Origin of the sequence: Azospirillum sp. ST 5-10, from assembly GCF_051225715.1 — a bacterium.
In the GTDB taxonomy this organism is placed as follows: Bacteria; Pseudomonadota; Alphaproteobacteria; order Azospirillales; family Azospirillaceae; genus Azospirillum.
This window is the reverse complement of the sequence record NZ_JBPJSP010000016.1, coordinates 1-109712: the sequence shown is the minus strand read 5'-3', so window position 1 is coordinate 109712 and position 109712 is coordinate 1. Positions and strand designations below refer to the sequence as shown.

Sequence of the window (109712 nt, the reverse complement as noted above, 5' to 3'; positions counted from 1 at the left end):
TCCCGTGCCCCAGTCCTTGTAGAAGATGCGGGTGCCGTCGCGGCTCGTGCTCATGCCCATCGGTCTGGATCCCTGTTCGGAAAGAGGGTGGCGGCTGCGGACCGCGGGAACGATAGCGCCGGCGCGCCGGCGCATCGCCCGGACGAGAGTGTCGGCCGGCCACCGATTGGCATGGTCCGATCATACCAAGGTTTGCTCCGCCCCGGGTTGCCCTGCGGTCGCCGGGCCACGGGCCGGGTGCACCTGCCCGAAAAGACGGGTGCCGCGGCCGGCGCCTTCCGGCTATCCTCGGTGCCGCGAACGGACCGTGACGGGCTGCACCGATGACAGAGACCGCCATCATCCACATCGTCGACGACGACGAGCCGCTTCGGTTCTCGCTGGACAGCCTGTTCCGTTCGGTCGGCCACGGCACGCGGCTCTACGGCTCGGCCCGGGAGTTCCTCGACTCGCCGCGGCCCGACCTCCCGAGCTGCCTGGTCCTCGACGTCCGGCTGCCGGGGATGAGCGGCCTCGACGTGCAGCGCCGGCTCGCCGGGGACGACGTGCGCATGCCCATCATCCTGATGACCGGCTACGGCGACATTCCCATGAGCGTGCGCGCCATGAAGGCCGGGGCGCTGGACTTCCTCACCAAGCCCTTCCGCGACCAGGACATGCTGGACGCCGTGGCGGACGCCCTGGAGAAGGACCGGGCGCGGCTGCAGGCCGACGAGAGCGCCGCCGGGCTGCGCGCGCAGTTCGCCACCCTGTCGCCGCGCGAACGCCAGGTGATGGCGCTGGTGACGGCCGGACGCCTGAACAAGCAGATCGCCGGCGAGCTCGGCCTGAGCGAGGTGACGGTGAAGATCCACCGCGGCTCGGTCATGCGCAAGATGAGCGCCCGCTCCCTCGCCGATCTCGTCCGCATGGCGGAATCGCTGCATCTCGAGCCGGCGTCGCCCTGAGCGGCGCGGCTCACCGGTCCAGGGCCTCGCGCAGGCAGGCCGACAGGTCGTCGGCCGTGCACGGCTTGGCGAGCAGCCACCGCACGCCGGCGTCGCGGACGCGCCGGTGCAGCCCGCGGTCGCGTCGGCCCGTCACCAGGATCAGGGGAACGCCGCCCGGCCGCCCGGCCAGGAGCGCCTGGAGGTCGAGGCCGCTGAGGCCCGGCATGTGCAGGTCGCTGACGACGCACGACACCGGCGTGTCGGCGGCCAGGAAGTCCTCGGCGCACGCGAAGCACGCCACCTCGTAGCCCAGCGACCGCACGAGACTCCCCAGCGCCGCCCGGACCGCAGGATCATCGTCGATGATGCCAATGATCGTCGTGAGCGGCATGGTGGCCTCGCCAGGCACGGCGCGGCCAACAGCGGAGGCGCCTCATTGCAGTGTGCACCAACGGATCGCCGCGGCCATTATACACACGTGTGATCGGGTCATCCCGAAGCGGCCGGCCGCCGCCGTCACCCGCCGGCCTTCGCCGTCTCCGCCGACTTCGCCCACCAGGCGGGGGAGAAGTAGATGCCGCGCAGGCTGTCGTCGTAGGGGGCGTCCTTGGCGGGCGTGCCGAACTTGTCCCACATGGCCACCCAGTTCTCGGCGTTGTACCAGTGCGGCACCATGTACTGGCCCCACAGCAGCACGCGGTCGAGGGCGCGGGTGGCGCCCAGCAGGGTGTCGCGGTCCTTGGCGGCGACGACCTCCTCGATCAGGGCGTCGACCACCGGGTCCTGGATGCCGGCGAGGTTGGCCGAGCCGGGCGTCTTCGCCGCCTGGGAGCCGAAGAAGTTGCGCAGCTCGGTGCCCGGCGGGCTGGGGAAGGCGAAGTTGGTGACCACCACGTCGAAGTCGAAGTCGTCGGTGCGGCGCTGGTACTGGGCGGAGTCGACGAGGCGCAGCTGGGCGTCGATGCCGGCCTTGCGCAGGGCTTCGATGTAGGGCTGGACGACGCGGGTCAGCCCACCGGAATCGTCGAGGAACTCCACCGCCATCTGTTCGCCGGTCCCGGCGTTCAGCAGCCGGCCGCCCTTCAGCTCCCACCCCGCCGCCTTGAACAGCCGGAAGGCCTCGCGCAGGTTCTCGCGCGAGCGGCCGGAACCGTCGGTCCTGGGCGGCTCGTAGGCCTCGCTGAAGAGGCGCGGCGGCACCTTGTCGCGGAACGGCTCCAGCAGCTTCAGCTCGGTCGGGCCGGGGAGGCCGCGGGCGGCGTAGTCGGAGTTGGGGAAGTTCGACGTGGTGCGGGTGTACTGGCCGTACAGGATGTTCTTCTGGATCCACTCGAAATCGAAGAGGTAGCCGAACGCCTCGCGCACCCGCGGGTCGGCGAACGTGGCGCGCCGCGTGTTGAAGCGGAAGGCCTGGGCGCCCAGCGGCAGCTCGCGGGCGATCGCCCGCTTGACGACGCGGCCGTCCCGGATGGCCGGGAAGTCGTAGCCGGTGGTCCAGCGCTGCGCCCGGTTCTCCATGCGCACGTCGTAGGCGCCGGCCTTGAACGCCTCGAACATCACGTCGTCGTCGCGGTAGAAATCGATCTTGACGGTGTCGAAGTTGTACTGCCCGCGGTTCACCGGCAGGTCCCTGCCCCAGTAGTCCTTCACCCGTTCGAAGGTGATGGAGCGGCCGGGATCGACCGCGGTGATCCGGTAGGGGCCGGAGCCGAGCGGCGCCTCCAGGGTGGTCTTGGCGATGTCCCGCCCCTCGGCCGTCCACCAGTGCCGGGGCAGCGGTGCCACGGTGGTGGCGAAGTCGATGATCGGCTTCACCTCGTCGCGGCTCTTCAGGGTGATCCTCAGATGGTGGTCGTCGACCGCCTCGACCGTGGCGACCTTGTCGAGGAAGGACTTGAGGAAGGGCGAGCCGTGCTGCTGGATGGCGTTCCAGGCGAACACCACGTCGCCCGCCGTCACCGGCGTGCCGTCGTGCCAGCGCGCCTCGTCGTGCAGGGTGAACACGGCCCAGCTCCGGTCGTCGGGCAGCTCGACGCTTTCGGCCAGCAGCCCGTAGGCGGCGTCGAGCTCCCAGCCGGAACCGGTCATCAGCGTGTCGTAGATCAGGCCCATCTGCCGCGGCTGGACGCCGCGCAGGATGACCGTGTTGAGGCTGTCGAAGGTCGCCGGGAAGTTGGAGCCGATGACGATCTGCCCGCCCTTGGGCGCGTCGGGGTCGACGTGCGGGAAATGGCTGAAGTCCGGTCCGAACATCGGCTCCCCGAACTGGCGCAGCGCGTGGGTCGTGGTCGTCTGCGCCGCCGCCGGCGCGGCCAGCAGCGTCAGGGCGATGAGGAGGGGGGAGAGGATGCGTCGCATGGGCGGGCGGACCGGGCTTGTGGTAGGATGCCTTGCCTCCGATAGATTGCCTCCTCCGCCCGGCGATCAAGCGAATTGTCCGGTGCGGTCGCCCGCCCGGCCCTGTTGGGAACCGGACATCCAGGGGAGGTGCCGCCATGATTCCGCCCGCCACACCGCCCGCCACGCCGTCCGCCCTGCTGGCGCAGCTGTGCGCGCTGCGCGCCGCCGTCGACGCCGAAGGCCGAGCCCGCTACGCCCGTTGGGCGCCGCGGCTCGGCCGGCGCGGCGCCGGTCCGTCTCTGCTCAACCTCGCCCATTACCTGGCGCTGCGCGGCCGCGACCTGCGCGGCCTGCAGACGGCGCTGATGCCGCTCGGGCTGTCGTCGCTGGGGCGCCTGGAGGGGCGCGTGCTCGCCAACCTCGACGCCGTCACGGCCGCCCTGGCGCGGATCGCGGGGGAGGCCGATTCGCCCTTCCCCGGCCCGCGCGCGTTTTTCCGCGGCGAGCGGCTGCTGGCGCTGCAGGCCCGCGCCCTGTTCGGCGCGCCGCCGGCGCGCGGCGGCCGCATCCTGGTCACCCTGCCGTCGGAAGCGGCCGGCGATCCGGCGCTGCTGCGCGGGCTGGTGGAGCGCGGGGCCGACGCGGTGCGCATCAACTGCGCCCACGACGACGCGGCGACCTGGGCCGCGATGATCGCCAATCTGCGCGCCGCCGAGGCGGCGGCGGGGCGGCGCGTGCGCGTCCTGATGGACCTCGGCGGGCCGAAGCTGCGCACCGCCGCGGTCGGGCTGCCGGAGGGGCGGCAGCGCCTCAAGGTCGGCGACCGTCTGCTCCTGGCCGAGCGGCCGCCCGGCGGCGCCGAGGCCGGTGCAACGGCCTGGGCGACCCTCGCCCTGCCGGAGGTGGTGGGGCAGCTCCGGCAGGGCCATCGCGTCTTCCTCGACGACGGCAAGCTCGGCGGGACGGTGGTCGAAGCGGGGCCGCAGGGGGCTTGGCTGACCGTCGAGCGGGCGCGCTCGCGCGGCGTCAAGCTGGCCGCCGACAAGGGGCTGAACCTGCCGGACACCCCGCTGCCCCTCGACCCGCTGACGGCCAAGGACCTCGAGGACCTCGACTTCGTCGCCCGCCACGCCGACCTCGTCGGCTACAGCTTCGTGCAGCGGGCCTCCGACGTCGCCCGGCTGCAGGAGGAGCTGGCGCGGCGCCGGCCCGACTGGCGCCGCCTCGGCCTGATCGCCAAGATCGAGACCCCGCTGGCGGTGCGCAACCTGCCCGACCTGATCGTCCGCGGCATGGGGCAGCAGCCCTTCGGCGTCATGATCGCCCGCGGCGACCTGGCGGTGGAGCTCGGCTTCGAGCGCCTCGCGGAGATGCAGGAGGAGCTGCTGTGGCTGTGCGAGGCGGCCCACGTCCCGGTGATCTGGGCGACCCAGGTGCTGGAGAACCTGGTGAAGAAGGGGCTGCCGTCGCGCGGCGAGATGACCGACGCCGCCATGGCGGCGCGCGCCGAGTGCGTGATGCTCAACAAGGGGCCGTACCTGGCCGACGCGGTGGCGGCGCTGGACCGCATGCTGGGGCGCATGGCCGAGCACCAGACCAAGAAGACGCCGCGCCTGCGCGCCCTGCGGAGCTGGGCCGACGGCGAGCCGTGACGCCGGCTCAGGCGTCCGGCGCCGCGTCGGCGATCCGCGAGACGGCGGCGTCGAGGGTGCGCTGCAGGGTCCGGAAGGTGCGGTCGCCGCGCATGATCCGCCGCAGGGCGGCGGCGTTGCGGCGGTCGGCCCGCATCCAGTCGAGCACCGATTCCCCGTGTTCGGGGTGGAGGGACAGCGAGTACATGGCGGCCTGCTCGGCGCTCGCGATGGCCGGCTCGGCCAGCCGCTCCAGGATGGTCCCGGCGTAGAACAGGACCAGCGTCTCGGCGGGAGCGGGGGCCTCGGCGTCGGCGCCGGGTGCCGCCGGCTCGCCGTCCGGCCCGCCGCCGGGCAGGCCGAGCGCCGCCGCGCGGGCCGCGGCCGGCATCGCCGCCAGCGCCTCCAGCGCCAGCAGCAGGTCGAGCATCGTCTTCTTGCGCACCTTCCAGTTCGCGCCCGCCGCGACCCGCTCGGCCATCCGGTCGACCTGCCCGCGCACCTCCTCGGACAGGCCGTCGTAGAGCGGCCGCGCCGGCGGGCGGATCGGCGTTGCCCTCACCCCCGGGGGCCGCCGGGCACGTCGTCGTTGGCGGGGGCGGGCAGGCCGTCGTCGTCACCCCCGTCGTCGCCCCCGTCGTCGTCCTCCTCCGGCGGGCCCAACAGCAGGTCGAACAGCGTGGCGTACGTCGCGTCGCCGTCGAGCAGGGTGCGCAGCGCCTCCGTGTTCTCCGGCGCCTCCTCCAGCCACGCCTCGGCGGCCTCCACGTGCTCCGGCTGCACCGACAGCAGATAGAAGCCGGCCTGCTCGGCGCAGGTGATGCGCGGCTCGTCGAGGCGTTCCAGGATGGCGCCGATGAACATCGGCAGCAGGTCGGGCGGCGGGGCCGCCTCGCCGTCCTCGTCCTCGTCCGCCCCCTTGCCGGCGTCGATGGCGGCCAGGGCGCGCTCCGCCTCGTCCTCGTCCATGGTGCCGTTCTCGACCCGCTCCATGACGCCGGCCAGGGCGGTCTGCTGGGCCGGCGACAGGGCGGTCATGCCGTCGACGGCCATCAGAACCTCGAGCAGCGAGTCCTTGCGGACCGCCCAGTCCGGCTCGTCGGCCAGCGCCTCGGCCAGGCTCTGCAGGACCGGCTTCAGGTCGTCGGGTGCGGTGTCGTAGACCGGGGTCTCCGGTTTGGCGATGGCCGTCATCGGGCATCTCCCTGCTCGTGGCGGTGGGCGGCGGCGCGGAGGTCGTGCTCCGACAGGCGCGTCATCAGCGCCGCGTAGCGGCGGTCGTGGCGCATGATTCGGCGCACCGCCTTCTCGTGCTTGGGATCGAGCTGCATCCACGCCTCGGCGGCGCGGACGTGCTCCGGCTGGATCGACAGGAGATAGATGGCGGCCTGTTCGGCGCCGGCAACCCGTTCCTCGTCCAACAGTTCCAGGATGACGCCGACGTAGGTGGGCAGCAGCCCGGCGAAGGGTTCGCCGGCGGCGTTCTCCTCTTCCGCCGCCGCCGTCCCCTCGGCGTCTCCGGTGGCGGCGCGCCCGGTGGCGGCGCGCCGCTCCTCGGGCGTCATGGCGAAGAAGGCGTCGAGGCCGAGCATCAGGTCGCACACCGTCTTCTTGCGCACCATCCAGTTGGCGCCGGCGGCCACCTGGCCGGCCATCGCCTGGAGCAGCTGGCGCAGCTTCGGCGACAGGCCGTCGACGAGGGGATGGGCGGGGCGGGGCAGGGGGATGCTGGGCATGGCGGCGGCCGGATCGGGGAGGGGGTCAGCCGGCCAGCGCGGCCAGCGCCTCGCGGTGGGTGCGCGGGTCGCCGGCGGCGATGACGCGGCCGTCGGATCGCTGGTCGAGGGGGCGGCCCTCCCAGTCGGTCATGAGGCCGCCGGCGCCGGTGACGACCGGCACCAGGGCGGCGAAGTCGTAGAGCTTCAGCCCGGCCTCGACGACGAGGTCGTAGTAGCCCGCGGCGAGCAGGCCGTAGGTGTAGCAGTCGCCGCCGTAGACCGTGGCCTTGGCCGCCGTCGCGGCGCGCCGGAAGGCGTCCAGCGTGTCGCCGGGGAACAGGTCCGGGCCGGTGGTGCCCAGCACCGCCGCCGCCAGCCCGCCGGGGCACGGGCGCACCTTGGCCGGCTGCCCGTTCAGGGTGGTCGGCCGCCCGGCGACGCCGAGCCAGCGGTCGCCGACGATCGGCTGGTCGATGATGCCGAGGACCGGCACGCCGTTGCGCAGCAGGGCGATCAGCGTGCCGAAGATCGGCCGGCCGACGATGAACGACTTGGTGCCGTCGATGGGATCGATGACCCAGACGTACTCGGCGCCGGTGTTGCGGCTGCCGTGCTCCTCGCCGACGATGCCGTCGTCCGGCCGCTGCGCCTCCAGGATGGCGCGGATGATGCGCTCCGCCTCGCGGTCGGCGACGGTGACGGGCGAGCGGTCGTCCTTGTCGTCCACCGTCACCGGCGTGCGGAAGTAGCGCCGCACCACCGCCGCGCTGGAGTCGGCGAGGCGCTGGGCGAGGGTCACGAGGTGCGCGGGACAGGTCTCGGACATGGAACGGCTCCGCCGGCCGGGGTGGATCGACGGCGCATCCTAGACGGGCGGGCGGCCGGCGGGAATGGGAAATGGGAGGTTGGGGGAGGGGGGAGTGCTGGCCCGCCCGGGGCGGCCGGCAGGGCAGCCCGGCATCCCGGGCATTTGCCGGCCGTCCGGAACTGTGGCACCAAGGGCCTCATGCAGAACCGCCACAACATCTACGCCGGCGCGCCCGTGGACCGGGCCGCCCACCGGCGCAAGGACCCGGACTGGCTGGCCGCCGCATGGGCGGCGCCGGAGACCGGCGTCGTCCCGGTGTGGCGCGCCCGCACCCTGGTCGGCGGGCCGGAGGGCGAGCCGCACGCCGTGCGCCTGCCCGCCGGCCCGCCCTGGACCGACGCGGGCGAGCCGGTGCTGCTCGGCGTCGCCACCGACGGCGCGGCGGTGTTTGCCGCCGACCTGTCGGCGCTGGAGGCGCCGGAGGAACACCCGGCGGTGGCGCCCGCGGTCGCCGCCGGGGCCCGGTTCGTCGACCTGCGCGCCGTCGGCAGCCTGATGGCGCCGGGCGACGCGGCGCTCGCCGCCTACGCCCGCGGCCTGACCTGGTGGAACCTCCGCCACCGCTTCTGCGGCGTGTGCGGCGCCCCCACCGCCAGCGGCGAGGCCGGCCACGTCCGCACCTGCACCGCCGCCGCCTGCGCCACCACCCATTTCCCGCGCACCGATCCGGCGGTGATCATGCTGGTGCACGACGGCGGCGACGGCTGCGTGCTCCACCGCAACCCCCGCTTCCCGCCGGGCATGCATTCGGTGCTGGCCGGCTTCGTCGAGCCGGGCGAGAGCCTGGAGGAGGCGGTGGCGCGCGAGGTGCTGGAGGAGGTCGGGCTGCACGTCACGGACGTGCGCTACCATTCCTCCCAGCCCTGGCCGTTCCCCTCCCAACTCATGCTGGGCTTCACCGCCCGGGCGCTGGACCGCGACATCCGCATCCAGGAGGACGAGGTCGAGACGGCGATGTGGGTGAGCAAGGCGCGCCTGCGCGACACCCCGCCGGACGATCCGGCGTTCCGCCTGCCGCGCGGCGATTCCATCGCCCGGCGCCTGATCGAGGATTGGCTGGCCGGGGACGCCTGACGGCGGCACGGGACGGGGCCGGCGTCCGCGTCCCGGGCGCGGGCGCCGCGGGCAGGGCGGCCCGGCCCGGCGCCACCTGGTCCGGTGTCACCCTACCCGGCGTCACCCGATCCGGTGTCAGTCGTGCCAGATCGGGTGGCTTGAACGCACCGGCGACCGGCGGCGGTCGCAAGGGTTCGGGTGCCGTTGGCAGGTCATCCGGTAGACGAGCGTAAGCTCCCGGGCGCGCTCCAGGTTCCGGTGCCGCGTCTCCCGGCACAGGTTGTCCCACACCATCTGCCGGACGGCGGCATCGCCCCAGGGCTGCCGCAGCAACGCCGCTCCCTTTTCCAACGCAGCCATGTAGGGAAGCCGTTCGTGCGCCGCGATCTCGGCGACTTCGTCCTTCACGAGGTCGGAGAGACCGATGCAGTCCTCGTAGGTCAGCATCGCAACCTCCATCCGCTGGCGTCACGCGAGTTCCGCCCGCCGGCGTCCCTCGCACGCCCCTCCCGATCAACGCGCCGCGTTGATCCGCGGGGTCGGACGGCGTCCGTCCGCTCGAACGGGCGCCGCATCGCGGGCCCTTTGAAGCCGGGCTCTTCGTTACCCTCAGTGTATAGCACAATTTCCCGTCGAATCACAGCCGGGAGGCCGGCGGCAAGTCGTTGATCGGGAAAGCTTGCGACCGAATGCCGCAGGGCTCCTGCAACGGCCCGGGCGGGCGAGGAGCCGCGGCGGCACCGCGCAGCAAAAGATCACCCGGACTCAGTCCTCGCCGTCCCTCTGGCTTTCCTGATAGCGGAAGGGGTTGGCGGGATAGACGCCGAGGATCTTGACTTCACGGGCGAAGAAGGCGAGCTCCTCGAGCGCCAGGCGCAGCGGCCGCTCCTCGGGGTGGCCCTCGACGTCGGCGTAGAACTGGGCGGCGGTGAAGCGGCCGCCGACCATGTAGCTCTCCAGCTTCGTCATGTTGACGCCGTTGGTGGCGAAGCCGCCCAGCGCCTTGTAGAGGGCCGCCGGCACGCTGCGCACGCGGAAGACGAAGGTGGTGATGGTGGGGCCGGCGCCGGCCGGCGGCACCTTCGGCTCGCGCGCCATCACCAGGAAGCGGGTGGTGTTGTGCTCGGCGTCCTCGATGCCGCTCTTGAGGATCTGCAGCCCGTAGATCTCGGCGGCCAGCTCCGAGGCGATGGCGGCGTGGCGCGGATCGGCCAGCTTGGCCACCTCGGCCGCGGCGCCGGCGGTGTCGGCGTGCTGGATCTCCGTCAGCCCCAGGCTGCGGGTGAGCTTGCGGCACTGCGACAGGGCCTGGATGTGGCTGCGCACGGTCTCGACCGTGTCGAGCGTCGCCCCCGGCGGCGCCAGGAGCTGGTGGTTCACCCGCTGGAAGTGCTCGCCGATGATGTGCAGGCCGCCTTCGGGGAGAAGCTGGTGGTTGTCGGCGACGCGGCCGGCGACCGAGTTCTCCACCGGGATCATGGCGAGGCGGGCCCGCCCGTCGCGCACCGCCGCGAACGCGTCCTCGAAGGTCGTGCAGGGCAGCGTCCGCATCTCCGGGTAGACGGAGCGGCAGGACAGGTCGGAATAGGCGCCGGGAAGGCCCTGGAAGGCGATCACGTTGGAGTGCGGCATCGTCGTGGAGACCCTGTGCGGGAGGCGCCTAGTTCGGGAGGCGCCTAGGCGTGGGCGCGGCGCGCCAGGAGCGCGCGGGCGCGCTCCAGATCGCCGGGAGTATCGACACCCAGCGGGAGCGCGTCAACGACGGCCACGTCGATGCGCATGCCGAACGCCAGCGCCCGCAGCTGCTCCAGCTTCTCGCGCTGCTCCAGCATCGACGGCGGCAGCGCCACGAAGCGGTCGAGGGCGGCGCGGCGGTAGGCGTAGAGGCCGATGTGGTGGTAGAGCGGCCCGCCGCCCCAGGGTGCGGTGGCCCGGGTGAAGTAGACGGCGCGCCCGCGGCTGGAGAACTCGGGCAGCTCGATCACCGCCTTGACCACGTTGGGGTCCGTCCTTTCCTCGTCGCGGACGATGGCGACCGCCAGGGTGGCGATGTCGACCGCCGGGTCGGACAGGGCGGCGAAGGCGGCCCGCACCACCGCCGGCTCCACCGTCGGCAGGTCGCCCTGGACGTTGACCACGGCGTCGTGGCGCCGCTCCGGATCGATCAGCGACACCGCCTCGAAGATGCGGTCGGAGCCCGAGGGGTGGTCGGGCCGGGTCAGCACGGCGCGGCCGCCGGCCGCCTCGACCGCGTGGGCGATCTCCGGCTCGGCGGCGGCGACCACCACCGGGCCGATCTCCGCCTCCATGGCGCGGCGCCAGACGTGGACGATCATCGGCTCGCCGCCGATGTCGGCCAGCGGCTTGCCGGGCAGCCGGGTCGAGGCCATGCGCGCGGGGATGACGACGACGGGATTGGCGGGCGGCGTGTTGGCCGTGGGCAGCTCGGTGCTCATGGCGGGGCGTATCCATCGTGGCCGGGGAATCGCGCCGCGGGTGAACCACGGATCGGCGCCGCGCGTCAACCCTTGCCGCAGCGCCGCCATCCGCGTGATGAAAGCGCGTTCGTCGGCGGATGACAAGCCCGGCGCGCCGGGCTAAGGTGCCGCCCACCGTCACGGGGTCGGGTCAAGAACACGAAAGGGTAGAGGCGAATATGACGGGGATGGAGTTGAACAAGGTTTTCGGCGCGGTTCTTTTGGCCGGGCTGATCGCGATGCTGAGCGGCTTCGTCGCGCGCATCCTGGTGCAGCCGCACGAGCTGGAGGAGCCGGTGTTCGCCGTGGCGCCACCCGAGGGCGCCGCGCCGGCGGCCGACGAGGCGCCCAAGGGGCCGGCCCCCATCGCACCGCTGCTGGCCGCCGCGGATCCCGCCGCCGGCGAGAAGTCGGTCAAGGCGTGCGCCGCCTGCCACACGTTCGACGACGGGGGCGCCAACAAGGTCGGCCCGAACCTGCACGGCGTGGTCGGCGCGCAGAAGGGGCACCATCCCGACTTCGCCTATTCCGACGCGCTGAAGGGCAAGGGCGGCACCTGGGACTACGAGGAACTCAGCCATTTCCTCTACAATCCGAAGGATTTCATCCCGGGCACCAAGATGACCTTCGCCGGCATCAAGAAGGACCAGGAGCGGGCGAACGTCATCGCCTATCTGCGCTCGCTGTCGCCGAACGCGCCGCCGCTGCCGCAGTGACGCGGCCGCGGCTCCGCCGCACCCGCTTTCCCGCCTCCCGGCGGGAAAGCGGTTTCGTCAGAACGGCTTAACGCAAGGGCGACTTGACGTCGGCCGGGGCTTTTTGGCACGATTCCGGCAACGGTGCGGGAGCAATCCGTGCCGCTGCGAGGGGGGATCGAAGCCGCCATGACCAAGTCCGAGCTGATCCAGAGACTCGCGGAACGCAATCCGCACCTGTACCAGCGCGACATCGAGAAGATCGTCGGCACCATCTTCGACGAGATCGGCGACGCGCTGGCCCGCGGCGACCGGGTGGAACTGCGGGGCTTCGGCGCCTTCTCGGTCAAGCGCCGCGACGCCCGCACCGGCCGCAACCCGCGCACCGGCGAGTCGGTGGACGTGGGCGAGAAGTACGTACCCTTTTTCAAGACCGGCAAGCAGCTGCGCGAGCGCCTGAACACCGACTGACGGCGCCGCGCGGACGGCCGGACGAACTGGCAAGGACACTGCCCGTGCGCTACCTGACCTGGATCGTCACCATTCCGATCGCCGTCGTCGCGGTCCTGTTCGCCGTCTCCAACCGCGAGACGGTGGTCTTCACCCTGTGGCCGACGCCGTTCTCGCTGGAGGCGCCGCTCTACCTCGCCACCCTGGTGGCGCTGGTCGTCGGTTTCCTGGCCGGCGGCTTCATCGCCTGGGTGGCCCAGGGCGGCAACCGCCGCCGGGCGCGGGTGCAGACCGACCGGGTCCATTACCTGGAGCGCGACCTGCGCGAGTCCCAGGCCCGCCTCGCCGCCGCCGAGAAGCGCATCGCCGAGATGACCCCGCCGGTGTCCGGCCAGCCCCGCAGCGCGGCGACCCTGCCGGCGCCGGCGCCGGCGCCGGCGCCGACCGCGCCGACTCCGCCCACCGTGCACTGACGCCCGTACGGCGCCGGGGGCGCCTACCCCCGGTCCGCAGGTCGAGGGAGGGAACCGATGCGCACCGTCACCGGCGCCGAACTGCGCAGCGTTCTGCACCACCGGATGCTGATCGAACGGCTCCGGCAGACCTTCCGCGCCGAGGTCGAGGTGCCGCTGCGCCACCACCACACCGTGCCGACCTACGGCGAGCACGACGCCACCCTGCTGCTGATGCCGGCGTGGCAGACCGGGCGCACCATCGGCATCAAGGTGGTCACCGTCTTTCCCGACAACGCCGCCCAGGACCTGCCGGCGGTGCAGGGCGTGTACCTTCTGATGGACGGCAAGACCGGCGTGCCGCAGGCGCTGATCGACGGCGCGGCCCTGACCAAGCGGCGCACCGCCGCGGCGTCGGCCCTGGCCGCCTCCTACCTGGCGCGGCCCGACTCCGATCGGCTGCTGGTGGTCGGCACCGGGGCGCTGGCGCCGGAGCTGATCGAGGCGCACGCCAGCGTGCTGCCCTTGCGCCACGTCCTGGTGTGGGGGCGCAACCCGGACAAGGCCAAGAGGGTGGTGGCCCGCTTCCACCGGCCGAAGTTCCGCATCGAGGCGACCGACGACCTGGAGCAGGCGGTGCGCGGCGCCCACGTCATCTCCTGCGCCACCCTGGCGAAGGAGCCGCTGATCAAGGGGGCGTGGCTGCAGCCGGGGCAGCACCTCGACCTGGTCGGCGGCTTCACCCCGGAGATGCGCGAGGCCGACGACGACTGCATCCGCCGCGCCCGCGTCTTCGTCGACACCCGCGAGGGCGCCTGCGCGGAGGCCGGCGACATCGTCCAGCCCATGACGGCCGGCATCCTGCATGCCGACGACATCGCCGGCGATCTCTTCGACCTGACCCGCGGCGAGCGCGCCGGGCGCCGCTTCTACGACCAGATCACCCTGTTCAAGTCGGTCGGCACGGCGCTGGAAGACCTCGCGGCCGCCCAGCTCGCCGTCGAGATGGTGCTGCACAACGACACGATCCGATAGGCCGGGTCTCGGCGGGCCGATTGGCGTTCGGATATCAAACACAAAGATCCGAAGATTGTAGGATCAGAAGTTTTTTCTACAAGTTATAATTCAAAATATTCCCATCTTCCAATCTTCGTGTTTTTATATCGGACCTCCTCCGCCAGGAGACACCCCGGCACGATTCGCCTTGCAATGGCGGGGCGGGGTGCCGATATTGGGGTCGGGTGGTTGGCGGCGGACGGGTCCCTCGCCAAACCGGTCAGGTCCGGAAGGAAGCAGCCGTAACGAGTTCCGGCTCGGGTCGTTCGTCCAGCCACCCACCTTGCCTCCTCTCCCCGACAGTCCCGACGGAACACGCGACAGCGCCGACCGGTGCCGCTATGCTGCGGGCCGTCGCTTTGCCGTTTCCCGGGAAGACCGCGTGACCGACCAGACCGTCGCCGACAGCGCCGCAGCCAGCCGCAGCCCCGCCGGGTCACCGGCCGCCGGCATGGCCTACCGCGTGCTGGCCCGCAAGTACCGCCCGACCTCGTTCAAGGAGCTGATCGGCCAGGACGCGCTGGTCCGCACCCTGACCAACGCGGTGGCGTCGGGGCGCATCGCCCAGGCCTTCATGCTGACCGGCGTGCGCGGCGTCGGCAAGACGACGACGGCACGCATCATCGCCCGCGCGCTCAACTGCACCGGCCCCGACGGCAAGGGCGGGCCGACGGTGGAGCCCTGCGGCGTCTGCGACAGTTGCCGCGCCATCGCCGAGGACCGCCACGTCGACGTCATCGAGATGGACGCCGCCTCCCACACCGGCGTCGAGGACATCCGCGAGATCATCGACGGCGTGCGCTACGCCCCGGTGTCGGCGCGCTACAAGCTCTACATCGTCGACGAGGTCCACATGCTCTCCAAGAGCGCGTTCAACGCGCTCCTGAAGACGCTGGAGGAGCCGCCGAGCCACGTGAAGTTCGTCTTCGCCACCACCGAGATCCGCAAGGTGCCGGTGACGGTGCTGTCGCGCTGCCAGCGCTTCGACCTGCGCCGGGTCGACAGCCTGGTGTTGAAGGAGCACTTCACCCGCGTCGCCGGCGCCGAGGGCGCCGGCATCGAGCCCGACGCCGCGGCGCTGATCGCCCGCGCCGCCGACGGTTCGGTGCGCGACGGCCTGTCCCTGCTCGACCAGGCGATCGCGCTCGGCGGCGGCGCAGTCACCACGGTGCAGGTCCGCGACATGCTGGGCCTCGCCGACCGCGAGCGGGTCATCGACCTGTTCGAGACGGCCCTGACGGGCCGGCCGGCCGAGGCGCTGGACATCCTCGCCGACCTGCACCGGGTCGGCGCCGACCCGGTGGTGATCCTCCAGGACCTGCTCGACCTCGTACACAACCTGACCCGCCTCAAGGTGGTGCCGGCGACCGCCGCCGATCCGTCGCTGCCGGAGGCCGAGCGCACCCGCGGCGGCGCCCTGTCGGGCCGTCTCGGCATGCCGGCGCTGACGCGGGCGTGGCAACTGCTGCTCAAGGGACTGGGCGAGGTGCAGATGGCGCCGGTGCCGCAGCAGGCGCTCGAGATGGTGATCGTCCGCCTCGCCTACGCCGCCGACCTGCCGACGCCGGGCGAGCTGGTGCGGCAGATGCAGAACGCCGGCCCCGCCGGCGGGGCCGGTCCCGGCCCGGCGGCGCGGGGTCCGGGCGGCGGTCCGGTGGCGGTGGCGGGGGGCGGCGCGCCGGCCCGCGCCGTCGCCCGCGCGGCCGAGCCGGCGCGCGAGCCGACCGCCCAGCGCGCCGCCCCGGCCGCCCTCCCCAGCGAGGACCGCGCGCCCATGCCGCGCGACTTCCGCGCGCTGGTGCAGCTCTTCGCCGAGAACCGCGAGGGGGCGCTCTACGGCCATCTCTACGGCGCGGTGCACCTGGTGCGCCTGGAGCCGGGCCGGCTGGAGATCCGGCCCGGCCCGTCGGCGCCGGCCAACCTCGCCAACCGCGCCGGGCAGCTGCTCGGCGAATGGACCGGCACGCGCTGGGTGGTGGCGGTCAGCGACGCGGTCGGCCAGCCGACGCTGGCCGAGCAGGACCAGCAGATCCGCCAGCGCGCCTACGCCGAGGCGGAGGCCAACCCGCTGGTGCGGGCCGTGCTGGAGACCTTCCCCGGCGCCCGCATCGCCGAGGTCCGCGACCTCGCCGCCGCGGCCGCGGCGGAGGCGGAACGGGAAGCCGTGGTGCCCGCGGTTGCGGAAGCCGGCGGCGATGACGATCTCATGCAGGACGATGACGCGGTGTTCTACCCGCTCGATGACGAAGGAGAGTTCTAAACCATGAAGAACATCGGCCAGATGATGAAGCAGGCCCAGCAGATGCAGACCAAGATGCAGGAGATGCAGCAGAAGCTGGCCGACATCGAAGTGTCCGGGCAGGCCGGCGCCGGCATGGTCAGCGTCACCGTCAACGGCAAGGGCGACCTGAAGAAGGTGAAGCTGGACAAGTCCATCGTCGATCCCGAGGACACGGAGATGCTGGAGGACCTCATCGTCGCCGCGTTCAACGACGCCAAGTCGAAGGCCGAGCAGATGGCGGCCGACGAGACGGCGAAGCTGATGGGCGGCCTGAAGCTGCCGCCGGGCATGAAGCTGCCGTTCTGACCGAAACGTTGTCGCATCGGCCCCCCATCCGCCTCCCGCCGCGCGGGAGACGTCGGGAGGGGGGCCGTCGCATGCACCTTCCAAGAACACCCGCGAATGGTCGGACCTGAAATCGAGCGGCTGATCCAGCTCCTGGCGCGCCTGCCGGGGCTGGGACCGCGTTCGGCGCGGCGTGCCGCGCTGCTGCTGCTGAAGCGCCGCGACGGCCTGCTGGTGCCCCTGTCGGAGGCGATGGCGGCGGCCGCCGAGGCGGTGCGCACCTGCTCCGTCTGCGGCAACCTGGACACCCGCGACCCCTGCACCGTGTGCGCCGACCCGGGGCGCGACCGCACCACCATCTGCGTGGTCGAGGACGCCGGCGACCTGTGGGCGCTGGAGCGCTCGCGCGCCTTCTCCGGCGTCTACCACGTGCTGGGCGGCACCCTGTCGGCGCTGCAGGGCGTCGGCCCCGAGGACCTGACGATCGCCGCCCTGGTGGAGCGCGCCCGCAACCCCGAGGTCGGCGAGGTGATCCTCGCCCTCAACGCCACCGTCGACGGCCAGACCACCGCCCACGTCGTCACCGACCGGCTGGCCCAGGCCGACGTCGCGGTCTCCCGCCTCGCCCACGGCGTGCCGGTCGGCGGCGAGCTCGACTATCTCGACGACGGCACCCTGACGGCGGCCCTCAAGGCGCGCCGGCCGCTCTGACTATCTCTGGGCGACGATGAACAGGCGGCGGAAGGGGAACAGGGTGGTGCCGTCGGCACGCCGCGGATAGGCCGCGGCCAGCCGCTCCTGGTAGGCGTCCAGGAAGGCCGCGCGCTCGGCGTCGTCGGCCAGCGCCTCCAGGAAGGGCAGGAGTGCGGTGCCCTTGGTCCACTCCAGCACCGGGCGCTCGCCCTCCAGCGCCTGCAGGTACTCGGTCTCCCAGATGTCGAGGCGGCGGGCGCGGCCCGCCAGCGCGTCGTAGTAGAAGGCCGGGGGATGCACCGGCGTGCCGCGCAGGGCGCCGGCCAGGCGCTCCGCCCACGGCCCGTCCTGGGCCGTGCGGTAGAGCAGCGCGTGGGAGGGGGCGTCGAAGTTGCGGGGCATCTGCACCGCCAGCACGCCGCCCGGGGCCACCGCCGCCAGCAGGTCGGGGAACAGGCGGTCGTGGCCGTCCAGCCAGTGCAGGGCGGCGTTGGAGATCATCAGGTCGACCGGCTCCGCCGGCCGCCAGTCCCGCAGGTCGGCGGCGATCCAGCGCACCGGCGACGGCGTCGCCGCGGCGCGGGCCAGCATCTCCGGCGAGCCGTCGACGCCGGCGACCGCGGCGTCCGGCCAGCGCGCCGCCAGGGACCGCGCCAACTGCCCGGCGCCGCAGCCGAGATCGACGATCCGCCGCGGCGTCATCGGCGGCAGGGCGTTCACCAGATCGTGGGCCGGGCGGCGGCGCAGCGCCTCGAAGCGGCCGTACTGGTCGGGATCCCATGCCATGCTGCGCCTCCTCGGCCTCAGTGCTTGACGGTGCCGCCCCGCTCGGCCTCGGCCTGGCGCTTGCGCGCCATCTCGGCGTCGACGGCGTTGTAGTGGCGGTGGATCGCCAGGAACAGGTAGCCGACGCACAGGACGGCGACCAGCCAGCCGCCGTAGTAGAACGCCTCGTCCGCCGCCCTGGAGGCCGCCAGCAGGCCGAAGAGGCCCAGAATCCCGATCGCCCCGGAGGCGATCCACGTACCCGCTCCTTGCACGTCCCGTTCCTTTCTCGTCGCTCGATCCCGCCGCCCCCGTCCCGGGGGGTGCCCGGCGGCGCCTACATTGTGCGAAGCGATGGCGGGAATCAATGCGCGCCGTTCGCCTCCGGCGACGCGGGCAGCTCCAGGGCGAAGGTGGTGCCGGCGGCGGTGCTCTCCACCAGGACCAGGTCGCCGCCGTGGGCGCGGGCGATCTCGCGGGCGATGGCGAGGCCGAGCCCGGTGCCGCCGGCCCGCGCCGAGCCGGTGAAGGGCTGGAACAGGTTCTCCCGGGCGCGCGGCGGCAGCCCCGGCCCGGTGTCGGTGAGCAGCAGGACGACGCGGGGGCCCTCCGCCTCGGCGGTGACGGTGACCGCCCCGGCCCCGGCCTGCACCGCGTTGCGGCCGAGATTGACCAGCGCGCGGGCGAGCTGGTCGCGGTCGGCGGCGACTCGCAGCCCCTCCGGCACCCGGTTGACCCAGCGCGCCTCGACCCGCACGCCGTCGGCGCGCAGGGAGTCCAGGACCTCGTCGCCGGCCTCGCCGACCAGGGCGTGCAGGTCCAAGGGCGCGGGGTGCACCGGCAGCGAGCCGTCGCGGGTGTAGGACAGGGTCTGGCCGCACAGCGCCACCGCCCGGTCGAGGGCGCCGAGCAGGCGCGGCGTGACCCGGCGGACCTCCGGGTCGGTGCTCTCGGCGAGGTGCTCCGACAGCAGCGAGGCGGTGGCGAGGATGCCGCGCAGGTCGTGGTTGATCTTGGTGACCGCGGTGCCCAGGGCGGCCAGCCGCTCGCGCTGGCGCAGCGCCGCCCGCAGGGCCGCCTGCATCTCCACCAGCTCGCGCTGGGCGACGCCGATCTCGTCGTCGCGCCCGTCGGAGGCGAAGGCCGGCACCGCCCGCTCCGGATCGCGGCGGAAGCCGACCATGCTGGCGGTGAGGCGGCGCATCGGCCGCACCAGCAGGCCGGTCAGCGCCAGGTAGACCAGCCCCGCGGTGATCAGCGAGATGACGATGGAGAGCGCCAGGATGCGGCCGGAGAAGTCGTGCATCGCCATGATCAGCGGCCGCTCGTCCATCGTCACCTCGACGGTGAGAGCGGGGTCCTTGGGCGAGCGGTCGATGACGCGGACGACCCGGTTGCCCGGCCGCGCCATGGCGGCGAAGGCGTCGGCGATCAGCGAGACGGTGGTCGCCTCGCGCAGGTCGACCACCGCGTCCACCGTCGGCGGCATGGTGGTGGACAGCATGTAGACCCGCGAATCCGGCTGGATCAGGTCGATGGCGTGGGCGCCGACGTGGGCCAGCAGCTTGGCCTCGAGCGCCTTCGTCACCATGCGGTCGGGCGCCGCCTCGACCGACAGCGCCGCCAAGTGGGCCGCCGCCAGCCGCTCCTCCAGGAAGGCGAGGCGGAAGCGGGCGATCGACGGCGTGTAGATCAGCACCTCGGCCAGCATGACGAACAGCACCGTCAGCACCAGGAGCTTGGCGGAAAGGCTGCGGGTCAGCGGCGGCAGGGGCATGGGGGCGCGGAGCGTAGGGGACGGAGTCGACGGGACCGGGCGGATCGCCATTGCCCCCGCCCTCCCCATGCTGTGCAAGCGGAGGGCGGAGGCAAGCGTATCACGGTGGCTGCAAATCCGCTCGGCCTACCCGAAGCGCTGAAGAAAGCGCACCAGCCGGCGGGTACGTTCGCCGAACAGGGTCGGCTCGAACCAGCTCCCGGCGGCGCGCTTGCCGGACTCGGCCAGGGTGGGGTAGGGCAGCAGCAGCGGTGCCACGTCGTGCACCCGCATGCCCTTGGTCAGCGCCAGGCACCACAGGGCGAGCTGCTCGCCGGCGTGGGCGCCGACGATGGAGACGCCGAGCAGGCGGCCGCGCCGGCCCACCACCAGCTTCACCAGCCCCGCGGCGGCGTCCTCGGCGCGGGCCCGGTCGTTGTCGGCGAAGGGCTGGCGCAGCACGGTGACCGTGTCGCCATGGGCGGCGCGCGCCGCCTCCTCGGTCAGCCCGACCTGGGCCAGCTCGGGGTCGGTGTAGGTGACCCAGGGCAGGGGGGCCGCGTCGGCGCGGGCCGGCCAGCGGAAGAGCGCGTTGCGCACGACGATCCCGGCGTGGTGGCCGGCCACGTGGGTGAAGGCCGGCCCGCCGGTGGCGTCGCCGACGGCGAAGACCCGGCGGTTGCTGGTGCGCAGACGGCGGTCGACGCGGATGCCGCCGGCATCGGCGGCGATGCCGGCCGCCTCCAGGCCGAGGTCGTCGACCACCGGCCGGCGCCCGGCGGCGACCAGCAGGTCGGAGCCCTCCAGGCGCCGCCCGTCCTCCAGCCAGGCGGCGACGCCGCTGCCGGCGCGCTCGACGCGGGCGACCCCCAGGCCTTCCACCAGCGCCACCCCGTCGGCCGCCAGGCTGCGGCGCACCACCGCCACCAGCTCGGGGTCGTCGCGCGGCAGCAGGCGCTGCTGCTCCACCAGGGTGACGCGGGCTCCCAGGCGGCGGTGGGCCTGCGCCATCTCCGCGCCGATCGGGCCGCCGCCGAGCACGATCAGGTGCTCCGGTGCCGCCGTGCGCGCGAACAGCGTTTCGTTGGTCAGGTGGGGCACGCCGTCGAGACCGGGGATCGGCGGCACCCGCGGCCGCGAGCCAGTCGCCAGCACGAAGCGGCGGGCGCGGATGCGGGTGCCGCCGGCCTCCAGGGTGTCGGGACCGGTGAAGCGGCCGTGCGCGGCGATCACCCGCACGCCCAGTCCCTCGAAGCGTTCGCGGCTGTCGTGGGGGGCGATGGCGGCGATGGTGCGGTGCACATGGGCGTGCACGGCGGCGAAGTCCACCGCCGGCTCGTGCCCGTTCACGCCGAAGCGGCCGGCCGTCCGCACGGCGTGCGCCGCCTTGGCGGCGGCCAGCAGCGCCTTGGAGGGCACGCAGCCGGCGTTCAGGCAGTCGCCGCCCATGGCGCCGCGTTCGACCAGCACCGTGTCGACGCCCAGCCGGGCCGCCGCGGCGGCCACCGACAGGCCGCCGGAACCGGCGCCGACGACGCAGAGGTCGCAGCGGATCGCGCTCACCGCCGCCTCCGCCAGCGACGGACGGCGACCGGCACCAGCGCCAGGGCGGCGAGGCCGAGGAGCGGCAGCATCAGCTCGGGCGCCAGGATCAGGTCCAGGTCGGGCTCGCCGCCGGCCTCCAGCACCGCCCCCAGTCCGTTGCCGACGGAGGCGTACACCAGCGCGCCGGGAACGATGCCGATCGCCGTCGCCAGCGCGTAGGTGCCGAGCGGCACGCCGAGGAAGGCCGGCACCAGGTTGACCAGCCAGAACGGGAACAGCGGCACCAGGCGCAGGAACAGCGTGTAGCTGAAGGCGTGATCGCGGAAGCCGGCCTCCAGGCGGGCGATCCACGGCGCGGCACGTCGCCGCAGCGCGTCGCCCAGCGCGGTGCGGGCGGCGAGGAACACGGCGACCGCGCCGACGGTGGCGCCGATCACGGCGCAGACGGCGGCCGGGACGGTGCCGAACAGGAAGCCGCCGGCCAGGGTCAGCACCGTCGCCCCGGGCACCGAGAAGGCGACGGCCAGGGCGTACACGCCGACGTAGGCGGCCACCGCCAGTGCGCCGTGGGCGGCGACGAAGCCGGTGAGCTCGCCGCGGTAGCGGGCCAGCGCGTCCAGGCTCAGCGCGTCGCCGCCGCCGAAGGCGAGGAAGGCGGCCAGGCCCGCCCCCAGCACGGCGAGCGGCGCCAGGCGCTTCCACAGCGCCGGCGGCGGGTCGGCGGAGGCGCGCTCGGCCACGGCCATGACGGGGTCTCCTCGGGCGGTCGGGGTCTCCTCCTGCAACAGGTAGCCCCGCCCTCCGCTCACCCGCCAGTCACCTTGGCGTGAAGGGGCCGGGGCGCCCTGTCCGGCTTGCATTGCTGCGGCCCGACAACGTTCGTTGTATCGCTTCCGGGCTGTTGGTAAGAAGCGGCCATGAGCGACCTTGCCCGCCACATCGAGGCCCTGTCGACGGCGCGCGTGCTGTGCGTCGGCGACGTCATGCTCGACCGCTTCGTCTACGGCGCCGTCGACCGCGTGTCGCCGGAGGCCCCGATCCCGGTGCTGCGCATCGAGCGGGAGACCGCGATGCTCGGCGGCGCCGGCAACGTCGCGGCCAATCTGACGGCGCTCGGGGCGGTCTGCCGCTTCGTCTCGGTGGTCGGCGACGATCCCGCCGGCAGCGAGGTGCGGCGGCTGGTGGCGCTGGAGACCGGCGACAACGCCGGCATCGTCGCCGAGCCGGGCCGGCAGACGACCGTCAAGACCCGCTTCATCGGCGGCCGCCAGCAGCTGCTGCGCGCCGACGCCGAGACGGTGGTCGGGGTCAACCCGCTGTGGTGCGAATCCCTGCGCGGCGCGGTCCACGAGGCGCTGCGCGAGGTGGGGGCCGTCGTCCTGTCCGACTACGGCAAGGGCGTGCTGTCCGATCGGCTGGTCGCCGAGACCATCGCCGCCGCCCGGGCGGCCGGCCTGCCGGTGGTGGTGGATCCCAAGGGCAACGACTACCGCCGCTACCGCGGCGCCACCGTGGTGACGCCGAACCGCAAGGAGCTGATGCAGGCGACCGGCCGACCGGCCGACAGCGACGCCGAGGTGGCCGACGCCTGCGCCCACCTGATCGGCGCCTGCGGCATCGACGCGGTGGTCGCCACCCGCTCCGAGCGCGGCCTGACGGTCGTCACCCGCACCGGCACGGTCGCCCACCTGCCGGCCGAGGCGCGCGAGGTGTTCGACGTCTCGGGCGCCGGCGACACCGTGGTCGCCACCCTGACGTCGGCGCTGGCCGCCGGCGTGCCGCTGGAGGACGCGGCGCGGCTGGCCAATCTGGCGGCCGGCATCGTCGTCGGCAAGGTCGGCACCGCCGTGGTGCGCACCGCGGAGCTGCTGGGCGCCCTGCACGAGCAGGAGTGGCGCCACGGCGAATGCAAGGTCGTCACCCGCGAGGAGGCGGTGGAGCGCCTCTGCCGCTGGAAGATGCGGGGCAAGCGGATCGGCTTCACCAACGGCTGCTTCGACCTGCTGCATCCCGGCCACGTCTCGCTGCTGGCCCAGGCCAAGGCAGGCTGCGACCTGCTGGTGGTCGGCCTCAACAGCGACGATTCCGTGCGGCGCCTGAAGGGCCCGACCCGGCCGGTGCAGGGCGAGTCCGCGCGCGCCACCGTGCTGGCCTCGCTGAGCTCGGTCGACCTCGTGGTGATCTTCGACGAGGATACGCCGGAACAGCTCATCCGCACCCTGCGCCCCGACGTGCTGGTGAAGGGGGCGGACTACCGCGTCGACCAGGTGGTCGGCGCCGACTTCGTGCAGAGCTACGGCGGCCGCGTGCTGCTCGCCGACCTCGTCGCCGGCCAGAGCACGACCAACACCATCAAGCGCCTGAAGGGATAGGCCCGCGTCCGCCCCCGCCGCCCACCTCCTGTACGCGCTGGCCTGGGCGTCGTTCGGCGTCCTCCACAGCCTGCTGGCGTCGCGGCGGGTGAAGGCGCGGCTGGGGCTGGGGGCCTACACGCGGCTGGCGTACAACCTCGTCGCCCTGCTGCACGCCGGTCTGGTGGTCGCGTGCGGGCGCCGGCTGCTGGCCGGTGCGGCGTTCGACCGGCCGGGCTGGCTGGTCGTGCTGCAGGGCGTGCTGGCCGTCGCCGGTGCCGCCGTGTTCGCCTGGGGGTTGGCCGGCTACGATCTCGGGCGCTTCGCCGGGACCGCCCAGGTGCGTGCCCACCGCGCCGGCCGCGCGCTGGACGAGGACGGCCCGCTGCGCATCGGCGGTGCCGGGCGCTACGTCCGGCACCCTCTGTATGCGGGCGGGCTGCTCCTCCTGTGGGGCGGCGTGCTCGATGCGTACACCGGGGCGACTGCCCTGTGGGCCAGCCTCTACCTGCTGATCGGCATGACGTTCGAGGAGCGCCGGCTGCTGGCGCTCCACGGCGACGCCTACCGCGCCTATCGCGCGCGGGTGCCGGCCCTGGTCCCGTGGCGCGGCCGCGCCATCTAGAACGGAACACGGCGGAAGGGGGGCTGGGGCATGCTGGAGGGATTCGCAGGGCGTCGCGTCGCCACGAGCGGCGCGGAGATCTTCGCCGCGGTCGGCGGCGACGGGCCGCCGTTGCTGCTGCTGCACGGGTTTCCGCAGACGCACGCGATGTGGCACCGCGTGGCGCCCGAGCTGGCGCGGCGCTTCACGGTGGTGGCCGCCGACCTGCGCGGCTACGGCGCCTCGGAGAAGATGGCCGGCGACCCGGCGCACGTCCGCCACAGCAAGCGGGCCATGGCCCAGGATCAGGTCGAGGTGATGGCGGCGCTGGGCTTCGAGCGGTTCGCCGTGTGCGGCCACGACCGCGGCGCCCGGGTGGCGCACCGCATGGCGCTGGACCATCCGGACCGGGTCGAGCGGCTTGCCGTCGTCGACATCGTGCCCACCCTTGAGGTGTTCGAGCGGGTCGACCAGGCCATGGCGACCGCCTACTACCACTGGTTCTTCCTGATCCAGCCCGGCGGCCTGCCGGAGCACCTGATCGGCCTCGACCCCGAATTCTACCTGCGACGCACGCTCGGTTCCTGGGGCTCGGGCACCGGGGCGTTCGGCGAGGAGGCCTTCGCCGCCTACCTCCAGGCATTCCGCAATCCGGCCACCGTCCACGCCATGTGCGAGGACTACCGCGCCGCCGCCTCCATCGACCTGGAGCACGACCGCGGCGACCGGCTCGCCGGCCGCACCGTCGCGGCGCCGACCCTGGCGCTGTGGGGGGCCGACAGCGTGGTGGGGCGGACCTACGCCGACCCGCTCGCCCTGTGGCGGCCGTACGCCCCGCGGGTCGAGGGCCGCGCGCTGCCCGGCGGCCACTTCCTGCCGGAAGAGCGGCCGCAGGAGACGCTGGCGGCGCTGCTCGCCTTCCTGGCGGGCGGGCCCTGAGCGGACGGGCGGGGAGGGCCCGCCGAACGGGGGAGGGCCTCTCCGAACGTACGGCCCGCCGGGACAATGGTCAGGGCCCGGCGTTGGTCACAGCAGGTTAAGAAAACGTTAAGGCACACTCCGCGGCAGTCCATCGCAAGCGGAGTGCGCGCCATGACCCTCTCGGCCAGCTACTACGAGAACCGCGCCGACGGCGGCTTCGGCTGGGCGGTGAACTACGATCTCGACTTCGACGGCAGCACCTTCACGGTGCAGACGCGCATCGACCTCGCCGGCGCGGACCCCGGCGCGCTGCAGGCCACCTGGGAGCAGGGGATCGAGGACATCTGGAGCGGCAAGATGTGCCTCACCGACGGCGTCGAGCTCTTCCCCATCGCCGTCGACGTGGCGTTCGTCGACGCCGACGCCCACTACACCGTCACCGTCCGGGACGGCACCGGGCGCGACGACATGACGAACTGGTACACCGACACCGCCTGGGGGCCGGCCTACCAGGACGAGCTGGCGGCGCACGAGTTCGGTCACATGATCGGCATGTTCGACGAATACGCCGGCGGCGCCACCTACAACGGGTTCGCCACCACCGGCACCCTGATGTCGGACCTCACGCCCGTCCTCGACGAGGGCTACTTCTGGTCGGTCGACCACTTCGCCGAGACCCTGTACGGCCGCACCCTGACGGTGGTCGAGGCCGACGGCGCCGCCGCTCCGCAGCCCGAACCCGTTGCCGAAGCCGGGCGCACCGTCAACGGCGGCGCCGCCGCGGACGTCCTGAGCGGCGCCTCGGGCGACGACAGCATCCGCGGCTACGCCGGCGACGACGCCCTGTCCGGCCTGTCCGGCGACGACACGCTGAAGGGCGAGGCCGGACGCGACACCCTCCAGGGCGGCGCCGGCGACGACAGCATGCACGGCGGCGACGACGACGACCTGATCTTCGGCGGAGCCGGCGGCGACATCCTCTGGGGCAGCCCGGGCGACGACACCTTGAGCGGCGGCGACGGCGCCGACTGGTTCAAGTACACCCGCGGCAGCGGCCACGACGTCATCACCGACTTCGACGCCGCCGCCGGCGACCGCATCCAGCTCGCCGTCGGCCAGACCCACCGGGTGGTCGACGGTTCGGCCACCGACGCCGTCGTCGACCTCGGCAACGGCGACGTCATCACCCTCGACGGCGTGGGCCGCCACCTCGTGCAGGACGGCTGGTTCGTGTACGCCTGAGCCGGGCCGGCGTAGCATCTGGCGATCCGCCGCATTTCCCGCTATTCCTTATGAAAAGTGTGGATAAGGCGGTGCCATGGTGGATGGTGGGGTGGATGGTGGGGCGGACGGCTGGGCGGTCGGGGCGGAGCTGCGGGACGCCTCCGGGCGGCGCATCGAACCGGACTCGCCGCTGGCGCTGCGCGGCCATCGCACCAACCTGGTCGGCATCCCGGCGCAGATCCTCTCGACCACCGCCTTCAACGAGGCGCCGCGCGCCCTGCGCATCCACGGCACCCGCGGCCAGCACGCCGCCCTGTTCGAGGCGCTCGACGAGTCTGCCGACGCGGACGCCGCGGCCGAGGTCTTCCAGCGCTATCTCGCCCGGACGTTCGGGCTGAACCCGGACTTCTCCGGCAGCGAGGGCGCCGACGGCCGGCGCCGCTTCCGCGCCAGCTATCTGCGCCTGCTGAAGGGGTGGATGTTCGATGCCAACAACGCCGAAGGGGCGGTCCTGAAGGGCTGGGTGGAAAGCCGCTTCGGCCTGCTGCCGACCTTCCACGGCATGCCGATCCGCCGCTTCGCCTCCACGGCCTGGTACCGCTACGGCGAGCAGAAGGCGTCGACCCGCTTCCACAACAACCACATCCACCTCCAGCTCGACCTGCTGTACGAATACTGCCAGTGGTGGATGCGCCGGGGCTGGCCGGGCGCGCCGATGCCGGCGGGCACCCAGGCCATGCGGCTCTACCGCGGCGTCAACGATTTCGAGGAGCACTTCATCCTCGAACGGCCCGACCGGCGGACCGCCGTGCTGCGCCTCAACAACCTGTCCTCCTTCTCGGTCGACCGCGAGATCGCCGGCCAGTTCGGCGACTACATCCTGGAGGCCTGGGTGCCGGCGGTGAAGATCGTCTTCTTCCGCGACATCCTGCCGCGCTATCCCTTCCAGGGCGAAGGCGAGTACCTCGTGGTCGGCGGCGACTACCGCGTCACGGTGTCGCTGTTGTGACGCGGCGGCGCGGCGCGATCCTTGCACGGTACCGGGCATGATCGATCCGCTGCTCCATTCCCGGGCGCTCGGCGCCTATCTCGGCTTCGCCTGCGGCGATGCGCTGGGCGCCACTGTCGAATTCCTGACAAAGGGCGAGATCGCCCACCAGTACGGTGTCCACAAGCACCTCAAGGGCGGCGGCTGGCTGCGCCTGCAGCCGGGCCAGGTCACCGACGACACCGAGATGTCGATCCATCTCGGCCGCGCCATCCTCGCCGGCCCGGCCTGGGACGTGCGCCGCGTCGCCGAGGAGTTCGCGGTCTGGCTGAAGGGCGTTCCGGTCGACGTCGGCGACACCACGCGGCGCGGCATCCGCCGCTTCATCATGCACGGCACGGTCGAGGAGCCGCCGGCCGAGCACCTCGGCGGCAACGGCGCCCTCATGCGCAACCTGCCGGTGGCGCTGGCGACGCTCGGCGAGGACGAGGCCTTCCGGCGCCAGAGCCTGGAACAGGCCCACGTCACCCACAACCATCCCCTGGCCGACGCGGCGACCCTGGCGTTCGGGGAGATGGTGCAGGCGCTGCTGTGCGGCGGCGGCGTCAAGGCGGTGCGCGACATCGCCAACCGCCTGGTCGCCGACCACCGCGCCTTCAAGTTCGAGCCTTACCGCGGCCTGTCCACGGCCTACGTCGTCGACACGGTGCAGACGGTGCTGCACCACTATTTCCAGACCGACACCGTGGAATCCTGCGTGGTGGCGACGGTGAACCAGGGCGGCGACGCCGACACCACGGGGGCGCTCGCCGGCATGCTGGCGGGCGCCACCTACGGGGTCGAGAGCATCCCGCGGCGCTGGCTGCGCAAGCTCGACGCCCGCGTGCAGCAGGAGATCCGCGAGCAGGTGGACGGGCTGCTGGCCCGTGCGCCCCACGTGCGACGGGGAGGAGGCGATGGCTGAGGTGGTGTTCTACGAGAAGCCGGGCTGCGCCGGCAACGCGCGCCAGCGCCGCCTGCTGGAGGCGGCGGGGCACCGGCTGGAGGTGCGCGACCTGCTCGCCGCGCCGTGGACGCGCGAGAGCCTGCGCCCCTTCTTCGGCAACCGGCCGGTGGCGGAGTGGTTCAACCGCTCGGCCCCGGCGGTGAAGGCCGGCGAGATCGATCCCGACGCCCTCGACGCGGCGGCGGCCCTCGACCTCCTGGTGGCGGCGCCGCTGCTGATCCGCCGGCCGCTCATGCAGGTGGCGGACGAGCGCCGCTGCGGCTTCGACGCCGACGCGGTGGACGCCTGGATCGGCCTCGCCGAGCGACCCGCCGGCCCGCTGGAGGGCTGCGTCCGTCCCGCCATGCCGCCGTGCCCGGCGCCGCGGCGGGGCTGATTCGACAGGGCCGGCCGGCCGCGCTATCGTCCTTTCCGCGGGATGGGAGATGGGGGCTCGGGTGCGCAGCGACAGGGTTGAGACGCGCTTCGCTTCGGTGGAGGCGTTCCTCGTCTGGGAGGAGGGGCAGGCCGACCGCTACGAGTACCTCGCCGGCGCGGTCTGGCCGGCGGGCGGCGACGCCACGGCCATGGCTGGCGGCTCGCTCACCCACAACGATCTCGTTTTCAACATGCGCACGGCGTTGACGGCGGTGTTCCGACCGCGCGGCTGCCGGGTGCAGAGCGAGACCGTGAAACTGAAGACCGACACGTACGCCGTCTATCCCGACGTGATGGTGGTCTGCACGCCGTGCACGGGCCGGGAAACCACAGTCGGTGAGGCCACCGTGGTGGTCGAGGTGCTGGCCGAGGGCACGCAGACGAAGGATCGCACCCTCAAACAGCAGAGCTACCTCGATTTGCCCTTCCTTCTCCAGTACGTGCTGGTGTCCCAGGAGCGGCAGCTGGTCGAGGTCTACAGCCGCCAAGGGGATGGATGGGCCTACAAGGTGTTCCGGGGATCGGACCCGATGGTCGATCTGCCCGCCGTCGATGCCCGCGTCGCCATGGCCGACCTCTACCGCGACACCGACGTGCCGCCGGCGGCGGCGGTCGTGCCGTTGCGCGGCGCCTGAGCGGCCGCGGGGGAGAGGGACCGCCATGTGCGAACTGCTGGGCATGAGCGCCAACGTGCCCACGGACATCTGCTTCAGCTTCGCCGGACTGATGAACCGCGGCGGCCGCACCGGGCCGCACCGCGACGGCTGGGGCATCGCCTTCTACGAGGGCAAGGGCTGCCGCACCTTCCACGACCCGCACCCGAGCTGCGAGTCGGAGATCGCCCGGCTGGTGCGCGAATACCCCATCAAGTCGCGGGTCGTCGTCTCGCACATCCGCCGCGCCAACCGCGGCCGGGTGATGCTGGAGAACACCCACCCCTTCACCCGCGAGCTGTGGGGGCGGGTCTGGACCTTCGCCCACAACGGCCAGCTCAAGGGCATCAAGGGCCGGGATCTCCGCTTCTACCGCCCGGTCGGCACCACCGACAGCGAGCACGCCTTCTGCTGGCTGCTCGACCGGGTGCGCGACCGCTGGCCCGACCCGCCGCGCCGCGAGGCGGCGCTGACCGCCTTCGTGCGGGAGCTGGCGGCCGAGCTGAACGGGCTCGGCGTCTTCAACATGCTGCTCACCGACGGGCGGTTCCTGTGGTGCCACTGCGCCACCAACCTGGCGTGGCTGACCCGCAGGGCGCCCTTCGGCCCGGCGACCCTGCTGGACGAGGACATGACCGTCGACTTCGAGCGCGAGACGACCCCCGACGACGTGGTCACCGTCGTCGCCACCCGCCCGCTCACCCGCGACGAGCGCTGGACCGTGATGGGGGCGGGGGAGATGGTGGCGTTCCGCGACGGCGTGCCGGCGGGGTGACCGAGGCGACGCTCCCTCACCGCGCGCCGAGCCATGCCCCCGCCAGCCCCGCCGCGGCGCCGCCCAGCACCACCCAGTGAACGGCCACCCGTCCCCGCAGCAGCGCCGCCAGCGCCGCCGCCGCGACCGCCCAAGCGAAGGCGTCGGGCCGGCCGTCGGGCAGCAGCACGGCGCGGCCGAGGTAGACGCCGAGGTTGAGGATGACGCCGACCACCGCGGCCGTCACCGCGGCCAGCGCCGCCGCCACGCGGCCGTCGTGGATCAGCCGCTCCACGTAGGGCGCGCCGGCGAAGATGAAGAGGAAGCAGGGCAGGAAGGTGACGTAGGTGGTCAAGGCGGCGCCCAGGGCTCCCGACCGGAACGCCGCGGCGGGATCGGCGGCGGCGTTCCAGCCGGCGAAGAAGCCGACGTACTGGGTGACCAGGATCAGCGGGCCCGGCGTCGTCTCGGCCAGCGCCAGGCCGTTCACCATGTCGGCGGGGCCGAGCCAGCCGTACACCTCCACCGCCTGCTGCGCCACGTAGGGCAGCACCGCGTAGGCGCCGCCGAAGGTGACGAAGGCGGCCTTGGTGAACAGGGCGGCGATGCCGGCCCAGGGCTGCCAGCCCAGGGTCGCCACCGCCAGCGCCACCGGCACCGCCCACAGCGCCGCGAAGAGCAGCCCCAGGCGCACCAGCCGGCCGGGTCCGGGCGGTGCGCCCGCCGGCAGCAGGTCGGGGCCGTCGTGCAGCGCCGGGGCGAACCAGCGCCGCCCCGCGGCGTGGGCCGCCAGGCCGACCGCGGCGGCGCCGGCCACCACCATCGGGAAGGGCACGTGGAGGACGGCCAGGGCGAGGAAGGCCGCCGTCGCCAGGGCCGCCGGCGCCGGCCCCTTCAGGGTGCGGCGGCCGATCCGCCAGACCGCGGCGACGATGATGGCGACGACGGCGGGCTTGACCCCGGCGAAGACGGCGGCCACCGGGGCGGCGTCGCCGTGGGCCGCGGCGAGCCACGACAGGGCGAGCAGCACCAGCGCGCCCGGCAGCACGAACAGCCCGCCCGACACCAGCCCGCCGACCGTGCCGCGCAGGCGCCAGCCGACGTAGGTGGCGAGCTGCTGCGCCTCGGGCCCCGGCAGGATCATGCAGAAGTTGAGGGCGTGCAGGAACCGCGTCTGGTCGATCCAGCGGCGGCGGTCCACCAGCTCGGCCTGCATCATGGCGATCTGCCCGGCCGGTCCGCCGAAGCTGAGGCAGCCCAGCTTCAACCAGTAGAGCGCGAAGGCGGCGAAGGAGGGCTGGGGTGGCATGGGCGGCCTTCGGCGGCGGGGGAGGCGCCGTCAGTGGTATCACGGCCGCGCCGGTCGGGCGAGTGCGGGCGAGCCGCCGCCGGCGAGACCCCGACGCGTTTGGGGTTGCGTCCGCGGCCGAAGAGGTCTTACGTGGTGGGTGTCAGAAAAGGAGAGGTCGGTGCGGTTGGCCCGACCCCCGCGCCAGCGGGTCCTGGCCTTCGCCGCCGGCGTCGAGTCCCATGACCTTCAACGCCGCCGCGCTGGTGCGTCGGCGCACAGGAGGGTCTTGGTGTGCAGCAGCAAATCTCGGTGATCACCCTCGGCATTGCGGATCTCGCCCGCTCCCGCCGCTTCTACACCGAAGGATTCGGCTGGGTGCCGGTCTTCGAGAACGCGGAGATCGTCTTCTACCAGATGAACGGCTTCGTGCTCGGGACCTGGCAGGCGGATGCCCTTGCCGGCGACATGAACCGCGGCGGCCTGATGCGGCCCGGCGCTTTCGCCCTCGCACACAACGTCGCCGCCAGGACGGACGTCGAGCCGCTGCTGGACCGGCTGGCGCAATCGGGCGGCCGCCTTCTCCGGCCGGCCGACGAACCCGTGCACGGCGGGTTCCGCGGCTATGTCGCCGATCCCGACGACCATGCCTGGGAAATCGCGTGGAACCCGGCGTGGGCGATCGACGAGCGCGGGCACGTGAGCTTCGCCGTTTGACGGCGGCCCGCCGCCGGCGTGCGGTCCGGCCGGACCTCAGCCGGCGGCGGTGAGCGGTGCGACGGTGGCGCGGGCGATGCGGGCGAGGTCGGCCGGAGCCAGGGCGATCTGCAGGCCGCGGCGGCCGCCGTTGACGACGATCTCGGCCAGCGCCTCGGCACCGGCGTCGAGGAAGGTGGGCAGGGCCTTGCGCTGGCCCAGCGGGCTGATGCCGCCGACGAGATAGCCGGTGCTGCGCTCCGCCGCGGCGGCGTCGGCGAGGTCGGCCTTCTTGCCGCCGGCGCGCGCGGCCAACGCCTTGAGGTCGAGGCGCGCCGCCACCGGGATCACCGCACACACCAGCGCCCGGCCGTCGACCTGGGCGATCAGCGTCTTGTAGACGACCGCCGGGTCCAGGCCGAGCGCCGCCGCGGCGTGCAGGCCGATGGCGTCGGCCGAGGGATCGTAGTCGTATTCCAGCAGCCGGAAGCGCACCCCCGCCGCCTTCGCCGCGTTCACCGCCGGTGTCACCCTGGCCGCCATCCGCCTGTCCCCCGCGTCTCCGGAACCGTGAGCTTAGGGCCGGGCGGCGAGCGCGCTCAACCCCCGGAAGGGGCCGCCCGTTGCCGGCGGGCCCCTGCGGATGAGCCGATCGGCACCGAAATCGATCGCCCCCGCGTCGCCGGCGCCCCGCAAAGGTCCTATTCCTGGACGGGCGAGGGGCGATCCCTCCCTCGCCCCTTCTTCCCTCGGCGGAAAGGTTCGGACATGCTCGTCGTGCATCACCTCGGGATCTCGCAATCCGACCGGATCGTGTGGCTTTGCGAGGAACTCGGGATCCCGTACGAACTCAGACGCTATGAACGCGACCCGGAGACCCGGCTTGCGCCGGACGACTATCGGGCGCTCACGCCGTTCGGCACCGCCCCGGTGATCGTCGATGGCGACGTCGTGCTGGGCGAATCGGCGGCCATCGTCGAGTATCTCGCGCAGATCTACGGGGACGGCCGCCTGATCGTCCGGTGCGGTTCGCCCGATTACCCCGACTTCCTGTTCTGGTTCCATTTCGCCAACGGATCGCTGATGCCGGCCGCCCTGATCGATTCGGTCACCCGGCGCGTCGGGGGTGAGGACGTGATGATGACGGCTCTTCGGTCCCGCCTCGATCGCGCTTACGATCTGCTCGAGGGGCGGCTCGGCACGGTGCCGTTCCTGGCAGGAGACGCGTTCACCGCAGCGGACATCATGACGCTTTTTCCGTTGACCACCATGCGCGCCTTTGCGCCGCGGGACATCGGCCCCTATCCGCGCATTCGCGCCTACGTCCGGCGCATCGCCGCGCGTCCGGCCTTTCGGCGCGCCATGCTGAGGGCCGATCCGGATTTCGACGTGCCGCTGACGTGACGACCCGACGCTCCCGCCCCGATGCCGGCCCGCCCGCGCCGGCCCGCCGACATCGACGGTCCCGCGGCGACCGGTGCGACGCCGAGGGGCCACGGTGACGCCATGACCGCACCGCCGGGCGGCAACGGCAAGGCGCTGCTGGCCCGCCCCGGCATCGGCGTCGCCGCGGGCGTCGTCCAGCGCAGCGACCTGCGGTTCAGCCGGATCGTGATCGACCGTCCGACGCTGATCGTCCTGCGCCACGGGACGAAGACCCTCCTTTCTCCCGCCGGGCGATGGTCCCTCGGAGGCGGGGAAGCCATCGCCATCGCCGGCGGACAGACCTTCGACGTGACCAATCGCCTGTCCGACCGGGGCGCCTACGAGGCGCGATGGCTCGTCTGGGATCCGGCGGTCGTCGGGCGCTTCGAACGGACGGCGGTCGAGCGGCGTCCCCTGGTCGGGGCGGCCGCCCTGGGGAGGATCGACGCGCAGTTCGCCTCGGCGTTCGACCGCGCGCTCGAAGCGATCGGGGACGAGCCGCACATTCCGGCCGAGGTCGCCGAGCACAGGCTTGCCGAGGTCCTCGTCTGGCTGTCCCTGCGCGGCATCCATTTCTCGGCGGCGCAGACCCCCAACCTGGCGACGAAGGTGCGCCGGCTCGTCGAGACCTCCCTGGCGGATCGGTGGACGACGACCGTCGTGGCGCAGCGCCTCGCCGTCAGCGAGGCGACCCTCCGGCGGCGCCTGGCCGCCGAAGGAACGACCCTCGGCGATCTCCTGACCGACGTCCGCATGTCGTTCGCGATGATGCTCCTGCAGTCGACCGACCACGCGGTCAACCGCATCGCGCTGGAGGTCGGCTACGAATCGGCCTCCCGATTCGCCATCCGGTTCCGCAGGCGGTTCGGGTTTCCTCCCACCGCCATCAGGGGGCATGCACGCGGTCGTCCCTCCGGCGACGGCCTCGCGGCGCGGAACGGGGCCGATCCGGCGGTCGGGACGCCGCGTTGACGCCGCCCGCCGCGGGGCGGGCGGCCGGCCGACGGCCCGGCGTATCGGCCATCCGGCCAGGGCAGGCCGTTCCGGCGGGCGGGAAAATGGAATTCCGTTGCCGCAATGCAACGGCATTCGCCAGGAAATTACAAATTTCGGGCGAAAAGTACGATGGACTCGCCCGAACGATTTATCCTAGTTTGCCAGGGCTGTGGCCGCCGCCGTGCGGCGGCGAAACGCCTCCTTAACCAAGATCGGGCACGCTGGGGACTTCATCCCGCCAGGGATCAGGATGATCGACATGATTCTCGACGAACTGCAGCACGTGGACGACTTGACGGCGGACGAGAGCGTCGCCGTCGTTCGGGCCTATGACGACACCTTGGTCAGCGAATCCCACGAAGAGGCGTTCGCCGCCGCCTCCGGCGTGTTCCAGCGGCTGCGTCCGAACCTGCCGCCAGCGCTGCTCGCCATCGAACTGGAAGTGCTCCTGGCGCTGGCGCCGGGCGATCCCGTCGCCATGGCCCACTGCGCCTGAGGCCCGCTGCGCCCGAGCGCAGGCCGGGCGGGGCGGCTCAACGCCGCCCGAAGAACATCCGAGTCAGCATGCCCACCATCGTCGCCGGCCGGCACGGGACGAGGTCGAAATCGTAGGCCATGCCGCCGACGGAATCGGCGCCGCGGTCCGCGACCTCGCGGGGGCGGAGCCGGAACGGCACGACGTCGGCGCACGCCAGGGGAATGGCGTCGACCGAGGCCGCGCCGCCCTCGTCCTCGGCGATCTCCAGGGCCGATTCGGCGGGTGCCGGCGGCGGCAGGCCGTGATCGTCGTTGGCGGCGGCCGCCACCACCGTCGCCTCCGTCAGGGCGGTGCCGACGCCGCTCTCGATGAGATCGTCGGCGTCGTTCGCCGGCAGCGGGGCGGGGACGGGGGACGGGGTCGGCCCGCCGGGCAGCCGCGGCGCCATCATGCCGGTCGCCAGCCGCGCGAACAGGAAGGCCGGGTGGAGCGGCCCCCCGCGCTTTTCCGCGCCGCCGCCGAACGGACCGCCGCCGGTGCCGGCCAGCGCTTCGTTGATGCGGGCGAAGGCCTCGATGTCCTTGATGTGCAGCATGGGCCGGTGGTCCTGGCTGGAGGGCCCCTGCGTGGGGTGCCTGTGTCCGGGCTCCCGGGCGGGAACGCCTCCGTCATCGAGATCCGTCATTGTGCACCGCAGCAAAGAAGAATGCCAGGGAAAAGTTGCCCTCCTCTCTACCGTTCAACTGTTACAGTTTGTCGTGCGGGCTCGCGCACGGTGAGCATGAAGACGAGCCCCAGAGCGAAAAAGACGAGAATGGAGGCCATGCCGGCCCGCTGGCTGGCGAACGCTTCGGTGGCGAAGCCCAGCGCCAGCGGCCCGAAGGAGCCGACGACCCGGCCCGACAGGTTGTAGAGGCCGAACATTTCGGCCTGCATGGCGGGCGGCGACAGGCGCGCCATCATCGACCGGCCCGCCGCCTGCGCCGGGCCGAAGAAGAAGCCGAGGCCGAGCGCCAGCACCCAGAACCAGATCTTCTCGGTGACCAGCAGCAGGAACACGCCCGCCACCATCAGCCCGGCGACGCTGATGAGGATCGTCCTCTTCGAGCCGATCCAGTCGTCGATCCAGGCGAAGCCGATCGCCCCGCCCCCCGCCACCACGTTGAGGGCGATGGCGAAGACGACGATCTCCTCGAAGCTCATGCCGAAGGTGCCGGCGGCGTAGAGGCCGCCGAAGGCGGTGATGGTGTTGATGCCGTCGCGGTAGAAGGCGCTGGCGACGAGGAAGCGCAGCACCTGCCGGTACTTGCGCACCTCCACGGCGGTGCGCCGCAGGGTCGCCAGCCCCTCGCGCACCGCTTCCCCCAGCCGCCGCCCGGTCGCCGGGGTGTCGGGAACCCAGACGAACAGCGGCAGGGCGAACAGGCCGTACCACACCGCCACCAGCAGCGCGGTGGCGCGGACGTTGGCCTGCTCGGCGCTGGAGAGCAGGCCGAACAGGGGCGCGTCGGACTGCACGAAGACGAACAGCGAGACGACCAGGCAGGCCAGCCCGCCGAAATAGCCGACCCCCCAGCCCCAGCCCGACACCCGTCCCAGCATGGCGGGCGGGGCGATGGCCGGCAGCATGGCGTTGTAGAAGACGTTCGCCAGCTCGAAGGCGATGGTCGCCGCCGCCACCAGCACCAGCGCCATGGCGGCGAAGGCGGGGTCGGGCCGCACCCACCACAGCGCCGTGGTGCAGACGACGCAGGCCAGGGTCAGCAGCGCCAGCCAGGGTTTGCGCCGTCCGGCCCGGTCGGCGATCGCGCCCAGCACCGGGCTCAGCACGGCGATGGTGACGCCGGCGGCGGCCATGGCGCGGCTCCAGTCGGCGGTGCCCGCCACCTCGTCGGCGGCGACCGCGCGCATGAAATAGACGCTGAAGACGAAGGTGGAGATCACCGTGTTGAAGGCGGACATCGCCCAGTCGTAGAGGCACCAGGCGGCGATGGCGCGGCGGTCGGGCGTGGTCACGTCCGCAGGTCTCCCGAGGGTCAGCGCCGGAAGCCGAGACCGGCGAGCAGGGCGCCGACCTCCGGATCTTCGAGGGCGGCGAGGAAACGGCGCACCGGCGGCCGCTCGATGCGGCCGCGCGGCACGATGAAGTCGTAGTGCTCCTCCTGCAGCGGCAGGAAGCCCAGCCCGTAGAGGCGGGCGACGCTGTCGATCGCCACCCCCCAGTCGGCGCGCCCCTGCGCCACCGCCGCCGCCACCGCGTTGTGCGACTTGGCCTGGGTCCAGTAGCCGGTGGGCCGGACGGTGCCGAGCAGGCGGTCGGTCAGGATGCGGGTGCCGCTGCCGGCGTTGCGGTTGATCATGATGCAGTCCGCCTCGGCGGCCGCGGCGGCGACCGCCGCCTCGGGCGTCCTGCCGGCGAAACGGGGGTCGCCGTCGCGGAAGACGATCCCCTGCATGCGGCGGTAGCCCGGCACCAGCTCCAGCCCCGGCTGGAGGAAGGGGCGGTTGTACTCCCCGGTCGCGACGTCCATGAGGTGGACCGGGGCGACGTCGCATTCGCCCCGCCGGGCGGCGCCCAGGCCGCCCATGGAGCCGACGTTCAGCGCCTTGACGCTCAGCCCGCCGGCGATCAGCCGGCCGAGGATGGCGTCGAGACCCAGGCAGTGGCTGCCGACGACGATGAGGTCGGCCGGCCCGGCGTTGCGGCCGATCAGCTGGACGTCGACGGCGGCGCCGGCGTCCACCGCCTCGGCCTGGGCGTCGACGGCGACGAAGCCGTCGGCGTGGCTGAAGGCGGTGACCGAGCCCGACCCCTTGCTCAAGGGGTAGGCCGCGAGCCCGCCGTCCGCCGCGCGCACCAGGGAGACCATGACGTACTCCCGCCGGCCCCGCTCCGAGGCGACACGGACGGGCAGGGTGGCCGGGACCGTCTCGCGCGCCGCCGCGGGCAGGCCGGCGTAGGCGCGGATCACCGGCGCCACGAACTCGTGGAAGGTGAAGGTGGCCGAGGTGGGGAAGCCCGGCAGGATCGCCACCGGCGTGCCGCCGCTGACCGCCAGGCACAGCGGCTTGCCCGGCTTGAGCGCCACCCCGTGCACCACCACCCCGGGGTCGCCGAGGGCGCTGACCACCCGGTGGGAGAGGTCGCCGGCCCCCTTCGACGTGCCGCCCGACAGCAGCAGCATGTCGTGCGCGAGCCCGGCCGCGACGAGGCGGGTCAGGGTCGCCTCGTCGTCGGCGGCGACGCCCAGGCGCACCGGCTCGCCGCCCAGCTCGCGCACGGCGGCGGCGAGGATGGCGCCGTTGCTGTCGTACACGGCGCCCGGCCGGATCGGCTCGCCGGGCGGCACCACCTCGTCGCCGGTGGACAGGATGGCGACCCGCGGCCGGCGCCACACCGCGACCGCGGCGACGCCGATCGCGGCGAGCACGCCGATCTCCCGCGAGGTGAGGGTCTGGCCCTGGCGCAGCACCGTCTCGCCGCGGCCGATGTCGGAGCCGGCGGCGGCGATGCACTGGCCGGGCACCGCCGGCTTGCGGATCTCGATGCGGATCGCCTCGCCGTCCTCGCGCGTCTCGGTCTGCTCGACCATCACCACGGCGTCGGCGCCGCGCGGCACCATGCCGCCGGTGGCGATGACGGTGGTGGTGCCGCCGGTCACGGCCAGCGCCGGCACCGCGCCGGCGGCCAGCACCTCGCCGTTCAGGGCGAGCACCGCCGGCGCGTCCTCCGTGGCGCCGACGGTGTCGGCGGCGCGCACGGCGAAGCCGTCGACCGAGGAGCGGTCGAAGCCGGGGACGTCCACCGCCGCCACCACGTCGCGGGCGAGCACGCGCCCCAGCGCCTCGTCCAGCGCCACCGTCTCCTCGCCCAGCGGGGCCAGGCGCAGGTGCGCGGCGAACCGCCGCCACGCCTCGTCCTTGCCGACCACCGTGAGGAACTGCTCCTGCCGGGCGGCCCGACCCACGAACCGCCGCACCTCGTCATTGGACACCGCCACACTCCCTTGGACGTCCGGCGCGGCCGCATCGCCCCCGCCGGACCGTCCCGTCACCATAGTCCGTCACCACCACCATCCTGAAGGGCATCATCAGGAAGGCCGCCGTCATAAAGCAGGACGGTGGCGCTGTCGCCCGGCGCCACGCCCTCGCTGTCCGGCGCCACCACCACGAAGCCGTCGGCGCGGGCCAGCGCCGTCAGGCCCGGCACGGCCGCCGAGGCCAGCGGCTCCACCCCCGCGCCGGCGATCCGCACGCGGTGCAGCTCGGTCAGGCCGATCTCCGACACCAGCTTGCGCCGCGCCGGGCGCACCACGGCGCGGTGGGGCGGTGCCGCCGGCCGCCCGGCCAGCCGCCGCACCGCGCGGCCGGCCAGCGTCTCGTAGACCGCCCAGGCCGCCGCCGGCTCGCCCGGCAGCAGGACCGCCGGCACGCCCCGCACCGTGCCCAGGCCGCCGCTGCCGCCCGGGCGCAGCGCCAGCCCGTGCAGCGCCACCGTGCCGGCATCGGCCAGCGCCAGCGGCGCCACGTCGTCCTCGCCGATGCCGCAGCGCCCGCACAGCAGCAGCAGGTCGGCACCCGGCCGCCCCAGCTCCTCCGCCAGCGCCGCGCGCTCCGCGGGCAGCGGCCCGATGGGCTCCGGCACGCCGCCGTCGCGCGCCGTCAGCGCCGCCAGCAGCGCACCGTTCGTCTCGGGCGTCCCGCCGCGCGGGCCGCCGGCCAGCACGATGCGGACCCGCGGGCGCGCCACCAGCGCCACCCGCGCCGCGCCGAGTGCTGCCAGCAGCGCCACGTCCTGCGGCCGCAGCACCCGTCCGGCGGGCAGCAGCGCCGTGCCCGCCGCCGCCTCCTCGCCCCGCCGCAGCACGCCGCTGCCGGGGGCCACCGCTTCGGTGACCTCGACGCCGAGCGGCGAGCGGCCGGCGGCGGTGACCGGCAGCACCGCGTCGCAGCCCGGCGGCAGGGGGTCCCCCGCGGCCACCGGCGCCGCCGGCAGGGGCAGCGGGTTGTAGGCGCTGGCGCCAAGCGTGTCCTCGGCGCGGACGGCGTGGCCGTCCCAGCGCGCCGTCGCCGCCGCCGGGCGGTCCTGCGGCGCCGCCACGGCCTGCGCGAGGACCCGGCCGACCGCCGGCGCCGCCGCCTCGGCCGGCAGCGCCACGGTGTGCGTGTCCACCCACGCCGCCGCCGCCTCCAGCGGCGCGCGGGTGGCGAACCCGCGGCCGCGCACGTCTCCAGGGGAACCCGCCATGCCGCTCCGACCGTCGCGCATCCCGCTACACGCCGCCCGCCGCCTCGCGCTCGAAGGCGGCGAGGGCCTCCTCGAGGCGCCACTGTAGCCGTGCCTTCTCGCTGGCGTCGAGCAGGGAGCGGCAGGCGTCCGGCAAGGCGCCGCCCGCCGGGGCGGCGGCGCGGCACGGAGCCACCCGCACGCCGCGGGCGGCGTCGTCCCACAGGCTGGCGCCGGGCAGGAAGCTGTGCTCCAGCCCGGCGCGGGCGTTGCGCACGAGGTCGGCGTAGCCGAGGCCGTGGGCCTCGACCGCCCGCTGCAGCTCGTTGGTGAGGTCGGAGCGGCTGACGCCCTCGTCGTCGGTGGTGATGACGGTGGGCACGCCGGCGGCGCGGTAGAGGGCGAACGGGTGCTGCCGGCCGCGCACGCCGAGGATGACGTCGTTGCTGGTGAGGTTGATCTCCACCGCGATCCGGCGCTGCGCCATGGTGCGCAGCAGGCCGTAGGGATCGTCCTCGTACATGACGTCGACGCCGTGGCCGATGCGCCCGGCGTGACCGGTCTCCACCGCCTGGCGGATGTGGGAGCGCAGCTCCTCCGGCGGCACCAGGCCGAGGGTCAGCTCGCCGGCGTGCAGGGCGATGCCGACGCCGGGGTGGAGGCGGTGGAGATGGTCGAGCATGCGCATGTGCAGGTCGTAGTCGGCGAGCGCCACCGGGTGGTCCTCCGGCCCGACGAAGTTCAGGCCGACCACCCGCGGGTCGGCCTCCGCCAGCAGGAACGCGTACACCGTCTGCGCGTACACCTGGTTCTTCGCCGCGGTCCGGCTGACCTGCTGCAGGTAGCGTACGGAGACGTCGCAGCCCGGCGTCGCCTGCGGCGTGCCGCAGCGCTGCAACTGCCGGCGCCGCCGCTCCACCGCGTCGATGTCCCGCCGCCCGGCCTCGACCAGGGCCGGCAGGCCGGCCTGCAGGAGCGCCCCGCGCATGGCGGCGAGGTCGCCGGTCCAGGCGAGCGCGGCGCCCAGCGCGCGCACGGCGCCGCCCTGGGCGGTGGTCATCAGCTCGAGGTGCTGCACCCGCTGGCGCCCGGCGCGGTCGGCCACCTCGGCGACGAGCGCCGCGGGATCGCGGGCGGCGGCGGAGAAACGGCCGAAGGTGGCGAAGAACTGGTCGTGGCCGCTGACGCCGCTCTCCGGCACGAAGGAGCGCATGGACAGCGCGTTGACGATGCGCGTGTTCAGTCCGCCGTCGCTGAGCGCGGCGGCCGCCGGCGGGCGCCCCGCGGCGGCGTCGCACGGCGGCTCCGGGGTCACCAGCGCGCCGCTCGCCTGGTCGAAGCACAGGCCGGCGGCGGCCGCGGCGCGGACGTACGTCTCGCCGTAGACCGCGCCGGTGAGGTGCGTGTGCAGGTCGGCGCCCTTGGGCATGCGGTGGAGGAAGGCGCGCAGCGCCGGCGGGTCGTCCTTGACGGCGGCGAACCGGGCGGCGGCGTCGCCGGAAGCGCCGTCCGGGGTGCCGGCCGGCGGCAGGCCGGCGCAGCCGGACGCCAGGAGCAGCAGGACGATGGCGGCGGTCCGTCCCGGCCGGTGGCGGAGCATGGTGCGCGTTCCTCCCTTTTTCCTCGAAAGCGGGCGACCCTAGGACACATAATCGCAGCGGAGCAACGGGCTCCTCCTGTGGTTGCGGAGTCTGGTCCATGGAGACGGATGCGCGGCGCCTGTTCCGAGCGGCCGAGGTGCGGGCCGAACGGACCGTGGCGTGCTTGCGCGTCGTCGTGGTGGTGCTGCTGCTCGCCGCGTTCCTGCCGGCCGTCGTCGCCCTGGCGCCGCACGACCAGCCGCTGCTGACGCGTCAGATGATCTACGCCGTGGCGACCATGGGGGCCTATCTCGGGTTCGGCCTGCTGTCGCTGCGGCTGGCCGGATCGCCGGCCTACCGGAGCTGGATGGGCTGGGCGTTCGCCACCGCCGACCTGGCGTTCGTCGCCGTCAACGTCGCGCTGACCGCCCACAACACGGGCCTCGCCGCCAATTACGCCGCGGCCTTCCCGGCGATCTGGCTGGCCCCCATGATGTTCGCCTTCGGCGCCCTGCGCTACGACCCCTATCTGCAGGCCTATCTCCTGGGGCTGCTGATGCTGGGACTGGCGGCGGTGCTGGCGTTCGGCGCGCCCGGCGCCGGCCTGGGCCGGCCACTGCCGGACGCCCTCACCCTGTTCTTCGGGGTGCCGCCCAACCTCATGCGCGGCGCCATGGCCGGCTTGGCCGGGGTGGTGCTGGTGCTGGCGGCGCAGCGGGCGCGGGGACTGCTGCGCCAGGCCATCGACGAGACGCGGCGGCGCGCCGCCCTGACCCGATTCCTGCCGCCCGAGATCGCCGACTGGCTCACCGAGACCAGCCCGGAGGATCTGCGGCGCGGCCGCCGGCAGGACGCGGCGGTGCTGTTCGCCGACGTCCGCGGCTTCACCGAGCGGGCGGAGGCGCTGGCCCCCGAGCGCCTCGGCGCCTTCGTCAACGCCTACCGCGCCTGCGTCGCCCGGGCGGCGGAGCGCAGCGGCGGCGTGATCGACAAGTTCGTCGGCGATTCCGCCATGGTGGTGTTCGGCGTGCCGGCGCCCGGACCCGACGACGCCCGCCGGGCGCTCGCCTGCGCCCGCGCCCTGCTGGCCGAGCTGGCGGCCTGGAACGCGGCGCGCGCCGCCGCCGGGGAGGACGCCGTGCGCGTCGGCGTCGGCGTCCACTGGGGCGAGGTGTTCTGCGGCGCCGTCGGCGACGACACGCGGCTGGAGTTCACCGTGCTGGGCGACACGGTCAACGTCGCCGCGCGGGTCGAGCAGATGACCAAGGACACCGGGCACGCGCTGATCGTCACGCGCGAGCTGCTGGTGGCCGCCGGCGAGGCGCCGGAGGGCTGGACCGCGCTGCCCGAGACGGCGCTGCGCGGGCGCCACCACACGTCGCGGCTCTACGGGCTGGAGCACGCTTCGGGGCTGTAGCGGCGCCCCCTTTCGGGCTATGGTGCGCGAATCCGACGCCCAGCGCCCGAGGGAGCCCGCAGCGATGACCGACGCCGTGCCCACCATCAACGACGCGATCCGCGCCTTCCGCACCGGCGACCTGGCGGCGGCGGAGGCGGCCTGCCGGGCCATCCTCGCCGCCGACGCGCGCAACGGTCAGGCGCTCCACGTGCTGGGCCTGATCGCCGCCAACGGCGGGCACACGGCGGACGCGCTCGACCTGCTGCGCCAGGCGGTCGACGCCGCACCCGACGACCCCTCGGGGTTCAACAGCCTGGGCAGCCTGCTCTACCAGGTCGACCGCCACGCCGAGGCGGAGGCGGCGTTCCGCCGCGTGCTGGAGCTGCGCGACGACCTGCCGGAGGCCCACGGCAACCTCGGCAACGCGCTGAAGGCGCTGGGCCGGGCGGCGGAGGCGGAGGCCTGCTACCGCCGCGCCCTGGAGCTGCGGCCCGAGGCGCCGGAGATGCACGCCTTCCTCGGCGGGGCGTTGCGCGAGCTCGGCCGGCTCGACGAGGCGGAGGCCAGCTTCCGCGCCGCCCTGCAGCGCGCCCCGGACTATCTCGAGGCGCACTACGGCCTGGCCGAGACGCTGGCGACCCGCGGCCGGCTGGAGGAGGCGGCCGCCTCCTTCCGCACCGTGCTGGACGCGGCGCCGGGCTTCGTCCAGGCCCAGGTCGGCCTGGCCCACACGCTGCACAGCCTGGACCGCGCCGAGGAGGCCAGGGAGGTGATCGACGCGGCCCGCGCCACCGTGCCCGACCACCCGCTCGTCGCCTTCACCCGGCGCCTGATCTATTCGAACGCGGTGCCCGGCTGGCACCTGCCGATGATCAACGACGTCGAGCGCAACGAGGCCTACCGCCGCGCCGTGGAGCGCGCCGTCGGCCCGGAGTCGCTCGTGCTGGAGATCGGCACCGGCTCCGGCATCGTCGCCATGATGGCGGCGCGCGCCGGGGCGAAGCGGGTGGTGACCTGCGAGGTCAACCCGGTGCTGGCCCGCGTCGCCGCGGCGACGGTGGCGAGGAACGGCTACGCCGACCGCGTCGCCGTGGTGCCCAAGCTGTCGACCCAGCTCGCCGTCGGCGAGGACCTGCCGGAGAAGGCGGACGTCTTCGTCTCCGAACTCATCAACATCGGCATGCTGGCGCCGCGCATGCTGTCGGTGCTGCAGCACGCGCGCACCCATCTGGTGAAGCCGGACGCGGCGATCATCCCGCGGGCCTCCACCGTCCACGCCATGCTGGTGGAGACGCCGGAGCTGGCGCGCATCAACCCGGTCGGCACGATCGACGGCTTCGACATGTCGGAGATGGACGTCTTCCGCTCCCCCGGCTACGCCCAGATCGACCTCTCCGCCGACGCCCACAGCGCCCTGTCGGCGGCGTTCCCGGCGCTGGAGTTCGACTTCACCCGCAACATGCCGGAGGAGGGGCGGCGCGAGATCGCCGTGCCGGTGACGGCCGCCGGCACCTGCCACGGCGTCGCCTTCTGGTTCGACCTCGTCATGGACGACGAAGTGGTCTACCACTCCGCCAGCCGCGCCCGCACCAACCACTGGAAGCAGGCCATCGCCTTCTTCGACGCGCCGCTGGCGGTGGCGCCCGGCGACACCGTGCGCGTGGCGGCCCGCTACGACGCCAACCAGATCGCCTTCGAGCGCCTGGACTGACGGCGTCCCTAATCGATGCAGATGCCCGCCCGGTTGCCCTCGGCGTCGAGGAAGCGCACGCAGCCGAACAGCGGGTAGGTCTTCTGGCAGCGCGGCGGGCCGTCGGCGGGGACCAGGCACATGCCGGCGCAGTCGGCTGGGCCCTGGCACGGCTTGCCGGCGTCGGGATAGTCGAGGAAGCACTGGGCGATCCCGGCCAGCCCGCCCTTCTCCCAGCGCCCGCCGGCGGCGGTGCAGGCCGGCTCGCTCTGCGGGCGCTCGGGGCCGACCGAGGCGGCGAGCGGCGACGTCGGCGTCGCCTGGCTCTGGCAGCCGGCGAGCGGCAACGCGATCGTCAAGGCGAGCAGGGCGGCGCGGAGCATGGATCGGCCTCGTCGGCGGCGGGGGTGCGAATGTTAAACACGAAGATTTGAAGATTGAAAGATCGGAAGAAATTCATCATGGAGCGCGCGTGCCGGTCGACAAGCACGGGCCGCGAATAATTTTCTTCGAATCTTCCCATCTTTCAATCTTCGTATTTTCCATCAGGACTTACCCCCACCGCAAGAGCAGCCGCAGCCCTGTCCCTCGATCACGGTGACGCGGATCTCGTTGCTGGCGGCGGCGAGGAGGACGGCGACGGGCAGGTCGAGGGCGTCGGCGACCTCGTCCAGGGTCGCCTCGCCCGGCAGCGCGGCCGGGTCGGCGAACACCGGGTGCAGGCTGGCGAGCCGGGTCCGGGCGCCCGGGTCGAGGGCGGCAAGGCTGGTGGCGGACGTGATCACGGGTCGGGTCTCCGCAAGAGGGGCTTGGTGCAGGAGGGGCTTGGCGATGGTGTGCGTCAAAGCGTGCGCTCGCGCAAGGCGGCGGCGAGGTCGCCGCGCTCCTCCGCGACGATCCGCTCCAGCCCCAGCCAGCCGGCCAGGGCCGTCAGCTCGGCGGCCAGGGCCTCGGCGACGGCGCCGTGCGGCACGCCGGGCTCGGCGTGGGCCGCCGGCACCAGCAGCCGCCGGCCGGCGCGGTCGGCCTTGAGGTCGAGGCGCGCCGCCAGCCGCTCCCCCATCAGGAAGGGCAGCACGTAATAGCCGTACTCCCGCTTGGCCGCCGGGGTGTAGATCTCGATGCGGTAGCGGAAGCCGAACAGCCGCTCGGTGCGCTCGCGCTCCCACACCAGCGGGTCGAAGGGGGAGAGGAGCGTCGCCGCCGCGGCCCGGCGCGGCACCCGCGCCTCGGGGTCGAGATAGGCCGGGCGGTCCCAGCCCTCGACCCGCACCGGCACCAGCGCGCCCTCCTCCACCAGCTCGGGCAGGCGGGCGCGGACGTCGGCCGCGTCGAGGCGGTAGTAGTCGCGCAGGTCGGCCTCGGTCGCCACCCCGAGCGCCCGCGCCGACAGGCGCAGCAGGGCGCGCTGGGCCTCGTCCTCCGGCGGCGTCGGCGCGTCGAGCACGGCGGCCGGCAGCACCCGCTCGGGCAGGTCGTAGACGCGCTCGAAGCGGCGGCGCGTCGCGGTGGTCAGCCGGCCGGCCCAGAACAGCCACTCCAGCGCCCGCTTGCCGTCGCTCCAGCCCCACCAGGAGCTGGTGCCGCGTCCGCCGCCCGCCAGCTCGGAGGCGCCCAGCGGCCCGCGCGCCGCCACCTCGGCCAGGACGGCGTCGACGTAGTCCGGGCGCTCGGCGCGGAACGTGGCGAGGCCGCCGTAGATCCCCTCGTTGCGCGCCGCCCGCGCCATGCGCCAGCGCATCAGCGGGTGCAGCGCCAGCGGCAGCAGCGACGCCTCGTGCCCCCAGTACTCGAACCAGGCCCGCCGCCGGCCGCCGTAGGCCAGCCGCTCCAGGTGGCCGTCGCCGTAGGGGCCGAGCCGGCTGAAGAAGGGCATGTGGTGGGCGCGCACCAGCACGTTCACCGAATCGATCTGCACCACGCCCAGCCGCTCGGCCAGCCGCTTCAGGTGCCGGGCCTCGGGCGGGGCGGCGGGGTCATGCCGCCGGGCGGCGGCCAGTCCCTGCGCCGCCAGGGCCACGCGCCGCGCCTCGGCGGCGGAAAGGGTGTTGCTGCTCAGCATGGGGCGGAGAATGGCAGCGGCGGCCCGGTCCGTCCATCGGCGGTGTCGCCGGCGGCCGCTCCGGGCTACACTGCGCCGGCAACCCGAAGGGAGAGCGATCCATGTACATCGCGATGAACCGCTTCAAGGTCCGCCTCGACGCCGAGGCCGACTTCGAGGCGGTGTGGCTGAACCGGGAGGTTCATCTCCACACCGTTCCGGGCTTCGTCGAGTTCCACATGCTGCGCGGGCCGCAGCGCGAGGACCATCGCCTCTACGCCTCGCACACGGTGTGGGAGTCGGAGGAGCACTTCCTCGGTTGGACCCGCTCCGAGGCCTTCCGCAACGCCCACCGCGGCGCCGGCGAGCGCAAGCCGCTCTACCTGGGGCCGCCCCAGTTCGAGGGCTTCGCGGTGATCCAGACCGTCGACCGGGACGGCCGCACCGCGTGACCGCGCCACGGCGGCCGGCCGGCCGCCGCAGGACCGCCGGGCCGCCCCGCGTATCAGGTGACGTGGCGGAATAACGGCGGCGCCAGCGTGTTCTTGGCGTTGTCGGGTGGACCGGCCGAACGGCGCGCCGGTCTCGTCGAGGAGTGGGACGATGTTGCGCATGGATGGGTCGAGGGGTGGACGACGCACGGCCGCGCTGTGCGTGAGCGTCCTGGGCTTGGCGCTGACCGCCGCGTCGCCGGCGTTCGCCGGCGGGCGGGATCATGGCCGCCATTACGGCGGCTATTACGGCGGCTATCACGGCGGCTATCACGGGGGTCGCCACGGCGGCTATCACCGCAGCTACAGCTATCACCATCACGACGACGACGACGGCGACGTGGTGCTCGGCATCGGGCTGGGCATCCTCGGGCTCGGGGTGGCGGCGGCGGCGATGGCGCCGCCGGTGCGTCCCGTGCCGCCGCCGGTCGTGTACGCCCCGCCGCCCGCGGTGTACGCGCCACCGCCGGTGGTCTACGCCCCGCCTCCCGTCGCCTACGGCGCCCCGCCGCTGACGGCCGTCCCGGCCTCGGGCGTCTACACCGCCCCGGACGGCCGCTACTGCCGCGAGTTCCAGACCACGGTGATGGTCGGCGGCCAGCCCAGCCCGATGCACGGCACCGCCTGCATGGAGCCGGACGGAAGCTGGCGCGTGGTGCGCTGAGGGCGGGCCGTCACCGGGCGACCTCCAGCACCGCATTTGACCGGCGTCAAGCTCACGCTGCCGCGGCCGCGCTACGGTCCGTGCCGGGTTGCGGCCGTTCCACCCCTCGGGGTGCCGCTGGCGGCAATCTCTCCCATCTCAGCACTCGCACCCCCGGCCCCCCGGCCGGGGGATTTTTCTTGCGGCGGCCGGGGGTTGACCGGCGTCAAGGCGGCGCGGCCGGCGGTCGGCATGCTCGCGGGACCGCCGTCCCCGCGCCGCAGGAGTCGCCCGATGCCGTCGTCACGCGCCGCCATCCTCTGCGCGCTCGCCGCCGTTGCCGCCGCCGCACCGACCGCCGCCCCGGCCCGCGCCGACGGGATCGCGGCCGGGATCGCGGCCGGGATCGCGGCCGGGCCCGATCCGGCCCGCCTGTTCGCCGAGCACTGCGCCGCCTGCCACGGCGGCGACCGGCTGGGCGCCATCGGTCCGGCCCTGCTGCCGGAGAATCTCGGGCGCCTCAGGCCGGCCGACGCCGCGGCGCTGATCCGCCACGGCCGGCCGGCCACGCAGATGCCGGGCTTCGCCGAGAGCCAGCTCGCCGACGCCGAGGTGGCGGCGCTCGCCGCCTACGTCTTCACGCCGCTGCCGGAGGTGCCGGCCTGGGGCCTCGCCGAGATCGCCGCCTCGCGCGTCGTCCACCGCGACCCGGCCGGCCTGCCGGCGGAGCCGGTGTTCGACGCCGACCCGCTCAACCTCTTCACCGTGGTGGAGGCCGGCGACCACCACGTCAGCATCGTCGACGGCGACCGCTTCACCGTGCTGGCCCGCTTCCCCAGCCGCTTCGCCCTGCACGGCGGCGCCAAGTACGCGCCGGACGGCCGCTTCGTCTACCTCGCCTCGCGCGACGGCTGGATCGCCGCCTACGATCTGTGGTCGCTGACCCTGGTGGCGGAGGTGCGGGCCGGCGTCAACACCCGCAACGTCGCCGTGTCGGGCGACGGCCGCGTGCTGCTGGTCGGCAACACGCTGCCGCGCACCCTGGTGGCCCTCGCCGCCGCCGACCTGCGGCCGCTCGCCGTCATCCCGGTGGCCGACGCGGCGGGCACGCCGTCGCGCGTGTCGGCCGTCTACGCCATGCCGCCGCGCGGCGCCTTCGCGGTGGCGCTGAAGGACGTCGCCGAGGTGTGGGAGATCCCCTGGGGCGACCCCGCGGGCTTCCCGGTGCGCCGGCTGAAGACCGCCGACGTCATGGACGACTTCTTCTTCGACGCGGCCTACCGCCGGCTGATGGGGGCGTCGCGCGACGGCCGGCGCGGCCTGGTGGTCGACCTGGAGGACGGGGCGACGGTCGCCACCCTCGACCTGCCGGGCATGCCCCATCTCGGCTCCGGCATCACCTTCGACTATGGCGGGCGGCCGGTGATGGCGACGCCGCACCTGCGCGAGCCGGTGGTCAGCGTCATCGACACCGCGGACTGGACGACGCTCAAGCGCATCGCCATGCCGGGCCCCGGCTTCTTCCTGCGCGGCCACGAGACCACGCCCTACGTCTGGGGCGACGCCTCCATGGGCCGCGACAACGACGTCATCCCGATCATCGACACCCGCACCCTGGCGATCGTCCGCACCCTGCGCCCGGCGCCGGGCAAGCGGACGGCGCACGTCGAGTTCACCCGCGACGGCCGGTATGCCCTGGTGTCGGTCATGGAGGACGAGGGGGCGCTCGTCGTCTACGACGCCCGCACCTTCGACGAGGTGACGCGTCTGCCGATGCGCAAGCCGATCGGCAAGTACAACGTCTGGAACAAGATCACCTATTCCAGCGGGACCAGCCATTGAGGGGGGTGTCGCGGTGGCCCCCCTCCTAACCTCCCCCCACTTCGCGGGGGGAGGAACAGGCTCTCCCCCGCGAAGTGGGGGAGGGTTGGGTGGGGGACCGGTGCGACGACCCCGTCAGGACTGGCTGACGTAGAGGACCCCGGCGATGGCGAGCGCGGCCAGGGTCGCCAGGACGAGGCCGGCGGTGCCGAGGGCGCCCTGGCGGTGCAGGGCGACGCCGGTGGCGACGGCGGCGCCGGTCATCAGCAGCAGGGCGAACTGGACGCCGGTCATGGCTCAGCCGGCTCCGCGGCCGTCGGACGCCAGGGCGAGGACGGCGCCGTCGGGCGCGGTCAGCCGGGCCGTCACGCCGGGCCGGCCGCGCAGGATGGCGGCGGCGCGCCCGGCGGGGACCACCGCCAGGGCGGTGGACAGGGCGTCGGCGGTGGTCGCCTCGGCCGCCTGCACGGTGACCGAGCGCCAGAGCCGGGCCGGGCGGCCGGTGGCCGGGTCGAAGAGGTGGCCGAAGGCGACGCCGTAGTCGCCCGAGGTGGCGACGGCGCGGTCGGCGATCTCCAGGGTGGCGGCGAGCCGCGCCGGGTCGTCCGGGTCCTCCAGGCCGATCGTCCAGGGGCGGCCGTCGGGGCGGCGGCCCAGCGCGCGGATCTCGCCGAGGTCGACCAGCACGCGGTCCATGCCCTCGGCGCGCAGCAACTCGGCCACCCGGTCGGTGACGTAGCCCTGGGCGATGCCGTTGAGGGTGGCCGCCATGCCGCGCCGGGCGAAGGCGACGCGGCCCGCCTCGACCCGCAGGGCGCGGTGGTCGACCAGCCGGCGCGCCGCCTCCACCAGGGCCGGCGGCGGCTCGGGGTGGGCGGCGTGGAGCTGCCACAGCGGCTGCACCGTCGGGTCGAAGGCGCCGCCGGTCGCCGCGGCGAAGCCGGCCGCCTCGCCCATCAGGCGCACGAAATCGGTCGAGGGGGCGTCCAGCGCCCCGTCGCGGTTGAGGCGCGCCAGCTCGCTGTCCGGCCGGTACAGGCTGAAGGCGCGCTCCAGCCGCGCCACCTCGGCCAGGCACAGGCGGATCAGGCGCTCCGCCTCGCCCCGGTCGGGGTGGTACAGGGTCAGGCTGGCGGCGGCACCCAGCGCCGTGCCGCGCCAGACGTGGCGCTCGCCGCCCGCGGCGGCCGGCGCCGCGCCGGGCAGCAGGGCGAGGCCGGCGGCGGCGGCGCCGATGGCGATGAAACGCCGGCGGCCGAGGGGAGAGCGGCTGACGGGGGCGCTCACAGCGTGTGTCCCGGCATGGCGGTGGACTCCTCCGGCGGCTGCAGGATCTCCGCCTCGGTCACCTCGGCGAAGCGCTTGACGACGCCGCCGTTGGCGGCGGCGAAGGCGCGGGCCGCCTCCTCGCTGGCGAAGGGGTAGGGCTCTGCCTGGCCCATGCCGCCGGAGAGCCGGCTGCCCAGCACGTACCAGGCGCGGTGCGCCTCGACCCAGGCGGTCAGGTCGGGGCGCCGCGGGTCGGCGGCGCGGCCGACGTCGGTGACGTAGAGGGCGGCGACGTCCTTGCGCTCCTCGGGCAGCATGGTGAAGGCGAAGAGGTCGCGCACCGAGCTCATCCACAGCGGCCGCCCGTCGCCGGCCAGCAGCACCTGCCCCTTGGGGCCGGGATGCTCGGCGAGCATCATGCCGCAGTAGTGGCCGACGGCGTCGGCGGCGATCGCCTGGGGTGGCGGCGGTGCCGCGGCGGCCTCGTCCTCCTGGCAGGCGGCGAGCGGCGCCAGCAGCGTGGCCGTGAGGAGGGCGGCGAGGAGGGAACGGCGCATCAGATCTGCCTCCGGGAGAAGACGAGGGCGGCCAGCCCCAGCGGGGCGACGGTCCAGGCGACGAGCACGCCGAGCAGGACCGCCGGCGCCACCCGCACCTGCTCGGCCAGGCCGGCGGTGCCGGCGAAGTGGCTGACCGACTGGAAGCCGGCGAGGTTGAACAGGCGGTAGGCGTCGGCCGGGTTGGCGAGCAGCAGGGCGTTGAGCACGGTGGCGTCCACCGTGCGCCCCTGGTCGGCGACGACGAGGCCGAGCAGCCCCATGTCGTAGAGCAGCACGAAGACCAGCCAGACGGCGACGGCGATGCCGGCCGCCGTGCCGCGGTCGCGCACCAGCGTGCTGGCGAGGTAGCCGAGCGCGGTGAAGGCGGCGCCGAGCAGCACGCTCGACCCGATCATGGCGGCGAAGGCGGCCCAGCTCGCGGCGCTGATCGCCGGGCCGGTGGCGGCCAGCGCCGCCCCGGCGGCGCCGTAGCCGAGGGCGGTGGCGACGGCGACGATGGCGGCGTGGCCGAGGAACTTGCCGAGCAGCACCTGCCAGCGCGCCACCGGGTAGGACAGCAGCAGGGTCATGGTGCCGCGGTCGATCTCGCCGACCACCGCGTCGTAGGACAGCAGCAGGGCGATCAGCGGCAAGAGGAAGATGGTCAGGCTGGACAGGCTGACGATGGTCACCTCCAGCGGGCCGACCGACACGGTGCCGGTGGGGGCGCTGCCGAGGAAGGCCAGGGTCAGCGCCAGGGCGGCCATCAGCAGGGTGGTGGCGACGACCCAGCGGTTGCGCAGGCCGTCGCGCACCTCCTTGGCGGCGATCAGGAGCAGGATGTTCATTCCGCGGCCTCCCGGCGCAGGAAGTGGGCGTACATCTCGTCCAGGCTGGGCTGGACGATCTCGATGTCGGCGAGGTCGAGGTCGCGGCAGGCGAGGTGGCGCAGCATCCCCACCTTGTCGTCGTTGGCGCAGGTCAGCTCGACCACGCCGCCGGCCAGCCGCACCGCCGCACCCTCCAGGTCGGCGAGGCCGGCCAGGGTGGCGACCGCCTCGTCGGGCAGGGTCAGGCGGATGCGCACCGGGAGCTGGGCCAGCGTCCGCAGGGTGGCGAGCGAGCCCTCGGCCACCTTGCGGCCGCGGTTCATCACCACCACCCGGTCGGCCTGGCCCTCCAGCTCCGTCAGCGCGTGGCTGCACAGCAGGATCGTCGTGCCGCCGTCGCGCAGGTCGCGGACGATCTCGTAGAAGCTCTGGCGCAGCGCCGGGTCGAGGCCGGTGGTCGGCTCGTCGAGGAACAGCACCCGGGGGCCGCCGAGCAGCGCCTGGGCGAGGCCGAGGCGCTGGCGCATGCCCTTGGAATAGGTGCCGACCCGCCGCAGCGCCGCCTCCGCCGCCAGGCCGACCCGCTCCAGCAGGGCCGGATTGCCGGCCACCGGCACGCCCTTGAGGCGGGCGTAGAAGTCGAGGCACTCGCGCCCGGTCATGGCGGGCTGGAAGGCGATGCTCTCCGGCAGGAAGCCGATGCGGCGGCGCACGCCGGCGGCGGCCGAGCCGGCGGGGTCCTCGCCGAGCACGCGGATGCGCCCCTCGCTCGGCGTGGTGAGGCCGAGCATCAGCTTGATCAGCGAGCTCTTGCCGGCGCCGTTGTGGCCGACCAGGGCGACGCACTCGCCCGCCTCCAGGGCCAGGTCGACGCCGCGCACCGCGGTCTGGGCGCCGTAGCGCTTGGTGACGCCGGCGGCGAGGATGGTGGGGTCGCTCATGGGTGCTCACTCCGGGGGTCGGCGGCCAGCTGGGCCGGCAGGGACAGCGGCGGCGGCGCCATCAGCGGGCGGCTGTCGACGACGCCGCCGGGATGGAGGGCGGGGAAGCGCTTCTGCGCCCAGCGGATGACCTGGACGCCGGGGCTGTTCATCAGCAGCTTGGCGACGGGGTAGGCCCACAGCACCCGGTCGACCACGTCGTTGGGCCGGTACGCCTCGTCGGCGATGCCGTCGCCGTCGAGGTCGAAGGCGGCGTTGTCGGACCAGTAGTTGCCGCGCCCCTCGGCCGACCAGTCGAGCGCGCGGGTGCCGACGTATTTGACCTGCGTGCGGTTGGCGACGAAGGCGTTGCCGGTGATGGCGTTGCGCTCCGACCCGGCGGTGAAGTGGACGCCGATCTCGCAGCCCTCGAAGCGGTTGCCGGCGAGGCGGTTCTTGTTGGCGTTGTAGATGAAGACGCACTTGCCGGTGCCGGAGCGCGGGCCGACGCCGGCGGAGTCGGCGTCGCGCGGCATGTCGGCGTCGGCGGCGGCGGCACCCTCCGCCCCGGCCGCCCCGGCCGCCCCGGCCCAGCCGCCGGCCGCGAAGCGGCCGAGCACGGCGTTGCCCTCGATGGCGCTGCCGTTGGCGTAGTTCAGCAGCAGCCCGTGGTCGCGGTCGCCGCGCGACAGGTTGCCGCGCACCTTCAGGTTGTTGGAGAACATCACGGCGAAGCCGACCGTGTTGCCGACCGAGACGTTCTCCGACAGCTCGCTGTCGTTGGTGTACATGTAGTGGACGGCGATGCGCACGTCCTCCAGCCGGTTGCCGCGGAAGACGTTGCGCTTGGAGGTGGTGACGAAGATGCCGTCGCGGCCGTGGCGCACGGTGTTGCCGACCACCCGGGTGCCGGGGGCGTTCCACACCTGGATGCCGTTGCCGCGCTCGCTGGGGTGCAGGCCGGTGAGGCCGTCGACGGTGTTGCCCTGGACCAGGGAGTCGGCCGCACCCCAGACGTAGATGCCGATCAGGTTGTCGACCAGCCGGTTGCCCTCGACGACCGCGCCGGTCGCCGTCTTGTCGAGGAAGATCCCGGAGTTCTGGTCGATCAGGCTGGTGCCGGAATGGCGGATCTCCAGCCCGCGCACGGTGACGCCGGGGGCGGCGACGGTGATCGTGCTGGCCACGCCGCGGCCGTCGACGACGGCGCCGGGCTCGCCGGCCAGGGTGAGGGGCTTGTCCACCCGCACCGGCCCCTCGTGGACGCCGGCCGCCAGCACCACCGTGTCGCCGGGCTGCGCCGCCGCCAGGACGGCCGGCAGTTCGCCCGGCGCCGCGGTCACGGTGGCCGCCGCCGCGGGCAGGGCGGCGAGCAGGGCGGCGAGGGGGAGGAGGAAGCGGTGCATGGGGGAACTGCTGTTCGAGGGAGGGTGTCGCAGCGGTCCCCCCTCCCGACCTCCCCCCACTGAGGCGGGGGGAGGAGAAAGCCCTCCCCCGCCTCAGTGGGGGAGGGTTGGGTGGGGGGCCGATGCGGCCGGGTCCGCGCCTACGCCGCGCGCGGCTCGACGATCATGCGGCCGGCCATCTCCATGTGCAGGGCGTGGCAGAACCAGCTGCAGTAGTACCAGTGCACGCCCGCACGGTCGGCGGTGAAGGTCACCGACGCCGTCTCCTGCGGCCCCACCTGCATGTTCACGCCGTGGTTGGTCAGCGCGAAGCCGTGGGTCAGGTCGTCGACGTCGTCCATGTTGGTGAGGTAGAGGGTGACCTCGTCGCCCTGCTTCACCGTGAAGTCCTCGAGGCCGAAGGCCGGGGCGCGCTGCCACATGTAGACCCGCACCTTGTTGCCGTCGCGGACCACCGTGGCGTCGTCCTCCAGGCTCACCCCGTCCTTCTTGGCCTGCTGGCGGGCGTCCTCGAACAGCGGGTCGTTGCGGTCGTAGACGCTCTTCGGGTTCACCTTGGAGCGGTGGACGATCAGGGTGTCGTGCGGCTCGGCGAAGGTCGGGCCGTCGTGCACCAGCTTCATCTCCTCGCCGGAGATGTCGATGAGCTGGTCGTTCTCCGGCTTCAGGGGACCCACGTTGAGGAACCGGTCCTTGGAGAACTTGTTCAACGAGATCAGCCACTTGCCGTCCGCCTCGCGGGTCTCGCCCATGGAGGTGTGGTTGTGGCCGGGCTGGTAGTGGACGTCGAGCTTCTGCAGCACCGGCTGCACCTTCTCGCCCTTGTAGGCGCGCCGCGCCAGGTCGATGTTCCACTTGGCGAGCTGGCTGTCGAGGAACAGCGTGGTGTAGGCGTTGCCGCGCCCGTCATAGGCGGTGTGCAGCGGGCCCAGGCCCACCTCCGGCTCGGCCACCACGACGTCGCGCGGCTTGATCTTGTCGTCGAACAGGTCGTCGAGCAGGCGCACGTCGAACACGGTGACGGTGGGCGACAGCTTGCCGTTGACGGTGACGTGGATGCCGTCGGGGGCGGTGTTGATGCCGTGCGGGTTGGCCGGCACCGGGATGTAGCGGGTGTAGGGCGTGCCGTGGCGGCCGTCGACGACGGGGACGCCGTTGACCATCTCGACCTTGCCGGCCTTCACCGCCTCCTCGATGCGCTTCAGGTTGAAGACGACGACCCAGTCCTGTTCGCCCGAGGTCATCTCGGCGGCGGTGACGCCCTCCTCCGAATCGTAGCAGGTGGAGAAGGCGTACTTGCCCTGGTAGTCGGCGTCGGTGTTGTCGAGGTTGCCGTCGACCCACACCTGCCAGGCGATCGCCATGGTGTCGCCGTCGACGGCGGTGAAGTGCGACTTGTACTTCTTCGGGTCCTTCAGGTCGCGGCCGTCGTTGGGGGTCGGCACGCGCTGCTCGCCGTTGGCGAAGACGTAGCCGGTGCGCGGGAACTTCTGCAGGCGCAGGCCGTGGATCGCCGCGGCGTTGGGGATCTCGATGATCTTGTCGGTCTTCATGATGTCGCAGCGGATGCGCGCGACCCGGGTGTTGGCCTTGTCGTTGACGAAGATGTAGCGGCCGTCGTAGGTGCCGTCGGTGAACGACATGTGCGGGTGGTGCAGGTCGCCGTTGAGGTAGATGCCGCCGCGCGACGCCAGGAATCCCTTGGTCTCCTCGGTCAGCCCCTCGGTGAGGATCTTGCGGCTCTCGTTGGTCTGGCCCCAGCCGGTGGCGGAGCAGCGGTTGAACACGGGGATGCGCATCAGCTCGCGCATCGACGGCACGCCGAGGATGCGCAGCTCGCCCGAATGGCCGCCGGAGTGGAAGGCGTAGTACTCGTCGAGATCGCCCGGCTTCACCTCGTAGTTGCCGGCGCCCGAGGCGGTCGCCGCCTGCGCCGCGGAGGCGCCGATCAGGGAGCCGCCGCCCAGCGAGACGGCGGCCCCGCCGCCGACCGCCCCGGTCAGCCCGGCGAGCGCCGCCGCCTTGGCGGTGCCGCCCAGGAGGTCGCGGCGGTTCATCGCAACCGGCTTGTCATTCTCGTTCGACATCGTCGTTTTTCCTCGTTGCGCGTGAAGGAGAGGGATTACTGGAAGGGTCAGGCGCCGGCCGGGCGCGCGGTCACGGTGCCGGTGGCCGGATCGGTGGTGAGGACGGCCGCCCGCGCCTTGGCGGGGGCTGCGGGAGCCGGGGCGGCGGTGCCGCTGCGCTCGCGCTTCAGGCGCTTCTGGATCAGCACCGGGCACTTGTGGTCGTGGTGGTAGAGCACCTGGCAGTGCAGGCACTGGATGCATTCGTTGGGGTTGATCCGGCCGTCGGGGTGGATGGCCTGGACCGGGCATTCGTTGGCGCAGCGCCGGCACGGGTTGCCGCACTCGCGGTAGCGGTTCAGCCAGTCGAACATGCGCAGCCGGCCGGGGATCGCCAGCGCCGCGCCGAGCGGGCAGAGATAGCGGCAGAAGAAGCGCTCGATGAACAGGCCGGCGGCGATCAGCGCGACGGCGAAGGCGACGAACCACCAGTCCCGCACGAAGTGGAGGATGATCGCCGTCTTGAAGGGCTCGACCTCCGCCGCCTTCTCCGCGGTCGCCAGCGAATACAGCGAGAGACCGAACAGCACCAGGAAGATCATGTACTTGATCGGCCACAGCCGCTCGTGCAGGCCGAAGGGCACAGCGACCTGCGGGACCTTCAGGGCCTTGGCCGCCTTGTTGGCCAGCTCCTGCAGCGCGCCGAACGGGCACAGCCAGCCGCAGAAGGCGCCGCGCCCCCAGAACAGCAGCGACGCCGCCACCGCGAACCACAGGATGAACACCAGCGGGTCCATCAGGAAATAGTCCCAGGAGAACCCGGTGCGCAGCGCCCCCGCGAAGGTGAAGACGTTGACGACGGAGAGCTGGGCGGTCGTGTGCCAGCCGATCCACAGCAGGGTGAAGGCGAGGAAGCCGAGGCGCACCCGCCCATACAGGGTGGGGCGCTTCACCAGCAGGTTCTGGAAGAAGAAGATGCCGGTCAGCAGGGCGATGGCGGCCGTGAGGATGGCGACGTCGACGATCCGGTTCTGCCAGATGCGCTGCCACAGCGGCGTCTCCGCCGGCTCGGCCGCGGCGTCGGCCTCGGGTTCGGCCGCCTGGGCGACGACGACCGGGGCGGCGGCGGCCGGGGCGGGCGCCAGCCGTTCGGTCCGCACGAAGCGCTCGGGCAACTGGTAGCCGAGGTCGAAGGTGACGAACGCCTTGTCCATCGGCCCGGTGGCGCGCTGCACCAGGAGCTGCAGCCGCCACGGCTCGGCCGGGTCGAACTCGGCGCCCTCGGGCAGGACGAACAGGCCGATCTCCGGGAACTTCGGCGCGCCGGCGGCGGCGACGTCGCCCAGGCGCTTGTGGCCGCGGTCGCGGAAGCGGGTGCTCGCCTCGTTCTGGATCAGCTCGATGCGGTCGAAGATGCCGCCGCGCACGTAGCCCGACCCCTTGAAGGAGTAGCGGCCGTCGCCGGCGACGACGATGGCGTGCTGGCCGGGCTTCAGGCGCTTCAGCAGGGTCCCGTACTCGGCGTCGCCGAGCAGGCTGCGGCCGATCGACGGCACGGTGGCGAGGCCGGCGTAGAGGTCGATGAAGGGCTCGTCGGCGGCGCCGGGCTCGGGCCGGGCGATCGCCTCGGCCTTGCCGGTGCGCTCGAAGGCGGCGTTGACGTCGCCGACCGTCAGCGCCAGCCGGCGCACCGAGCCGTCGCCCACCAGGGTCGCCCAGTCCGTCACCGTGCCCGGCTGCCCGCCCGCCACTTCGGCCAGGCTGCGGCGCACCGCCGGAGCGGCCTCGGCGGCGGCGGCGCCGAGCGCCTGCATCACCTTCTTGCCGGAGCGGACGATGGAATCGCCGATCACCATCACCGTCACGGTGGCGCCGGAGACGATGTCCACCGGCGGCGCGGCGGCGCTCTGCGACGCCAGCGCCAGCACGTTGCGGCCGACGTAGCCGTCGATGAAGGCGGTGATCCGCTCCAGCGGGATGCCCACCAGGACGATCGGCTCGTGGTGGTCGACCAGCTTGGCCCCGGCCACCGTGCCGTCCGGGGTCAGGCCCACCACGACGTGGATGGGCCGGCCGGAGTAGCCGGTGGTGTTGACGAAATCGGACGTCAGGTAGGCATGGCCGAGCAGGCGGTCGCCCCGGTAGACCGGCGCCACCGGCACCCCGGCCTGGAGCGGGCCGATGCGGTCGGCGCCGGGGAACAGCGCGTCGGGCTTCACCTCGGCGAGGAAGCGGGCGAGGTGCGGTTCGGCGGCCGTCGCCGGGCTCTGCGCTCCGGCGAGGAGGCAAAGGACGAGCGCCGCAATTCGCGCCAAGGTTGCGATCATCACCGTGCGGTCCGGGGTTCGATGGGACGAAGGTGAGGGCATCAAGCCCCAGGGCGGCGGTCGGCTTCTTGATATTGATCAAGCGGCCCGCGAACTTTTCCGACCATCATCGTCGCAAGAGTGGAAGAGGAGCGCCGTGCGATGACCCGCCTACGCCACGAGCCGGACGGCGCCGTTCCGTCCGTGGACGCCCTGCTGGGCACGGCGCTGGCGCTGGAGCAGGACGCGGTGCGCCGTTACGGCGAGCTGGCGGCGCTCATGGAGCGGCTCGGCAACGCCGACACCGCGACGGTCTTCCGCGCGTTGGTCGAGGAGGAGCGCGACCACGCCGGCGGCGTCGCCCGCTGGGCCGAGCGGCTCGGCCGCCCCGCCCCGGCGGCGGAGCCCCAGGCGTGGCGGCTGCCCGCCGACATCGCCGCGTCGTGGGAGGAGCTGCTGGGCCGCGCCCGGGTCACCCCGTACCAGGCGCTCTCGGTGGCGGTGCGCAACGAGGAGCAGGCCTTCGCCTTCTTCGCCTACGTCGCCGCCCACGCCGGCGACGCCGAGCTGCGCGTCCTGGCCGAGCGGCTGGCGGCGGAGGAGCTGGGCCACGCCGCCCTGCTGCGGCGCGAGCGCCGCAAGGCCTACCGCCGCGAGGGCCGCGCGCCCGCCCCGCCGCCCGGCCGCGGCCTGACCCCGGCCGCCTTCGCCGAGCGGCTGGCCGGCTTCGCCGACGACGAGGAGCTGGCCGACTGGCTGAGCGCGGTGGCCGAGAGCGCCGACGACGAGGCGGTGATGCTGGCCGCCCAGGAGGCGCTGGCCGCGGCGGTGAAGCGGCTGGCGGGGCGGGGGTGACGCCCGGGTACGATCGATGACGCCGTCCAAGGAATCGGAATTCATGAAATCCCGAGCGCTGACCCCATTTTTCGTCGTATAGAATCCCTTTTCAGGGGATCGGACGGGGCATTGGCAGGTCCTCCTGCCGACAAGCCACCCGTTACCCATCTCTCCGGTCCAGCCTGTCACCTATCTATCCGGTCCGTACCGCGTTGTGCCCCCACCCCGACCCTCCCCCGCTTCGCAGGGGAGGGAGTTTGGTTTGCCCTCCCCTGCGAAGCGGGGGAGGGAGGGGACCCGCGGCGAAGCCGTGGGGAGGGTGGGGGTAGGAGGAGTGCCAGCCGTTCCGCTCGACGGTAGCAAGGCGTTTGCGGGCTGTGCGGCGAACGGGTCGACACGGGAGAGCCGTACGTCCGCCGGGAGTAATGCCTGCCCGACAGGGGTTGGCGCGTCCATCTTCGTCGGGCCGCCGTTTCACCTCATCCCGGCCACCGCGTAGGCCCCCAGGATCAGCGCCGCCACCGCCAGCAGGTACAGCGTCAGCCCGACCCGCCAGCCGCGGCCGGCGTGGCGGAGTTCCAGATAGTCCAGCAGGATCTGCCGGCCCTTGACCACGGTGGTCGCCAGCACGGCGGCCGTGCCGGCGAGGCCCAGCGGGGCGGCGGGGTCGGCGAGGCCGAGGGCCAGGGTCAGCAGGCAGAGCGCCAGCAGGATGCCCCAGGCGCGGGTCAGGCGGTCGGTCATGGTCGCATCCTCAGCGGATCAGGTAGACCAGCGGGTAGAGCAGCACCCAGATCAGATCGACCATGTGCCAGAAGGCGGCGCCGGTCTCCAGGTTCTCCACGCTGGCGTGGCGCGCGACGATCAGCAGGATGGCGATCCCCATCACCACGTGCAGGGCGTGGAAGCCGGTCAGCAGGAAGTAGAGGGTGAAGAAGCTGTCGCTGTTGATGCCGTAGCCGGCGGCGATGGTGGCGGCGTACTCCAGCGCCTTGACCGCCAGGAACACCGTGCCGCCGGCCGACGCCGCCACCATCCAGCGCCCGGCCGGCCGGCCGCGCCGCGCCGCCGCCACGCCGCGCGCGGCGAGGTAGCCGCTGGTCACCAGCACCAGGGTGTTGAGGCCGCCGAGCAGCCGGTCGAGATGCATCTGCCCCGTGTCGAAGGTTGCCGGATCGAGCGCCCGGGCCGCCGCGAACCCCACGAAGGCGGCGCCGAACACCGCCAGCTCGCTGAGGATGAGGATCCACATCATGGGGTGGCCGGGCAGGCCGGCGAAGGCGTCCTCCTGTTGCCGCACCGCGTCGCTCACGCCGCCGCCTCCCGTCCGTCCGGGGCGATCTCGGCGTCGCTGAGGTAGCAGCCGGGGTCCTCGGCCCAGGGGTCGCCGGTGGTCTTCTCCGCCCGCACCCGGGTGTTGCCGTTGCAGATGGCGACGTGGGCGCAGGTGGCGCAGCGGCCGCCGACGGGACGGGGACGCCGCTTCAGGGCCGCCAGCACCGGGTCGGAGAGGTCGCTCCAGATGGCGCCGAAGGAGCGGGTGCGCACGTTGCCCAGCGTGTGGTGGTTCCACATGGTGTCGGGATGGACGTTGCCCTGGGTGTCGATGTTGGCGATGCCGACGCCGGACGCGTTGCCGCCCCAGCGCGCCAGCATCCGCTCCAGCAGCGCCGCGCGCTCGGGGAAGCGGCGGCGCGCCCAGTGCAGGAGATAGACACCGTCGGCGTCGTTGTTGCCGGTGACGATCGCGCGGGCGCGGCCGGCCCGGGCGTCGGCCAGCGCCACCTCGAACAGGCGGTCCATGGCGTCGCGCGTCGTCGCCTTCAGCGCGTCGGAGCGGCGGTTGGCGTCGCCGCGCCCGGCGTAGTTGAGGTGGGAGAGGTAGAACTTGTCGATCCGCTCCGCGTCCGACAGCGCGATCAGCCCGGGCAGGTCGCGCGCCGTCGTCTCGGTCAGGGTCAGGCGGATGCCGACCTTGAGGCCGGCGTCGCGGCACAGCCGCACCCCGCGCAGCGCCTCGTCGAACGCGCCGGCGCGGCGGCGGAAGCGGTCGTGGGTGGCGGCCAGCCCGTCGAGGCTGATGCCGACGTAGTCGTAGCCCACCTCCGCCACCGCGGCGACGCGCCGCTCGTCGATCAGCGTGCCGTTGGTCGACAGCCCGACGTAGAAGCCCATCGCCTTGGCGCGCCGGGCGACGTCCGGCAGGTCGCGGCGCAGCATCGGCTCGCCGCCGGACAGGATGAGGACGCGCACGCCGCAACCGTGCAGGTCGTCGAGCACGCGGAACGCCTCGTCGGTGGTGAGCTCGCCCGGGAAGTCGTGGTCGGCCGAGAAGGAATAGCAGTGCAGGCAGGTGAGGTTGCAGCGCCGCACCAGGTTCCAGATGACCACCGGCCCGGTCGCCGGCGGCGGCGGACGCCGCGGGGCCGCCCGTGGGGCCGCCGTGTCGGGCGGGGCGACCAGGGCGCGCATGAACTGGCTGAGGCGGAACATGACGGTATCCTTCTCTCAGGCGGACAGGCGCAGGCCCGTCTTCTTGAGGATGCGGGTGCTGTAGAGCACGGTGTGGCTGCGTTGGAGGGGGCCCAGCCGTTCGGCCATCCCGGCCACCCGCTCCTCGACCTCGGCGCGGCTGCGGGCGTGGACCATGGCGAACAGGGTGTAGGGCCAGTGCGGCCCCTTCGCCGGGCGGCGGTAGCAGTGGCTGACCCAGGGCAGCGCCGCCAGGACGGCGCCGGCCTCGCCGACGCGGTCCTCGGCGACCTCCCAAACGCTCATGCCGTTGGCGGCGTAGCCCAGCCGGTAATGGTTGGGCACGGCGGCGATGCGGCGGACGACGCCGCGCTCGAGCAGCCGGGCGAAGCGGTCCATCGCCTCGGCCGGGGCGATGCCGACGGCGGCGGCGACGGCGGCGTAGGGCTCGGCGCAGACCGGCAGGCCGGCCTGGGTCGCCAGCACCAGCCGGCGGTCGATGTCGTCCAGGGGCGCTCGGGTCATGCCGGGAACCTCAGGTTCAGGTGGTATTCCGCCAGCTTCGGGAAATCGTGGACGGTCAGCCCGGTCGCCGCCGCGATGGCCGCCAGCACGGCGGCGACCCGCTCCGGCGTCTCGGTGGCGACCACGAACCACATGTTCAGCGCGTGGTCGCGGGCGTAGTTGTGCGCCACCTCGGAGAAGCCGTTGACGATGGCGGCGACCCGCTCGAAATCCTCCGCCGGGACGGCGAGCGCCGCCAGGGTCAGGCCGCCGCCCAGGCGCTCGGCGTCGTAGAGCGGGCCGAAGCGGGTCAGCAGGCCGGCGTCGAGATGGGCCCGCAGGCGCGCCACCACCTCGTCCTCGGCGAGGCCGAGGTCCGCGGCGACGGCGGCGAAGGGGCGCCCGGCGACGGGGATGCCGTCCTGCAGGCGGTCGATCAGGGCGCGGTCGGTGGCGTCGAGCGGCATCGGGTCCTCCGGCGGCTGCCGTAACAGGGGGCGGTCTGCTTGAAGCGGCGCACGGTGAAGAGGATCTCGCGCGGCACCGCGGCGACGCCGCAGGCCTCGGCCAGGGCGGCGACGCGCCGCGCCACCTCGTCGCGGTCCTTGCCGTGCACCATGGTGTAGAGGGAGTAGGGCCACAGCGGCGGGCTCGGGCGGCGGCGGTAGCACAGCGACACCAGACCGGAGGCGGCGATCCGTGCGCCCAGCGTGGCGATCGTGTCGTCGGGGATCGCCCACACCACCATGGCGTTGGCGGTGTAGCCCAGCGCGTGGTGGTCGACGATGACGCCGAAGCGCGCCAGCGCACCGTCCTCGGCCAGCGCCGCCATGCCGGCGATCACCGCCTCCTCGTCGGCGCCGAGATCGGCGGCGATGGCGGCGAAGGGCCGCTCCACCAGGGGCAGGCCGTCGCGCAGGGCCGCCAGCAGCGGTCCGCGCAGGGCGCGGGTCGCGGTCAGGTGCTCCATAGCGGGAATCCCAGATCGATGTGGAAGCCGTCGACCAGCGGGAAGTCGAGCACCGCCAGGCCGCAGGCGTCGGCGATGGCGTCGAGCACGGCCCGCAGGTGCCCGCGGTCATGGGCCGTCACCACGAACCACAGGTTCAGGCGGTGGTCGCGCTGGTAGTTGTGGTTGACCTCGTCGAAGCCGCTGACGATCGCGGCCACCGCCTCGAGGCGTTCCGGCGGCACCGCCAAGGCGGCCAGCGTGCTGGCGCCCACCCGGTTGGGGCGGAAGGTGGCGCCGACCCGCGCCACCATGCCGGACGCCCGCAGGCGGGCGAGGCGCTCCAGCAGCTCGGCCTCGCCGCAGCCCAGCGCCTCGGCCATGGCGGCGTAGGGGCGGGGCACCAGCGGCAGGCCGCGCTGGAAGCGGTCGAGGATCTGGCGGTCGAGGCTGTCCATGGCGGGAGTTTCCATGGCTAGAGCCCGATCCGGTTGGCGCGGCCGGTGAAGAAGATGCCCGAGGGCTTGTCGGCGGGGAGTGCCGCGACCTCGCGCAGGGTGGCGGTGTCGTAGACCTTGACCGTGTCGCGGTCGCGCACCGACACCCAGACCTGCTCGCCGCGCGGGGTGAACTCGAGATGCAGGACGCCGGGGCCGGGCTCCAGGGTCGCCTGGACGGCGAGCGAGGGGACGTCGATGACCTGCACCTTGCCGTTGTCGGGCAGGGCGAAGTTGACCCAGACCTGGCGGCCGTCGGGGCGCGCCATGACGAAGACGGGCTGGCCGGCGACCGGGATGCGGCCGACCTCCCGCCAGGTGGCGCCGTCCACCACCAGCACCTCGTGACGGCCGACGGCCGGCAGGAACACCCGGCCCCCGGCGAAGCCCCAGCCCTCCAGGTGCGGCATCTTGTAGACCGGCAGCGGCGCCTCGCCGCGGCCGTAGCCGTCGAGGATGCGGGTGACGCCCGTCTCCGGGTGCCAGAGGTCGAGCATGGCCAGCCCGTCCTCGCCGAACAGGCCGGCGATGTAGTGGCGCCCGTCGGTGCCGACCAGCGCGTCGTAGGGCTGGCGGCCGACGCCGGGGAAGGCGGTGACCCGGGGGTGGGCGGGGTCGGAGAGGTCGGCGAGGCGGATCTCGTCGGCGTCGTAGAGGCTGAAGACGAAGCGGTTGCCCGGCGCGTCCTCCAGCCCGACCACCTTGGAGCGGGCGCCGCCGTCGCCGTAGGTGGCGGGGAGGTCGGCGACGGGGGCCAGGGTGTCGGCGTCGAACACCCGCACGCCGCCCGGCTCGTAGTTGGCGACGGCGACGAGGCGGCCGTCCTCGGAGATGGCGCCGCCGATGCTGTTGCCGGCCTGCACGGTGCGGGCGGCGACGGAGCGGGTCAGCAGGTCGACCTTGGTGAGGCCGCCGTCGCGGCCGAAGACGTAGGCGTAGCGCCCGTCGCGCGAGAACACCGCCGAGGCGTGGCTGAGGTCGCCCAGCCCGTCGACCGCGCCCAGCACGGTGCGGTGGCTGTGCTCCACCACCAGGACGCGGCCGGCGGCGCGCTCGACGACGATGCCGAGGTCGCCGGTGCCGCGCAGGGCCGGCGCCTCCCCGGCGAGCGCTGTGGAGGCGAGCGCCGCCGCGGCGACGGCGAGCGCCCGCAGGAAGCGGCGGTCAATCATCGTCCAGTCCTCGTTGCAGGCGTTCGACCATCCAGCGGGCGTCCGCGGCCGACAGCAGGCCGCGCCACGGCGGCATCGGCGTGCCGGGGATGCCGTCCAGCACCACCGCCGCCAGCGCGTCCGGCGCCTTGCCGGCCAGGGCCTCGGGCAGCAGCGGCGCGCCGAGCCCGCCCTTGAAGGTCATGCCGTGGCACGACCCGCAGTCCTGGCGCAGCATGTAGTCCAGCTCCCGCTGCCGCCCCGGTGCGGGGTCGGCGAGGGCGGGGGCGGCGAGGAGAAGGAGAAGGGTCGCGGCGGTCCCCCACCCAACCCTCCCCCACTGCGCGGGGGAGGGCTCGCTCCTCCCCCCGCGGAGTGGGGGGAGGCTGGGAGGGGGGTCCGACGCGACGACCTTGGCGATCTCACGCATCCACCGCCTCCCTCAGGTCCTCCGCCTCGCCTTGCCACGCCAGGTGGGGCGCCAGGGCCACGACGCGGCCGATGACGATCAGGCAGGGGGCGGGGAGCGGCGCCACGGCGGCGCGTTCGGGCAGGTCGGCGAGCGTGCCGAGGCAGACCGTCTCCCGCTCGGTGGTGCCGGCGGCGACGATGGCGGCCGGCGTGGCCGGGTCGAGGCCGGCGGCGACGAGGCGGCGGCGGATCTCCGGCAGGCTGGCCAGCCCCATGTAGAAGACCAGCGTGGTGTCGGGATCGGCCAGGCTCGCCCAGTTGAGGTCGAGCGCCCGGTCGTCGCGGCAGTGGCCGGTGACGAAGCGCACGCCGCTGGCGAGGCCGCGGTGGGTCAGCGGGATGCCGACGGCGGCGCCGCAGCCGGTGGCGGCGGTGACGCCGGGGACCACCTCGAAGGGCACGCCGGCCGCCGACAGCGCCAGCGCCTCCTCGCTGCCGCGGCCGAACACGTAGGGGTCGCCGCCCTTGAGGCGGACCACGGTGCGCCCGGCCAGGGCCAGGCGCACCAGCAGCGCGTTGATCTCCTCCTGCGGCAGGGAATGGCGGCCCGGCGCCTTGCCGACGAAGACCCGCTCGGCGGTGCGCGGCAGCAGGGCCAGCACGCGCTCGTCGACCAGCCGGTCGTAGAGCACGGTGCGCGCCCGCTCGACCAGCCGCCGCGCCTTGACGGTCAGCAGGTCGGGATCGCCGGGGCCGGCGCCCACCAGGTAGACCCGTCCGATTGTCATCCGGTCCCTCCGTTCGCGCGCGTTGCGTGGGAGTGAAGGAGGGAAGGCCCGGCGGCGGCCGAACCCGAAAGGCCGCCGCCGGACATCCCCGACACGCACGTCAGTACGTGTCGGTCTTGGTGTTGTAGACGTTGAACTTGCCGGTCGGCGTGATCAGCTTCGGGTCCTTGATCACCGCCTTCAGCGTGAGCGTCTTGTCGTCGAGGACGACGATCGCCGATTCCTTGTCCTTGGCGTTCCAGACGGAGAACCAGACCTCGCTGCCGTCCTTGTTGTACTCGGGCTGCACGACGCGCCGCGCGCCGTCCTTGATGCCGGCCATCTCGGCGATGTTCAGGACCTTGTAGCCCTTGTCGAGCGCCTGGACGTCGAAGACCGCCACCGAGGAATGGATCTCGTCGTCCGGGTTGAGGGCGGTGTCGACCCACAGGTTGCGCGACTTCGGGTGGGTCTTGATGAACAGCGACCCGCCGCCCTGGCCGTCGACGGTCTCGACCACCTTCCAGGCGTGGTCCGGGTGCTTTTCCGGGTCGGTGCCGATCAGCGAGATCTTCTCGTCGCCGAGATGGCTGGTCGCCCACACCGGGCCGTACTTCGGATGGACGAAGTTGGCGCCGCGGCCGGGGTGCGGGATCTGCCCCTGGGTCTCGATCAGCGCCGCCAGCTTGTCCTCCTTGGTGTCGACCACGGCGATCTTGTGGCGGGCGTTGGCGGCGACCAGGAAATAGCGCCCGGTGCTGTCGAAGCCGCCGTCGTGCAGGAAGCGGTCGGCGCCGATGGTGGTGACCGTCAGGGCGTTCACGTCCTCGTAGTTCACCATCAGGATCTGCCCGGTCTCCTTCACGTTGACGACGAACTCCGGCTTGTGGTGCGACGCCACGATCGACGCCACGCGCGGCTCGGGATGGTACTCCTGGGTGTCGACGGTCATGCCGCGGGTCGAGACGATCTTGATCGGCTCCAGCGTGTCGCCGTCCATGATCACGTACTGCGGCGGCCAATAGGAGCCGGCGATCGCGTACGTGTCCTCGAAGCCCTTGTACTTCGAGGTCTCGACCGAGCGGGCCTCGATGCCGATCTTGATCTCGGCGACCTTGGTCGGCTCGGCCATCCACAGGTCGATCAGGTCGATCTTGCCGTCCCGGCCGATGGCGAAGAGGTAGCGGCCCGAGGCCGACATGCGCGAGATGTGGACGGCGTAGCCGGTCTTGATGATCGTGACGATCTTCTTGGTGCCGCCGTCGATCAGCGCGATCTCGCCGCTGTCGCGCAGGGTGACCGAGAACAGGTTGTCGAGGTCGAGGGAATTCATCGGCTTGGCCGGGCGCTGGTCGACCGGCACCAGGACGTTCCAGCTCCCCTTCATCTCGGCCATGCCCCATTCCGGCGGCTGCGGCGGCTCGTGCATGATGTAGCGGGCCATCAGGTCGATCTGCTCGGGCGACAGCTCGCCCGAGGTGCCCCAGTTCGGCATGCCCGCCGGGGAGCCCATCTCGATGAACAGCTTCAGCGATTCCAGCCCGCGCTCGCGGGTGATGTCGGTGGTCAGCGGCTTTCCGGTGGCGCCCTTGCGCAGCACGCCGTGGCAGCCGGCGCAACGCTGGAAGTAGATCTCCTTGGCCTGGGCGAACTCCTGGTCGGTCATCGGCGGCGGGTCCTCGCCGGCCAGCGCCGGGCCGGCCGACAGGCCGGCGACCGCCAGGACCAGGGACGCGGAGAGCAGCGACGCGGAACGCTTCATGGTTGTTTCCCCCTTGCACGAACGATTGCGCCAGTGATGGCAGCGCCGGTTGTCCCGGTCCTTGACGTTGGTTAGGTCGCCGATTGTCCGGCGCCGTATGGTGCCGCGGCCGTGCCGCGACGCCTTAGCGCGGATCAGGCGGGCACGCGGCGGCGCTCCGCCGCGTCCGCGCCGGCGTCCGGCCCCGGTTCGTCCGGGGCGCACAGGGCGCGCAGCGCCGCCACGTCGGCGATGCGGACGGTGTCGCGCCGGCTGTCGACGCCGTGGGCGCGCAGGCGCGCCAGCACGCGCGACAGGCTTTCCGGTTCCATGCCGAGCCGGCTGGCGATGACCGCCTTGCGCAGCGGCAGCACCACCTCGGCTGCCCCCGTCGCCTGCGGTGCCAGCGACAGCAGGAAGCCGCACACCCGCATCAGCGGGGTCTGCCGGCGCAGGGTGCGGATCTCCCGCGCGAGGTGGCGGTTCCAGCGCCACAGGCCGGCCAACATGGCCACCGCCACCGCGCGATGACGGTTCAGGCCGGCCAGGAACGGCTCGGCCCGCACCCGCACCAGGGCCGAGTCCGCCATGGTCTCGGCGGTGACGGGGAAGCGGCCGCTGGCGAACATCGCCGCCTCGGCGAAGGTGGCGACGGGCTCGACGATCTCGACGATGCTCTCGCGCCCGTCCTCCAGGAGGGAGGAGAGCTTCACCTGCCCGCCCAGCAGGACGTAGAAGGCATCGGCCGGGGCGCCGGCGTCGAACAGCAGGGTGCCGGCGGGCAGCCATTCCACCGCGGCGCCGCCCAGCAGGTCGGGCAGGACGTCGGCCGGCACCGCGTCGAACAGCGGCAGCTCGGCCAGTTGCGCCGGGTCGAGGCGCTGGCGGCGGCAGGCGCGCGCCGCGGCGGCGCAGCGCGGCCGTCCCGCGCCCCCGCTCCGCAGCGGACAGATCCGCCCGTAGGGCCCCGGCGCGCAGGTCATGGCCATGCCTCCTCGTCTCCGGCGCCGTTTCCGGCGCCGCCGCAGAAGGCCCGCAGGGTGTCCGGCTCCTTGAGCACCACGGTGCCGCCACGGCTGCTGTGCACGCCGTGGGCGCGCAGCTTGGCGAAGGCGCGCGACAGGCTTTCCGGCTTCATGCCCAGCCGCTCGGCGAGTTCGCTCTTCTCGCAGGGCAGGACGATCCGCGCGAGGCCGCCGCCCTCCGGACCGGCCAGCCCGAGGAGGTAGTTGGCGAGGCGGTGGGTGGTGGAGCGCAGCTTCAGCTCGGTGATCTCGTGGATCATGCCGCGCAACCCCGCCGAGGCCCCGGCCAGCAGGGCCAGCACCGCCTCGAAGCGGGTCTCGAGATGGGCGGAGAGGGGCGGGGCGGGGATCTCCAGCAGCCGCGCCGGCCCGCGGGTCCGGACCGTCGCCGCCCGGCGTGCGCCGGCGAGCAGCGCCTCGGTGCCGACGAGGTCGCCGGCTTCCAGCGGCTCGGCGGCGGTATCCGCCGCCGCGGTCCCGCCGGGGTCGAGGACGACCCGCCCCTCCAGGACGAGGAAGACGGCGCCGGCCGGATCGCCGGCGCGGAACAGGGTGACGTCGCCGGCGAGCCGGCGCTCGGCGCTGTAGCCCAGCAGCCGGTCGCGGTCCTCCGCCGCCAGGGGGGCGAGGACCGGCAGGCGGGCGAGGGCGCGCCGGAGTTCGTCGTCCATGACTCGGTCGGGGGAATCGGCATTCATGGGTGCACGGTACGTCGCCGCCCGGCCGCGGCCGCTTGACCACCGTCAAGGACCGTCCGCTCCCCCCTGTGGACTGTTGTCGCACCCCAGGCGATGGTTCCCGCGACCGCGGCCGCCGCCATCCGGGGACTCTGCCACTCTTTTTCGCATGCAAGACCATGCATAAAGGAAACGCGCGATGACGGAACGCTTTACCAAGGCGGCTGCGCGGAACATCTTCTACGGCGGCACGCTTTTCTTCGGCGTCGTATTCGTATCCCTGGTGGCGATGAGCCACAGCTACATCCGCTCGACCAGCACCGACGAATCGACCCTGAACGACGCGGTGATCCGCGGCAAGCACGTGTGGGAGAAGCACGCCTGCATCAACTGCCACACCCTGCTGGGGGAAGGCGCCTATTTCGCGCCGGAGCTGGGGAACGTCTGGATCCGCTACGGCGGCGACACCGAGCCCGAAGGCGCGCGCGACGCGCTGAAGGCGTGGATGCGCTCGCAGCCCTCGGGCATCGAGGGGCGCCGCCAGATGCCGCAGTTCAACCTGACGGACTCCGAACTCGACGATCTCGCTGCGTTCTTCGAGTGGACCAGCCGGATCAAGACCCAGAACTGGCCGCCCCACGTGTCCGGCTGAGGAGCGTCGACCATGAAATACGAAACCCAGAAGATCGCGCTCGTCTACTTCGCCGGCGCGATGGTCCTGTTCCTGGTGCAGGTGCTCGTCGGCGTGCTGGCGGGGACCGTCTACGTCCTGCCCAACGTCCTGTCGGAGCTGCTGCCCTTCAACATCGTCCGCATGATCCACACCAACGCCCTGATCGTGTGGCTGCTGATGGGCTTCTTCGGCGCCGCCTACTACCTCGTGCCCGAGGAGGCGGAACGCGAGATCCACAGCCCCAAGCTGGCCTATCTGCAGTTCGGGCTGTTCATGTTCGGCGCGCTGGCGGCGGTCGTCGGCTACGTCTTCCGCATCCACGAGGGGCGGGAGTTCCTGGAGCAGCCGACCTGGATCAAGGCCGCCATCGTCGTCGTGGCGCTGCTGTTCCTCTACAACATCACCATGACGGTCATCAAAGGCCGGCGCACGGTGATCACCAACATCCTGCTGATGGGGCTGTGGGGCATCGCGCTGTTCTTCCTGTTCGCCTTCTACAACCCCGGCAACCTGGCGCTCGACAAGATGTACTGGTGGTGGGTCGTCCATCTCTGGGTCGAGGGCGTGTGGGAGCTGGTGCTGGCCGCCATCCTGTCGTTCCTGCTGATCAAGATGACCGGCGTCGACCGCGAGGTGGTGGAGAAGTGGCTCTACGCCATCATCGCGCTGACCCTGTTCACCGGCATCCTCGGCACCGGCCATCACTACTACTGGATCGGCGCGCCCGGCTTCTGGCAGTGGATCGGCTCGATCTTCTCGACGCTGGAGGTGGCGCCCTTCTTCGCCATGGTCGTCTTCGCCTTCACCATGGTCTACAAGGGCGGGCGGCAGCACCCCAACAAGGCGGCGCTCCTGTGGTCGCTGGGCTGCGCGGTGTTCGCCTTCTTCGGCGCCGGCCTGTGGGGCTTCCTGCACACCCTGTCGCCGATCAACTACTACACCCACGGCACCCAGGTGACGGCGGCGCACGGCCATCTCGCCTTCTACGGCGCCTACGTGATGATCAACCTCGCCATCATCACCTACGCCATGCCCTATCTGCGCGGGAGCGCGCCCTACAACCAGGTGCTCAACATGTGGAGCTTCTGGCTGATGAGCTCGGGCATGGCCTTCATGACCTTCGCGCTCACCGTGGCCGGCGTCCTGCAGACCCACCTGCAGCGGGTGCTCGGCATGTCCTACATGGAGGTGCAGGACCAGATCGCCGTCTTCTACTGGATGCGGCTGGGGTCCGGTGCCGTCGTGCTGGTCGGCGTGGCGGTCTTCCTCTACGCCGTCTTCGGCCCGGCCGGCGCGCGCAAGCCCGCCGCCTCCGTGGGCGCCGGCCTGCAGCCGGCGGAGTAAGGGATACTCTCCCTCCTCCGGCGCCGCCGGGGGAGGGAGGGGCCCGCGAAGCGGGAGGGTGGGGGCAAGGTGTGGCACGAGGGCCGGCGGTGCCGCCTCGCGCCGTCCGAACTCCGGCACTCCCGGCGAAACCTCGCCCCCACCCGGCGCCTGTGGCGCCACCCTCCCCCGGCGGCGCCGGGGGAGGGCAGAGAAGCCAGTCAGGAATCCCCCATGGCCGTCCTTTCCGCCGTCCCGGCCGACGCCGCGGTCCCCTTCTACGAACCGGTGGGCGACGAGTGCGAGCTGTTCGCCCACGCCTTCCAGCACCAGCTGCCGCTGCTGCTGAAGGGGCCGACCGGCTGCGGCAAGACGCGCTTCGTCGCGCACATGGCGGCCCGGCTGGGCCGGCCGCTCTACACCGTGTCGTGCCACGACGACCTGACCGCCGCCGACCTCACCGGCCGCTACCTGATCAAGGGCGGCGACACCGTGTGGGTCGACGGGCCGCTGACCCGCGCCGTGCGCGAGGGCGCCATCTGCTACCTCGACGAGGTGGTGGAGGCGCGCAAGGACGTCACCGTCGTCCTCCACCCGCTGACCGACGACCGCCGCATGCTGCCGCTCGACCGCACCGGCGAGGTGCTGGACGCGCCGCCGGGCTTCATGCTGGTGGTCTCCTACAACCCCGGCTACCAGAACGTCCTGAAGGCGCTGAAGCCGAGCACCCGCCAGCGCTTCCTCGCCCTGGAGTTCGACTTCCCCGCGCCGGACCTGGAGACCCGCGTGGTCGCCCGCGAGAGCGGCCTGGCCGAGTCCCGGGTGGCGCCGCTGGTCCAGCTCGCCGGTGCGCTGCGCGCGCTGAAGGGGCAGGACCTCGAGGAGGGCGTGTCGACCCGCCTGCTCGTCTACTGCGCCACCCTGGTCCGCTCCGGCATCCATCCCGAGCGCGCCATCCGCACGGCGCTGATCGAGCCGCTGACCGACGATCCCGACGTGCGCCTGGCGCTGGTGCGCGTCGCCCAGGTCACGCTCGGCTGAGGGGGGCCGTCCCATGCTCGCCCTCTTCGAGCCGGAGGAGACGGTCGGCCGCCTGTGGCACCGCCTGGTCGGCGAGCGCGGCGCCAGCTACCCGCGCCATCCCGGGGCGGCGGTGGCCCTGGCCGAGCTGCGGCCGCGCCTGGCGGTGTTCTTCCGCGGGCTCGGCGGCGACCGCGGCGTGCGGCTGTGCGCCGGGGCCAAGGCGGCGTCCGGCCACCGGCTGTCGCTGCTGGGACGCGTCGGGCTGGGCGCCGAGCGGGTCGACCGCGCCACCCTCGACGGCGAGGCGCTGGAGCTGCCGGCGGTCATCGACCTGTTCCCCGAGCGCGCCCTGAACGAGGCGCTGTACGAGTGGCTCGCCGCCTTCTTCGCCCACGCCGCACCGCGCCGCGGGCCGCCGCCGGCCGACCCGCTGCGGGCCGAGATCGCCGCCCTGCGCGACGCCCGCCGCACCACCCTGGCGGCGCTCGGACGTTGGCCGGGGCTGCGCCCCCTCCACGCCACCCTGGCCGCCGCCTGTGCGGCGATCCGCCCGGTCCGCCGCCTGCCGCCGGCGGAGGCCGAGGTGGAGGCGGCGGTGCGGGCCCTGCTGGCCGACCCGGCCGCCGTCGCTGCGATGCTCGACGACACGGTGCCGCTGGAGCGCTGGACGGCGCCGCGCGACCACCGCACCGGCCTGCCGGTGCCGCTGTGGGGCGAGGCGCTGGCGCGCCACCCCGCGCCGGCCGCGGCCGAGGCGGCCGACGACGGCGCCGGCGCGCCGCCGGCCGCCCCGGCCGACGGCACCCGCCGCAAGGCGGCGCGCCGCGCGACCGACCAGACCCGGCGCGACGACCCGCTGATCCTCAACCGCTTCGAGAAGATCCTCGGCCTCGCCGAGATGATGAACCTCAACCGCGCCGTCGACGACGACGACGAGGCGGGGGCGAAGCGGGCGGCCGACGACCTCGACGAGATCGCCGTCGGCCGGCACGACCGCAAGGCCGCGACCCGGCTGAAGCTGGAGCTGGACCTGGCGCCGGCGGCGGCCGACACGGCGGCGCTGGCGGGGACCTTCACCTACCCCGAGTGGGACTGGTCGCGCCGCGTCCTGCTGCCGGCCCATTGCCGCGTCGTCGCCGAGCCGGCCGCCGAGGAGGGCGAGGACTGGGAGCCCGACGCCGCGGCGCGCCGCCGCATCCGCCGGGTGCGCCGCCAGTTCGAGGCGCTGCGGCCGCGCCGCGAGGCCTTTCCCGGCCAGCCCGACGGCGACGAGCTGGACCTGGCGGCGCTGGTGCGCCGCCACGCCGACCGGCGGGCCGGCGGCGTCGCCAGCGACCGCGTCTACCGGCAGTGGCGCAACAGCGCGCCGGACCTCGCGGTGGCCGTCCTGATGGACGTGTCGCTGTCGACCGACGGCTGGATCGACAACCGCCGCGTCCTCGACGTGGAGAGGGAGGCGCTGCTGGCGCTGTCGGCCGGGCTGGCGGCGTGCGGCGACCAGCACGGCGTCTTCACCTTCACCTCGCGCCGGCGCGACTGGGTGCGGGTGCAGGCGGTGAAGGACTTCGACGAGCCGCACGGCCCGGCGGTGGCCCGCCGCATCCAGGCGCTGCGCCCGGGCTGGTACACCCGGATGGGCGCCGCCGTGCGCCACGTGACGGCCCGGCTGGCGGAGCGGCCGAACCGCCAGAAGCTGCTGATCCTGCTGACCGACGGCAAGCCCAACGACGTCGACCACTACGAGGGCCGCTACGGCATCGAGGACACCCGCGTCGCCATCCGCGCCGCCCGCAAGGCCGGCGTCGCCGTGTTCGGCATCACCGTCGACGCCGAGGCGCGCGACTACGTCCCGGCCCTGTTCGGCCGTGGCGCCTACGCCATCTTCCCCCACGCCAACCGGCTGACGACGGCGCTGCCCGCCCTCTACCGGCAGCTCGCGCGGTGACCGCCCTCGTCAGGGGCGGCGGGCGATCCACACCGCGGTGAGGTCGTCGCGCAAGGGGCGGCCGACCCGCGCGAAGAAGCGGTCGAGCAGCCGGTCGAGCGGGCGCCCGCGGTCGGCCGCGGCGTCGCGCACCAGATCGGCCACCGCCGGCTGGCCGAAGCAGGCGCCGGCGGCGTCGCGGCTCTCGATCAGGGCGTCGCTGTAGAGGAACAGGAAGGCGCCGGGCGGCATGGCCACGGTGCGGTTGACGTAGTGCGCCTTGCGCGAGACCCCCAGCAGGAGCCCGGCCGAATCGAGCAGCCGCACCGTGCCGTCGCGCGTCCCCACGGCCGGGTTGGGGGAGCCGGCGCCGGCGTAGGTCAGGGTGTCGGCCTCGACGTCGAGGACGGCGGCGAAGGCGGTGGCGAACTGGCCGACGGGCAGCACCTCCTTGAGCGCGGCGTTGAGCTGCACCAGCCAGCCCGCCGGGTTCTCGGCCGACATCGGGATGCGCTCGATCAGGGTGTGCAGGCGGAAGGTGTTGATCGCCGCCGTGATGCCGTGGCCGGCGAAGTCGGCCACCAGCACGCCGATCCGGCGGTGGTCCAGCGAGCGCACCGTCCACAGATCGCCGCCCAGCTCCGACGACGTCTCGAAATGGGCGGCGATGGCGAGGCCGTAGCGCAGGCCGATGGCGTCCACCAGGACCGGGTCGGGCAGCAGCGAGAGCTGCATCGCCTGGGCGTGCGCCAGCTCGCGCTGCACGCGGGCGCGGTAGGTCGACAGCTCGGCGAAGAGCTGGCGCTTCTCCAGGTGGTGGCGCACGCGGGCGACGCACTCGCCGGGGCGGATCGGCTTGGAGATGAAGTCGTTGCCGCCCGCCTCGAAGCAGCGCACCTGCTCGTCGTCGCCGTCCAGCGCCGTCTGGAACAGCACCGGCAGCTCGGCGTGCTCGGGCTCCTGGCGCAGGCGGCGGCACATCTCCAGCCCGTCCATGACCGGCATGTCGACGTCGAGAAGCACCAAGTCGGGCTGGAACCGCGCGACCTTGCGCAGGCCTTCCTCGCCGTCCGCCGCGAACTCGATCCCGCCGACGCCGGCGCGCCGGATCACCAGCGCCAGGGAGTTCCGGTTGAAGGCGTTGTCGTCGACGATGAGCACGCGGCTGTCGGTGAGCGAAAGCGCCATGTCGCCCCCCGTCACCGGTCGAAGCGCAAGGTGGTGCAGCGTCCGCCGTCGCTGATGGCGACCCGGCGGGCCAAGGTGCGCATGAACACCAGGCCGCGCCCGAACGGGGCCGCGCCGCCGGCCGGCGCGGGGGCCGCCGCCGCCTCGAAGCCGGCGCCCTGGTCGGCGACGGCGATCTCCAGCCCGCCGCCGTCCCAGCGCACCAGGAGTTCGGTGCGCCGCTGGCGCAGGCGGGCGTCGGCCAGGCGCTCCGTCACCAGCCGGCTGTAGTGGCGGAAGCCGTCGGGATGGTCGCGGGCGGCGCTGGCGACGCCGAGGTTGCCGTGCACCACGGCGTTGGCGACCGCCTCGTGCAGGCACAGCTCCACCGGCGCCCGGCGGTCGATGGCGAGGACGCCGCGCCGGCCCAGGGCGTCGCACACCAGGACGGCGATGTGGATGCCGAACGCCGTCGCCGTGGTCAGCGACAGGAAGAATCCCTGCTCGACCGGGCGGACCGCCGACCAGTCGCCCGGCGCCCCGCCGTCCTCGCCCAGCTCCACCACGTAGAAGGCATCGCCGGCCAGGGCCTCGGCGATCCGGTCGCGGTCGCAGCCGTGGGGCAGCAGGACGGCGATGCCGGCGGCGGGGGCCGTCCCGCCGCCGGCCGGGCCGAAGCGGGCGGCGACCCGCACCGCCTGGTCGTCGGGGATGCGGTCGGGCGGCACGCAGAGCACCCGCGCGCCGCGCGGCGCCTCAGCACTCAATGGACAGGATCTCGTCGATCTTCGCCAGTTCGATGGAGCGCCGCACGTCGCCGCGGGGATCGCGGACGACCAGCCTGACGTTCCTCTGCTCCGCCTCCTCGTGGAGGATGAGCAGCATGCCGAGGCCGGCCGAGTCGATGAAGGTCAGGTCCGACAGGTCGACCACGAAGCGCTGCGCCTCGGGCCCGTCGAGCAGCGCCACGAGGTCGCGCAACCGCTCGTGGTCGGCGAACTCGAGCCGGCCGTTCAGTCGTGCCTCGATCGCCTCCGGTGTCGTGCGCGCTTGGAACTCCATCGCATCCTCGCCCTGTTCGCACCCGCCGTCCGCCGTGAACCGGCGACGACGGCAAGTGTCATGATGTTGCAACAAAGTCGTCGTGGCTGCATCGACTGTCAAACGGTGTTCCTTATGGCGGGCGCACGGCATATTTTCAACACATTTACTGTGCATGCGACAATTGAATCGATGCCCATGGCAGGAGTACAACCGTCCCGAGGCGGGGCAGGGTGACGGGGCGATGACCGGCGCGCGCGGCGGCGACCAGGATACGAAGCGCGAGCGGACCGTCCTGCGCACCGCGCTGGACGCCCTCGACCAGGGGCTGGTCGTGGTGGACGGCGGCCTGCGGCTGGTCCTGTCGAACCGCCGGGCGGCCGAGCTGCTGGACGTCGATCCGGCCTGGCTCGCCGCCGGCGCGTCCTATCCCGAGCTGGTCGCCCATCAGGCGGCCAGAGGCGCCTTCGCGGAGCCGACCGACGATCCCGACGCCCGCGGCGCCTGGGACGAGGCGCTGACCGTCCCGACCACCTTCAAGCGGCGCCGGCCCGACGGCGCGGTGATCGAGGTGCGCTCCCGGCCGCTGGGGTCCGAGCCGCCGGGCGGCGGATTCGTGCGCACCTTCACCGACGTGACGGCGGAGGCGCGCGCGGCCGAGGAGATGTTCGACGCCCTCCGGGCGCAGGCGCAGGCCTACGCCGAGCTGCGGGACACCCAGGCCAGCCTGGTGCAGGCGGAGAAGATGGCGTCGCTCGCCGTGCTGGTGGCCGGCGTGGCCCACGAGATCAACACCCCCGTCGGCATCGCCTACGGCTGCGCCACCCACCTGTCGGGGCGGACCGGCGGCCTCGCCGCGGCGCTGGAGGCGCAGACGCTGACCCGCTCGGACCTGGCCGCCTACGCCGCCGCCGCGACCGAGGCCGCCCGCCTGATCGAGCAGAACCTGGGACGCGCCGCGGCGCTGATCCGCAGCTTCAAGCAGGTCGCCGTCGACCGGACCAGCGAGGAGCGGCGGCGCTTCGACCTCACCGCCTATCTGCGCGAGGTGGTCGTCTCCCTGGGGCCGCACCTGAAGCCGGGCGGACACGCGATCGCCGTGACCGGCCCGGAGGGGCTGGCGATGGACAGCTATCCCGGCGCCCTGGCCCAGGTCGTCGCCAACCTGGCGATGAACGCGCTGGCCCACGCCTACGACGGCCGGCGCGGCGGCCGCATGACCCTGAGCGCCGGCATGCCGCGGGACGGCGAGGTGGAGATCCGCTTCGCCGACGACGGCGCCGGCATCCCGGCCGACGTCCTGCCGAGGATCTTCGAACCCTTCTTCACCACGCGCCGCGGCAGCGGCGGCAGCGGGCTGGGATTGCACATTGTTTTCAATCTCGTGACACAAACGTTAAGTGGTCGGATCGCCGTTGACAGCACCCCCGGTGGTGGCGCCACATTCACCGTGCGCCTGCCATGCCGGGCTCCCCAGCGGGGCTGAGGCGGCCTTTGCCGTGGCGGCGGGCCCCGGGCCGATCGCCATGAAAGACCGTCCGATGACCGCGCGCGCCGCCGCCGAGGCCCTGTTCGACGCCATCCCCTTCGCCGAGGAGCGTGCGCCGGCCGCCGCGGCCACCGCCGCCGCGCCGTGGCCGGTGCTGGTGGTCGACGACGAGCCGGACGTCCACGCCATGACGGCGCTGCTGCTCGGCGACGTCGTCTTCCTCGGCCGGCCGCTGGAGCTGATCGCCGCCGCGTCGGCCGGCGAGGCGCGGGCGGTGCTGGCGGCGCGGCGCGACATCGCCGTGGTCCTGCTCGACGTGGTGATGGAGGACGACCGCGCCGGCCTCGCCCTGGTCCGCTGGATCCGCGAGGACCTGGGCAACCGCGAGGTCCGCATCGTCCTGCGCACCGGGCAGCCCGGCGAGGCGCCGCCGCGCCGGGTGATCGTCGACTGCGACATCGACGACTACACGCCCAAGGCCGACCTGTCGGCCGAGCGCCTGTTCACGGCGGTGGTGACGGCGCTGCGCGCCTACGACCACATCGCCGCCGTCGAGCGGCGGGTGGCGGAGCGCACCCGCGCCCTGACGGAAAGCCGCGAGCATCTGCGCGAGGTCCTGGAGGCGAGCCCCGTCGGCGTCTGCGCCTTCGACGCCGACGGCGCGATCGTCTTCGCCAACGCGCGCCTGACCCACCTGCTGGGCGTCGGCCGCGCGGCGCTGCTGGGCGGCCCGGCCGCCCGCCTGTTCGCCGACGACCCGGAGCAGGCGCGGTCGGTCGCCTGGATCCTCGCGCAGCGCCAGATCCGCGACGCCGAGCTGCGGATGCGCCGGGCCGACGGGTCGGAGTTCTGGGCGCTGGTGTCGGGCGACCCGACGCGGCTGGACGGCCGGCCGGCCTATCTCGCCTGGATCTACGACATCACCCGGCGCAAGCACAGCGAGCGCGACCTGCAGGAGGCCAAGGAGCGGGCCGAGCAGGCGACCGCCGCCAAGTCCGCCTTCCTCGCCACCATGAGCCACGAGATCCGCACGCCGATGAACGGCGTGCTCGGCATGCTGGAGCTGCTGGAGCGCACCGCCCTCGACGCGGTGCAGGGCGACGCCGTGGCGACGATGCGCGACTCGGCGACGGCGCTGCTGCGCATCATCGACGACATCCTCGACTTCTCGAAGATCGAGGCGGGACGCCTCGAGCTGGAGCGGGTGCCGCTGTCGCTCGCCGCCGTCGTCGACGGCGTCGCCGCCGTTCTGGTCCCGGCGGCGCGGGCCAAGGGGCTGGACCTGCTGGCCGAGGTCGATCCGGCGGTCCCGCCGGTGCTGCTCGGCGATCCGCTGCGGCTGCGCCAGATCCTCGTCAACCTCGGCGGCAACGCCGTCAAGTTCACCGAGGCGGGCCGCGTCGCCGTGCGGGCCCGCCTCGCCGGCCGGGACGAGGCCGGCGCCCACGTCGTGCTGGAGGTCAGCGACACCGGGATCGGCATCGCGCCGGCGGTGCGCGAGCGCCTGTTCGAGCCGTTCACCCAGGCGGAGAGCTCCACCGCGCGGCGCTACGGCGGCACCGGGCTCGGCCTGTCGATCTGCCGGCGCCTGGTCACGCTGATGGGCGGCACCATCGCCGTCGACAGCGCACCCGGCGCCGGCTCCACCTTCCGCGTCGCGGTGACCCTGGCGGAGGCGGCCGGCCCGCTCCGGGACGACGGCGGCCGCTCCCTCGCCCTGCCGCCGCCCGCGCCGGCGGTCCGGCCGGCCGCCGCGGCGCCCCCGGCGCCGGGCATGGAGGCGCCCCCGGCGCCGGGCATCGAGGCGGCGGCGGCGCAGGGCCGCCTCGTCCTGGTGGCCGAGGACAACGCCACCAACCGCAAGGTCGTCGCCCGCCAGCTCGACGCGCTGGGTTGTGCGGCGGTCCTCGTCGGGTCGGGCGAGGAGGTGCTGGCGGCGCTGCGGGAGCGCCGCTACGGGCTGCTGCTGACCGACTGCCACATGCCGGGAATGGATGGCCTGGCCCTGGTCCGCCGCATCCGCGCGCTGGAGGCGGGCGGGCGGTGGCGCCTGCCGGTGGTCGCCGTGTCGGCCGACGTCGGCGACGGCGCGGCCGGCGACGATCGGTTCCGCACCGCCGGCATGGACGGCTGGCTGGCCAAGCCCCTCGACCTCGACCGTCTCGCCGCGGTGCTGGAGCGCTGGCTGCCGCCGGCGGTCACCGCCGCCGGGGCTTCCGGGGCCGTCGGGGCCGTCGGGGCGGTGGATCCGACCGCCCTGCGCGCCCTGTGCGGCGGCGACGCCGGCCTGGCGGCGGCGATGCTCGACGAGTTCGTCGCCGTCGGCCGCGGCATCCTCGACGGCCTGCGGGCCGCGGTCGCGGCCGGCGACGCCGCGGCGGTGCGCAGCGGCGCCCACAACCTGAAGGGTTCCGCCCGCACCGCCGGCGCCGGTCCGCTCGCCGCCGCCGCCCGCGACCTGGAGCGGGCCGCCGCCGCGGGGGCGGACGCCGGCACGCTGGGGGCACTGGCCGCCGCCGTCGACGCGGCGTTCGCCGCGGTGGCGGCGGTCGGCGCCGCGCCGGCCGGGTAGCTCAGCCGCCGCGGCGGACGAAGGCCTCGAAGGCGGCGGCGTACTCGGGGTGCCAGCGCGACAACGCCGGACGGTTCTCGACGATGTCGCCGGCCGCCCACAGGATGCGCCGCTCGTCGAGCGCGCGCGGCACGTCGTTGTCGGGGCACAGGATGTAGAAGTCGCCGGCGTCGAGGCGCTCCATCATGAAGTCGACCGTCTGCTCCGGCGTCCAGGCGCCGGCCGGCTTCTCCGCGCGGCCGCGGGCGGTCAGCCCGGTGAAGACGAAGCCGGGGATCAGCAGATGGGCGCTCAGCCGGCCGCCTTCGGTGTTGCGCAGCTCGTGCTGCAGCGCCTCGGTGTAGGCCTTCACGCCGGCCTTGGCGACGTTGTAGGCGGGGTCGCCCGGCGGTGTGGTGATCCCCTGCTTGGACCCGGTGTTGATCACCGCGCCGGGCCGGCCGCGGGCGATCATCCCCGGCACGAACACCTGGGTGCCGTGGACGACGCCCCAGAGATTGACGCCGAGCACCCGCTCCCAGGCCTCGGCCGGTCCGAACACGCCGCTGCCGGGCTGGACGCCGGCGTTGTTCATCAGCACGTCGGTGCCGCCGAACCGTTCGCGCACCGCCGCCTCCAGCCGGCGCAGGTCCTCGACCCGCGCGACGTCGGCCTGCAGGGCCAGGACGTCGCCGGCGCCGCCGGGTGCCGCGGCGGCGATCTCCCGCGCCGCCGCGTCGAGACGGTCGGCGCCGAGGTCGGCGATGCACACGCGCAGACCCTGGCGGGCGAACCGCTTGGCCGCGGCGAGGCCGATGCCGGCGGCGCCGCCGGTGACCACGGCGACGGCTCCGGGGGTGAAGGCGGGATGGGGCATGGCGGGCTCTCCGTACGCTGGGTGGATGGCGGCCACCCTACACCGCTTCGCGCCCGGGCGGGGCGGGGCGTCGGGAGGTGTGCTGCCGCACGGGGGCAGACCGTTCGGCTATGCAGCCCCCTGTGCCGCCGGCGCAGGGTGGCTGTTCAGCGTTCCGCCAGGGCCAGCTTGGCCCCGAGCGCGGCGAAGGCGCCGGCGAAGCCGCGGCGCAGCCAGGTCAGCACCCGCGGGCGGGCGATCACGTGGCGGCGCACGGCGGCGGCGCACAGGGCGTAGCCGGCGAAGACGGCGAAGGTCAGCGCCATGAAGACGCCGCTCAGCTCGGCCATGCGCGCCAGCGGGTGGGGATCGGCGGCGCTGACGAACTGCGGCAGGAACGCCAGGAAGAAGATCGACAGCTTGGGATTCAGGACGTTGACGAGGATCGCCGCGCCGACCGTCCGGGCGGCGGAGGCCGGCGCCGCCTCCGGGTCGACGCGCAGCGCCCCGTGCTCCTTCAGCGTCTGCCAGGCCATGTAGAGCAGGTAGGCGACGCCGAGGACCTTCAGAGCCTGGAACGCCAGCGCGCTGGTGTGCAGCAGCGCCGCCAGCCCGAGGATCGCCGCCGCCATGTGCGGGACGATGCCGAGCGTGCAGCCGAAGGCGGCGACCACGCCGGCGCGCGCCCCGCGCGACAGGCCGGCCGCCAGGGTGAACAGCACGCCGGTGCCCGGCGACACCACGACGATCAGCGAGGTCAGCAGAAAGTCGATGCTCATGGACGGCCTCCTCTGCGGCGCCGCCATCCTACGCCGCTGCGGCGCCGGAGGCCAGCCGGCGCCGTGCCACGGAGGTCCCTTGCGATTCGCCCGCGGCTCGCTTATGTGTGGCAGCCGCCGGCCGCGGCCGGACGCAACCCCAACCGCAACCCCCGTCCCTCACGAACCCTGCTGCGCCGCTCCGGCGCGAGACCGATCGTCGTCGGTGCCCGTCCGGCACCCTTCGCGTTTCGGTCGCCCTCCGCCCGCCTCCCGGGCGCCAAGGAAAAGAGAGTATGACCGAATTCGCGACCCTCGGCCTGAGCGATCCGCTGCTGAACGCCGTCGCCGAGGAAGGCTACACCACCGCCACGCCGATCCAGGCGCAGGCCATCCCGCTGCTCCTGGAAGGCCGCGACGTGCTCGGCCTCGCCCAGACCGGCACCGGCAAAACCGCCGCCTTCGCCCTGCCGATCCTCGACCGGCTGATGGCCGAGCGCAAGCGCACGGCCCGCGGCACCACCCGCGCCCTGGTGCTGGTGCCGACGCGCGAGCTGGCGGTGCAGGTGTCCGACGGCTTCGGCACCTACGGGCGCCACCTGCCGCTGCGCCGCACCGTCATCTTCGGCGGCGTCGGGCAGACCCCGCAGGTCGCCGCGGTGGCCCGCGGCGTCGACATCCTCGTCGCCACGCCGGGCCGCCTGCTCGACCTCATGGCGCAGGGTCACATCCGCCTCGACACGGTGGAGGTCCTGGTGCTGGACGAGGCCGACCGCATGCTCGACATGGGCTTCGCCCCGGCGATCCGGAAGATCGTCGCCCAGGTGCCGGCCGAGCGCCACACCCTGCTGTTCTCGGCCACCATGCCCGACGAGGTGGCCGGCCTGGCCCGCAGCCTGCTGAAGCCGGACCACGCGCGGATCGAGGTGGCGCCGCCGGCCACCACGGCCGAGCGCATCGAGCAGCGCGTGCTGTTCGTCGACCGCGCCGACAAGCGGCCGCTCCTGGTCGAGCTGCTGAGCGACCCGACGGTCGAGCGCGCCATCGTCTTCGCCCGCACCAAGCACGGCGCCGACCGCGTCGCCGAGCACCTGCGCAAGGCCGGCCTGGGGGCCGAGGCGATCCACGGCAACAAGTCGCAGTCGGCCCGCCAGCGGGCGCTGCTGGAGTTCCGCGAGGGCCGGGTGCGGGCGCTGGTGGCGACCGACATCGCGGCCCGCGGCATCGACGTCGACGGCATCACCCACGTCATCAACTTCGACCTGCCGAACGAGCCGGAAAGCTACGTCCACCGCATCGGCCGCACGGCGCGCGCCGGCGCCGCCGGCATCGCCCTGTCGATGTGCGACGCCGACGAGGTCGCCAACCTGCGGGCCATCGAGAAGACCATCCGCCGCGCCGTCCCGGTGCACACCGAGCACGGCTTCCACGACGACGCCGTCGCCCACCTCCACCGCCTGGCCAGCCAGGCCGGCAACGCCCCGCCGCGCAAGAAGCCGCAGAGCCAGGGCGGCCGGCCGCAGCCGCAGGCGCAGCACCGCCGCCAGCCCCGCTCCGGCCACGGTCGGCCGACGCGGCGGCCGGAAATGGCGGGCTGACGCCGGCGCGGCCCGCCGTGCCCGCCCCGTGAGCGCCGCCGGGCGGTCCGCCGCCGCGCCGGGCCCCGCGACCTACGCGCAGCTCGGCGCGGTGGTCCTGTTCTGGGGCGGCAACTGGCTGCTCATCAAGGCGGTGCTGCCCGACATCGGGCCGCTCCTCTTCTGCGCGCTGCGCTTCGTCGGGGCGGCGCTCGCCGTCGCCGTGCTGCTGCCGGTCGTGCGGGCGCCGCTCCTGCCGCCGCCGGGGGAACGCGCCGGGTTGGCGCTGGTCGGCGTGCTGCAGATCGGCGCCATGCTCGGCCTCAGCGCCATCGGCCTGCAGGTGGTGCCGCCGGGGCGGGCGGCCGTGCTCGCCTACACCATGCAGATGTGGGCGCTGCCGCTGGGCTGGCTGGCCGCCGGCGAACGGATCGGCGGCCTGCGCGCCGCCGGGGCGCTGCTGACCTTCGCCGGGGTCGTGGTGTTCTTCAACCCGGCGCTGGTCGACTGGAGCGACGGCCGGGCGCTCGCCGGCAACGGGCTGCTGCTGGCCTCGGCCCTGAGCTGGGCGGCGGGAGCGACGCTGTACCGCCGCCGCCCCTGGCGCGCGCCCTTCTGGACGCAGACGTTCTGGCAGATCGCCGCCAGCGCCGCGGTGATGCTGCCGCTCGCCCTGGCGACCGAGCACGCGCGCGCGGTGGCGTGGAGTCCCGCGCTGCTCGGCGTGCTCGCCTTCAACTGGGTGATCGGCACGGCGCTGTGCTACTGGTGGTGGTCGAAGGCGCTGGCCGTCATGCCGGCGTCCCAGGCCGGGCAGATCGTCTGCCTGGTGCCGGTGACCGCCCTGCTGCTGAGCGCCGCCGTCACCGGCGAGCCGCTGACCGCCGGCGTCCTGCTCAGCGTCGCCCTGATCGCCGCCGGGATCGTGCTGACCGTGCGGGCGCGCTAGAGCAAGATTCACACTCCAGGTGATTCCACCTCCACCTGGAGTGATCCCGCTCTAGCGGCCGTCAGCGCCGGCGCGCCTCGGCCAGCAGCCGGGCGCCGATGTAGCCCCGTTCCCAGCCCTGGCCGCGGATGCGGTACCAGCCGTCGGCGCCGCCGCCGGTGACGGTGACCGTGTCCCCCTCCTCCAGCACGTCGAGCACGCGGCCGCCGCAGGTCGGTGCGGCGCGGATGTAGGCGTCGGTCAGCGCCCGCACCACGGTGCCCGGCGGAACGATGCGCGCCGGCGCCGCCGGGATGCCGTCCGGCACCTGGCACAGCCCGCCGTCGCCGTCCGCCGCATCCTTGCCCCCGGCATGGTCGCCCCCCGCATCGCCACCGGCTGGCGCGGCCGCCGGCCGGCGCCCGCCGAGGAAGCCGGAGGAGACGTAGCCGAGCGGCCGGCCGTCCCGTGCCACCCGCGTCCAGCCCGCCGGCCCGCCGGGCAGCGCCTCCAGCGCGGTGCCGGCCGCCAAGCCGTCGACGATCGCCGCGCCGCGCGTCGGCGCCGCCCGCACCCACACCTCGCGCGTCACCCACACCGGACGGCCGTCCACCGCGCGTTCCACCGGGCCGGCGGCCGGCGGCGGCACGGGACGGGGCGGTTCCGGCCGCACCGGCGCGGCGGCCGGTCCTGCCGGAACCGGCGGGACGAGCTGGACGGCGGCGGGGGGCACGATGGAGCGGGGTGGCGCCGTCGCGGCGGTCGGCGGCGGCGGAGGCGGCGCCGCGGTCCCGAACCGTTCGGTGCGGGTGGCGGACGGGCGCGGCGCCGCCGGAGCCGGGAGCGCGGCCGGCGCCGCCGGCCTGTCCGGCGCCGGCCGTGCCGCCGGGCCGGGCGCCGGCTTGGTCGCCGGCTTCACCGTCGGACGTGGCGCGGCGATGCGCGGGCCGGGGCGGGGTGGCGGCACCGGCGGCGCCGGGGCGGCTACGGCCGGGGCCGGCGCGGCGGGTGGCGGCGCCGGCGGCGGAGCGGCCGGTGCGGGGGCCGGGGCCGGTTCGGCCGGCGCCGCATCGGCCGGTGCCGCCACCGGCGCCAGCGGCGCGCCGAGCACGGGCGGCGGCAGCGCCGTCGCCGGCGGCGGTGCGGCGGCGTCCGGCGGCAGGACGGGGGTCAGCTTGGGCAGCAGCGGCGTCGGCGGGGGCCGCGGCGTGAAGCGCGCTCCGTCCGGCGGCTCCTGCGCCCGGCCGGGGACGGCCGCCACGGCCAGCGGAACGGCGAGCGCCAGCGCCAGCAGGAGGGGGCCACGCCGGCGCACCTTCGCCGCCCTCAATCCAGGGTGACCCGCGCCACCAGCGTGGGCAGCGTCTGGCAGCGGTAGAGGCCGTCGAGGGTCAAGTGCTCGGTCAGCCGCACCGTCAGCGCGCAGCCGTAGGCGTGCAGCGTCAGCTCGGTCTGGGCGATCTGGCCGGCGGCGGCGGAGGGCAGGGTGATGCTGTAGCCCGGCGCGCCCATGGTGCCGACGACGTTGCCGGAAACCGGGTTGAAGGAGTCGATTTCGATCGTCAGCGGCCCCAGGTTCCGCAGCACCGCTTCGGATTGCGGCTCCTCCTTCGTGGCGTAGAGCTGGACCGGGATCGTCCGCTTGCGCGCCATCCAGTCGCGCAGCGCCAGCCCGGCCAGCACCGGGTCGCGGCTGCGCAGCGCCGTCTCGACGGCCAGCGCGCGCAGCGCCGGGTCGTTGCCGCCGAGCGCCGCCTCGTAGGCGGCGATCTTCGCCGGGCGGTCGTTGCCCAGCAGCTTGGCCCGCAGATCGGCGATCTGTTCGGCCCGCGCCGCCACCGCCTGGCGCTCCAGCTCGGCGCGGTGCGCCTCGGCGGCGGCGGCGGCCGTCTGTTCGGCCAGCAGGGTCTCCTCGCGCTCGCGCCGCTCGTGCTCCTCGGCGTAACGCCGCTCGGCCTCCTCGGCGCGGCGCTCGGCCAGCGCCTTGGCCTCTTCGGTGCCGGCGACGACGGTGCGCCCCGGCAGTTCCCCGGCGGGCAGGCCGATGGTGTCCAGCACCTCGGCGTTGTCGGGCGCCAGCACCACCGGCGGCTCACCCTTGGCGGCGTCGCCGGTTCGCGCGGTGCCGGTCAGCGTCTTCTCCAGACCGGCCTCGGCGACCGGGCGGATGTAGGTGAAGGGGCCGTCGCGCAGGTCGACGGCGAAGGTGGGCCGGGCCAGGCGCAGCCGGGCCCGGAAGCGCACCTGGCCGGCGCCGGCGGGTTCGAGCGCCACGTCCTCCACCGTCCAGAGATCGGGGACCGCGCCGTCGACGGCGTGCTGGACGGCGTCCGGGCCGGGGGCGGCCACGGTGTCGGCGCCCCGCGCCGGACCGGCCAGGGCCAGCCCGGCCGCCAGCGCCACCGCCGTTCCCCACACCGCCGGCCGCCGCATCGCCCACCTCGTTCCCGCGTCCGAAAAGGGGCTGCGCGGCCCCGGTCGGGCTACTGGTAAGGCCTTGCGGGATCGATTGGAAGGGGCATTTGCCGCCGCCGGCGGAATGCTGCGGGCGCGGCGGCGCAGCTACAACGCGCTGCACAATCGGCACGGCCTTGCATTCTTCGTGTCGTCGGTCGCCGGCGCGACCGCCGGTCGAATTCGCCATGGAAGGCACACGCCGGATGTTCTATCCTGCACACATAGGGATGAAGGCCCCCGCTCAGCTCCAGGCGCCGGCGGATGCGGGCCGGTCCGCATCGTAGACGCAAAGGCACAGCGCATCATGTCCGGTTCAGGCGGTGCGAAGGAACAGCCGGCCCTGATCTGCCGAAACGTGACGGTCAGCGGCCGTCGCACGAGCCTGCGCATGGAGCCGCTGCTGTGGGACTCCCTCAAGGACATCTGCGACCGCGAGGATCTGACGCTGAACGAGCTGTGCACGCAGATCGACGCGCGGCGCGGCGACGCCAACCTCACGGCCTCCATCCGCGTCTTCATCATCAGCTATTACCGGGCGGCGCTGCAACCCTCCGCCCGCGGCTACGGCGCGCCCGGCCTGGGCGAGCCGGCACAGCCGGACCTCGACGGCCGGCCGTCGCCGCGGACCGACCTGCTCGACCGGGCGCTGGCCGACGCCGTGCCCCTGCCCGACGAGGTGCAGCGGCGCGGCCGCCGCTGAGCGCCGGCGCGCCGGCTCCGCGGCGCTACCAGACGAGGCGCGGCAGGGCCCAGGTCGGCAGGTGGCCGGAAGCCTCGATGGCTGCGGCGAGGCGGTCGGGATCGGCCGGTGCGCCCCAGGCGCCCCCCAGCTCCTCGCGGTGGATGCCGCCGGTGACGAGGGCGCAGTCGATGCCGGCGGCGTTGGCGCCGGCGACGTCGGTGCGCAGGCTGTCGCCGACCGCCAGGATGCGGCGCTTGCTGGCGATCCCCATCAGGGCGAGGCAGCGGGCGTAGACCGGCGCGTGCGGCTTGCCGTGGTAGAACACGCTGCCGCCCAGCGCTTCGTAGCGGGCGGCGAGGGTGCCGGCGCAGATCACCAGCCGCGGCCCCACCATCACCACCAGGTCGGGGTTGGCGCAGATCATGGGCAGGCCGCGGGCGGCGCAGGCCTGGAGCGCCGGATCGTAGTCCTCGGCCGCGTCGTCGAAGTCGAGCGGGCCGGTGTTCAGCACGAAGTCGGCCTCCTCGGGGGCCGGTGCCACGGCGTAGGGCAGGCCGTGGTAGACGTCGACGTCGCGCTCCGGCCCGAGATGGTAGAGGCGGCCGCCCAGCGCCGCGTGCCAGGGATCGTCGCGGTCGCGCATCGCCTCGTAGGCCGCCTCGCCCGAGGTCATGACGTGGCGGTAGCGGTCGCGCCCGATTCCCATCCCCTCCAGCTTGGCGATCACGCCGTCGGTGCGCCGCGGCGCGTTGGACAGCAGGCACAGCCGCTTGCCGGCGGCGGTCAGCCGGTCGAGGCATTCGGCGACGCCGGGATAGGGGCGCTCGCCGTCGTGGATGACCCCCCAGAGGTCGAGGATCATCCCGTCGTAACGGTCGACGATGGACGAGATGCCGGCGATCTGCGGTACGAGGTGCATGGTCCGCGCCCTGGGGTTGGTGAGGCGCGCCTTTTAAGCATGGATGGGGAGGAAGGGAAAGCCCCGGGCCGGCCGGCGGGCTCCGTCAGCCCGGCTTGCGCGACAGCCGCGGCTCGCCGAAAAGGTAGCCCTGGCCGAAATCGACGCCGACGTCGAGCAGCTCGATGAGCTGGTTCTCCGTCTCGATCTTCTCGACGATGACGTCGATCTCGTGCTGCTTGCAGGCGCGCAGCAGCGCCGGCGCGCGGCCGCGGTTCTCCGGTTCGAGCAGCCGGCCGCAGTCCAGCTTGAGATAGCGGAAGTCGCGGCGGGCCAGCGAGTCGACGTCGACGGCGCCGAGGTCCTGCACCTGGTCCATGGAGAAGCGGAAGCCCAGGCGCGCCAACTGGGCGAGGATCGCCAGGGTCGCCCCCTCGCCGGCGCCGAGGTCCGCCTGGCCCAGCTCGAACACCAGGTTGGGCACGAGCGTCTGGTTCTGTCCCATGTACTGCAGGAACTGGCGCATGAACTCGCCGTCCCCCAAGGTCGCCGGCGAGATGTTGGAGAAGAAGCCGATGTGGTGCTGGCGCCGCTCCGTCTCGCGGATCAGCTGGACGCAGCGCATCAGCAGCAGGTTGTCGATGGTGGCGATCAGACCTTCGCGCTCGGCGATGGCGATGTAGCGGTCGGGGCGGATCTGCGTGCCGTCGGCCGCCCGCACCCGCGAGAACACCTCGTAGAAGCGGTGCTTGCGCTGCGGCAGGCTGACCACCGGCTGGAGATAGATGTCGATGCGGTCGGCCTTCAGCGCGTCGCGCACCGCCTCCAGCACCGAGGCGTCGTCGAGCGGGGCGTCGGCCGGCTCGCCGCCGGCCTCGTCCGGCGGGCGGGCTCCGGCCGGGGCGAGCGCGCCGCCGCTCGCCGGGCGGGACGGGCGCGGCGCCGGGCGGGGCAGGCGCGACCCGGCCTGGGCGGCCGGCGCGGCGTCGGCGGTGCGCCGCTCGTAGAGGCGGTTGACCAGCGACTGCAGGAGCTTCACCTCCTGCACCACGGCGTCGTAGCGGACGACGCTGTCGGACCGGCGGGCCTCCTCCAGCGCGGTGGCGAGGCGGCCGATCTCGGCGTGCTGGCGGGTCAGCACCTCGTTCATGGCCTCCACCGTGTCGCGCAGCCGGTCGAGGCGCGTCCGCAGCCCGCGTTCGCGCTCCAGCCGGTTGACCACGTCGTGCACCAGCCCGCCGCCCAGCACCACCACCGCGCCGACCAGCCAGCCGACCATCGGGTCGGTGTCGGGGCGCATGTAGGGCAGGGCCCAGCCCAGCGAGGCGCCGGCGACGAGATAGGCGAGCGCGTAGACGGCGTGGGTCAGCACGGTCATGGCGGGTGGCGGCGGCGTGGTGGCTCCGGGCGGCCAGGGTGCGGCGCGATCCTTGCCGCTCCGTTAATTGGCGTCACCGCCGGTCGGCGCCGACCGCCTCCGCCACCGAGGCGAAGCCGTCGGCCTTGAGGAGCCGCGCCAGGTCGCGCTTGACGGCGCGGATCAGCCCCGGCCCGCCGTAGACCAGGGCGGAATAGAGCTGCACCAGCGAGGCGCCGGCGCGGATCTTGGCGTAGGCGTCGGCGCCGGAGGCGATGCCGCCGACGCCGATCAGCGGCAGCGAGCCGCCGGTCAGGGCGTGCATCTCCGCCAGCAGGCGGGTCGACGGCTCGAACAGCGGGCGGCCCGACAGGCCGCCGGCCTCGCCGTGGTAGCGCGCCGGGATCGACGGCGGGCGGGCGATCGTGGTGTTGGAGACGACCAGGCCGTCGATGCCGCTCTCCAGCGCCACCGCGGCGATGTCCTCCTTGTCCTCCGGCGTCAGGTCGGGGGCGATCTTGAGCAGCAGCGGCGGCGTCGCGCCCGTCGCGGCGCGCGCCTCCAGGGCGCGGCCGAGCAGGGCGCGCAGCGGCTCGCGGCCCTGGAGCGCGCGCAGGCCCGGCGTGTTGGGCGAGGAGACGTTGACCACGAGATAGTCGGCCAGCGGCGCCAGCCGGCGCACCCCCAGCGCGTAGTCGTCGGCCGCGTCGGCGGTGTCCTTGTTCTTGCCGAGGTTGGCGCCGACCACGCCGGGCGGGCGCCCGGCGTTGCCGCGCCAGTCCTCGAGGCGGCGGGCGAAGACCTCCAGCCCCTCGTTGTTGAAGCCCATGCGGTTGATCACCGCGCCCTCGGCCGGCAGGCGGAACAGGCGCGGGCGCGGGTTGCCCGGCTGCGGGCGCGGCGTCACGCTGCCGGCCTCGACGAAGCCCAGGCCCATGCGCAGCATCGGCCCGAGCACCTGGGCGTTCTTGTCGTAGCCGGCGGCGAGGCCGACGGGGTTGGCGAAATCGAGCCCCCACACCCGGGTGCGCAGCACCGGATCGTCGGGCTCGCGCTCCACCGGGCCGAGACCCATGGCCAGGGACAGGATGGAGAGGTGGTGGGCCGTCTCGGGATCGAAACGGCGCAGCACGGGCCCGACGAGCGGGTAGAGATCGATCATGGCTCAGCCCAGCGGGGGAAAGACGTGGCGTCCGTCGGGGCCGAGCGGCAGCGGGTCGACGCGCCGCACCGCCGCCGCCGGCAACGGGCCGTAGAGGTGGGGAAAGAGCTGGCCGCCGCGCGACGGCTCCCACTTCAGGGCCGGCCCGAGGCGGGCCGCCTCCACCGCCAGCAGCACCAGGCCGGTCTGGCCGGCGCGGTGCTTGGCGGCGCTCTCCACCACCTGGGCGGCGGTGGAGAAGTGGATGAAGCCGTCCGCGGCGTCCTGGGAGGAGCCGGGGTAGGAGCCGGAGGCGGCGGCGCGCTCCCACTCCTCGGCCCGGCACATGTGGTAGATGATGGCATCGGTCATGGCGGCGCGACCGTACCGCAAAGGCCATGCCCCGGCCAAGGTCTCTCGCGATTTGCAATTTGCGACGCCCGGTTCGAAGCGGTCACGGCATTTTGCAGAAAGCCGGCGCGAAAAAATCGTTCGTCCGTTCGAACGCAAATTCGTAAGCCCCTGGAATGCCTACGAATCCCCTTTTGCATACGGGGTTATGCAGGCTGGCATCCCGTTTGCTTTTGGAATGGCACAACCCCTGGAGGACGGGATCATGAACGCTGTGACTGCGACGATGCTGAACGACCGCCGGACCATGGCGGACTCGCGCGACACCGGATTCGACCTGGCCGGCACGATGACCGACACCAGCCACACCCCGGTGCCGCTGAAGCCCTCGGCGACCATGCTCGCCGCCGGGTCGCGGGCGGGCGGGGTGACGGTCGAGATCGCCTGGCGCATCTACCTGGCGATGATCAACGAGGCGGCCTGACCTCCGATGCCGATGCCTCAGCTCCGGCGGGCCAGCCGCTGCACCAGTGCGGCCAGCGGCCCGCCCGGCAGCGCGCCGGAGGCGCTGCGCTTCTCCTCGGAGCGCTTGTAGACGTAGATTCCCAGCACGCTGAGCCCGACGGTCCAGATGGTGCTGAGCGACCCCATCGCTTCGATCACCGCTCCGGCCTGCGCCGGTTCGGCGACGATCGACCAGGCGACCGCCCCCATCTGCGTGCACCAGGTCAGCGCCATGACGTAGCCGAAGGTCGGCCGCATGCGGCGGACGTAGGCGTCGTCGGAGGCGGCTTCGGCGCGCAGGCTGGCGTTGATCTCCTGCAGCGCGGTCCGCGTCTCGGCCGAGTCGAGTTCGGCCAGGCGCTCGACGTGCCGGTTGGCCTCCGCCACCGCCTCGGGCGGGATGGCGCCGCCGTCGATGGCGGCGCGCACCTCCTTGAGCGCGCCCGCGGCGGCCTTGGCCGCGGGGTGGTCGACGGTGCCGAGCCCGTCGGAGAGCAGGCGGGTCAGCAGGGGCAGCCCGATCTGGGCGAGCAGGGCGGGGATCATCCGCGTCACTCCACGTCGTTGTAGAAGAGGTGGTGGCCGATCTCGGCGCACGGCGCATGCCCCAGCGTCCAGGACGGGGTCACGCCGGCGCGGTGGTAATGGGTGGCGCCGTCCGTCGGGTCCGGCAGCGTCCCGGTGACGGCGCGGCGCGCCACCCGCAGGCAGGTGGCGAACACCGGGTCGTCGGCGGTCACCGCCAGCAGCTTGGCGCGGTTGGGGTCGTCGGCGTTCCAGCACGAGAACTGCCAGGGCTTGCGGCAGACGGCGACGACGTCGCCGCCCCACCAGAAGCCGCCGCGGGCCTGGGCGACGCGCACGCGGTTGAGCACCACCGCGGCCACCGCCTCGATGCCGCGCACCGGCTCGCCGCGGGCCTCGCCCCACAGGGTGCGGGCGAGCGTGTCGACCGCCTCCTCGTCGGGGCGGCGGGGCGGCGGGCCGCCGGCCGCGGGGCCGCCGGGGATGGGCACCAGACGCCGGTTCATCGCCCGCCTCCGTCGGCGCCGGTGCCGGCGCGCTCCAGCTTGCCCTCGATGCGCAGGAGGTGGTCGGTCAGCCGCTTCTCCACGTCCTTGAGGGTGGCGAGGGAGACGTAGGTCTTGGCGACCTCCAGCTTGTAGGCGGCGAGGCTCTCGCGCACCTGCGCCTGGGCCGCCTCGGCGCGGACCCGCAGGGCCTCCATCGCCTCCTCGGCGTCGCGGCGCAGGCGCGCGATCAGCCAGAACAGCCCGGCCAGCGCCGGCAGTTCGACGGCCGTGATCCACCAGACCACGTCCAGGGCTTCGTGCATTGGGGTGCTCCCGTAGTCGCGTAAGGGGGTGCCCCATCCCTCCCCGCTGCGCAGCGGGGGTGGGCCCGGGGTGGGGCAAAAGGTCTCAGACGTCCCAGGCGCCGGTCACCGCCGCGCCGCCGCCGTGCCAGCCGGGGCGGCGGTCGGGTGGCGGCGGGCGGTCGAAGCGCATGGGTTCGGCGTTGAGGCAGCCGGCCACGGCGTCGAGGCCGTCGTCGTGGCCGCGCCCGCCCTCGGGCCGCCATTCGCGCATCTCGCGCACGAAGGGCGTGTTCCAGACGCTGCGGTGGGCGTGCAGGCGTCCGGCCGCGAGGCGGGCGTCGAAGGCTTCCAGGATGCGCCGCGCCTTGGGCGTGGTGGAGGTCTCGGCGATCACCGCCGCCGCCACGCCGGCGCGCCGCAGTTCGGCCCGCAGCAGGCCCGGCAGGAAGGCGCCGATGCCGTTGGTCTCGACGTGGACGCCGGGCAGGTGCAGGGCGTCGAGCAGGGTGGCGACGGCGCGGCATTGCTGCACCGCCTCCTCCGTCGGATCGTCGGGGTCGACCGCGAGGTAGAGGGTGCGGTGCAGGTAGAGAGCGTTGTCGGCCCCGGTGAAGACCGCGGCGACGACGCTGCGGTCGCCCGTCGGCCGTCCGTCGAGGGGGCGGGCGAAGGCGGGGTCCCACCATGCCGTGGCCGACACCAGCGGCACGCCGTTCAGGGTCAGCGACGGCCGCCCGCCGCTCTCGCGGTAGACCGGCTCGCCGTCGTAGACGCGCAGCCGGTCGGGGTCGAGGCGGCCGGCGGCGAGCGCGGTCGGAACCAGGAGATACTGGCTGGCGAAGCGCCGCGGCCCCTGGGCCGCCTCCAGCTCGGCGATGCGTTCCGGCGTGAACACCTCCGGCCAGGCCGAGGCGCCGGTGGCGTCGCGCACCGGCAGCATCAGCCGCTCGTGGCCGGCCAGGAAGGGCCGCGCCTCGCCGGCCTCGGGCCGCGCCTCCTCGGCGTAGATGGAGTAGAAGCTGTGCGGCGTGCCGATGAACAGGCGGGTGCCGTCGGGCACCAGCACGCAGTCGATCTCCGCCAGCTTCTCGCGCAGGTCGGCGCGCTTGGGCGCGGTGTCGCAGGTGCGCGGCACCTCCACGTCGTCGCAGATCACCACGTCGGCCCGGCTGCCGGTGATGTTGGCGTCGATGCCGCGGGCCAGCATGGAGGGGTCGCGCAGCTCGCGCGGGCGGACCACGGTGAACTGGTCGACCGCCCACTGGTCGCGCCGCGGCGGCTTCAGGCCGGCCGTGTCGGGGTGCCGCTCGACGATGCGCTTGGTGTTGCGCACCATCTTGGTGGCGAGCGCCAGGTCGGCCGCCAGCACCAGCAGCCGGCGGTTGGGGTCGGACAGCAGCAGCCAGGCTCCGAACAGGCCGACGATGGTCGACTTGCCGGCCCCGCGGAAGGCCATCAGCAGCAGCCGGCGGCTGCCGGCGTCGAGCCGCCCCGCCAGCCAGCCGGCGATGGCGGCGTGGTGGCGCGGCGTGGTCAGGCCCTGGGCCTCGTTCCAGCGGTCGACGAAGCCGGGGAAGTCGGGCGGGTCCTCCCGCTCGTCCGTCACGGGTTGCGCCCCAGGATGTGCCAGCCCGCCCCGTTGGACGCCACGGTGATCGCGTGGCCGTAGGCGGCCAGCGGGATCGCCTCGCCGTCCGGCCCGCCGCCGTCGGCGCGGGTGACGGTGACGGGGTGTCCGGACTGGTCCGCCTTCTTGATGGTGAAGGTCCGCCCCACCGCCTGCGGCGTGCCCGGGGCGGGCAGCCGCACCTCCACCGCGCCGGCGAAGGCGCTGACCAGGTAGAGGCCGTGCGTCAGCCCCGGCTCGAACAGGCCGGGCTCGTCGTGATAGTGGGCGTTCAGCGGCACCGTGTTGCCGGCCACCACCCACCACGCCGCCCCGTTGGACACCACGCTGACGAAGTCGTAGCGGCTGGCCAGCGGCCAGGCCCGGCCGTCGGGGCCGACGGCGCCGGCCTCGGTGACGGTCACCGGGTGGGCCGAGGCGTCGGTCTTCTTGACGGTCACCGCCAGCCCGTTGGCCGCGCCGGCGGCCGGCAGACGGGCCTCGACGGGGCCGCCGTAGGCGCTGACGAGCTGCACCGAGGTGCCGGCGTCGAGTTCGACCAGGCCGCCCGCCTCCGGCTCGCGGAATTCGGTGTCGTAGCGCAGCGCCTCCACCACCAGCTCCGAGACGCGGGTGCGGTCGAGGCGGTTCTTGTCGGGGAAGCCGGCGTTGACGGCGGTGTAGCGGCCGCCCGACAGGTCGTGGATCGCCGGTCCGGCGCTGGCCGAGAACAGGTTGACGATCGCCGTCTCCACCGACCCCGCCTCCAGCACCACGTTGGGCACGCCGCCCAGGGTCTCGCAGTAGAGATCGACGATCAGCGTCTTGTCGGTGTCGGCGCCGACCCGGAAGCAGGCGCTGGCGGTCCCCGACAGGTTGGCCTCGCAGTCGACGAAGGCGTTGTTGAAGCGGCCGTGCTCGACGAAGAAGCCGTTGCCGGAGATCGGCGCCGCCAGCGAATAGACGCGCACCCAGTGGAAGCGGTTGGCGTTGGCGGTGTCGCCGCCGCCGCTGCGGGTCAGCCACACCCCGTGCACCGCGGGCCGGGCCACCAGCACGCGGGCGACGTTGTTCCAGTAGCAGGGGCGGTCGGGCGAGCGGTAGCCGTCGAGCACCAGGCCGTAGGCGGCGTCCCAGATCGTCAGGTCGAGCAGGGCGTTGTTGACGCACGGCCCGTCGCGCCCGAACAGCCGCACCCCGGCCCGCCCGCCCTCCAGGCGCAGGTCGCGCAGGGTGGCGTAGCCGTCGGGCAGATGGATCAGGTCGAAGCCGCCGCCCGCCGCCCGCAGCACCGCCGACTGCCCGGCCCCGGCCAGGGTCTGGCCGTGGCCGACCGTCAGCGTGTTGGTCACCCGGTAGGTGCCGGGCGGCACATGGACCGCCCGCGCGGCACCCAGCGCCGCCTGCAGCGCCAGGGTGTCGTCGACGGTGCCGTCGCCGACCGCGCCGAAGTCGCGCACCGACACGGTGTCGCCGAGCTTCTCGCGGATCGGCCGGGCCACCGCGCCGGAGCCGTCGGGCACGTAGGTGCTGAGCGCCTCCTCGTCCACCGGCACGCGGACCGTGGGGTTGCCGGCGGAATCGAAGGCGAGGATGCGGCCGGCCCGGTTGGCGCGGTCGGGCAGCACCGGCGAGGCCGGCAGGTCGGTGTCGGCGTAGCGCAGCATCAGCTCCTGGTCGCCCGCCACCTGCTGCAGCGCCGCCGTCAGCAGGTCGAACTCGCGGTTCAGCGTGGCGGCCGGCAGCGGTCCGCTCTCGAGGAAGTCGGTCATCCGCTCGACCGGCACGCGGCGGCGCAGCGTCACCGCGGTGCCGGTCGGCGGCGGGGCGTCGAAGGTCACGGTGCCGCCGGCGGTGGCGCCGGCGCCGGTCACGGCGAAGCCGGTCTCCTGCACCGCGGCGCCGAGGTGGACCCGCAGGTCCTCGGAGGCGAAGATGGGAAAGGGATAGGTGAAGGCGGTCTGCACGCCGTCGGCCACGTACTGGACGCGCGGCGTGCCGCGCGGCACCTGGATGGAGTCGATCGTGGGCATGGCGTCTCCCGCTCAGAAGTAGCGGCTGAGAAAGTCCAGGCGCTGCCGCTCGGCGAGCTGGGCCTGCTCCAGCAGGTTGCGGCGGCGGGTGTTGTCCACCTCCTGCTGGATCGCCTGGCGCTTCAGGGTGTCGAGCCGCCTCGCCTCGCCGCGTTCGGCGTCGCTGTCGGCGACGAGGCCCAGCAGGATCGCCTCGCCGGAGCCGTCGGCGGCGCTGACCCCGCCGGCGCCGAGCGCGGCACGGCTGCGCCCCATGGCCCGGCGCAGCGCGTCGCGCCGCCGCCGCTCGTCGGCCTGCGCCTGCTCGGTGAGCGTCGTCAGGCGGTTGCGCGCGTCGGTGACGGCGGACGCCTGGTCGCCGGTCTGGCGGGCGCGGAGCTGCTCGTAGGCCTGGGTCTGCGACTGCGACAGCCACTGCATCTCGCGCCGCCGCGCCGCCTCCTCCTCGGCGGCCTGACGCTCCCGGTCCTGGCGGTCCAGCTCGCGCTCCTGCTGCAGCAGCTCGAGCTGGTGGGCCTGGTCGCGGGCCTGCTCCTCGGCGCGCCGGCGGGCGTCCTCCTCGCGGGCGCGGCGTTCCTCGTCGTAGCGGCGCTCCAGCGCCTGCTGCTCGTAGGCGAGGCGGGCCGCCTCCTGCTGCTGCCGGGCGGCCTCCTGCTGGCGCTGGTAATCGAGTTCCGCCTGGGACTGGCGCGCCCGCTGGCCGGTGCTCCACATCGAGGAGGCGACGGGCAGGGCCGTGGTGAGGAGGGGGGAGATCTGGGCCATCAGTCGTTCACCTTCAGTTCCATGGTCACCGAGAGCAGGGTGAAGGGCAGCGGCGCGTCCTGGTCGATCCGCCACAGCGGCCGGTCGATGTCGCGCCGCCAGCCGAGCGCGCGCAGCCGGCGGTCGCCCGACACCGGCGGGGGCGGGCCGTCGGCCGTGGCGCCGGGACCGAGCCGGTGCAGCACCAGCTCCTGCGGGCCGCGCCCGAGGTCGACGCGCAGCGCCGCCGTCTCCTCCAGGCGGAAACTCACCTCGACCAGCCGCACCCGGTCGCCCGACCCGCCGGCGGCGAGGAGCGAGGGCGGCAGCGGCTCGACCGTGTGGCCGTAGGGCAGCCCGACCTCGACGTGGCGGGCCGGCGGGTCGACGGTGACGCGCCCCAGGAGGACGGCGGCGTCGCCGCGCACGGCGCCGTCGGCCAGCACGCCGACGGTCCGCCCCTCCAGGTGCTCCAGCCCCGACCAGGTGGCGACCGGCTCGGCGCTGTCGCCGACCAGGGCCGAATCGAGGTTGAGGGAATCGTCGAAACGCTCGACGGTCCAGGCGCCGGCGCGCTCGACCAGCAGGTACACGGCGTCGCCGACGACGGCGACGGAGCGCACCGCGCCGTCGGTGGACAGCCGCGTCCAGGCGGTCACCTGCTCGGTCCGGTAGACGGTCAGCGCCGCCATCGTGCCGTCGGCCATGACGACGAACAGCAGGCGCCGGCTCTTGTCGAAGTCCTGGTCGCGCGGGCCCTTCACCAGATGGCGGGCGACCAGCGCCAGGTCGGTGGACTGGTAGGCCTGCTCGGCGTCGGTGTAGAGGAACTCGCGCACCTCGCGGCCGTTGCGCGACACGAACAGGGTCGCCCCGTCGACGTCGCGCGGCGGCAGGGTGCGCTCGACCGGCGAGCCGACGCGGGTCTGCCGGTTGACCTGGATGTTGGCCGGGGTGAGCGGGTCGCCCGTCACCATGTATTCCGCACCCGAGGTGAACACCTGCAGGTGGCGGCCGGAGAACACCGCGCGCACGGCGTTGACCTGGTCGGACAGGATGCCGAACTCGATCGCCTCGTCGTCCTTGCCGGTGCCGAGATCGAAGTTCCAGAGATCGGCCGAGCGCGACAGCCACAGCCGGTTGGGCAGGTCGCGCGCACCGCCGATCACCAGCCGGTCCTGGTGGAAGGCGGCCGACACGGGCCAGCCGCGCCAGGGCGAGAAGGCCTGCTCGTCCCACAGGGGCGTGGCCTCGGTGCCCGGCAGGGCCTCCCCCTGCACCGTCGCCTGCAGCTCGGTCGCCGAGGCGACGCCGGTGACCAGGAGCTGGCGGCCGCGGATGCGGATGCGCGTGCCCTCCAGCAGCGGATCGAACGCCGGCGCCGACGCCGTCACCGTGACGGCCCCGGCGACTCCGCTGGGGGTCAGGGAGACGTCGGCGGGGGCGAAGCGGTAGAAGGGCATGCGCACCTGCTCCTCCTCGACCACGTAGGCCCAGGGGGCGAGCGTCCACTGGGCGGCGGAATCGCGGGTGAGCGTGCGCGGCGGCACGTCGGGGTGGCAGACCAGCAGGGTGTCGGCGCTCTGTGTCCAGGCGATGCGGTCGAGCTGGTCGGCGTCCCACGGCGCCGCGATGGTGGCGACCGGGCCGTCGTCGCGCAGCACGTCGATCGTTCCCGCGGTGAACACCAGCAGGTACACCTGCTCGGTGTTGAACTCGAAGGCGACGAGGCGGCCGCGGCCGCGCGCCGTGTCGACGAAGGCGAGGCCGGAGCGCCGCGACACCCCGCCGGTCGGGTGGATGAAGACGTTGCGCAGGGTGAGCGCGCCGTTCTCGTAGGCGCGCAGGTCGCCGCGGCCGAGCAGGCGCCGGGAGATCTCCCCGGCGGTGAAGTTGGTCTTGACCTGGCGGGCCCGCGTCATGCCGTGCGCGCCTCGATCAGGGTGAAGTCCTCGAACCGCTCCTGGCTGTCCTGCTGGGCGTCGGCCAGGCGGGCGCGGCGCAGCTCGGCCTCGGCCAGCCGGTGCAGGGCGTCGGCGCGGCTGGTGTTCTCGGTCACGGGGATGCAGAACTCCGCCGCCAGGCGGGCGATCAGCGCCAGGTCGAAGAAGGGCGGGAAGTCCTCCTCCGGCGGCCGGCCGAGATAGGTCAGCACCACCGCCTCGGCACCGCAGTGCAGGGCGCGGCCGAGGATGCGGTACTCCAGCCCCCGCCCGCGGCCCGCGCCGGCCGACAGCGCCCGCAGGAAATCGGCCGGGAGCTGGAAGGCGTGGGCGTGGTCGGCCAGCGGCGCCGCGGCGAGGCGGGGCAGGGCGGCTTGGCGGGTGGCGAAGCTCCAGGGGTGGGCCGACAGCAGCGCGTCGCGGGTCGGCGCGTACAGCGCGCCCGCCACCTCGGCCTCGGCGCTGCCCTCGTCGAAGGCGGAGATGGGCGTGGCGCCGATCTTGACGAGCGCCCGGCTGCACAGCCCGATCGCGGTGAGAGCCATGGGGGGAGTCCTCGCGCGGCAAGAAGGCCCTCCCCCGTTGGGGCGGGGGAGGGGCGGGGTGGGGGACGAAGGAGGGTCCGGGACGGGACGGGCGGCGGCGCCGTTCAGTCGCTGTCGGACGCCCCGAACGGGGTCAGGTTCGCCACGTCGACGGCGCCGCCGGCGGCGGTGACGAGGAAGACCCCGCCGGCCGGGGTGCCGTCGGTGTCGGTGTTGGCGAGGATCATGTCGCCGGCCCGCAGCATGTCGGCGGCCGGCGTGAAATAGCCGGCGGTGTCGACGTCGCCGGCGCTGTCGGGGGTGGTGTAGTGCCACAGCGTGAAGCCGTTGGCGTAGGCGAGGACGCTGAGGTCCTTGGACGCGTAGGCCATGGGGAGGTCTCCGGAAATGGATCGCCAAGGGGCGCCCCCGCGCGCGTCTCGTGCGCGCCCGCGGGGGCGCCCGCCGTCGGTCAGCCCTGCGGTGCGGCGCCTATTCCAGGCAGCGCAGGGTGACGACCCCGGCGGCGTCGATGAGGCAGGCGCCCTGGCTCATCATGTTGTTGACGAAGTGGGCGGCGCGGTCGCCGTGCCAGGTGATGTCGGTCTTGACGTCGGTCCCGGCGGCGTGGCCCACCGCCGTCTTGTGGTACCAGTGGCAGCGCCGCACCGCGCCGGCGAGGGTGAGGCCGGAGTGGGGGATCCACAGGGTGCCGAGCCAGCGCTTGGCCTGGGTGCCGCGCCACGGCAGCTCGTCGGCGCCGACGTACTCGGCCCTGGCGAACTCCTCGATGCCCAGCAGCTGGCTCCACTGCTTCCAGCCGACCACGGCGTAGCGCTGGCCGTCGTCGGGCACGTCGGCCTCGCCCAGCAGTTCGAAGGCGGCCAGCACCTTGGCCTTGGTCAGGCCGTCGCTGTCGTCGCCGGCGTGGTTGGCCGACTGGTCGAGCGCCGCGATCAGCAGGTCGTCGGTCTTGCGGCCGAGCGCGTAGGCGCCGGCGCCGGCGATGATCTGCCGCTCGTCGATGTTGGTCTTCAGCTCGTCCAGGCGGTCCACCCAGTCGCCGGCGTAGTAGTCGCCGAGCAGGCACTCGACCGGCGTGTGGTCGAGGTTCATCACCGGCACGGCGCCGTGGCGCGCCTTGGTGGAGGCCGTGCCCTTGCCGACCTTCTGGAAGATGGTCGAGGCCCCCTGGACGTTGTTCTTCGTGCGCACGGTGTTGCGCAGCTTGGACCCCATGCGCTGGTAGGCTTCGTGGACTTCGCGCTCGAACTGCTTGACGAAGGCCTGGGCGACCGTCGTGGACATGGGAATACGCTCCTTTTCGACAGGGATCGGGCTGCCGTCGGGGCGCTGTCCGCCGAAGGGTTGTCGGGCGCGCCGGCCGGCGCGCGCACGGCCGCGGGCGTGCGCGAAAAGACAGGGCCGGCCGGGCCTTTCGGTTGTCCGGCCGGCCCTTCCAGGACAGGCAGTGGAGGGGAGGAAGCGTCGTGGCCCGCGGCGGAGGGGAGGGTACACCGCGGGCCTTGACGGGTTTGTGATACGATAGAAGTCCTATCTTGTCAAGGATGAAAATCCTCTCGACGGCGATGACGCCGGCGCCGGCGGGCGTCTTGGCGCTGTTCCCCGGGCGCGGCGGTTCATTGGTGGCAGGTCCGGCGGCGCGCCGGCTTCGACCGCGAAATCAACGCTTTCGCAGCCATGCGCGATGCGCATGGTAGAGCCAACGACAAACGGATGGAAAATGGGCAGCCCTATGCACAAATTGTGAGCGTTGGCTGTTGCGACGCAACATCCCACCGTTCCGGGCCTCGCCCGGAACCGGGTCTTCGGACCCGGCGTCTCCCAGACGTGAAGCCTCCCTGTTCAACTCGCCGCTAAGCCACGGGCTTGGCGGCGATTTTTTTGCGCGCGCCGACCCGGCGCGCGCGCGGTTCTCCCGCGTCACGACACGCGGGCGGACGAGACGCGTCCGACGCTGGCAAAGTCGTTCCACCCCCATGCCGTCCGTGCGGTCGCCGTCCCGCGGCCACCCGCAATCCGGCCGCTGCGCCGGCGGATGACAATCGGGGCGCCACCCCTTGCCAGAGAGGACCCCATGGACATCCATCTCCGTGCCGACATCGACACCCCGCCGCCTCCCGCCGGGGCCGATCACCTCGCCGCCGCCGTCGCGCGCGCCCGCCAGGCGATGACGGCGCGAGCCGCCGACGTCGGCCTCGACCTCTTCGTCGCGGACGACTGGGGCGGGCTCGACGCCCTCAACGCCCGCAACCGCAACAGCTGGTTCCCGCTGCTGCCGCGGCCGGCGGCGGCTCCGGCCTTCTGGGTCGGCGCGCGCGACGCCGCGGGCGACGTCGTGGCCACCCACGGGGTCGTTCTCGTCGATTGCGCCGGCGTCAGCTTCGGCGACCGGCTGGCCGACCTCTCCCTGTTCCACGACCACGGCAGGGCGCCGTCCGAGGAATGGTGCTTCTGCGCCAGCGAGGCGGCCTACGACACCCACGGCCGCGTCGGCTGGATCGTCGCCGGCTGGACGCGTCCGGACTGGCGCGGCAAGGGGGTGTTCCATCTCGTGGGGCGGTTCGCCCGGGCGGTCTCGTGGACGCGCTGGCGGCCGCTGTGGTGGGTCGGGCTGGTGGATCCCGAGACCGTGCCGGTGTGGAGCGGCCGCGCCGCCGGGCGGCGGCGCATCGAGGCGCGGCCGGGCGTCCTCTACCATCAGGCCGGCGTCGGCCGCCTGCCGCTGCACGTCATGCGCCTGTCGCGCGCCGGGTTCGCCCTCGACATGCAGGCGGTGGCGGCGCCGGCGCCTCAGTGCAGGGTGATCGCCGACAGGATGGCGCGTTCGCCCGAGGGCAGCGCCCAGCCGATCAGCGCGTGATCGTAGGAGAACGGCGAGGCGGTGACACCGCGGGTGACGATGTGGTTGTACAGCGCCTCGCCGCTGTCGATGGCCTCCCGGTACTGGCCGCCGACGCTGGCGGCGAAGTCCTGCAGGGGGTCGGTCTCCTCCGGCTTGCCCAACTGGCCGCGCGCCCAGTCGGCGCCCAGGGCGGCGATGGTCGGTGCGCCGATGAAGCGGAAGGTCAGTGCCTCGCCCGGCCCGCCGGCCAGGAAGGTGCAGCACGCCAGCAGGCCGGTTTCCTTGAGGAACGCCACCAGCTGGCGGTCCGGCGTGCGGTGGCGCCGGCACTCGGCGACGATGGTGCGCTGCCAGTCGGCCGCCCGCCCGAACGGCCGGCGGGTGATCTCCACCGCCGGCACGGCGGTCGGCGGCGCGGCGGTGCGGACCGCCGTGCGGAAGGGCAGGACCGTCGCCGTCATGCCGCCTTGCCTCCGGTGAAGCGCGCCGCCATGGCGGCGTAGGCGGTCCGCACCTGCTCCTCGGTGAGGCCGGCGGCTTCGGCGCCGGCCTCGACCATCGGGGTGGTCGGCGTCAGGGGCAGCATGGCCGGGGCCTCCGCCTCGAAGGCCGCCACCGCCTCGGCGAAGGCGCCGCGCCGGGGCTCCGCGTCGGCGAGCCGCATGGTGGTCTCCAGGGCGGTGCGCGCCAAGCCGGTGGTCCACGGGCGGCCTTGGGAGCCGTCGCCGCCGTGCGCCACCTCGTCGAGCAGCACCCGCAGCTTGACCGTCAGGCCGGGCAGCCCCTCGGCCGTCTGCCCGGCCAGGGCGTCCATCACCTCGGCGAATTCGGTCCGCGCCGAGTCGTCCGGCGCGCCGCCGTCCTGCGCGATGCGGTGCCGCAACGCCGCCCGCCGCGCTTCCAGCGCCACCAGGTCGGCGTCGACGGGGTGGCCGGCGACGGCGAGCCGGTCGGCGGCGAGCTGCAGTTCGGCCAGCAGGTCGCGCACCGCCAGGATCAGCGGGCGCGGTGCCGCGGCGGCGTAGAGGTCGAGGCAGCGGATGGCGTCCATGACCGTCGTCAGGGGCAGGGCCGCCGCCACCGCCGCCGGGTCGCAGCCCAGCGGGATCGTTTCGGCGATCTCCTGGAGCGGCGTGCGCCGCCGCGAAAAGGCCCGCGACAGGCGATCTCCCTCCGTCTCGTGCCATCGCCGTTCCCCGTCTTTCCGATCGATTTGCCTCATCCCGCCTTCCCTTGTTCGAAGAGACCCCCGCCGCGATCCGGTGCCGGTCCGCCGGACGCCGCCGGCGCGCGCGTCTTACGATATCAGCGCGGCCGCCCCGGTTCTCCAGTTTCTTGCAGTGGCGGGCGCCGTGGGTCGAACAAATGGCATCGGAGCCGGAAACTATGCCTGCCGTTGCACGGGGGCCGCGATCCTCTCCATTGTACGGATGGGAACGATGGGTCCGGCGTTCCGAATGACGCGGAGCGCGTAAGAAATTGCCTCACTTTGTCGAGAATCGTTGCTCGACATCGCGTCGAAAGCTCCCTAAAACCCGAGGAAAATCATACGTGGGTATGAGAGGTGCGGCGTCTCCGGCCGAGAGTCGGTTCTTGATGGGCAGCGCGCGGCGCAATGTCGGTCTTTTGTCGCCGCGCACCGACGACGCACCGCGGTCGGCCTGACTCTCCTGCTTGGCGTCCTCTTCGTTTCTCCTGATTCACAGAATTAATGCCGGTCGGTCGGCCTGTGCTGCTGCATTTTCAAGTGCAGTATGCAGGAAAACTCGACATGTCTACGTGAATTAGTTTCGGGTCGTCGCAATTTGTCTCATTTGACGAGTGGCATTATTCCGATTGCTGCAAGAACAGTTTCCGGCGGAGTCCGGTTCGGGTGCCGGATCTCGGGCATGGTGACGGCCTTGCCGTGGATGTCAAAGACGGGGGAGATGATTCATGGCGGATGTGACCGGTACGGATGGCGCCGAAACGCTGTCGGGTGGCGCCGATGACGACGCCATCTTCGGTCTCGGCGGCGCCGACTGGCTGTTCGGGTACGGCGGGGCCGACTCTCTCGTGGGCGGCGACGGCGACAACGTCCTCGACGGCGGCGACGACGACGACACCCTCGTTGGCGGAAACGACAACGATACCCTGAGCGGCGGGGCCGGCGACGATTCCCTCGACGGCGGCTACGGCAACAACGTCCTCGACGGCGGCGCCGGCAACGACACGCTGCAGGCGTCCGGCCCCCCGTCCACCCTGCTCGGCGGCGCCGGCGACGATCACATCACCGGCACGAGCACGGGCGCCTGGATCGATGCCGGGGCGGGGAACGACAGTGTCTACGGCCTTGGCCAGATGGACACCATCTACGGCGGCCTGGGCGACGACACGATCGACGGGGGCGGCAACACCACGGTCTACGGCGGGGACGGGAACGACCGCATCAGCACGGGCAATTCCGGCACCAACCTGGCCTTCGGCGACGCCGGCAACGACACGCTGGACGGCGGCAGCGCATCAGGAACCCTGCGGGGCGGCGACGGCGACGACTACATATCAGCCCTCTCGGCAACCCACCTTCTCGACGGTGGGGACGGCAACGACACGCTGTCCGGCGGCTCCGGCAACGACACGTTGAGCGGCGGCGCCGGCAACGATTATCTCTCCGACACGGGCGGCGGCGTCAATCTGATCATCGGCGACGCCGGCAACGACACGCTGATCGCCGGTGGCGGCCAGGCGACGCTGGAGGGCGGCGACGGCGACGACAGCCTCGATGGCTCGTCGGGACCGGCGCTCCTGAGCGGCGGGAGCGGGAAGGACCATCTGCACGGCAAAGGGGCGAACGACACGCTGTCGGGCGGGGACGGCGACGACACCCTGGACGGCGATGCCGGCAACGACACCTTGGATGGCGGCGCCGGCAACGACACGCTGTTCGGCGGCACCGGCAGCGCCAACGACCTGCTGGGCGGCGGCCTCGGCGACGACACCCTCGATGGCGGGGACGGCTCCGACACCTTGGACGGCGGCGCCGGCAACGACGTGCTGACCGGCGGCGATGGCTTCGACCTGCTGAGCGGCGATCTCGGCGACGACCTCCTGGACGGCGGCATCTATGCCGACACCCTGTCGGGCGGGGCCGGCAACGACACGCTGGTCGGCGGCAGCCACAACGACGTGCTGGACGGCGGCGACGGCACCGCCGACGTCGCCGACTACAGCGGATCGGCCGCCGCGGTGGCGGTCGACCTGGCGTCCGGTTCGGGCGGCGGGGCCGGTTCCGACGCGGACGGTGATACCCTGGCCGGCGTCGAATGGGTGTTCGGCTCGGCTGGAGACGACACGCTGGCCGGCGACGGTGCGGCCAACCTGCTGCGCGGCGGCGCGGGGGACGACAGTCTGGTCGGCGGCGGCGACAACGACACGCTGGTCGGCGGTGCCGGCGCCGACACGCTGGACGGCGGCGCCGGGACCCACGACATGGTGGATTACCGCGACGCGACCGTTGGCGTGTACATCGATCTGGCGACCACCACCGCGGCCTCCGGTGACGCCGCCGGCGACCGTCTGGTGGACGTCGAGGACGTCTTCGGGTCGGGCCACGCCGACACGCTGCAGGGCGGTTCCGGCGACAACGCCCTCCTCGGCGGCGGCGGGAGCGATGTCCTCCGCGGGGCCGGCGGGAACGACGCGCTGTCCGGCGGCGAGGGGGACGACACGCTGGTCGGCGGCGACGGCGCCGACACCCTCGACGGCGGCGACGGCGCCGACACCGCCGACTACTCCGCCGAACTGGCGGCCGTGCAGGTGGATCTGGCGGCCGGGACCGGAGCCGGTGCTGCCGACGGCGACACGCTGACGTCCGTCGAGCATCTCGTCGGCACCCTCTACGACGACCGCCTGGTGGGCTCCACCGCGGCCAACCGTCTGTCCGGCGGCAGCGGACACGACACGCTGAGCGGCGGTGCCGGTGACGACACCCTCGACGGCGGCTACGGCAACAACCTGCTCGACGGCGGCGACGGGAACGATGTTCTGACGGGAACCGACGGGCAGGACACGCTCCTGGGTGGTGCCGGTACCGACCTCCTGCGGAGCGGTTCCGTGCAGACCGTCCTCGACGGCGGCAGTGGGAACGACACGCTGTCCGGCGGCAGCGGGAGTGACACGCTGAGCGGCGGCGACGGCGACGACCTTCTCCATGACGGCGCCGGCGCCGATCTCGTCGACGGCGGCAGCGGCGACGACACGCTGTCCGGCGGCGGCGGAAGCGACACGCTGAGCGGCGGCGACGGCGACGACCGCATCCTCCTCGACAGCGGGGCCGCCCTGGGCGACGGCGGGGCCGGCGCCGACACGCTGGTCGGCGGTTCGGGCGCCGACACGCTGGACGGCGGTGCCGGCGGGGACAGCCTGTACGGCGGCGTGGCGTCGGACCTGCTGCGCGGCGGCGACGACGACGACGAGCTGTACGGCGGCTCGGAGTCCGACACCCTGTCGGGCGGCGACGGGAACGACACGCTGGACGGCGGCGACGGCTACGACACGCTGGACGGCGGTGCCGGCAACGACACGCTGTTCGGTGGAAGCGACAGCGGCAACGACGCCCTGAGCGGCGGCCTCGGCGACGACCTGCTCGACGCCGGCCAGGGCAGCGACACGCTGTGGGGCGGCGACGGGCGGGATACGCTGTCGGGCGGCGACGGCTACGACACGCTGTACGGCGGAGCGGACGAGGACGCGCTGTACGGCAACGGCGCGCAGGACGTCCTGAGCGGGGATGCCGGCGACGACCGCCTGGACGGCGGTGCCGACAGGGACCTCCTGTCGGGTGGGGACGGCACCGACACGCTGGTCGGTGGTGCCGGGAACGACACGCTCGACGGCGGTGCCGGCGCCGCCGACGTCGCCGACTACAGCGGCTCGGCGCTCGCCGTGTCCGTCGATCTGGCGACGGGTGTCGGCGGCGGGAGCGGCTCCGACGCGGACGGCGACGCCCTGTCGGGAATCGAGTGGGTCTTCGGCTCGGCAGGCGCCGACACCCTGGTCGGCGACGGCGTCGCCAACCTTCTGCGTGGCGGCGGCGACGACGACACGCTGGACGGCGGCGGCGGCAACGACACGCTGCTCGGCGGGGCCGGGGCGGACACGCTGGTGGGCGGCCTCGGCGACGACACGCTGAGCGGCGGGTTCGGAGCCGACACGCTGGTCGGCGGCGCCGGCATCGACACCGCCGACTACAGCGGCTCCGGCATGAACGACGACCCGGCGGTCGGCGTCTCGGTCGATCTCGCGACCGGCATCGGCACCGGCGCCGAGGCCGAGGACGACGTGCTCCAGGGCATCGAGAATCTGGTCGGCTCCGACCAGGGCGACACGCTGGCGGGCGACGGCTCCGCCAACCTGCTCGTCGGCCTTCACGGCGACGACATCGTCTCCGGTGGGGACGGCGCGGACACCCTGTCCGGCGGCATCGGCGCCGACACCCTGTCGGGCGGCGCCGGCAACGACACGTTCGTCTACACCCCGCCGTCGCCCATCGGGATGAGCGACGACGAGACCACCGACACCGACACGATCACCGACTTCGCCGCCGGCGACCGCATCCGCGTCGCCGACGCCCAGTTCTCCGGCACGGTCACCGCCGGCGACGGCAGCAGCGTCGACGCCCGTTCGGTGCAGGTCGAGTCGGCCGGCGGCCTCACCCGTCTCCACATCGACACCGACGGCGCGGCCGGCGAGGGCGAACTGACCATCGAGCTGACCGGCGCCTTCACGACCGCCAACTTCACCCTGTCCGGCGGCGACATCGTCTACACCGTTCCGTCGCCGCCCTCGGGCGGCGGCGGCTCGGGGGGCGGCGGGCCGACGACGGTGACGACGCCGGTGCTGGGGACGCCGGTGACCGTCGTCGACAGCACCACCACCAACAG

109 protein-coding genes, 1 other RNA gene and 1 pseudogene (1 of these 111 running past the window's edge) are annotated in these 109712 nt (G+C 73.7%); 42 read left to right on the top strand and 69 right to left on the bottom strand.

The annotated features are described in order from the left end of the window. Positions 1-60, bottom strand: the start of a protein-coding gene (locus tag ACSBPG_RS18485; protein WP_435538670.1) for an alpha/beta fold hydrolase. The gene continues 762 nt to the left of window position 1, outside the view; the window shows 60 of its 822 coding nt (coding positions 1-60); its start codon is at positions 58-60; its stop codon lies beyond the left edge, outside the window. 263 nt (positions 61-323) lie between these two features. On the opposite strand from ACSBPG_RS18485, the gene ACSBPG_RS18480 reads away from it, so the two are divergent. Beyond that, positions 324-947: a response regulator transcription factor gene (locus ACSBPG_RS18480; protein WP_435538669.1), complete on the top strand. Its 624-nt coding sequence runs from the start codon at positions 324-326 to the stop codon at positions 945-947. 10 nt (positions 948-957) lie between these two features. Here ACSBPG_RS18480 and ACSBPG_RS18475 read toward each other — a convergent pair whose 3' ends face one another. Both ACSBPG_RS18475 and ACSBPG_RS18470 read right to left on the bottom strand, forming a co-directional pair. After that, on the bottom strand, positions 958-1320 hold the full coding sequence (locus ACSBPG_RS18475) for a response regulator transcription factor (RefSeq protein WP_435538668.1): 363 nt from the start codon (positions 1318-1320) through the stop codon (positions 958-960). A 125-nt stretch (positions 1321-1445) separates the two neighbouring features. Further along, positions 1446-3287, bottom strand: a complete 1842-nt coding sequence (locus ACSBPG_RS18470) for an extracellular solute-binding protein (RefSeq protein ID WP_435538667.1) — start codon at positions 3285-3287, stop codon at positions 1446-1448. 137 nt (positions 3288-3424) lie between these two features. Between ACSBPG_RS18470 and ACSBPG_RS18465 the strand changes: the two genes are divergently transcribed. Beyond that, a complete protein-coding gene (locus tag ACSBPG_RS18465; protein WP_435538666.1) occupies positions 3425-4921 on the top strand; it encodes a pyruvate kinase in 1497 nt (498 codons plus the stop codon). Positions 4922-4928: 7 nt separating this feature from the next. Here the strand turns inward: ACSBPG_RS18465 and ACSBPG_RS18460 are convergent, their stop codons facing one another. The 4 genes from ACSBPG_RS18460 to hisN are packed head-to-tail and all read right to left on the bottom strand — an operon-like array spanning position 4929 to position 7444. Continuing rightward, positions 4929-5462: a hypothetical protein gene (locus ACSBPG_RS18460; RefSeq protein WP_435538665.1), complete on the bottom strand. Its 534-nt coding sequence runs from the start codon at positions 5460-5462 to the stop codon at positions 4929-4931. Continuing rightward, positions 5459-6094 (bottom strand): hypothetical protein, encoded by a 636-nt coding sequence (locus tag ACSBPG_RS18455; RefSeq protein WP_435538664.1) that lies wholly within the window; start codon positions 6092-6094, stop codon positions 5459-5461. Before ACSBPG_RS18455 ends, ACSBPG_RS18460 begins: the two co-directional genes overlap by 4 nt. Beyond that, entirely contained in the window at positions 6091-6636 is a 546-nt protein-coding gene (locus tag ACSBPG_RS18450; RefSeq protein ID WP_435538663.1) for a hypothetical protein, read from the bottom strand. The genes ACSBPG_RS18455 and ACSBPG_RS18450 overlap by 4 nt, the downstream gene beginning before the upstream one ends. Positions 6637-6661: 25 nt before the next feature. Continuing rightward, positions 6662-7444, bottom strand: a complete 783-nt coding sequence (gene hisN / locus ACSBPG_RS18445) for a histidinol-phosphatase (protein ID WP_435538662.1) — start codon at positions 7442-7444, stop codon at positions 6662-6664. A gap of 180 nt (positions 7445-7624) precedes the next feature. Here hisN and nudC point away from each other — a divergent pair, with 180 nt between their 5' ends. Next, on the top strand, positions 7625-8560 hold the full coding sequence (nudC, locus tag ACSBPG_RS18440) for an NAD(+) diphosphatase (protein ID WP_435538661.1): 936 nt from the start codon (positions 7625-7627) through the stop codon (positions 8558-8560). A gap of 117 nt (positions 8561-8677) precedes the next feature. Here the strand turns inward: nudC and ACSBPG_RS18435 are convergent, their stop codons facing one another. The 3 genes from ACSBPG_RS18435 to ACSBPG_RS18425 all read right to left on the bottom strand — a co-directional run bounded on the left by ACSBPG_RS18435 (position 8678) and on the right by ACSBPG_RS18425 (position 10998). Next, positions 8678-8989: a hypothetical protein gene (locus tag ACSBPG_RS18435; protein ID WP_435538660.1), complete on the bottom strand. Its 312-nt coding sequence runs from the start codon at positions 8987-8989 to the stop codon at positions 8678-8680. Positions 8990-9307: 318 nt separating this feature from the next. Then, complete coding sequence (locus ACSBPG_RS18430; protein ID WP_435538659.1) at positions 9308-10174, bottom strand: prephenate dehydratase; 867 nt, start codon at positions 10172-10174, stop codon at positions 9308-9310. A 44-nt stretch (positions 10175-10218) separates the two neighbouring features. Continuing rightward, positions 10219-10998, bottom strand: a complete 780-nt coding sequence (locus ACSBPG_RS18425) for a 3-deoxy-manno-octulosonate cytidylyltransferase (protein ID WP_435538658.1) — start codon at positions 10996-10998, stop codon at positions 10219-10221. 209 nt (positions 10999-11207) lie between these two features. Here ACSBPG_RS18425 and ACSBPG_RS18420 point away from each other — a divergent pair, with 209 nt between their 5' ends. From ACSBPG_RS18420 to recR, 8 genes are all read left to right on the top strand, one after another. Further along, entirely contained in the window at positions 11208-11735 is a 528-nt protein-coding gene (locus ACSBPG_RS18420; protein WP_435538657.1) for a c-type cytochrome, read from the top strand. Between the two features lie 168 nt (positions 11736-11903). Then, on the top strand, positions 11904-12185 hold the full coding sequence (gene ihfB / locus ACSBPG_RS18415; RefSeq protein ID WP_435538656.1) for an integration host factor subunit beta: 282 nt from the start codon (positions 11904-11906) through the stop codon (positions 12183-12185). 44 nt (positions 12186-12229) lie between these two features. Continuing rightward, positions 12230-12637 carry a lipopolysaccharide assembly protein LapA domain-containing protein gene (locus tag ACSBPG_RS18410; protein ID WP_435538655.1) on the top strand — a complete coding sequence of 136 codons (408 nt, stop codon included), beginning with the start codon at positions 12230-12232 and terminating at the stop codon, positions 12635-12637. Positions 12638-12694: 57 nt separating this feature from the next. Continuing rightward, positions 12695-13651 carry an ornithine cyclodeaminase family protein gene (locus ACSBPG_RS18405; RefSeq protein ID WP_435538654.1) on the top strand — a complete coding sequence of 319 codons (957 nt, stop codon included), beginning with the start codon at positions 12695-12697 and terminating at the stop codon, positions 13649-13651. A 205-nt stretch (positions 13652-13856) separates the two neighbouring features. After that, positions 13857-13954: signal recognition particle sRNA small type (gene ffs / locus ACSBPG_RS18400), an RNA gene on the top strand. Between the two features lie 100 nt (positions 13955-14054). After that, complete coding sequence (locus tag ACSBPG_RS18395; RefSeq protein ID WP_435538653.1) at positions 14055-15932, top strand: DNA polymerase III subunit gamma/tau; 1878 nt, start codon at positions 14055-14057, stop codon at positions 15930-15932. Positions 15933-15935: 3 nt separating this feature from the next. Beyond that, entirely contained in the window at positions 15936-16259 is a 324-nt protein-coding gene (locus tag ACSBPG_RS18390) for a YbaB/EbfC family nucleoid-associated protein (protein ID WP_435538652.1), read from the top strand. 96 nt (positions 16260-16355) lie between these two features. Continuing rightward, positions 16356-16949, top strand: coding sequence for a recombination mediator RecR (recR, locus tag ACSBPG_RS18385; RefSeq protein ID WP_435538651.1), 594 nt, complete (start codon positions 16356-16358; stop codon positions 16947-16949). Here the strand turns inward: recR and ACSBPG_RS18380 are convergent, their stop codons facing one another. From ACSBPG_RS18380 to ACSBPG_RS18360, 5 genes are all read right to left on the bottom strand, one after another. Continuing rightward, a complete protein-coding gene (locus ACSBPG_RS18380) occupies positions 16950-17717 on the bottom strand; it encodes a methyltransferase domain-containing protein (protein ID WP_435538650.1) in 768 nt (255 codons plus the stop codon). It abuts the gene before it with no gap. Positions 17718-17734: 17 nt separating this feature from the next. After that, positions 17735-17971 (bottom strand): hypothetical protein, encoded by a 237-nt coding sequence (locus tag ACSBPG_RS18375; protein WP_435538649.1) that lies wholly within the window; start codon positions 17969-17971, stop codon positions 17735-17737. An 89-nt stretch (positions 17972-18060) separates the two neighbouring features. Next, entirely contained in the window at positions 18061-19473 is a 1413-nt protein-coding gene (locus ACSBPG_RS18370; protein ID WP_435538648.1) for a sensor histidine kinase, read from the bottom strand. 126 nt (positions 19474-19599) lie between these two features. Further along, a complete protein-coding gene (locus tag ACSBPG_RS18365) occupies positions 19600-21015 on the bottom strand; it encodes a dihydrolipoyl dehydrogenase family protein (RefSeq protein WP_435538647.1) in 1416 nt (471 codons plus the stop codon). Next, positions 21012-21743, bottom strand: coding sequence for a TVP38/TMEM64 family protein (locus ACSBPG_RS18360; RefSeq protein ID WP_435538646.1), 732 nt, complete (start codon positions 21741-21743; stop codon positions 21012-21014). Before ACSBPG_RS18360 ends, ACSBPG_RS18365 begins: the two co-directional genes overlap by 4 nt. A 171-nt stretch (positions 21744-21914) precedes the next feature. On the opposite strand from ACSBPG_RS18360, the gene rfaE1 reads away from it, so the two are divergent. The 9 genes from rfaE1 (at position 21915) to ACSBPG_RS18315 (ending at position 29936) form a co-directional block, all read left to right on the top strand. Continuing rightward, positions 21915-23369: a D-glycero-beta-D-manno-heptose-7-phosphate kinase gene (gene rfaE1, locus ACSBPG_RS18355; RefSeq protein WP_435538645.1), complete on the top strand. Its 1455-nt coding sequence runs from the start codon at positions 21915-21917 to the stop codon at positions 23367-23369. 88 nt (positions 23370-23457) lie between these two features. Then, positions 23458-23973, top strand: a complete 516-nt coding sequence (locus ACSBPG_RS18350; RefSeq protein WP_435538644.1) for a methyltransferase family protein — start codon at positions 23458-23460, stop codon at positions 23971-23973. 30 nt (positions 23974-24003) lie between these two features. Continuing rightward, positions 24004-24891, top strand: a complete 888-nt coding sequence (locus tag ACSBPG_RS18345; protein ID WP_435538643.1) for an alpha/beta fold hydrolase — start codon at positions 24004-24006, stop codon at positions 24889-24891. Positions 24892-25044: 153 nt separating this feature from the next. Continuing rightward, positions 25045-26115 (top strand): calcium-binding protein, encoded by a 1071-nt coding sequence (locus ACSBPG_RS18340; protein WP_435538642.1) that lies wholly within the window; start codon positions 25045-25047, stop codon positions 26113-26115. Positions 26116-26191: 76 nt separating this feature from the next. Next, entirely contained in the window at positions 26192-27106 is a 915-nt protein-coding gene (locus ACSBPG_RS18335; protein WP_435538641.1) for an NAD(+)--dinitrogen-reductase ADP-D-ribosyltransferase, read from the top strand. 37 nt (positions 27107-27143) lie between these two features. Further along, positions 27144-28049 (top strand): ADP-ribosyl-[dinitrogen reductase] hydrolase, encoded by a 906-nt coding sequence (draG, locus tag ACSBPG_RS18330; protein ID WP_435538640.1) that lies wholly within the window; start codon positions 27144-27146, stop codon positions 28047-28049. Continuing rightward, a complete protein-coding gene (locus ACSBPG_RS18325) occupies positions 28042-28467 on the top strand; it encodes an ArsC/Spx/MgsR family protein (RefSeq protein WP_435538639.1) in 426 nt (141 codons plus the stop codon). The genes draG and ACSBPG_RS18325 overlap by 8 nt, the downstream gene beginning before the upstream one ends. A gap of 61 nt (positions 28468-28528) precedes the next feature. Beyond that, positions 28529-29143: a Uma2 family endonuclease gene (locus tag ACSBPG_RS18320; RefSeq protein ID WP_435538638.1), complete on the top strand. Its 615-nt coding sequence runs from the start codon at positions 28529-28531 to the stop codon at positions 29141-29143. 25 nt (positions 29144-29168) lie between these two features. After that, the gene (locus ACSBPG_RS18315) at positions 29169-29936 is read left to right on the top strand and encodes a class II glutamine amidotransferase (RefSeq protein ID WP_435538637.1); all 768 of its coding nucleotides are present in this window, start codon (positions 29169-29171) and stop codon (positions 29934-29936) included. A gap of 16 nt (positions 29937-29952) precedes the next feature. Here ACSBPG_RS18315 and chrA read toward each other — a convergent pair whose 3' ends face one another. Then, on the bottom strand, positions 29953-31224 hold the full coding sequence (chrA, locus tag ACSBPG_RS18310) for a chromate efflux transporter (protein ID WP_435538636.1): 1272 nt from the start codon (positions 31222-31224) through the stop codon (positions 29953-29955). 273 nt (positions 31225-31497) lie between these two features. Between chrA and ACSBPG_RS18305 the strand changes: the two genes are divergently transcribed. After that, positions 31498-31920 (top strand): VOC family protein, encoded by a 423-nt coding sequence (locus ACSBPG_RS18305; RefSeq protein ID WP_435538635.1) that lies wholly within the window; start codon positions 31498-31500, stop codon positions 31918-31920. A gap of 36 nt (positions 31921-31956) precedes the next feature. On the opposite strand, the gene ybaK is transcribed toward ACSBPG_RS18305, so the two are convergent. Next, a complete protein-coding gene (gene ybaK / locus ACSBPG_RS18300) occupies positions 31957-32442 on the bottom strand; it encodes a Cys-tRNA(Pro) deacylase (protein WP_435538634.1) in 486 nt (161 codons plus the stop codon). 225 nt (positions 32443-32667) lie between these two features. Between ybaK and ACSBPG_RS18295 the strand changes: the two genes are divergently transcribed. From ACSBPG_RS18295 to ACSBPG_RS18285, 3 genes are all read left to right on the top strand, one after another. Continuing rightward, positions 32668-33303 (top strand): glutathione S-transferase family protein, encoded by a 636-nt coding sequence (locus ACSBPG_RS18295; protein WP_435538633.1) that lies wholly within the window; start codon positions 32668-32670, stop codon positions 33301-33303. A 102-nt stretch (positions 33304-33405) separates the two neighbouring features. Next, positions 33406-34296, top strand: a complete 891-nt coding sequence (locus tag ACSBPG_RS18290) for a helix-turn-helix transcriptional regulator (protein WP_435538632.1) — start codon at positions 33406-33408, stop codon at positions 34294-34296. Between the two features lie 283 nt (positions 34297-34579). Beyond that, positions 34580-34816, top strand: a complete 237-nt coding sequence (locus ACSBPG_RS18285; RefSeq protein WP_435538631.1) for a hypothetical protein — start codon at positions 34580-34582, stop codon at positions 34814-34816. Between the two features lie 37 nt (positions 34817-34853). On the opposite strand, the gene ACSBPG_RS18280 is transcribed toward ACSBPG_RS18285, so the two are convergent. From ACSBPG_RS18280 to ACSBPG_RS18260, 5 genes and pseudogenes are all read right to left on the bottom strand, one after another. After that, positions 34854-35393 carry a hypothetical protein gene (locus ACSBPG_RS18280; protein ID WP_435538630.1) on the bottom strand — a complete coding sequence of 180 codons (540 nt, stop codon included), beginning with the start codon at positions 35391-35393 and terminating at the stop codon, positions 34854-34856. Positions 35394-35530: 137 nt separating this feature from the next. Beyond that, a pseudogene (locus ACSBPG_RS18275) lies at positions 35531-36841 on the bottom strand (MFS transporter); the annotation flags it as partial. After that, positions 36835-38793, bottom strand: a complete 1959-nt coding sequence (locus tag ACSBPG_RS18270; RefSeq protein WP_435538629.1) for a molybdopterin biosynthesis protein — start codon at positions 38791-38793, stop codon at positions 36835-36837. The gene ACSBPG_RS18270 and the pseudogene ACSBPG_RS18275, both read right to left, overlap by 7 nt. Positions 38794-38849: 56 nt before the next feature. Then, positions 38850-40046 carry a molybdopterin-binding protein gene (locus ACSBPG_RS18265; protein WP_435538628.1) on the bottom strand — a complete coding sequence of 399 codons (1197 nt, stop codon included), beginning with the start codon at positions 40044-40046 and terminating at the stop codon, positions 38850-38852. A 25-nt stretch (positions 40047-40071) separates the two neighbouring features. Continuing rightward, the gene (locus ACSBPG_RS18260; protein ID WP_435538627.1) at positions 40072-41625 is read right to left on the bottom strand and encodes an adenosine deaminase family protein; all 1554 of its coding nucleotides are present in this window, start codon (positions 41623-41625) and stop codon (positions 40072-40074) included. A 98-nt stretch (positions 41626-41723) separates the two neighbouring features. Here ACSBPG_RS18260 and ACSBPG_RS18255 point away from each other — a divergent pair, with 98 nt between their 5' ends. Together ACSBPG_RS18255 and ACSBPG_RS18250 are read left to right on the top strand one after the other, a co-directional pair. Beyond that, a complete protein-coding gene (locus tag ACSBPG_RS18255; RefSeq protein WP_435538626.1) occupies positions 41724-43022 on the top strand; it encodes an adenylate/guanylate cyclase domain-containing protein in 1299 nt (432 codons plus the stop codon). 64 nt (positions 43023-43086) lie between these two features. After that, positions 43087-44715, top strand: a complete 1629-nt coding sequence (locus ACSBPG_RS18250) for a tetratricopeptide repeat protein (protein ID WP_435538625.1) — start codon at positions 43087-43089, stop codon at positions 44713-44715. Positions 44716-44723: 8 nt separating this feature from the next. Here the strand turns inward: ACSBPG_RS18250 and ACSBPG_RS18245 are convergent, their stop codons facing one another. The 3 genes from ACSBPG_RS18245 to ACSBPG_RS18235 form a co-directional block, all read right to left on the bottom strand. Beyond that, positions 44724-45077, bottom strand: coding sequence for a hypothetical protein (locus ACSBPG_RS18245; protein WP_435538624.1), 354 nt, complete (start codon positions 45075-45077; stop codon positions 44724-44726). A 162-nt stretch (positions 45078-45239) separates the two neighbouring features. Beyond that, positions 45240-45479 (bottom strand): hypothetical protein, encoded by a 240-nt coding sequence (locus tag ACSBPG_RS18240; RefSeq protein WP_435538623.1) that lies wholly within the window; start codon positions 45477-45479, stop codon positions 45240-45242. A 56-nt stretch (positions 45480-45535) separates the two neighbouring features. Continuing rightward, the gene (locus ACSBPG_RS18235) at positions 45536-46756 is read right to left on the bottom strand and encodes a winged helix-turn-helix domain-containing protein (RefSeq protein ID WP_435538622.1); all 1221 of its coding nucleotides are present in this window, start codon (positions 46754-46756) and stop codon (positions 45536-45538) included. A gap of 101 nt (positions 46757-46857) precedes the next feature. On the opposite strand from ACSBPG_RS18235, the gene ACSBPG_RS18230 reads away from it, so the two are divergent. The 3 genes from ACSBPG_RS18230 to ACSBPG_RS18220 all read left to right on the top strand — a co-directional run bounded on the left by ACSBPG_RS18230 (position 46858) and on the right by ACSBPG_RS18220 (position 49711). Beyond that, positions 46858-47187, top strand: a complete 330-nt coding sequence (locus ACSBPG_RS18230; RefSeq protein WP_435538621.1) for an antibiotic biosynthesis monooxygenase family protein — start codon at positions 46858-46860, stop codon at positions 47185-47187. Positions 47188-47347: 160 nt separating this feature from the next. After that, positions 47348-47890, top strand: a complete 543-nt coding sequence (locus ACSBPG_RS18225) for a hypothetical protein (protein ID WP_435538620.1) — start codon at positions 47348-47350, stop codon at positions 47888-47890. A gap of 273 nt (positions 47891-48163) precedes the next feature. After that, positions 48164-49711 carry a cytochrome D1 domain-containing protein gene (locus tag ACSBPG_RS18220; protein ID WP_435538619.1) on the top strand — a complete coding sequence of 516 codons (1548 nt, stop codon included), beginning with the start codon at positions 48164-48166 and terminating at the stop codon, positions 49709-49711. 114 nt (positions 49712-49825) lie between these two features. Here the strand turns inward: ACSBPG_RS18220 and ACSBPG_RS18215 are convergent, their stop codons facing one another. The 8 genes from ACSBPG_RS18215 to ACSBPG_RS18180 form a co-directional block, all read right to left on the bottom strand. Beyond that, complete coding sequence (locus ACSBPG_RS18215; protein ID WP_435538618.1) at positions 49826-49984, bottom strand: hypothetical protein; 159 nt, start codon at positions 49982-49984, stop codon at positions 49826-49828. Between the two features lie 3 nt (positions 49985-49987). Then, a complete protein-coding gene (locus ACSBPG_RS18210) occupies positions 49988-50977 on the bottom strand; it encodes an FAD:protein FMN transferase (protein WP_435538617.1) in 990 nt (329 codons plus the stop codon). Next, positions 50974-51516: a nitrous oxide reductase accessory protein NosL gene (locus ACSBPG_RS18205; RefSeq protein WP_435538616.1), complete on the bottom strand. Its 543-nt coding sequence runs from the start codon at positions 51514-51516 to the stop codon at positions 50974-50976. Before ACSBPG_RS18205 ends, ACSBPG_RS18210 begins: the two co-directional genes overlap by 4 nt. After that, a complete protein-coding gene (locus tag ACSBPG_RS18200) occupies positions 51516-52346 on the bottom strand; it encodes an ABC transporter permease subunit (RefSeq protein WP_435538615.1) in 831 nt (276 codons plus the stop codon). The genes ACSBPG_RS18205 and ACSBPG_RS18200 overlap by 1 nt, the downstream gene beginning before the upstream one ends. Beyond that, positions 52343-53269 (bottom strand): ABC transporter ATP-binding protein, encoded by a 927-nt coding sequence (locus tag ACSBPG_RS18195; protein ID WP_435538614.1) that lies wholly within the window; start codon positions 53267-53269, stop codon positions 52343-52345. Before ACSBPG_RS18195 ends, ACSBPG_RS18200 begins: the two co-directional genes overlap by 4 nt. Next, on the bottom strand, positions 53266-54654 hold the full coding sequence (locus tag ACSBPG_RS18190; RefSeq protein ID WP_435538613.1) for a nitrous oxide reductase family maturation protein NosD: 1389 nt from the start codon (positions 54652-54654) through the stop codon (positions 53266-53268). The genes ACSBPG_RS18195 and ACSBPG_RS18190 overlap by 4 nt, the downstream gene beginning before the upstream one ends. A gap of 140 nt (positions 54655-54794) precedes the next feature. Beyond that, complete coding sequence (gene nosZ / locus ACSBPG_RS18185) at positions 54795-56741, bottom strand: TAT-dependent nitrous-oxide reductase (RefSeq protein ID WP_435538612.1); 1947 nt, start codon at positions 56739-56741, stop codon at positions 54795-54797. A gap of 47 nt (positions 56742-56788) precedes the next feature. Further along, the gene (locus ACSBPG_RS18180) at positions 56789-59047 is read right to left on the bottom strand and encodes a 4Fe-4S binding protein (protein ID WP_435538611.1); all 2259 of its coding nucleotides are present in this window, start codon (positions 59045-59047) and stop codon (positions 56789-56791) included. 141 nt (positions 59048-59188) lie between these two features. On the opposite strand from ACSBPG_RS18180, the gene ACSBPG_RS18175 reads away from it, so the two are divergent. Further along, positions 59189-59881 (top strand): ferritin-like domain-containing protein, encoded by a 693-nt coding sequence (locus tag ACSBPG_RS18175; protein ID WP_435538610.1) that lies wholly within the window; start codon positions 59189-59191, stop codon positions 59879-59881. Positions 59882-60337: 456 nt separating this feature from the next. Here the strand turns inward: ACSBPG_RS18175 and ACSBPG_RS18170 are convergent, their stop codons facing one another. From ACSBPG_RS18170 to ACSBPG_RS18110, 13 genes are all read right to left on the bottom strand, one after another. After that, complete coding sequence (locus ACSBPG_RS18170; protein WP_435538609.1) at positions 60338-60607, bottom strand: cytochrome C oxidase subunit IV family protein; 270 nt, start codon at positions 60605-60607, stop codon at positions 60338-60340. Positions 60608-60617: 10 nt separating this feature from the next. Continuing rightward, positions 60618-61175 (bottom strand): cytochrome c oxidase subunit 3, encoded by a 558-nt coding sequence (locus tag ACSBPG_RS18165; protein WP_435538608.1) that lies wholly within the window; start codon positions 61173-61175, stop codon positions 60618-60620. Continuing rightward, positions 61172-62356 (bottom strand): heme d1 biosynthesis radical SAM protein NirJ, encoded by a 1185-nt coding sequence (gene nirJ / locus ACSBPG_RS18160; RefSeq protein WP_435538607.1) that lies wholly within the window; start codon positions 62354-62356, stop codon positions 61172-61174. Before nirJ ends, ACSBPG_RS18165 begins: the two co-directional genes overlap by 4 nt. Before the next feature lie 15 nt (positions 62357-62371). After that, complete coding sequence (ahbB, locus tag ACSBPG_RS18155; protein WP_435538606.1) at positions 62372-62860, bottom strand: siroheme decarboxylase subunit beta; 489 nt, start codon at positions 62858-62860, stop codon at positions 62372-62374. Further along, positions 62857-63306: an Lrp/AsnC family transcriptional regulator gene (locus ACSBPG_RS18150; protein ID WP_435538605.1), complete on the bottom strand. Its 450-nt coding sequence runs from the start codon at positions 63304-63306 to the stop codon at positions 62857-62859. The genes ahbB (ACSBPG_RS18155) and ACSBPG_RS18150 overlap by 4 nt, the downstream gene beginning before the upstream one ends. Beyond that, a complete protein-coding gene (gene ahbB, locus ACSBPG_RS18145; RefSeq protein ID WP_435538604.1) occupies positions 63276-63809 on the bottom strand; it encodes a siroheme decarboxylase subunit beta in 534 nt (177 codons plus the stop codon). Before ahbB (ACSBPG_RS18145) ends, ACSBPG_RS18150 begins: the two co-directional genes overlap by 31 nt. After that, positions 63797-64246 carry an AsnC family transcriptional regulator gene (locus tag ACSBPG_RS18140; RefSeq protein ID WP_435538603.1) on the bottom strand — a complete coding sequence of 150 codons (450 nt, stop codon included), beginning with the start codon at positions 64244-64246 and terminating at the stop codon, positions 63797-63799. The genes ahbB (ACSBPG_RS18145) and ACSBPG_RS18140 overlap by 13 nt, the downstream gene beginning before the upstream one ends. Before the next feature lie 17 nt (positions 64247-64263). Next, positions 64264-65457, bottom strand: a complete 1194-nt coding sequence (locus tag ACSBPG_RS18135) for a cytochrome D1 domain-containing protein (RefSeq protein WP_435538602.1) — start codon at positions 65455-65457, stop codon at positions 64264-64266. Further along, positions 65450-65674 (bottom strand): c-type cytochrome, encoded by a 225-nt coding sequence (locus ACSBPG_RS18130; RefSeq protein ID WP_435538601.1) that lies wholly within the window; start codon positions 65672-65674, stop codon positions 65450-65452. The genes ACSBPG_RS18135 and ACSBPG_RS18130 overlap by 8 nt, the downstream gene beginning before the upstream one ends. Positions 65675-65858: 184 nt before the next feature. Next, entirely contained in the window at positions 65859-66635 is a 777-nt protein-coding gene (gene cobA / locus ACSBPG_RS18125) for a uroporphyrinogen-III C-methyltransferase (RefSeq protein ID WP_435538600.1), read from the bottom strand. Positions 66636-66735: 100 nt separating this feature from the next. Next, entirely contained in the window at positions 66736-68376 is a 1641-nt protein-coding gene (locus tag ACSBPG_RS18120) for a cytochrome D1 domain-containing protein (protein WP_435538599.1), read from the bottom strand. Between the two features lie 134 nt (positions 68377-68510). Further along, positions 68511-69338: a Crp/Fnr family transcriptional regulator gene (locus ACSBPG_RS18115; protein ID WP_435538598.1), complete on the bottom strand. Its 828-nt coding sequence runs from the start codon at positions 69336-69338 to the stop codon at positions 68511-68513. Then, on the bottom strand, positions 69335-70051 hold the full coding sequence (locus tag ACSBPG_RS18110; RefSeq protein WP_435538597.1) for a helix-turn-helix domain-containing protein: 717 nt from the start codon (positions 70049-70051) through the stop codon (positions 69335-69337). Before ACSBPG_RS18110 ends, ACSBPG_RS18115 begins: the two co-directional genes overlap by 4 nt. Before the next feature lie 205 nt (positions 70052-70256). Here ACSBPG_RS18110 and ACSBPG_RS18105 point away from each other — a divergent pair, with 205 nt between their 5' ends. The 4 genes from ACSBPG_RS18105 to ACSBPG_RS18090 all read left to right on the top strand — a co-directional run bounded on the left by ACSBPG_RS18105 (position 70257) and on the right by ACSBPG_RS18090 (position 75021). Next, positions 70257-70709: a c-type cytochrome gene (locus ACSBPG_RS18105; protein ID WP_435538596.1), complete on the top strand. Its 453-nt coding sequence runs from the start codon at positions 70257-70259 to the stop codon at positions 70707-70709. Between the two features lie 12 nt (positions 70710-70721). Beyond that, complete coding sequence (locus ACSBPG_RS18100) at positions 70722-72074, top strand: cbb3-type cytochrome c oxidase subunit I (protein WP_435538595.1); 1353 nt, start codon at positions 70722-70724, stop codon at positions 72072-72074. A gap of 213 nt (positions 72075-72287) precedes the next feature. Further along, entirely contained in the window at positions 72288-73094 is an 807-nt protein-coding gene (locus ACSBPG_RS18095; protein WP_435538594.1) for a CbbQ/NirQ/NorQ/GpvN family protein, read from the top strand. A 13-nt stretch (positions 73095-73107) separates the two neighbouring features. Beyond that, a complete protein-coding gene (locus tag ACSBPG_RS18090; protein WP_435538593.1) occupies positions 73108-75021 on the top strand; it encodes a nitric oxide reductase activation protein NorD in 1914 nt (637 codons plus the stop codon). Positions 75022-75030: 9 nt separating this feature from the next. Here the strand turns inward: ACSBPG_RS18090 and ACSBPG_RS18085 are convergent, their stop codons facing one another. From ACSBPG_RS18085 to ACSBPG_RS18075, 3 genes are read right to left on the bottom strand one after another with little or no spacing between them, the layout of a single operon-like run. After that, a complete protein-coding gene (locus ACSBPG_RS18085; RefSeq protein WP_435538592.1) occupies positions 75031-76188 on the bottom strand; it encodes a PP2C family protein-serine/threonine phosphatase in 1158 nt (385 codons plus the stop codon). A gap of 11 nt (positions 76189-76199) precedes the next feature. Next, positions 76200-76934: an ATP-binding protein gene (locus ACSBPG_RS18080; protein ID WP_435538591.1), complete on the bottom strand. Its 735-nt coding sequence runs from the start codon at positions 76932-76934 to the stop codon at positions 76200-76202. Next, the gene (locus ACSBPG_RS18075; RefSeq protein ID WP_435538590.1) at positions 76924-77229 is read right to left on the bottom strand and encodes an STAS domain-containing protein; all 306 of its coding nucleotides are present in this window, start codon (positions 77227-77229) and stop codon (positions 76924-76926) included. The genes ACSBPG_RS18080 and ACSBPG_RS18075 overlap by 11 nt, the downstream gene beginning before the upstream one ends. Before the next feature lie 223 nt (positions 77230-77452). Here ACSBPG_RS18075 and ACSBPG_RS18070 point away from each other — a divergent pair, with 223 nt between their 5' ends. Both ACSBPG_RS18070 and ACSBPG_RS18065 read left to right on the top strand, forming a co-directional pair. Beyond that, positions 77453-78694, top strand: coding sequence for an ATP-binding protein (locus ACSBPG_RS18070; protein ID WP_435538589.1), 1242 nt, complete (start codon positions 77453-77455; stop codon positions 78692-78694). Between the two features lie 55 nt (positions 78695-78749). Next, the gene (locus tag ACSBPG_RS18065) at positions 78750-81269 is read left to right on the top strand and encodes an ATP-binding protein (protein WP_435538588.1); all 2520 of its coding nucleotides are present in this window, start codon (positions 78750-78752) and stop codon (positions 81267-81269) included. Between the two features lies 1 nt (position 81270). Here ACSBPG_RS18065 and ACSBPG_RS18060 read toward each other — a convergent pair whose 3' ends face one another. Beyond that, a complete protein-coding gene (locus tag ACSBPG_RS18060) occupies positions 81271-82125 on the bottom strand; it encodes an SDR family NAD(P)-dependent oxidoreductase (RefSeq protein WP_435538587.1) in 855 nt (284 codons plus the stop codon). Positions 82126-82271: 146 nt separating this feature from the next. Next, on the bottom strand, positions 82272-82883 hold the full coding sequence (locus tag ACSBPG_RS18055; RefSeq protein ID WP_435538586.1) for a LysE family translocator: 612 nt from the start codon (positions 82881-82883) through the stop codon (positions 82272-82274). A gap of 275 nt (positions 82884-83158) precedes the next feature. Between ACSBPG_RS18055 and ACSBPG_RS18050 the strand changes: the two genes are divergently transcribed. Together ACSBPG_RS18050 and ACSBPG_RS18045 are read left to right on the top strand one after the other, a co-directional pair. Beyond that, the gene (locus ACSBPG_RS18050) at positions 83159-84460 is read left to right on the top strand and encodes a DEAD/DEAH box helicase (protein ID WP_435538585.1); all 1302 of its coding nucleotides are present in this window, start codon (positions 83159-83161) and stop codon (positions 84458-84460) included. A 28-nt stretch (positions 84461-84488) separates the two neighbouring features. Continuing rightward, a complete protein-coding gene (locus ACSBPG_RS18045) occupies positions 84489-85388 on the top strand; it encodes a DMT family transporter (RefSeq protein ID WP_435538584.1) in 900 nt (299 codons plus the stop codon). A 61-nt stretch (positions 85389-85449) separates the two neighbouring features. Here ACSBPG_RS18045 and ACSBPG_RS18040 read toward each other — a convergent pair whose 3' ends face one another. Both ACSBPG_RS18040 and ACSBPG_RS18035 read right to left on the bottom strand, forming a co-directional pair. Next, positions 85450-86682, bottom strand: coding sequence for an SH3 domain-containing protein (locus ACSBPG_RS18040; RefSeq protein ID WP_435538583.1), 1233 nt, complete (start codon positions 86680-86682; stop codon positions 85450-85452). A gap of 11 nt (positions 86683-86693) precedes the next feature. Beyond that, the gene (locus ACSBPG_RS18035; RefSeq protein WP_435538582.1) at positions 86694-87800 is read right to left on the bottom strand and encodes a hypothetical protein; all 1107 of its coding nucleotides are present in this window, start codon (positions 87798-87800) and stop codon (positions 86694-86696) included. 106 nt (positions 87801-87906) lie between these two features. Here ACSBPG_RS18035 and ACSBPG_RS18030 point away from each other — a divergent pair, with 106 nt between their 5' ends. Further along, positions 87907-88524, top strand: coding sequence for a ribbon-helix-helix domain-containing protein (locus ACSBPG_RS18030; protein WP_435538699.1), 618 nt, complete (start codon positions 87907-87909; stop codon positions 88522-88524). Between the two features lie 25 nt (positions 88525-88549). Here the strand turns inward: ACSBPG_RS18030 and ACSBPG_RS18025 are convergent, their stop codons facing one another. The 4 genes from ACSBPG_RS18025 to ACSBPG_RS18010 form a co-directional block, all read right to left on the bottom strand. Then, entirely contained in the window at positions 88550-89425 is an 876-nt protein-coding gene (locus ACSBPG_RS18025; RefSeq protein WP_435538581.1) for a TIGR01459 family HAD-type hydrolase, read from the bottom strand. A gap of 85 nt (positions 89426-89510) precedes the next feature. Then, positions 89511-90782 carry an EAL domain-containing protein gene (locus ACSBPG_RS18020; RefSeq protein ID WP_435538580.1) on the bottom strand — a complete coding sequence of 424 codons (1272 nt, stop codon included), beginning with the start codon at positions 90780-90782 and terminating at the stop codon, positions 89511-89513. 73 nt (positions 90783-90855) lie between these two features. Then, positions 90856-91923, bottom strand: a complete 1068-nt coding sequence (locus tag ACSBPG_RS18015) for a quinone-dependent dihydroorotate dehydrogenase (RefSeq protein ID WP_435538579.1) — start codon at positions 91921-91923, stop codon at positions 90856-90858. A 3-nt stretch (positions 91924-91926) separates the two neighbouring features. Continuing rightward, entirely contained in the window at positions 91927-92274 is a 348-nt protein-coding gene (locus ACSBPG_RS18010; protein WP_435538578.1) for a DUF952 domain-containing protein, read from the bottom strand. Between the two features lie 244 nt (positions 92275-92518). On the opposite strand from ACSBPG_RS18010, the gene ACSBPG_RS18005 reads away from it, so the two are divergent. After that, a complete protein-coding gene (locus ACSBPG_RS18005; RefSeq protein WP_435538577.1) occupies positions 92519-92737 on the top strand; it encodes a hypothetical protein in 219 nt (72 codons plus the stop codon). A gap of 17 nt (positions 92738-92754) precedes the next feature. Here the strand turns inward: ACSBPG_RS18005 and ACSBPG_RS18000 are convergent, their stop codons facing one another. The 10 genes from ACSBPG_RS18000 to ACSBPG_RS17955 form a co-directional block, all read right to left on the bottom strand. Then, complete coding sequence (locus ACSBPG_RS18000; RefSeq protein WP_435538576.1) at positions 92755-93303, bottom strand: 3TM-type holin; 549 nt, start codon at positions 93301-93303, stop codon at positions 92755-92757. A 5-nt stretch (positions 93304-93308) separates the two neighbouring features. Continuing rightward, positions 93309-93788 (bottom strand): cell wall hydrolase, encoded by a 480-nt coding sequence (locus ACSBPG_RS17995; RefSeq protein ID WP_435538575.1) that lies wholly within the window; start codon positions 93786-93788, stop codon positions 93309-93311. Beyond that, entirely contained in the window at positions 93785-94093 is a 309-nt protein-coding gene (locus ACSBPG_RS17990) for a hypothetical protein (protein ID WP_435538574.1), read from the bottom strand. Before ACSBPG_RS17990 ends, ACSBPG_RS17995 begins: the two co-directional genes overlap by 4 nt. 85 nt (positions 94094-94178) lie before the next feature. Further along, positions 94179-95681: a phage terminase large subunit gene (gene terL / locus ACSBPG_RS17985; protein ID WP_435538573.1), complete on the bottom strand. Its 1503-nt coding sequence runs from the start codon at positions 95679-95681 to the stop codon at positions 94179-94181. Continuing rightward, on the bottom strand, positions 95678-97714 hold the full coding sequence (locus ACSBPG_RS17980) for a glycosyl hydrolase family 28-related protein (RefSeq protein WP_435538572.1): 2037 nt from the start codon (positions 97712-97714) through the stop codon (positions 95678-95680). The genes terL and ACSBPG_RS17980 overlap by 4 nt, the downstream gene beginning before the upstream one ends. A 12-nt stretch (positions 97715-97726) precedes the next feature. Further along, the gene (locus tag ACSBPG_RS17975) at positions 97727-98479 is read right to left on the bottom strand and encodes a hypothetical protein (protein ID WP_435538571.1); all 753 of its coding nucleotides are present in this window, start codon (positions 98477-98479) and stop codon (positions 97727-97729) included. Beyond that, positions 98479-100380, bottom strand: a complete 1902-nt coding sequence (locus ACSBPG_RS17970) for a hypothetical protein (protein WP_435538570.1) — start codon at positions 100378-100380, stop codon at positions 98479-98481. Before ACSBPG_RS17970 ends, ACSBPG_RS17975 begins: the two co-directional genes overlap by 1 nt. After that, positions 100377-100946, bottom strand: a complete 570-nt coding sequence (locus tag ACSBPG_RS17965) for a hypothetical protein (RefSeq protein WP_435538569.1) — start codon at positions 100944-100946, stop codon at positions 100377-100379. Before ACSBPG_RS17965 ends, ACSBPG_RS17970 begins: the two co-directional genes overlap by 4 nt. Before the next feature lie 104 nt (positions 100947-101050). Next, a complete protein-coding gene (locus tag ACSBPG_RS17960; protein ID WP_435538568.1) occupies positions 101051-101317 on the bottom strand; it encodes a hypothetical protein in 267 nt (88 codons plus the stop codon). 100 nt (positions 101318-101417) lie between these two features. After that, positions 101418-102233, bottom strand: coding sequence for a phage capsid protein (locus tag ACSBPG_RS17955; protein ID WP_435538567.1), 816 nt, complete (start codon positions 102231-102233; stop codon positions 101418-101420). A gap of 790 nt (positions 102234-103023) precedes the next feature. Between ACSBPG_RS17955 and ACSBPG_RS17950 the strand changes: the two genes are divergently transcribed. Beyond that, positions 103024-103809 (top strand): hypothetical protein, encoded by a 786-nt coding sequence (locus tag ACSBPG_RS17950; RefSeq protein WP_435538566.1) that lies wholly within the window; start codon positions 103024-103026, stop codon positions 103807-103809. On the opposite strand, the gene ACSBPG_RS17945 is transcribed toward ACSBPG_RS17950, so the two are convergent. After that, positions 103740-104252 (bottom strand): hypothetical protein, encoded by a 513-nt coding sequence (locus ACSBPG_RS17945; RefSeq protein ID WP_435538565.1) that lies wholly within the window; start codon positions 104250-104252, stop codon positions 103740-103742. The two genes, ACSBPG_RS17950 and ACSBPG_RS17945, sit on opposite strands and share 70 nt — an antisense overlap. Beyond that, positions 104249-105013 (bottom strand): hypothetical protein, encoded by a 765-nt coding sequence (locus ACSBPG_RS17940; protein WP_435538564.1) that lies wholly within the window; start codon positions 105011-105013, stop codon positions 104249-104251. The genes ACSBPG_RS17945 and ACSBPG_RS17940 overlap by 4 nt, the downstream gene beginning before the upstream one ends. 713 nt (positions 105014-105726) lie before the next feature. Between ACSBPG_RS17940 and ACSBPG_RS17935 the strand changes: the two genes are divergently transcribed. Next, positions 105727-109712: beta strand repeat-containing protein (locus tag ACSBPG_RS17935; RefSeq protein ID WP_435538563.1), on the top strand; the 3986-nt coding region annotated here is incomplete at its 3' end.

Bases quoted from the DNA above. Each gene is read 5' to 3' on its own strand.
- ACSBPG_RS18195 (WP_435538614.1), bottom strand. From the start codon at position 53,269: ATGAGCGACCCCACCATCCTCGCCGCCGGCGTCACCAAGCGCTACGGC.
- ACSBPG_RS17970 (WP_435538570.1), bottom strand. From the start codon at position 100,380: ATGACGCGGGCCCGCCAGGTCAAGACCAACTTCACCGCCGGGGAGATC.
- ybaK (WP_435538634.1), bottom strand. From the start codon at position 32,442: ATGGCGGCCAGGGTGACACCGGCGGTGAACGCGGCGAAGGCGGCGGGG.
- ACSBPG_RS18245 (WP_435538624.1), bottom strand. From the start codon at position 45,077: ATGCTCCGCGCCGCCCTGCTCGCCTTGACGATCGCGTTGCCGCTCGCC.
- ACSBPG_RS18380 (WP_435538650.1), bottom strand. From the start codon at position 17,717: ATGGCATGGGATCCCGACCAGTACGGCCGCTTCGAGGCGCTGCGCCGC.
- ACSBPG_RS18205 (WP_435538616.1), bottom strand. From the start codon at position 51,516: ATGCGCCGTTCCCTCCTCGCCGCCCTCCTCACGGCCACGCTGCTGGCG.
- ACSBPG_RS18180 (WP_435538611.1), bottom strand. From the start codon at position 59,047: ATGATCGCAACCTTGGCGCGAATTGCGGCGCTCGTCCTTTGCCTCCTC.
- ACSBPG_RS18225 (WP_435538620.1), top strand. From the start codon at position 47,348: ATGGATGGGTCGAGGGGTGGACGACGCACGGCCGCGCTGTGCGTGAGC.
- ACSBPG_RS18060 (WP_435538587.1), bottom strand. From the start codon at position 82,125: ATGCCCCATCCCGCCTTCACCCCCGGAGCCGTCGCCGTGGTCACCGGC.
- ACSBPG_RS18100 (WP_435538595.1), top strand. From the start codon at position 70,722: ATGAAATACGAAACCCAGAAGATCGCGCTCGTCTACTTCGCCGGCGCG.
- ACSBPG_RS18190 (WP_435538613.1), bottom strand. From the start codon at position 54,654: ATGCACCGCTTCCTCCTCCCCCTCGCCGCCCTGCTCGCCGCCCTGCCC.
- ACSBPG_RS18175 (WP_435538610.1), top strand. From the start codon at position 59,189: ATGACCCGCCTACGCCACGAGCCGGACGGCGCCGTTCCGTCCGTGGAC.
- ACSBPG_RS18370 (WP_435538648.1), bottom strand. From the start codon at position 19,473: ATGCCCCTGCCGCCGCTGACCCGCAGCCTTTCCGCCAAGCTCCTGGTG.
- ACSBPG_RS18130 (WP_435538601.1), bottom strand. From the start codon at position 65,674: ATGCTGCGCCAGGACTGCGGGTCGTGCCACGGCATGACCTTCAAGGGC.
- ACSBPG_RS18025 (WP_435538581.1), bottom strand. From the start codon at position 89,425: ATGCACCTCGTACCGCAGATCGCCGGCATCTCGTCCATCGTCGACCGT.
- ACSBPG_RS17950 (WP_435538566.1), top strand. From the start codon at position 103,024: ATGGACATCCATCTCCGTGCCGACATCGACACCCCGCCGCCTCCCGCC.
- ACSBPG_RS18075 (WP_435538590.1), bottom strand. From the start codon at position 77,229: ATGGAGTTCCAAGCGCGCACGACACCGGAGGCGATCGAGGCACGACTG.
- ACSBPG_RS18255 (WP_435538626.1), top strand. From the start codon at position 41,724: ATGGAGACGGATGCGCGGCGCCTGTTCCGAGCGGCCGAGGTGCGGGCC.
- ACSBPG_RS18020 (WP_435538580.1), bottom strand. From the start codon at position 90,782: ATGACCGTGCTGACCCACGCCGTCTACGCGCTCGCCTATCTCGTCGCC.
- ACSBPG_RS17980 (WP_435538572.1), bottom strand. From the start codon at position 97,714: ATGCCCACGATCGACTCCATCCAGGTGCCGCGCGGCACGCCGCGCGTC.
- ACSBPG_RS18085 (WP_435538592.1), bottom strand. From the start codon at position 76,188: ATGGCGCTTTCGCTCACCGACAGCCGCGTGCTCATCGTCGACGACAAC.
- ACSBPG_RS18005 (WP_435538577.1), top strand. From the start codon at position 92,519: ATGAACGCTGTGACTGCGACGATGCTGAACGACCGCCGGACCATGGCG.
- nosZ (WP_435538612.1), bottom strand. From the start codon at position 56,741: ATGTCGAACGAGAATGACAAGCCGGTTGCGATGAACCGCCGCGACCTC.
- rfaE1 (WP_435538645.1), top strand. From the start codon at position 21,915: ATGAGCGACCTTGCCCGCCACATCGAGGCCCTGTCGACGGCGCGCGTG.
- ACSBPG_RS18055 (WP_435538586.1), bottom strand. From the start codon at position 82,883: ATGAGCATCGACTTTCTGCTGACCTCGCTGATCGTCGTGGTGTCGCCG.
- cobA (WP_435538600.1), bottom strand. From the start codon at position 66,635: ATGACAATCGGACGGGTCTACCTGGTGGGCGCCGGCCCCGGCGATCCC.
- ACSBPG_RS18465 (WP_435538666.1), top strand. From the start codon at position 3,425: ATGATTCCGCCCGCCACACCGCCCGCCACGCCGTCCGCCCTGCTGGCG.
- ACSBPG_RS17990 (WP_435538574.1), bottom strand. From the start codon at position 94,093: ATGCACGAAGCCCTGGACGTGGTCTGGTGGATCACGGCCGTCGAACTG.
- ACSBPG_RS18340 (WP_435538642.1), top strand. From the start codon at position 25,045: ATGACCCTCTCGGCCAGCTACTACGAGAACCGCGCCGACGGCGGCTTC.
- ACSBPG_RS18450 (WP_435538663.1), bottom strand. From the start codon at position 6,636: ATGCCCAGCATCCCCCTGCCCCGCCCCGCCCATCCCCTCGTCGACGGC.
- ACSBPG_RS18280 (WP_435538630.1), bottom strand. From the start codon at position 35,393: ATGCTGCACATCAAGGACATCGAGGCCTTCGCCCGCATCAACGAAGCG.
- ACSBPG_RS18135 (WP_435538602.1), bottom strand. From the start codon at position 65,457: ATGATTGACCGCCGCTTCCTGCGGGCGCTCGCCGTCGCCGCGGCGGCG.
- ACSBPG_RS18035 (WP_435538582.1), bottom strand. From the start codon at position 87,800: ATGCGGCGGCCGGCGGTGTGGGGAACGGCGGTGGCGCTGGCGGCCGGG.
- ACSBPG_RS17995 (WP_435538575.1), bottom strand. From the start codon at position 93,788: ATGAACCGGCGTCTGGTGCCCATCCCCGGCGGCCCCGCGGCCGGCGGC.
- ACSBPG_RS18050 (WP_435538585.1), top strand. From the start codon at position 83,159: ATGACCGAATTCGCGACCCTCGGCCTGAGCGATCCGCTGCTGAACGCC.
- chrA (WP_435538636.1), bottom strand. From the start codon at position 31,224: ATGCCACCCCAGCCCTCCTTCGCCGCCTTCGCGCTCTACTGGTTGAAG.
- ACSBPG_RS18140 (WP_435538603.1), bottom strand. From the start codon at position 64,246: ATGGACAGCCTCGACCGCCAGATCCTCGACCGCTTCCAGCGCGGCCTG.
- ACSBPG_RS18170 (WP_435538609.1), bottom strand. From the start codon at position 60,607: ATGACCGACCGCCTGACCCGCGCCTGGGGCATCCTGCTGGCGCTCTGC.
- ACSBPG_RS18405 (WP_435538654.1), top strand. From the start codon at position 12,695: ATGCGCACCGTCACCGGCGCCGAACTGCGCAGCGTTCTGCACCACCGG.
- ACSBPG_RS18360 (WP_435538646.1), bottom strand. From the start codon at position 21,743: ATGGCCGTGGCCGAGCGCGCCTCCGCCGACCCGCCGCCGGCGCTGTGG.
- ACSBPG_RS18435 (WP_435538660.1), bottom strand. From the start codon at position 8,989: ATGCTGACCTACGAGGACTGCATCGGTCTCTCCGACCTCGTGAAGGAC.
- ACSBPG_RS18390 (WP_435538652.1), top strand. From the start codon at position 15,936: ATGAAGAACATCGGCCAGATGATGAAGCAGGCCCAGCAGATGCAGACC.
- ACSBPG_RS18480 (WP_435538669.1), top strand. From the start codon at position 324: ATGACAGAGACCGCCATCATCCACATCGTCGACGACGACGAGCCGCTT.
- ACSBPG_RS18335 (WP_435538641.1), top strand. From the start codon at position 26,192: ATGGTGGATGGTGGGGTGGATGGTGGGGCGGACGGCTGGGCGGTCGGG.
- ACSBPG_RS18230 (WP_435538621.1), top strand. From the start codon at position 46,858: ATGTACATCGCGATGAACCGCTTCAAGGTCCGCCTCGACGCCGAGGCC.
- ACSBPG_RS18090 (WP_435538593.1), top strand. From the start codon at position 73,108: ATGCTCGCCCTCTTCGAGCCGGAGGAGACGGTCGGCCGCCTGTGGCAC.
- recR (WP_435538651.1), top strand. From the start codon at position 16,356: ATGGTCGGACCTGAAATCGAGCGGCTGATCCAGCTCCTGGCGCGCCTG.
- ACSBPG_RS17960 (WP_435538568.1), bottom strand. From the start codon at position 101,317: ATGGCCTACGCGTCCAAGGACCTCAGCGTCCTCGCCTACGCCAACGGC.
- ACSBPG_RS17955 (WP_435538567.1), bottom strand. From the start codon at position 102,233: ATGTCCACGACGGTCGCCCAGGCCTTCGTCAAGCAGTTCGAGCGCGAA.
- ACSBPG_RS18105 (WP_435538596.1), top strand. From the start codon at position 70,257: ATGACGGAACGCTTTACCAAGGCGGCTGCGCGGAACATCTTCTACGGC.
- ahbB (WP_435538604.1), bottom strand. From the start codon at position 63,809: ATGGAGCACCTGACCGCGACCCGCGCCCTGCGCGGACCGCTGCTGGCG.
- ACSBPG_RS18345 (WP_435538643.1), top strand. From the start codon at position 24,004: ATGCTGGAGGGATTCGCAGGGCGTCGCGTCGCCACGAGCGGCGCGGAG.
- ACSBPG_RS18065 (WP_435538588.1), top strand. From the start codon at position 78,750: ATGACCGCGCGCGCCGCCGCCGAGGCCCTGTTCGACGCCATCCCCTTC.
- ACSBPG_RS18120 (WP_435538599.1), bottom strand. From the start codon at position 68,376: ATGAAGCGTTCCGCGTCGCTGCTCTCCGCGTCCCTGGTCCTGGCGGTC.
- ihfB (WP_435538656.1), top strand. From the start codon at position 11,904: ATGACCAAGTCCGAGCTGATCCAGAGACTCGCGGAACGCAATCCGCAC.
- ACSBPG_RS18250 (WP_435538625.1), top strand. From the start codon at position 43,087: ATGACCGACGCCGTGCCCACCATCAACGACGCGATCCGCGCCTTCCGC.
- ACSBPG_RS17940 (WP_435538564.1), bottom strand. From the start codon at position 105,013: ATGAGGCAAATCGATCGGAAAGACGGGGAACGGCGATGGCACGAGACG.
- ACSBPG_RS18260 (WP_435538627.1), bottom strand. From the start codon at position 41,625: ATGCTCCGCCACCGGCCGGGACGGACCGCCGCCATCGTCCTGCTGCTC.
- ACSBPG_RS17945 (WP_435538565.1), bottom strand. From the start codon at position 104,252: ATGACGGCGACGGTCCTGCCCTTCCGCACGGCGGTCCGCACCGCCGCG.
- ACSBPG_RS18425 (WP_435538658.1), bottom strand. From the start codon at position 10,998: ATGAGCACCGAGCTGCCCACGGCCAACACGCCGCCCGCCAATCCCGTC.
- ACSBPG_RS18000 (WP_435538576.1), bottom strand. From the start codon at position 93,303: ATGATCCCCGCCCTGCTCGCCCAGATCGGGCTGCCCCTGCTGACCCGC.
- ACSBPG_RS18030 (WP_435538699.1), top strand. From the start codon at position 87,907: ATGCTGCGGGCGCGGCGGCGCAGCTACAACGCGCTGCACAATCGGCAC.
- ACSBPG_RS18430 (WP_435538659.1), bottom strand. From the start codon at position 10,174: ATGCCGCACTCCAACGTGATCGCCTTCCAGGGCCTTCCCGGCGCCTAT.
- ACSBPG_RS18150 (WP_435538605.1), bottom strand. From the start codon at position 63,306: ATGCCGCTCGACGCCACCGACCGCGCCCTGATCGACCGCCTGCAGGAC.
- ACSBPG_RS18220 (WP_435538619.1), top strand. From the start codon at position 48,164: ATGCCGTCGTCACGCGCCGCCATCCTCTGCGCGCTCGCCGCCGTTGCC.
- ACSBPG_RS18470 (WP_435538667.1), bottom strand. From the start codon at position 3,287: ATGCGACGCATCCTCTCCCCCCTCCTCATCGCCCTGACGCTGCTGGCC.
- ACSBPG_RS17965 (WP_435538569.1), bottom strand. From the start codon at position 100,946: ATGGCTCTCACCGCGATCGGGCTGTGCAGCCGGGCGCTCGTCAAGATC.
- ACSBPG_RS18110 (WP_435538597.1), bottom strand. From the start codon at position 70,051: ATGGACGACGAACTCCGGCGCGCCCTCGCCCGCCTGCCGGTCCTCGCC.
- ACSBPG_RS18015 (WP_435538579.1), bottom strand. From the start codon at position 91,923: ATGATCGATCTCTACCCGCTCGTCGGGCCCGTGCTGCGCCGTTTCGAT.
- ACSBPG_RS17975 (WP_435538571.1), bottom strand. From the start codon at position 98,479: ATGGCCCAGATCTCCCCCCTCCTCACCACGGCCCTGCCCGTCGCCTCC.
- ACSBPG_RS18235 (WP_435538622.1), bottom strand. From the start codon at position 46,756: ATGCTGAGCAGCAACACCCTTTCCGCCGCCGAGGCGCGGCGCGTGGCC.
- ACSBPG_RS18070 (WP_435538589.1), top strand. From the start codon at position 77,453: ATGACCGGCGCGCGCGGCGGCGACCAGGATACGAAGCGCGAGCGGACC.
- ACSBPG_RS18200 (WP_435538615.1), bottom strand. From the start codon at position 52,346: ATGAACATCCTGCTCCTGATCGCCGCCAAGGAGGTGCGCGACGGCCTG.
- ACSBPG_RS18215 (WP_435538618.1), bottom strand. From the start codon at position 49,984: ATGACCGGCGTCCAGTTCGCCCTGCTGCTGATGACCGGCGCCGCCGTC.
- draG (WP_435538640.1), top strand. From the start codon at position 27,144: ATGATCGATCCGCTGCTCCATTCCCGGGCGCTCGGCGCCTATCTCGGC.
- nirJ (WP_435538607.1), bottom strand. From the start codon at position 62,356: ATGTTCCGCCTCAGCCAGTTCATGCGCGCCCTGGTCGCCCCGCCCGAC.
- ACSBPG_RS18010 (WP_435538578.1), bottom strand. From the start codon at position 92,274: ATGACCGATGCCATCATCTACCACATGTGCCGGGCCGAGGAGTGGGAG.
- ACSBPG_RS18285 (WP_435538631.1), top strand. From the start codon at position 34,580: ATGATTCTCGACGAACTGCAGCACGTGGACGACTTGACGGCGGACGAG.
- hisN (WP_435538662.1), bottom strand. From the start codon at position 7,444: ATGTCCGAGACCTGTCCCGCGCACCTCGTGACCCTCGCCCAGCGCCTC.
- ACSBPG_RS18295 (WP_435538633.1), top strand. From the start codon at position 32,668: ATGCTCGTCGTGCATCACCTCGGGATCTCGCAATCCGACCGGATCGTG.
- ACSBPG_RS18095 (WP_435538594.1), top strand. From the start codon at position 72,288: ATGGCCGTCCTTTCCGCCGTCCCGGCCGACGCCGCGGTCCCCTTCTAC.
- nudC (WP_435538661.1), top strand. From the start codon at position 7,625: ATGCAGAACCGCCACAACATCTACGCCGGCGCGCCCGTGGACCGGGCC.
- ACSBPG_RS18115 (WP_435538598.1), bottom strand. From the start codon at position 69,338: ATGACCTGCGCGCCGGGGCCCTACGGGCGGATCTGTCCGCTGCGGAGC.
- ACSBPG_RS18455 (WP_435538664.1), bottom strand. From the start codon at position 6,094: ATGACGGCCATCGCCAAACCGGAGACCCCGGTCTACGACACCGCACCC.
- ACSBPG_RS18315 (WP_435538637.1), top strand. From the start codon at position 29,169: ATGTGCGAACTGCTGGGCATGAGCGCCAACGTGCCCACGGACATCTGC.
- ACSBPG_RS18475 (WP_435538668.1), bottom strand. From the start codon at position 1,320: ATGCCGCTCACGACGATCATTGGCATCATCGACGATGATCCTGCGGTC.
- ACSBPG_RS18290 (WP_435538632.1), top strand. From the start codon at position 33,406: ATGACCGCACCGCCGGGCGGCAACGGCAAGGCGCTGCTGGCCCGCCCC.
- ACSBPG_RS18325 (WP_435538639.1), top strand. From the start codon at position 28,042: ATGGCTGAGGTGGTGTTCTACGAGAAGCCGGGCTGCGCCGGCAACGCG.
- ahbB (WP_435538606.1), bottom strand. From the start codon at position 62,860: ATGACCCGAGCGCCCCTGGACGACATCGACCGCCGGCTGGTGCTGGCG.
- ACSBPG_RS18420 (WP_435538657.1), top strand. From the start codon at position 11,208: ATGGAGTTGAACAAGGTTTTCGGCGCGGTTCTTTTGGCCGGGCTGATC.
- ACSBPG_RS18265 (WP_435538628.1), bottom strand. From the start codon at position 40,046: ATGGCGGGTTCCCCTGGAGACGTGCGCGGCCGCGGGTTCGCCACCCGC.